Annotated in this window: 85 protein-coding genes; 50 read left to right on the forward strand and 35 right to left on the reverse strand. The window is 66.1% G+C overall.

Features of this window, described 5'->3' with window-relative positions; genetic code table 11:
• The 7 genes from AC1DWT_RS13535 to AC1DWT_RS13565 all read right to left on the reverse strand — a co-directional run.
• Positions 1-307: biotin carboxylase N-terminal domain-containing protein (locus tag AC1DWT_RS13535; RefSeq protein ID WP_477920934.1), on the reverse strand; the 307-nt coding region annotated here is incomplete at its 3' end.
• 10 nt (positions 308-317) lie between these two features.
• Positions 318-1,856, reverse strand: coding sequence for an acyl-CoA carboxylase subunit beta (locus tag AC1DWT_RS13540; RefSeq protein ID WP_072937280.1), 1,539 nt, complete (start codon positions 1,854-1,856; stop codon positions 318-320).
• Between the two features lie 23 nt (positions 1,857-1,879).
• The gene (locus tag AC1DWT_RS13545; RefSeq protein WP_477920936.1) at positions 1,880-4,099 is read right to left on the reverse strand and encodes an acetate--CoA ligase family protein; all 2,220 of its coding nucleotides are present in this window, start codon (positions 4,097-4,099) and stop codon (positions 1,880-1,882) included.
• Between the two features lie 161 nt (positions 4,100-4,260).
• Positions 4,261-5,163: a LysR family transcriptional regulator gene (locus AC1DWT_RS13550; RefSeq protein ID WP_072937215.1), complete on the reverse strand. Its 903-nt coding sequence runs from the start codon at positions 5,161-5,163 to the stop codon at positions 4,261-4,263.
• A gap of 123 nt (positions 5,164-5,286) precedes the next feature.
• A complete protein-coding gene (locus AC1DWT_RS13555) occupies positions 5,287-6,102 on the reverse strand; it encodes an SDR family NAD(P)-dependent oxidoreductase (protein WP_072937214.1) in 816 nt (271 codons plus the stop codon).
• 4 nt (positions 6,103-6,106) lie between these two features.
• Positions 6,107-6,976 (reverse strand): ABC transporter permease, encoded by an 870-nt coding sequence (locus tag AC1DWT_RS13560; RefSeq protein ID WP_072937213.1) that lies wholly within the window; start codon positions 6,974-6,976, stop codon positions 6,107-6,109.
• Between the two features lie 41 nt (positions 6,977-7,017).
• Positions 7,018-7,848, reverse strand: a complete 831-nt coding sequence (locus AC1DWT_RS13565; RefSeq protein WP_167372202.1) for an SDR family NAD(P)-dependent oxidoreductase — start codon at positions 7,846-7,848, stop codon at positions 7,018-7,020.
• Between the two features lie 472 nt (positions 7,849-8,320).
• Here AC1DWT_RS13565 and AC1DWT_RS13570 point away from each other — a divergent pair, with 472 nt between their 5' ends.
• From AC1DWT_RS13570 to AC1DWT_RS13595, 6 genes are all read left to right on the forward strand, one after another.
• Positions 8,321-9,067, forward strand: a complete 747-nt coding sequence (locus AC1DWT_RS13570) for an ABC transporter ATP-binding protein (protein ID WP_167372201.1) — start codon at positions 8,321-8,323, stop codon at positions 9,065-9,067.
• The gene (locus AC1DWT_RS13575) at positions 9,060-9,866 is read left to right on the forward strand and encodes an alpha/beta fold hydrolase (protein ID WP_477920938.1); all 807 of its coding nucleotides are present in this window, start codon (positions 9,060-9,062) and stop codon (positions 9,864-9,866) included. Before AC1DWT_RS13570 ends, AC1DWT_RS13575 begins: the two co-directional genes overlap by 8 nt.
• A gap of 49 nt (positions 9,867-9,915) precedes the next feature.
• Positions 9,916-11,820: a flavin-containing monooxygenase gene (locus AC1DWT_RS13580; protein WP_477920940.1), complete on the forward strand. Its 1,905-nt coding sequence runs from the start codon at positions 9,916-9,918 to the stop codon at positions 11,818-11,820.
• A 48-nt stretch (positions 11,821-11,868) separates the two neighbouring features.
• Entirely contained in the window at positions 11,869-12,711 is an 843-nt protein-coding gene (locus AC1DWT_RS13585; protein ID WP_072937209.1) for an alpha/beta fold hydrolase, read from the forward strand.
• On the forward strand, positions 12,711-13,445 hold the full coding sequence (locus tag AC1DWT_RS13590; protein ID WP_206013527.1) for an SDR family NAD(P)-dependent oxidoreductase: 735 nt from the start codon (positions 12,711-12,713) through the stop codon (positions 13,443-13,445). Before AC1DWT_RS13585 ends, AC1DWT_RS13590 begins: the two co-directional genes overlap by 1 nt.
• Positions 13,446-13,611: 166 nt before the next feature.
• Positions 13,612-16,905, forward strand: a complete 3,294-nt coding sequence (locus AC1DWT_RS13595) for a protein kinase domain-containing protein (protein WP_477920942.1) — start codon at positions 13,612-13,614, stop codon at positions 16,903-16,905.
• Here the strand turns inward: AC1DWT_RS13595 and AC1DWT_RS13600 are convergent.
• Positions 16,876-17,748 carry an oxygenase MpaB family protein gene (locus AC1DWT_RS13600; protein WP_206013529.1) on the reverse strand — a complete coding sequence of 291 codons (873 nt, stop codon included), beginning with the start codon at positions 17,746-17,748 and terminating at the stop codon, positions 16,876-16,878. The genes AC1DWT_RS13595 and AC1DWT_RS13600 overlap by 30 nt on opposite strands.
• Positions 17,749-17,876: 128 nt before the next feature.
• Between AC1DWT_RS13600 and AC1DWT_RS13605 the strand changes: the two genes are divergently transcribed.
• Positions 17,877-18,527 carry a TetR/AcrR family transcriptional regulator gene (locus AC1DWT_RS13605; protein WP_477920945.1) on the forward strand — a complete coding sequence of 217 codons (651 nt, stop codon included), beginning with the start codon at positions 17,877-17,879 and terminating at the stop codon, positions 18,525-18,527.
• Here the strand turns inward: AC1DWT_RS13605 and AC1DWT_RS13610 are convergent.
• Entirely contained in the window at positions 18,524-18,988 is a 465-nt protein-coding gene (locus tag AC1DWT_RS13610) for a DUF6069 family protein (protein ID WP_072937204.1), read from the reverse strand. The genes AC1DWT_RS13605 and AC1DWT_RS13610 overlap by 4 nt on opposite strands.
• Positions 18,989-19,169: 181 nt before the next feature.
• On the opposite strand from AC1DWT_RS13610, the gene AC1DWT_RS13615 reads away from it, so the two are divergent.
• Complete coding sequence (locus tag AC1DWT_RS13615; protein ID WP_477920947.1) at positions 19,170-19,709, forward strand: nitroreductase family deazaflavin-dependent oxidoreductase; 540 nt, start codon at positions 19,170-19,172, stop codon at positions 19,707-19,709.
• On the opposite strand, the gene AC1DWT_RS13620 is transcribed toward AC1DWT_RS13615, so the two are convergent.
• Entirely contained in the window at positions 19,687-20,253 is a 567-nt protein-coding gene (locus AC1DWT_RS13620) for a TetR/AcrR family transcriptional regulator (RefSeq protein ID WP_095862215.1), read from the reverse strand. The two genes, AC1DWT_RS13615 and AC1DWT_RS13620, sit on opposite strands and share 23 nt — an antisense overlap.
• Before the next feature lie 247 nt (positions 20,254-20,500).
• On the opposite strand from AC1DWT_RS13620, the gene AC1DWT_RS13625 reads away from it, so the two are divergent.
• The 4 genes from AC1DWT_RS13625 to AC1DWT_RS13640 are packed head-to-tail and all read left to right on the forward strand — an operon-like array spanning position 20,501 to position 27,353.
• On the forward strand, positions 20,501-21,739 hold the full coding sequence (locus tag AC1DWT_RS13625; protein WP_477920949.1) for a cytochrome P450: 1,239 nt from the start codon (positions 20,501-20,503) through the stop codon (positions 21,737-21,739).
• A 26-nt stretch (positions 21,740-21,765) separates the two neighbouring features.
• A complete protein-coding gene (locus AC1DWT_RS13630; protein ID WP_072937200.1) occupies positions 21,766-22,392 on the forward strand; it encodes a TetR/AcrR family transcriptional regulator in 627 nt (208 codons plus the stop codon).
• Positions 22,393-22,425: 33 nt separating this feature from the next.
• Entirely contained in the window at positions 22,426-24,135 is a 1,710-nt protein-coding gene (locus AC1DWT_RS13635) for an AMP-binding protein (RefSeq protein ID WP_477920952.1), read from the forward strand.
• Positions 24,132-27,353, forward strand: coding sequence for an acetyl-CoA carboxylase family protein (locus AC1DWT_RS13640; protein WP_477920954.1), 3,222 nt, complete (start codon positions 24,132-24,134; stop codon positions 27,351-27,353). Before AC1DWT_RS13635 ends, AC1DWT_RS13640 begins: the two co-directional genes overlap by 4 nt.
• A 32-nt stretch (positions 27,354-27,385) precedes the next feature.
• On the opposite strand, the gene AC1DWT_RS13645 is transcribed toward AC1DWT_RS13640, so the two are convergent.
• The 10 genes from AC1DWT_RS13645 to AC1DWT_RS13690 form a co-directional block, all read right to left on the reverse strand.
• Positions 27,386-28,369, reverse strand: a complete 984-nt coding sequence (locus AC1DWT_RS13645; RefSeq protein ID WP_072937278.1) for an MDR family oxidoreductase — start codon at positions 28,367-28,369, stop codon at positions 27,386-27,388.
• An 88-nt stretch (positions 28,370-28,457) separates the two neighbouring features.
• On the reverse strand, positions 28,458-29,528 hold the full coding sequence (locus AC1DWT_RS13650) for an L-idonate 5-dehydrogenase (protein WP_477920956.1): 1,071 nt from the start codon (positions 29,526-29,528) through the stop codon (positions 28,458-28,460).
• 35 nt (positions 29,529-29,563) lie between these two features.
• Positions 29,564-30,502, reverse strand: coding sequence for a sugar kinase (locus AC1DWT_RS13655; protein ID WP_378671559.1), 939 nt, complete (start codon positions 30,500-30,502; stop codon positions 29,564-29,566).
• Complete coding sequence (locus tag AC1DWT_RS13660; RefSeq protein ID WP_477920958.1) at positions 30,502-31,116, reverse strand: bifunctional 4-hydroxy-2-oxoglutarate aldolase/2-dehydro-3-deoxy-phosphogluconate aldolase; 615 nt, start codon at positions 31,114-31,116, stop codon at positions 30,502-30,504. The genes AC1DWT_RS13655 and AC1DWT_RS13660 overlap by 1 nt, the downstream gene beginning before the upstream one ends.
• Positions 31,113-32,492: an MFS transporter gene (locus AC1DWT_RS13665; protein WP_072937195.1), complete on the reverse strand. Its 1,380-nt coding sequence runs from the start codon at positions 32,490-32,492 to the stop codon at positions 31,113-31,115. The genes AC1DWT_RS13660 and AC1DWT_RS13665 overlap by 4 nt, the downstream gene beginning before the upstream one ends.
• A 50-nt stretch (positions 32,493-32,542) precedes the next feature.
• Positions 32,543-34,075, reverse strand: a complete 1,533-nt coding sequence (locus tag AC1DWT_RS13670; protein WP_477920961.1) for a mannitol dehydrogenase family protein — start codon at positions 34,073-34,075, stop codon at positions 32,543-32,545.
• 5 nt (positions 34,076-34,080) lie between these two features.
• Positions 34,081-35,298: a D-mannonate dehydratase ManD gene (gene manD / locus AC1DWT_RS13675; RefSeq protein WP_072937193.1), complete on the reverse strand. Its 1,218-nt coding sequence runs from the start codon at positions 35,296-35,298 to the stop codon at positions 34,081-34,083.
• Positions 35,295-36,299, reverse strand: coding sequence for a 2-hydroxyacid dehydrogenase (locus AC1DWT_RS13680; protein ID WP_477920963.1), 1,005 nt, complete (start codon positions 36,297-36,299; stop codon positions 35,295-35,297). Before AC1DWT_RS13680 ends, manD begins: the two co-directional genes overlap by 4 nt.
• Positions 36,300-37,316: a LacI family DNA-binding transcriptional regulator gene (locus tag AC1DWT_RS13685; RefSeq protein ID WP_072937191.1), complete on the reverse strand. Its 1,017-nt coding sequence runs from the start codon at positions 37,314-37,316 to the stop codon at positions 36,300-36,302.
• Positions 37,317-37,428: 112 nt separating this feature from the next.
• Positions 37,429-38,403, reverse strand: coding sequence for an LLM class flavin-dependent oxidoreductase (locus AC1DWT_RS13690; RefSeq protein ID WP_072937190.1), 975 nt, complete (start codon positions 38,401-38,403; stop codon positions 37,429-37,431).
• A 141-nt stretch (positions 38,404-38,544) separates the two neighbouring features.
• Here AC1DWT_RS13690 and AC1DWT_RS13695 point away from each other — a divergent pair, with 141 nt between their 5' ends.
• Positions 38,545-39,672, forward strand: coding sequence for a nitric oxide synthase oxygenase (locus tag AC1DWT_RS13695; RefSeq protein WP_387492187.1), 1,128 nt, complete (start codon positions 38,545-38,547; stop codon positions 39,670-39,672).
• Here the strand turns inward: AC1DWT_RS13695 and AC1DWT_RS13700 are convergent.
• Positions 39,660-40,130: a group II truncated hemoglobin gene (locus tag AC1DWT_RS13700; protein ID WP_072937188.1), complete on the reverse strand. Its 471-nt coding sequence runs from the start codon at positions 40,128-40,130 to the stop codon at positions 39,660-39,662. The two genes, AC1DWT_RS13695 and AC1DWT_RS13700, sit on opposite strands and share 13 nt — an antisense overlap.
• 70 nt (positions 40,131-40,200) lie before the next feature.
• Between AC1DWT_RS13700 and AC1DWT_RS13705 the strand changes: the two genes are divergently transcribed.
• Positions 40,201-40,779 (forward strand): TetR/AcrR family transcriptional regulator, encoded by a 579-nt coding sequence (locus tag AC1DWT_RS13705; RefSeq protein ID WP_095862205.1) that lies wholly within the window; start codon positions 40,201-40,203, stop codon positions 40,777-40,779.
• A gap of 7 nt (positions 40,780-40,786) precedes the next feature.
• Here AC1DWT_RS13705 and AC1DWT_RS13710 read toward each other — a convergent pair whose 3' ends face one another.
• Positions 40,787-42,199, reverse strand: coding sequence for an MFS transporter (locus tag AC1DWT_RS13710; protein WP_095862204.1), 1,413 nt, complete (start codon positions 42,197-42,199; stop codon positions 40,787-40,789).
• Positions 42,196-42,651 (reverse strand): MarR family winged helix-turn-helix transcriptional regulator, encoded by a 456-nt coding sequence (locus AC1DWT_RS13715; protein ID WP_095862203.1) that lies wholly within the window; start codon positions 42,649-42,651, stop codon positions 42,196-42,198. The genes AC1DWT_RS13710 and AC1DWT_RS13715 overlap by 4 nt, the downstream gene beginning before the upstream one ends.
• Before the next feature lie 250 nt (positions 42,652-42,901).
• Between AC1DWT_RS13715 and AC1DWT_RS13720 the strand changes: the two genes are divergently transcribed.
• Entirely contained in the window at positions 42,902-44,098 is a 1,197-nt protein-coding gene (locus tag AC1DWT_RS13720) for a L,D-transpeptidase (RefSeq protein ID WP_206016015.1), read from the forward strand.
• Positions 44,099-44,107: 9 nt separating this feature from the next.
• A complete protein-coding gene (locus tag AC1DWT_RS13725) occupies positions 44,108-45,517 on the forward strand; it encodes an FAD-binding oxidoreductase (RefSeq protein WP_477920967.1) in 1,410 nt (469 codons plus the stop codon).
• Between the two features lie 12 nt (positions 45,518-45,529).
• Here AC1DWT_RS13725 and AC1DWT_RS13730 read toward each other — a convergent pair whose 3' ends face one another.
• Positions 45,530-45,787 carry a lipase family protein gene (locus AC1DWT_RS13730; protein WP_072937183.1) on the reverse strand — a complete coding sequence of 86 codons (258 nt, stop codon included), beginning with the start codon at positions 45,785-45,787 and terminating at the stop codon, positions 45,530-45,532.
• 163 nt (positions 45,788-45,950) lie between these two features.
• Here AC1DWT_RS13730 and AC1DWT_RS13735 point away from each other — a divergent pair, with 163 nt between their 5' ends.
• From AC1DWT_RS13735 to AC1DWT_RS13765, 7 genes are all read left to right on the forward strand, one after another.
• Complete coding sequence (locus tag AC1DWT_RS13735; protein WP_477920968.1) at positions 45,951-46,931, forward strand: quinone oxidoreductase family protein; 981 nt, start codon at positions 45,951-45,953, stop codon at positions 46,929-46,931.
• A 54-nt stretch (positions 46,932-46,985) separates the two neighbouring features.
• A complete protein-coding gene (locus AC1DWT_RS13740; RefSeq protein ID WP_072937181.1) occupies positions 46,986-47,516 on the forward strand; it encodes a MarR family winged helix-turn-helix transcriptional regulator in 531 nt (176 codons plus the stop codon).
• Positions 47,517-47,741: 225 nt separating this feature from the next.
• Entirely contained in the window at positions 47,742-48,896 is a 1,155-nt protein-coding gene (locus tag AC1DWT_RS13745) for an acyl-CoA dehydrogenase family protein (RefSeq protein ID WP_477920970.1), read from the forward strand.
• A gap of 26 nt (positions 48,897-48,922) precedes the next feature.
• Positions 48,923-49,720: an SDR family NAD(P)-dependent oxidoreductase gene (locus AC1DWT_RS13750; RefSeq protein WP_072937179.1), complete on the forward strand. Its 798-nt coding sequence runs from the start codon at positions 48,923-48,925 to the stop codon at positions 49,718-49,720.
• A gap of 153 nt (positions 49,721-49,873) precedes the next feature.
• A complete protein-coding gene (locus AC1DWT_RS13755; RefSeq protein WP_095862198.1) occupies positions 49,874-51,196 on the forward strand; it encodes a cytochrome P450 in 1,323 nt (440 codons plus the stop codon).
• A gap of 68 nt (positions 51,197-51,264) precedes the next feature.
• Entirely contained in the window at positions 51,265-51,582 is a 318-nt protein-coding gene (locus tag AC1DWT_RS13760; RefSeq protein WP_095862197.1) for a 2Fe-2S iron-sulfur cluster-binding protein, read from the forward strand.
• Between the two features lie 4 nt (positions 51,583-51,586).
• Positions 51,587-52,012 carry a DUF2834 domain-containing protein gene (locus tag AC1DWT_RS13765; protein ID WP_241031339.1) on the forward strand — a complete coding sequence of 142 codons (426 nt, stop codon included), beginning with the start codon at positions 51,587-51,589 and terminating at the stop codon, positions 52,010-52,012.
• A gap of 63 nt (positions 52,013-52,075) precedes the next feature.
• On the opposite strand, the gene AC1DWT_RS13770 is transcribed toward AC1DWT_RS13765, so the two are convergent.
• Positions 52,076-53,362 carry a C40 family peptidase gene (locus tag AC1DWT_RS13770; protein ID WP_477921013.1) on the reverse strand — a complete coding sequence of 429 codons (1,287 nt, stop codon included), beginning with the start codon at positions 53,360-53,362 and terminating at the stop codon, positions 52,076-52,078.
• 392 nt (positions 53,363-53,754) lie between these two features.
• Here AC1DWT_RS13770 and AC1DWT_RS13775 point away from each other — a divergent pair, with 392 nt between their 5' ends.
• From AC1DWT_RS13775 to AC1DWT_RS13840, 14 genes are all read left to right on the forward strand, one after another.
• On the forward strand, positions 53,755-54,858 hold the full coding sequence (locus AC1DWT_RS13775; protein WP_477920973.1) for an NAD(P)-dependent alcohol dehydrogenase: 1,104 nt from the start codon (positions 53,755-53,757) through the stop codon (positions 54,856-54,858).
• Between the two features lie 52 nt (positions 54,859-54,910).
• A complete protein-coding gene (locus AC1DWT_RS13780; RefSeq protein WP_095862194.1) occupies positions 54,911-55,705 on the forward strand; it encodes an MlaE family ABC transporter permease in 795 nt (264 codons plus the stop codon).
• A 141-nt stretch (positions 55,706-55,846) separates the two neighbouring features.
• The gene (locus tag AC1DWT_RS13785; RefSeq protein ID WP_477921015.1) at positions 55,847-56,623 is read left to right on the forward strand and encodes an MlaE family ABC transporter permease; all 777 of its coding nucleotides are present in this window, start codon (positions 55,847-55,849) and stop codon (positions 56,621-56,623) included.
• Between the two features lies 1 nt (position 56,624).
• On the forward strand, positions 56,625-57,788 hold the full coding sequence (locus tag AC1DWT_RS13790) for an MCE family protein (RefSeq protein WP_477920975.1): 1,164 nt from the start codon (positions 56,625-56,627) through the stop codon (positions 57,786-57,788).
• A complete protein-coding gene (locus AC1DWT_RS13795; RefSeq protein ID WP_477920977.1) occupies positions 57,788-58,789 on the forward strand; it encodes an MCE family protein in 1,002 nt (333 codons plus the stop codon). The genes AC1DWT_RS13790 and AC1DWT_RS13795 overlap by 1 nt, the downstream gene beginning before the upstream one ends.
• Positions 58,789-59,790 (forward strand): MCE family protein, encoded by a 1,002-nt coding sequence (locus AC1DWT_RS13800; protein ID WP_477920979.1) that lies wholly within the window; start codon positions 58,789-58,791, stop codon positions 59,788-59,790. Before AC1DWT_RS13795 ends, AC1DWT_RS13800 begins: the two co-directional genes overlap by 1 nt.
• Positions 59,791-59,807: 17 nt before the next feature.
• On the forward strand, positions 59,808-61,004 hold the full coding sequence (locus AC1DWT_RS13805) for an MCE family protein (RefSeq protein ID WP_477920981.1): 1,197 nt from the start codon (positions 59,808-59,810) through the stop codon (positions 61,002-61,004).
• A complete protein-coding gene (locus AC1DWT_RS13810) occupies positions 61,001-62,140 on the forward strand; it encodes an MCE family protein (RefSeq protein WP_387492067.1) in 1,140 nt (379 codons plus the stop codon). Before AC1DWT_RS13805 ends, AC1DWT_RS13810 begins: the two co-directional genes overlap by 4 nt.
• The gene (locus AC1DWT_RS13815; RefSeq protein WP_477920983.1) at positions 62,140-63,627 is read left to right on the forward strand and encodes an MCE family protein; all 1,488 of its coding nucleotides are present in this window, start codon (positions 62,140-62,142) and stop codon (positions 63,625-63,627) included. The genes AC1DWT_RS13810 and AC1DWT_RS13815 overlap by 1 nt, the downstream gene beginning before the upstream one ends.
• Positions 63,603-64,202: a hypothetical protein gene (locus AC1DWT_RS13820; protein WP_072937167.1), complete on the forward strand. Its 600-nt coding sequence runs from the start codon at positions 63,603-63,605 to the stop codon at positions 64,200-64,202. Before AC1DWT_RS13815 ends, AC1DWT_RS13820 begins: the two co-directional genes overlap by 25 nt.
• On the forward strand, positions 64,199-64,735 hold the full coding sequence (locus AC1DWT_RS13825; protein ID WP_072937166.1) for a hypothetical protein: 537 nt from the start codon (positions 64,199-64,201) through the stop codon (positions 64,733-64,735). The genes AC1DWT_RS13820 and AC1DWT_RS13825 overlap by 4 nt, the downstream gene beginning before the upstream one ends.
• Before the next feature lie 56 nt (positions 64,736-64,791).
• A complete protein-coding gene (locus tag AC1DWT_RS13830) occupies positions 64,792-65,832 on the forward strand; it encodes an ABC transporter ATP-binding protein (RefSeq protein WP_072937165.1) in 1,041 nt (346 codons plus the stop codon).
• Between the two features lie 61 nt (positions 65,833-65,893).
• Positions 65,894-67,339: an aldehyde dehydrogenase gene (locus AC1DWT_RS13835; protein WP_477920986.1), complete on the forward strand. Its 1,446-nt coding sequence runs from the start codon at positions 65,894-65,896 to the stop codon at positions 67,337-67,339.
• Positions 67,340-67,540: 201 nt separating this feature from the next.
• Positions 67,541-69,208: an AMP-binding protein gene (locus tag AC1DWT_RS13840; RefSeq protein WP_095862184.1), complete on the forward strand. Its 1,668-nt coding sequence runs from the start codon at positions 67,541-67,543 to the stop codon at positions 69,206-69,208.
• A gap of 123 nt (positions 69,209-69,331) precedes the next feature.
• Here AC1DWT_RS13840 and AC1DWT_RS13845 read toward each other — a convergent pair whose 3' ends face one another.
• The 4 genes from AC1DWT_RS13845 to AC1DWT_RS13860 form a co-directional block, all read right to left on the reverse strand.
• Complete coding sequence (locus AC1DWT_RS13845) at positions 69,332-70,480, reverse strand: LuxR C-terminal-related transcriptional regulator (protein WP_477920990.1); 1,149 nt, start codon at positions 70,478-70,480, stop codon at positions 69,332-69,334.
• A complete protein-coding gene (locus tag AC1DWT_RS13850; protein WP_477920991.1) occupies positions 70,477-71,607 on the reverse strand; it encodes a helix-turn-helix transcriptional regulator in 1,131 nt (376 codons plus the stop codon). Before AC1DWT_RS13850 ends, AC1DWT_RS13845 begins: the two co-directional genes overlap by 4 nt.
• Before the next feature lie 157 nt (positions 71,608-71,764).
• Positions 71,765-72,829, reverse strand: a complete 1,065-nt coding sequence (locus tag AC1DWT_RS13855) for a DODA-type extradiol aromatic ring-opening family dioxygenase (protein ID WP_095862181.1) — start codon at positions 72,827-72,829, stop codon at positions 71,765-71,767.
• A 118-nt stretch (positions 72,830-72,947) separates the two neighbouring features.
• Entirely contained in the window at positions 72,948-73,784 is an 837-nt protein-coding gene (locus AC1DWT_RS13860; protein WP_241031341.1) for an IclR family transcriptional regulator, read from the reverse strand.
• A 203-nt stretch (positions 73,785-73,987) separates the two neighbouring features.
• Here AC1DWT_RS13860 and AC1DWT_RS13865 point away from each other — a divergent pair, with 203 nt between their 5' ends.
• The 9 genes from AC1DWT_RS13865 to AC1DWT_RS13905 all read left to right on the forward strand — a co-directional run bounded on the left by AC1DWT_RS13865 (position 73,988) and on the right by AC1DWT_RS13905 (position 82,065).
• Positions 73,988-75,055 (forward strand): amidohydrolase family protein, encoded by a 1,068-nt coding sequence (locus AC1DWT_RS13865; RefSeq protein ID WP_072937159.1) that lies wholly within the window; start codon positions 73,988-73,990, stop codon positions 75,053-75,055.
• Positions 75,039-76,022, forward strand: coding sequence for an alpha/beta fold hydrolase (locus AC1DWT_RS13870; protein ID WP_072937158.1), 984 nt, complete (start codon positions 75,039-75,041; stop codon positions 76,020-76,022). The genes AC1DWT_RS13865 and AC1DWT_RS13870 overlap by 17 nt, the downstream gene beginning before the upstream one ends.
• 197 nt (positions 76,023-76,219) lie before the next feature.
• A complete protein-coding gene (locus AC1DWT_RS13875) occupies positions 76,220-77,362 on the forward strand; it encodes an MFS transporter (protein WP_072937157.1) in 1,143 nt (380 codons plus the stop codon).
• A 94-nt stretch (positions 77,363-77,456) separates the two neighbouring features.
• Complete coding sequence (locus AC1DWT_RS13880) at positions 77,457-78,653, forward strand: NAD(P)/FAD-dependent oxidoreductase (protein WP_477920994.1); 1,197 nt, start codon at positions 77,457-77,459, stop codon at positions 78,651-78,653.
• An 11-nt stretch (positions 78,654-78,664) separates the two neighbouring features.
• Entirely contained in the window at positions 78,665-78,943 is a 279-nt protein-coding gene (locus AC1DWT_RS13885) for a hypothetical protein (RefSeq protein ID WP_072937155.1), read from the forward strand.
• Between the two features lie 46 nt (positions 78,944-78,989).
• Entirely contained in the window at positions 78,990-80,303 is a 1,314-nt protein-coding gene (locus AC1DWT_RS13890) for an aromatic ring-hydroxylating oxygenase subunit alpha (RefSeq protein WP_072937154.1), read from the forward strand.
• A 50-nt stretch (positions 80,304-80,353) separates the two neighbouring features.
• Positions 80,354-80,857: an aromatic-ring-hydroxylating dioxygenase subunit beta gene (locus tag AC1DWT_RS13895; protein ID WP_477920997.1), complete on the forward strand. Its 504-nt coding sequence runs from the start codon at positions 80,354-80,356 to the stop codon at positions 80,855-80,857.
• Between the two features lie 44 nt (positions 80,858-80,901).
• Positions 80,902-81,237: a non-heme iron oxygenase ferredoxin subunit gene (locus AC1DWT_RS13900; RefSeq protein WP_477920999.1), complete on the forward strand. Its 336-nt coding sequence runs from the start codon at positions 80,902-80,904 to the stop codon at positions 81,235-81,237.
• Between the two features lie 45 nt (positions 81,238-81,282).
• Entirely contained in the window at positions 81,283-82,065 is a 783-nt protein-coding gene (locus AC1DWT_RS13905; protein ID WP_387492056.1) for an SDR family NAD(P)-dependent oxidoreductase, read from the forward strand.
• Positions 82,066-82,289: 224 nt separating this feature from the next.
• On the opposite strand, the gene AC1DWT_RS13910 is transcribed toward AC1DWT_RS13905, so the two are convergent.
• The 5 genes from AC1DWT_RS13910 to AC1DWT_RS13930 form a co-directional block, all read right to left on the reverse strand.
• The gene (locus AC1DWT_RS13910; RefSeq protein ID WP_477921001.1) at positions 82,290-83,285 is read right to left on the reverse strand and encodes a zinc-binding dehydrogenase; all 996 of its coding nucleotides are present in this window, start codon (positions 83,283-83,285) and stop codon (positions 82,290-82,292) included.
• Between the two features lie 19 nt (positions 83,286-83,304).
• Positions 83,305-84,144, reverse strand: coding sequence for a mycofactocin-coupled SDR family oxidoreductase (locus AC1DWT_RS13915; protein WP_206013565.1), 840 nt, complete (start codon positions 84,142-84,144; stop codon positions 83,305-83,307).
• A 61-nt stretch (positions 84,145-84,205) separates the two neighbouring features.
• A complete protein-coding gene (locus AC1DWT_RS13920) occupies positions 84,206-84,583 on the reverse strand; it encodes a nuclear transport factor 2 family protein (RefSeq protein WP_095862174.1) in 378 nt (125 codons plus the stop codon).
• A 24-nt stretch (positions 84,584-84,607) separates the two neighbouring features.
• Positions 84,608-86,200: an FAD-dependent oxidoreductase gene (locus AC1DWT_RS13925; protein WP_387496870.1), complete on the reverse strand. Its 1,593-nt coding sequence runs from the start codon at positions 86,198-86,200 to the stop codon at positions 84,608-84,610.
• Between the two features lie 304 nt (positions 86,201-86,504).
• Positions 86,505-87,791 (reverse strand): PucR family transcriptional regulator, encoded by a 1,287-nt coding sequence (locus AC1DWT_RS13930; protein ID WP_095862172.1) that lies wholly within the window; start codon positions 87,789-87,791, stop codon positions 86,505-86,507.
• Between the two features lie 247 nt (positions 87,792-88,038).
• Here AC1DWT_RS13930 and AC1DWT_RS13935 point away from each other — a divergent pair, with 247 nt between their 5' ends.
• The 4 genes from AC1DWT_RS13935 to AC1DWT_RS13950 all read left to right on the forward strand — a co-directional run bounded on the left by AC1DWT_RS13935 (position 88,039) and on the right by AC1DWT_RS13950 (position 93,339).
• Positions 88,039-88,611 carry a VOC family protein gene (locus tag AC1DWT_RS13935; protein WP_072937134.1) on the forward strand — a complete coding sequence of 191 codons (573 nt, stop codon included), beginning with the start codon at positions 88,039-88,041 and terminating at the stop codon, positions 88,609-88,611.
• A 64-nt stretch (positions 88,612-88,675) separates the two neighbouring features.
• Positions 88,676-89,566, forward strand: a complete 891-nt coding sequence (locus AC1DWT_RS13940) for a fumarylacetoacetate hydrolase family protein (RefSeq protein ID WP_387496866.1) — start codon at positions 88,676-88,678, stop codon at positions 89,564-89,566.
• Positions 89,559-91,325, forward strand: a complete 1,767-nt coding sequence (locus AC1DWT_RS13945) for an FAD-dependent oxidoreductase (protein WP_477921006.1) — start codon at positions 89,559-89,561, stop codon at positions 91,323-91,325. Before AC1DWT_RS13940 ends, AC1DWT_RS13945 begins: the two co-directional genes overlap by 8 nt.
• Positions 91,326-91,356: 31 nt before the next feature.
• Positions 91,357-93,339, forward strand: coding sequence for an acetoacetate--CoA ligase (locus tag AC1DWT_RS13950; RefSeq protein ID WP_477921008.1), 1,983 nt, complete (start codon positions 91,357-91,359; stop codon positions 93,337-93,339).
• 216 nt (positions 93,340-93,555) lie between these two features.
• Here AC1DWT_RS13950 and AC1DWT_RS13955 read toward each other — a convergent pair.
• On the reverse strand, positions 93,556-93,923 hold a 368-nt coding region (locus tag AC1DWT_RS13955), incomplete at its 5' end, for a hypothetical protein (protein WP_477921010.1).

Consider the following 93,923-nt stretch of genomic DNA (forward strand, 5'->3'; position numbering starts at 1 on the left):
GTCCGGACTGGGCCACCAGTCGGGCGAAGTCGGCGTTCTCGGCCAGGAATCCGTAGCCCGGATGCACGGCGGTCRCACCGGCTTGCTGTGCGATTCGCACGATCTGAGCGCCGTCGAGGTACGCCTGCACCGGCGTGTCGCCCTCGAGCTGAACGGCGTGGTCGGCCTCACCGATGTAGGGCAGGTCCGCATCGACCTTGTGGTACACGGCGACGGTGCGGACACCGAGCTTGCCGGCGGTCGCGATGATCCGCCGGGCGATCTCGCCGCGATTCGCGACCAGCAGGCAATCTGGAAATGAGTTCATCACATCGTCCTCAGTAACTCGTCGGCCAGGCGCGCAGCAGGTGCTCGCCGATGCCGTTGGTCCGGGCTCGGTAGTGGTCTTTCAGCGCGCCGAGGATGAAGTCACGGGTCTCGGCGGGATCGATGACCTGTTCGACGCCGAAGACGCGTGCGACGTCGTACGCGGTAGTCCCCTTGGCCATCTCGGCGAGGCGCTGCGCATAGAGTTCGGGGTCGGACTCCGCGTCGACTCCGTGGACGACCGACACCGCGGACGTGGGATCCATGAAGCTCACCTCCGTCGACCACCAGCCTGCAGTCGTGTCGGCGGTCAGTCCGCCACCCATGTTGATGTAGGCCTGGCCGTAGTTCTTGCGAAGCGTGACAGCGATCTTCGGCACGGTCACCAAGGACAAGGCGTTCATCCAGTTGATGACCTTGCCTGCGATCTTGTTCCGCTCGGCTTCCAATCCGATCAGGAATCCCGGCTGGTCGACGAGGAACACGACGGGAATGTTGTAGGAGTCGCAGAGAACCAGGAAGCTGGTCGCCTTGTCACACGCCGGACCGTCGAGCGCCCCGCCCTTGAACATCGGGTTGTTGGCGATGATGCCGACGCTCTGTCCACCGATCCGGACCAGCGAGGTGTCCAGGCTCTTGCCGTAACGGGCCTTGATCGGGAACACCGAACCGGTGTCGGCGACGATCTCGATGACCTTGCGTACGTCGTAGGTCTGGGTGCGGGCCTGGGGAACGATGTCGTTGAGTTCGGCGGCACGCTCACCCGATCCACTCGGGATCGGCGCGACCGGCGGTGTCTCACCGTTGTGCGAAGGCAGGTACGAGAGGAACCGGCGGATCAGTTCGATCGCTTCCTCGTCGGTGTCGGCGACGGCATCGGCGTAGCCGGTGACCTCCGCATGAACCTTCCAGCCTCCGAGCTCCTGGGCGTCGACTTGCTGACCGGTGGCGCGGCTGACCAGTCCGGGGCTCGACACCGCCAGGACACTCCCCTTGCGGAAGACCGCGAAGTCGGCGGACACGGTGTGCCACGCGGCCGATCCGAAGCAGTATCCGAATGCGGCCGATGCCCAGGGACTTTCGCGCTGCCGGAGGAACCGCTTCTTGCTGTTGGCGGCGCCCATTCCGGTCCCGCCCATCGCGTCCGGCATCCGGACCCCGGTGGACTCCGACAGGTAGACGAGCGGCATCCCGACCTGAACGACGAGTTCCTTGAAATGGGACATCTTCTTGTTGCTCACCGGACTGCTCGACGACCCCTTGACGGTGAAGTCGTAGGCGATGACGGCTGCGCGCCGGCCGTCGACCTCGCCGGTTCCGGTCACCTTGCCGTCCGCGGGAGTTTTGTCGCGATCGGCGTCGACGGCCGAGGTCGTGAACAACCCGCTTTCCCGGAAGGTTCCGGGGTCGAGCATCAACGCAATCCTCTCGCGGGCGTTGAGTTTGCCCTCGGCGCGCCGCTGCTCCAGCTTCTTCGGGCCACCCATCGCCAGCGCGGCTGCGCGGCGTTCTTCGTGCTCCTGCTCGCGGCTGAGCGTGGGTTCAGCCATGACTGTGTCCTGTGACATCTCTACTACCTTCCGTCTGCGTCGCGTGACGCCTGGTATGTCCGCTGTCCCTGCTCGAGAACCGCCCGTGCGGCGAGGGCCGCGTCCTCGAAGGCCGGAAAGACCGGGATTCCGCGTGTGCGGGCGCGGTGCGCGTACGTCGTGATCAATGCCTCCGTGTCTGCGCTGCCGTCAGACTTGAGCACGAGAAGTTGGTGGGTGTTCGACGTGGCTTCGTCGCGGGCGCTTGCGATCGAGTCGATGACGGTGCCGGTCACGTCGCCGTGGGTTTCACCGAGGTTGCGCTGGATGATGCCCACATTGAGGTGGGAGATCAGCACTGCCGGCTCACTGCCGGCGAGCACCACCGCGAGAACGTCCTTCGCGATCGCACCGTTCTTGACGGCGAGCGTCCCCGCGGGCACGTCGATCGGGTTGCGCAGTCCGTTGCCCGGCGGCAGGCCCAGGCCGTCCAGTTCCTCGACCACGGAATCGGCGAGCGGCGGTGTGGCCAATCCCTGCCGCTCGAGTGCGTCGGCGCCGAGGACGCTCGCGCCGCCGCCGTTGCCGAACAGAACGGCATCGCGACCGTTCGGCTTGACCGTGAGGTCGAGCGTGGACAGGGCATGCAGGGCCGTCGCGAAGTCCTCGAGTGAATCGACGAGTGTCATTCCGGCCTGCCGCGCGATCGCGGGCCACAGTCGGTGATTTCCCGCGAGGGCACCGGTGTGGCTGGTCGCCGCCCGCGAGCCTTCGCTGGTTCGGCCACCGGCGAGAAGCACTACCGGCTTGCGCATTTCGGCCCGGGTCAGCACGTCGAGCACCTCGCGTGCCGCCGCCAGCGACTCGAGGTACAGGCCGATGACACGGACCTCGTCGTTCCGTAGGGCGGATTCGACGAGCTCTGCAGCGGTGACGTCTGCGCCGTTCCCGATGCTGACCACGCTGTGAAAGTCGATGCCGCGCAACGATCCGACGCGCAGGATGTCGACACTCAGCCCGCCGCTCTGCGAGACCACAGCCGTCGATCCCGGCGTCAGAGGTGCTTCGGGCACGAACGAGAGTCGACCGGCCGAGGCGTGCGTGCCCAGGCAGTTCGGGCCGATCAGCCGAATGCCCGCGTCGCGGACGGTCTGGACCAGGGTCGCCTCGAGATCTTTTCCTTCCTCGACCTCACCGAAGCCGCTGGAGATCACCTGGGCAAACCGAACTCGGCCGGCGCCTCGGCTCAGTGCCTCGCTGACACGGGTCGCAGGCAGCGCCACGAACGCGTAGTCGATCGGTTGATCGACCTCGGCCAGCGACCGCACCGTGGGAAGTCCTTCGATGCTGTCCGCGGTCGGGTGGATCGGCACGATGGTGCCGTCGAACCCGCCGCTCAGAATGTTCCGGATGAACCGGTTCGCGAGATTCGGCCGCTGACCGCTCGCGCCGAGGACGGCGATCCTGCGCGGATGGAACAGCGGCGTGAAATCGGTGGCGCGGCCGTCATCACGGTCCCCGGGTGCGGATCCGGTGTCTTCCACCGGACCGACGACGAAACGCGCGTCCACGGCCACTGCGCGTGTTCCGGACACGATGACCGGGTTCAGGTCGATCTCGATCACGTCGTCCGGCAGCGACTGCAGCAGACCGTTCGGCCCGGCGAGTCGCGAGATCAGTGTCACCAAGGCAGGAATGTCTGCCTTCTCCCCACCGCGGGCTCCGTCGAGCACCTTCATGCCGCGCAGTTCGTGCAGCATATCGAGAATCTGTTCGTTCGCGAGCGGCGCGAGACCGAACGCAACATCCTCGAAGACCTCGACCAGTACGCCGCCGAGGCCCACCATCACGGTCCAGCCCAGCCCGGGAGCCCGAACTGCTCCCACGATCACCTCGTGACCGGACGGGACCATTTCCTCGACGAGGAGGCCGTCCAAGCGGTGCCCGGCGGCGGCCAGTTGCTCGCCCATCCGTGCAGCGACCTCGTCGATCTCGTCGCGGCGCACCCCCACCCGCACGCCGCCGGCGTCGGACTTGTGGACGAGCGTGGACGAGATGGCCTTGACCACCAACGGCTCGCGAATGTCGTCGGAAATCATCTGGCCGACAGCAATTTCGATGCCCCGGGGGGTGTCGATCCCGAAGGCGGAGAGCAGGGATTTACCTTCCGCCTCCGTAAACATCGCCGATTCTCTTTCCCGTGCAACGGAAATGAGTTCGGCGACTGCGTCCCGGGTGCATGGCTGTGCTGTATCGACTGACACCTGAAGTTCCTCACTGAACGTCGGATCCGGCGGCGATCTCGCTCGCTCGGCACGTATTCAGTGTGGTCAGCCGCACAGGGCTTGGGAAGGTCCGCAGCGTTGGCGGGGTGATACGGGTGCGCTATCGGACCGTCGCGACCGTGTCCCGGTCGACGGCGCCGTCAGTAATTCTTGGCAGATTCCCGCAACAACCCCAGGAATGCCTGCACCGCAGACGTCCGCGCTTCGTCATTCCTGACGATCGCGGAGATGCGGGCATGGGCCCACTCGAAGGGAAGGGGCACGAGCGCGACGCCGTTGCCGCTCACCGTCGAGCTGAGAAGTGTATTCGCCATGCAGATCCCGACGCCGGCGCGCACCATGTTCTGCGACGCTTCGGCGTTGTTGGTCGCGTAGACGATCCTGGCTTCGATTCCGTCGAGTAGCTGCTCGAAGGCGGTACGGAGGATGCTGGTCTCCGCCGGGAAGATCAGCGGCTCGCCCTCCAGGTCGGCGGCCTCGAAGCCGTCCTTGCTGGCGAGGCGATGGTTCTCCGGGACCGCCAGCACCAGTCGGCCGGAGATCAAGTCGACGTGGTGCAGCAGAGCCTGCTCCGCCGGAATCAAATCGATTCCGGCCAGACGCGTCACCAGGCCCACGTCGAAATGGCCGCTGAGGACGCCGCGGCTCACCATTCTCGACGGACCTTCCTCCACCTCGAAACGCACATTGGGAAAGTCGCTCAACAGGCGCTTGACCACCCCGGGAAGGATCGTCTGAGATCCCGCGGGCACCGTGCCCAGGCGGACGGTGCCGAGTTTCAGGCCGCCGATGGCGCTGGCCTCCTCGCGCATCAGGTGTTCGGCCTGAACGGCGGCGACCACGTGCGGCAGGATCCGTTCGGCCGCGTACGTCGGTCGTACTCCCTTGGCACCGCGAACCACGAGCACGACGCCGAGGTCCTCCTCGAGCCGCTGTACCTGGTTGGTGATCGTCGGCTGAGAGATGTCGAGTTCCTTGGCGGCTTGACGGAACGATCCGGTCCGAAGCGCTGCTTCCAGATATCGCAACTGCTCGAATCTCATCGGTCTCCCTCGGTGCTGCTATGCGACGTGGCCCACATTACAGCTCGTCGGGGGCTCTCCGAACTCAGCGTCGCCCTGTTCGCAGCACTCGACACGAAACCGCGAGCGGACCGACCCGGCCGGTCAGTTCACCAGGTCGTCGAGGCCCGTCGAGTCCCGCGACAGGGAGCCGCCCTCGACGGGAATCGTTGTACCCGTGATGTATCCCGCGGCGGGAGACAGAAGGAACGCGACGGTGGCGGCGATCTCGAAGGGCTGACCGAGTCTCCCGAGCATGGGCCGTCCGGCCAGGATCCGGGAATCGTTCAGGCTTCGCGGGGTCGCGGCAACGCGTGGCGAGAGGAAGAGGCCCGGGGCGACCACGTTGACGCGAACACCGCGGGGTCCGTGCTCGGCGGCCAACTCCTTGGACCACACTTCGAGTGCCGCCTTGGCGGGGCCGTAGCCGGGTGCCGTTCGACCGCCGTGAGAACCCATCACACTCGAGACGTGGACGATCGCGCCGTGGCTGATCAGCGGGGACAGCCGGCGCGCAGACAGAAAGGCGTGGGCCAGGTTCACCCGGAAGTCCTGATCCCAATCCGCCAGTCCGTAGTCGGCGATCTGCTTGCGATGCATCCGGCCGATGACGTCCACGTAGCCGTTGATCTGTCCGAACTCGGCGATGGCACCGGCCGCCGCGATGTCGATGCCCTCTTCGGTGGTCACGTCCGCGACCACCGACGGCATCCGCAACGAGCCGGCGACGGCGTCGACGTCGTCACCATTGACGTCGACGCACAGAACGCGGCCGCCCAGGGCGACGATCGTCCTGCTGACGTGCTCACCGATCCCGCCGCCTGCGCCGAGGACGACGTAGGAATTGCCGTCCAGCCGGAACAGACTGTGGTGATCGATCGTCTCGGCGAGAAGTGGCTGATCGGGGTCGTCGATCTTCACCGACTCACCTCGTCCACTTGGTGACCAGCTTCTGCAGGCCGGAGATCGAGACGTCCAGGACCATGGACAGCAATCCCATGGCGATCAGGATCGCGAAGGTTTCCGCGACCTGGAAATTGTTGGTCACGACGACGAGGCGCTGCCCCAGGCCGGTGTAGGCGCCGACCATTTCCGACACCACGGCGCCGAGCACCGAGTAGACCGCGCCGAGCCTCAGGCCGCCGACGATGGCAGGCAGAGCCGCGGGAATCTCGATCTTGAAGAAGCGCTGGGTCCGCGTCATGCCCAGCGACTTGGTCAACTGAGCGATGTCGTGGTCGATGCTCTTCATCGCACCCATCGTGCTGGTCATCAGGACGAAGAACACGACGCTGAAGGCGACGAGGGCCTTCGGTCCGAAACCCAGGCCGAACCAGAGGATGAAGATCGGTGCCAGCGCGGGCCGCGGAAGGCTGTTCATCAAGGTCAGGAAAGGTGAGGCAGCGGTGTGGAGGACCTGGACGCGGGCGAAGACGACACCTGCGAGGATGCCGGCGATCGCACCGGTCACCAGCCCTACCATCGCCCCGCTGAACGTCGCCGTCACATCGGTCCAGAAGACGCCGTCGCTCAGCTGGTCGATGAACGCTCGCGCGACATCGAGAGGGGCGGAGATCATCATCGGGTCGACGATCATGTTTCCGGAGACATAGGCCCAGACGGCGACGAAGAGTGCGAGTGCACCCACCCGAAGCGACCAGACGAGGATCTTTTCGTTGCGCCGGGCGCGACGCCGTTCCACGAGGATCGTGTTGTCGATATCCGCCGGTTCGTCGTTGTTCGCGACTCCGCCGATCGACGCGACCGTGCGGGGCGCTTCAGTGATGGATTCCATGCCGGGACCTTCCCTTCGAGTCTTCTGGACAGCTGTGTGGGTCAGGCATCGAGCGGTCCTCGGACGAGCTCGACGTCGGCGGCCGAGGAGGTGTGGGGGCCGCCGGTGACCTGCAGGACGGTTCCCGTGATGAAGCTTGCGGCGTCGGAGCACAGGTACAGGCACGCATCGGCGACTTCTTCCGGCCTTCCGACGCGTCCGAGTGCGAGGTAGCGGCCGAACTTCTGCTCGGTTTCGGGAGACGCGAAACGAGACGCCGGCGTCAGAGTGGCGCCGGGTTCGACGCAGTTGACTCGAATGCCACGATCCGCCCATTCCCAGGCCATCGTCTTCGTCAGCGAGGCGAGCCCCGCTTTGGCTGCCGCGTAGGCGCCGCGGAGCGGGTGCGCGTGGTTGGCCGATCCGGATCCGACGTTGATGACGTTTCCGCCGCCCTGACGTTCGAAGACCGGCAGGCATGCGCGGGCCGTGTGGAAGGCCCCGCTGAGATTGGTATCGATCGTCGCGTTCCAGGCATTGACCGACAGGTCCTCGAGGCGCGACGCGAAGTTGCCGCCGGCATTGTTGATCAGGACGTCGATCCTCCCGAACTGTTCGAGAGCGGTCCGGACGAGATCTTCGGCGGTCTTCGGCTCGCGGATGTTGCCGGCGACGAGGGCTGCCTTTCGCCCGAGCGCTTCGACGCTCTCGACTCTTGCCTGGAGCGTTTCGGCGTTGCGCCCGTGCAGGATCAGATCTGCTCCCGCTTCCGCGAACTTGTCGGCGAGCGCCGACCCGATACCTCCGGAAGCGCCCGTCACTATGACGACCTGGTCCGTGAAGTCGAAAGTGGTCTGACCCACCTTGTTGATGGTGGCGGCTTCTCTGGTCACCTGACGTCCTCCTCGTGATTCGCACCCTGTGTGGGCAGCTTGTGACGCACTGGGAGCCGTTCCCGGCAAGGTGCGTTCGAGTTAGCGTCGTGCCATTCGAGGCCGTGGACAATGACTGAATCGCTATCAAGGCGATAGCCCCCGGGCGGGCCTCTTTTCCTTGACACCGTCGCCGACGTGTTCAACGATTCATAGGCCGATAGGGTGATATTCACCACAGGGTCATGCAGTCCGGATCCACCGCGGATTTTGTGCCGATTCAGCAGATCGTCCGGCACGGGAGGCAGCGATCGGTCGGCCCCGCACACACATCATCGGATTGACGGTGTCCGATTCATCCCTACGGTCAAACAGTGAGAGTGAGAATCTTGTGACTGGTCTAGCTGAAACTCCGACGAGGCCCACTACCGCCAAGGGGGTCTCGGTCGAGTTCGAGAATGTCCGCCACGCGTTCCTCCACGGCAATCGACCGGTGCGCGTGCTGGACGACTTCAACCTCCGCATCGAGCCGTCCGAGTTCGTCAGCATCGTCGGTCCGTCGGGCTGCGGGAAGACCACGGCGCTCGGCATGGTCGGCAACCTCCTGAAGCCGCGCAGTGGAACCGTTCGCATCGACGGAGCGGAGGTGAGGCCAGGCAGCAATGACGCGGCCTTCCTCTTTGCGCGTGATGCGCTCCTTCCGTGGCGACGGGTCCGCAGCAACGTCGAACTCGGCATGGAGGTCCGGGGCGTTCCCAAGGCAGAACGACGCGAGCGCGCCGAGGAATGGCTTCGTCGTGTCCGTCTGCACGAGTTCGCCGACTCGGACGTTCTCCACCTGTCGCAGGGCATGCGCCAGCGCGTTGCGATCGCCCGCACCCTGGTCCAGAGCCCCGGCGTCCTTCTGATGGACGAGCCGTTCGCAGCGTTGGACGCCCAGACCCGCGCGATCCAGCAGGAGGAGTTCCTCCGGCTGTGGGAGGCCGAGCGACCGACGGTCATCTTCGTCACCCACGACCTCGAGGAGGCCATCCTGCTCAGCGACCGCGTCATCCTGATGGCCAGCAGGCCGGGCCGCATGGTGGTCGACATGAAGATCGAACTCGAGCGGCCGCGACATCAGGAGATGCGCAGGTCCTCCGATCTCTTCAAATCCTATTTCCACGATATGTCCGCCCGGCTTCGGGCCGAAGTCGATCTCGCCGAACAGCGGATGATGGAAGAAAACCAGAATGACTGAAACTCTGCAGACTGCGACTACCGCCGATGGCGCCACCATCGCCTATCAGCAATTCGGCCGAGGGCCACGCCTGATCACGTGCCTGCACTCCCTGGCGTTGGACGGATCCTGGTATGCGCCTTTGGCCGAGGCTCTCGGAGACGACTACCGTCTGCTCGCGCCGGATTTCCGCGGGCACGGCATGACTGCGCGCGGAGGATCTGCCATCACTCTCGGTCTCATTGCCGGGGACGTCGCCGCGATGTGGGACACCGAGAACGTCGAGAGTTCGGTGGTGTTGGGAATCTCCTTGGGAGGCATGGTCGCTCAGGCGGTGTCGGGCAGCTTCCCGAACCGGGTCGACGCGCAGATCCTGATGGCCACCCGAGGCGCCTATGATGAGGAGGCCATTCGCGGAACTTCGGCCCGCGCGGCGGAGGTTCGTGCACCGAACGGCCTCGAGCAAGCCGAGGAGATGACCATGCATCGCTGGTTCGGCGACGCATCGCGAAACGAGGCAGACCCGTTGGTTCGGAAAGCTCGCGAACAGTTCCGGAACGCCGGCGGCAACACCATCGGCGCCTATTTCGACGCCATGACCGAGGTCGGCACGTTTCACACCGATTCACCGCCCCCGACCCTCGTGGTCGGCGGCGACGACGACCGAAGCACCCCTCGTGCCGTGATCGAACAGCTCGCAGCGTCCATCACGGGTGCCGAACTGCGCTTCGCCAAGGGCGGACACCTCGCCGCCTTCGACAACCCCCGCGAAGTCGCCGCCACGGTGCGACCTTTCCTCGAGGGCCTCGACTGCTGGTAGCCACTCGGCCCACGTGCACACTGGTTCCACATACTGCTACGGAGACGACATGGATTTCACGCTCGATCGCGCGATGACAGAGGATGAGCTTCGCGCACACCTCGATTCGGCCCTCACGCCCGCGCTCCTGATGTTGACGGCCCACGTCACGGGTGACGCCGGCRTACTGCGTACGGAATGGAAGCCCAACCGGGCGACGTTGCCTGCCAGTGGACTCGCACCCGAGACCGACGCGGAGATCAGAGCCTTCTGCCTGAAGCGCCTCGCACCGTACCTCTCCTCGCAGCGGGACTGGGCTGCACTGCCCGACGATTCCCTGCGTGAGTCGATGTGCACCTGGTTGATGGACGAGAACATCGAGGACGCCCAGGCTCTGGCCGCGGTGGCCTTCACACCCGACGACAGCGATCCTCGCGGGCCGGAGTGGAATCTCGACGAGATCGCTCCCGACAGCGGCCTGAGTGCCGTGGTGATCGGCGCCGGATTCTCCGGTCTCCTTGCCGGACTTCGACTGAAGCAAGCAGGTGTGCCCTTCACGATCCTCGAGAAGAGCACGAATGTCGGTGGCACGTGGTACGAGAACAGCTACCCGGATTGCCGGACCGACGTCCGCAGCCACATCTACACGTACTCGTTCGTTCCGCACGACTGGGTCACGCACTTCGGCCGCCAGCAGGCCATCCACGAGTACCTGTACAACTTTGCGGCGAAGAACGGCCTCCTGGAGCACATCTCGTTCGGCACCGAAGTGACCGCGACCCGGTGGGACGAGAGCACCAGCACCTGGACGATCGACACCCGCACGTCCGACGGCGTCGTCGGCTCAGCCGAAGCTCAGATCGTCGTCAGCGCTGTGGGACAACTGAACCGGCCGATGATCCCCGCAGTCGACGGCCTCGACACCTTCACCGGCCCGGTAATGCACTCCGCACAATGGGACCACAGCATCGATTTCGCCGGCAAACGCGTCGTCGTGATCGGGACCGGCGCCAGCGCACTGCAATTCGCTCCGGCGGTCGCGAAGGAAGCGGAGCACGTCACGATCTTCCAGAGGAGTGCCCCCTGGTTGCGGTCGACGCCGGTGCTCCGGCAGGAGATCGACCCCGGCGAGCGCCGGCTCCTCACGAATCTGAAGCACTACCGCGCCTACTACCGTTTCTCCATCTTCCTTCCCCGCCTCATCGGCAACCTCCCGGCCGCAACGGTCGATCCGGACTTTCCGCCGACCGAGGTCTCGGTGTCCGCGGCCAACGAGGCCCTTCGTGTCGAGCTGACCGACTATCTCACCGAACAGGCCGGCGACCGACTCGATCTGCTCGAGCAGATCATGCCCGACTACCCGCCCGCCGCGAAGAGAATCATCTGCGACGACGGCACGTGGGTCGCCACCCTCAAGCGGGACAACGTGCGCCTGGTCAGCCAGGCCGTGCAACGGATCGACAAGGACGGTGTCTGGATCGGTGACGAGCACGTCCCCGCCGACATCATCCTGTTCGGAACCGGCTTCAAGGCTTCGGAATTCCTCGTCCCCATGACGGTGACGGGCATCGGCGGACAGGACCTGCACCAAACCTGGGGTATCGACGCCAGCGCCTACCTCGGCATCACGCTGCCCGGCTACCCCAACTTCTTCTGCATGTACGGCCCGAACACCAACACCGTCATCCACGGCAACCTGGTGTTCTTCCTCGAGTGCCAAGCCGCGTACATCATCAGCGCGGTCCAGATGCTGGCCAAGGGCGGCCACCGTTCGATGGCCCTTCGACCGGACGTGTTCACCGAGTACACCGACGAGGTCACCAAGGAGAGCGCCAAGCGCACCTGGGGCTGGTCGAAGACCCACAGCTGGTATCAGAACGCCGCCGGGCGGTCCACCATCATGTGGCCACTCCCGGCCCGGCAGTACTTCGAGCGCACCAGCGCGGTGCACGACGAGGACTACCACATCCACTGACCCGCACGACGTCATCATCCGCATTTTTCATTTTCACCGGAGGCTACTTTGATCACCGAGACGACGGCAGTTGTCGCCAACCTCGAAACCCGCTACCTGACGGGCGGTCCGGAAGACGGCGTCCCCGTCGTGTTCCTGCACGACGGCGCGTGGGGCGGCAGCGCCGACGTGACGTGGGGGCAGGTCCTGCCCCTGGCCGCAGAGAAGTACCGGGTCATCGCCCCGGACTTCCTCGGTTACGGCGGATCCGCCAAGTCCGTTCGCCTGGATGTCTCGCCGTTCGCTTTCCGGATCCGGCACGTCTTCGCCTTGCTCGACCATCTCGGCATCGACGGTCCGGTGCACCTGGTCGGAAATTCGTTCGGTGGATCGGTGGGTCTGCGGGCGCTGGCCGACGGTGACTATCGATCCCGGATCGCCTCGGTCACCACACTCAGTGGCACCGGCGGCCCCTGGAAAGCGCCGGACATGGGCAAGCTGCGCGACTTCGACGGTTCGGTTGCCGGTATCGAGGCGTTCGTCGACCTGCTGTGCGACGACTTCTCCGGCAGGGCCGGACAGGTGGACGCCCGGTACAGGTGGGCCGTCGCGCCCGGTCACTTCGGGTGCATGAGCGCTCCGCATCTGCCGGTACCCGAGGCGTTGCGGAAGGAGCGCCCAGCCGATCCCTACCCCGCCACACTTGCCGGTGTTCAGACCCCCGTGCTGCTCCTCGAGTGCTCCGAGGACGTGCTGCTCGAGGCGGGGTGGAGCAAACACCTCCAGGCCGAACTCCAGAATTCCCGCGCCATGGTCCTGCCCTACCGGCACTGCCCGAACATCACCCATCCGACGGAGACGTGGGCCGTGATCGGCGAGTTCCTCGACAGCTGCACCGGCGGTACGAACTGATGCCGACCCCGGGCGGCAATGCCGCGACCGCGTCCACCGTGGGTTCGCTCGTTCTCACCGGCGGATCGTCCGGAATCGGCGCCGGGTTGGCGGGCGATCTGGCAGGCGAGTGGGACATCACCGTCGTCGATCGGGATCTGCCGGAAACGCCTGCCCCCGGCGTGACGTACCTCCAGGGCGACATCACCACCGACGACGCGGTCGACACGGTTCGCAAGTCCCTGACCGAGAACGGCCGGGCAACGATCGACGGCATCGTCCACTGCGCGGGCATCGGCGCATTCGGCCCCTTCATGGAGATGCCGAAGTCCGAGTGGGAACGGGTGCTTCTGGTCAACCTTCACGGAACACTCAATTTCGTCCAGGGCGTCGCCGACATGGTCGCAGACGGCGGCAGAATCGTCCTGTTCTCGTCCGGGACGGTCTTCAAGGCCCCGGCGAGCGCAGCGGCTTACGCGGCCTCCAAGGCCGGCGTGATCGGCTTTGCCCGCAGCCTCGCCGCGGAACTCGGAGCCAGGAACATCACGGTCAACGTGATCGCCCCCGGTTTGGTGCTGACCCCACTCTCGACGGCGATCGCCGCAGGTGAAGAGGCCAACATCAGCACGCGAGCGATCAAACGACCCGCAACGGTCGAGGACTTCATCGGCCCGACCCGATTCTTCCTCTCCCCCGGCTCCTCCTTCGTCACCGGGCAGACGCTCGTCGTCGACGGAGGTTCGATCCGCCGTTAGGCGGCGCCGCCCGGACCGCCACCGGTCGCCTGCTCGACGGCCGCGTGACCGAATTCCGGATCGTCTCGGTCCGCGGCCCGGGCGGCGGCGATAGTCTGGGAAGGGTCGTCGAGAGGTAGGCGGATGACACCACGGTTCCCGGGGCGGCACAGGGGCGGATAGCGCGTTGGCAACCGACGGCGATCCGCTCCGCACACAGCGCGATACCGACACCGCGACGACGGATGAACTGCGCGCGGCCGGGTTCGACGATGCCCGGGAGATTGGGCGTGGGGGCTTCGGCGTGGTGTACCGCTGCACTCAGTCCGCTCTGGAGCGCGCCGTGGCCGTGAAGGTTCTCAGCGGCGACCTCGACGACGAGAGCCGGGCCAGGTTCCTCCGTGAGCAGCGGGCGATGGGCAGGCTGACCGGGCACCCGAACGTCGTGAGTGTGCTCGAGGTCGGCGTCACGCCGAGCGGGCGTCCGTTCCTGGTGATGCCCTACCATCCGCAGGACTCCCTCGACGCGCGGATTCGCAGGCACGGCCCGCTCACCGTCACCGAGGCGTTGCGGTTGGGAGTGAAGATCGCCGGCGCACTCGAGACCGCGCACCGGTTCGGCATCGTGCACCGCGACGTCAAACCCAGCAACATCCTGCTCACCGACTACGACGAACCGGCGCTGACGGACTTCGGCATCGCGCACATCACCGGCGGTTTCCAGACCGCAACCGGAACTATCACCGGATCACCCGCGTTCACCGCCCCGGAGGTCCTCGAGGGCGACACCCCGAGTCCGTCCTCGGACGTGTACGGCCTCGGGGCGACACTGTTCGCCGCGCTGACCGGACACGCGGCATTCGAGCGCCGGAGCGGTGAACAGGTGGTGGCGCAGTTCCTGCGGATCACCACGCAACCGGCGCCGGACCTCCGTGAGTCCGGTTTCGAAGCCGACGTGGCCGCCATGCTGGAACAGGCCATGTCGCGAGACTCGCGCGAGCGCCCGTCCGCGGCGATGCTGGGTGAAACGCTGCAGGACATTCAATTTCGCCGCGGTGTCCCCGTCGACGCGATGGCGCTGGGCCCGGATCCCGACGCGGACCGAGCGCCGGAGCGCTCCGCACGACCGCCGACAGGACGATCATCCACCGGTTCCTCGGGATCGCCGACCGACGGGAGCCTTCCGCTGGACTTGACGAGCTTCGTCGGCCGGCGAAAAGAGCTCGCCGAGGCCAAGAAACTGCTCTCGGCGTCACGGCTGGTCACGTTGACCGGAATCGGCGGTGTCGGCAAGACCCGACTGGCACTGCGCGTCGCGACCAACATCCGGCGGGCATTCGACGACGGGGTCCGGATGGTCGAATTGGGCGAATTGCGCGACGGATCGTTGCTGGGAGAAGTCGTGGCGGCCGGGCTGGGATTGCGGCAGCGGTCGCCGAGACCGCTGCAGACCCTCGTGGAGTTCCTGGAGCCGCGCGACATGCTGCTGGTCCTCGACAACTGCGAGCAGGTGGTGGATGCGGCGGCAGACCTGACGGAGACCGTGCTGCGTACCTGCCCCGGCCTGCGGATTCTCGCGACCAGTCGCGAAACCCTGGACGTCGCGGGGGAAGCCGCCCTGCGCGTTCGTCCACTGACGCTTCCGGATTCGGACAAGGAGCCGTCGCTGAAGAGTCTGCCCGGGTACGACGCAGTGACGCTGTTCGCCGAACGGGCCGCCACGGCGGTACCCGGCTTCGAGGTCACCGAAGACAATGCCGCCACCGTCGCCCGGATCTGCATCCGGCTGGACGGCCTGCCCCTGGCCATCGAATTGGCGGCGGCGAGGCTGCGCTCGATGTCGCCGGAACAGATCCTGCAGCGGTTGACCAACCGGTACGAGTTGCTGACCCGCGGAAGCCGGAGTGCACCGACCAGGCAGCAGACGCTGCGGTGGAGCATCGACTGGAGCTACGACCTGTGTCTCCCCGCCGAGCAGCAGCTGTGGTCGCGGCTGTCGGTCTTCGCCGGCAGCTTCGAACTGGACGCCGCCGAGGAGGTGACCATGTACGACGCCGAACCGGCCGGTCTCATCGATCTCGTCGCGTCGCTCGTGGACAAGTCGATCCTCATCCGCGAGGGATCGGGGGCGGTGGTGCGATTCCGGATGCTCGAAACGCTGCGCGAGTACGGCCGGGAGAAGCTCGAACAGGACGGCACCCTCCCGGACCTCCGGCGGCGGCATCACAGCTGGTACCGGCAATTCGCCCTCCAGGCCGAATCCGAATGGATCGGCCCCCGGCAGGTCGCCTGGCTCGCCCGGCTCGCCCGTGAACAACCCAACCTGCGCGAAGCGATGGAGTATGGCCTGTCCACGGCTGCCGACTCGGCCGAGGCGGGGCTGGAGATCGCGACCGCTCTGTATCCGTTCTGGGTTTCGCGTGGGCTGCTCCGCGAGGGACGCCGCTGGCTCGACCGCGCACTGGCGCAGGAGGGAGGACACGACACCGCACTCCGGGTCAAGGCGTTGCATTCGGCCAGCGTCCTCGCCAGCCGGCACGAAGACCTGGAGCGGGCAGCCGAACTGATCGACGAGGGGCGTGTGCTTGCCGAGACCCGGGGCAGTGCACTCGATCGCGCCCTCATGCTTCAAGCCGACGGAGCGCACGCACTGCACGGCGGCAACCCGGAGCACGCCGTGAGCTCGTTCACCGGGGCTCTCGAGGTGTTACGCGGCGAGCGCAACCTCCTTGCACACGTCACGGCCCTGCATGCGCTCGGATTGGCTCACGAGATACTCGGGCACGCCGAGGCCGCCACCGGCTGTCTCGACGAAGCGATCCGGATTACCGAATCACACGGTGAATCGGTGTACCTGGGCCGCTCGTCCCTGACCCTCGGGCTGGTGATGTGGCGGGAGGGCGACCGTGATCGCGCGGTGCTGCTGCTCCGAAAGGGACTCGAGCTGGCCCGCGCGGTCGACGATCCGTTCGGAGCCACCTGGTGCCTCGAAATTCTCGCCTGGATCTCGTCCCGCGAGAACGATTTCCACCGCGCCGCCGTCCTGCTGGCAGCGGCCGAGATGCTTCGACAGCGGGTGGGGACCTCCATCGTTCAGATCCCCGACTTGACCGAATCTCACAAGGAATGCGAGCTCGTCACGCGGCGCTCGCTCGGTGCCCGCGCGTTCGAGACCGCGTCCCGCGAGGGCGAGGCGCTGGGCTTCACCGCCGCCGCCTCGTATGCCCTGGGCGAAACTCTCCCCGCAGCGCCGCGGCGCGGCGATCCGGCGGCGGCACTGACCAAGCGCGAACGCCAGGTCGCCGACCTGGTCGCGCAGGGTCTGACCAACAAGGCGATCGCCGCCCGCCTCGTGATCTCTCAACGCACCGCGCAGGGTCACGTCGAGCACGTCCTCTCGAAACTCGGATTCTCATCCCGGGCTCAGATCGCGGCCTGGGTCACGGAACTGTCAGCCGACCCGGGCGGCCCGAAACCCTGATGCCGTTCCGTCGCACGCTCTTCGGGCGATGGGAGTCAGCCGCCACCGCTCGGGCAGGATCCGGAAACCGAACCGCACGACGCCTCCGAATCGGCGGAGCCTGCGCTCGTCGGCGGCGGACCACTCCCAGCCGAGCTTGTCGCGCGCGACGGGAGGCAGCGTTCCCCGGGCGATCCAGACGAGCAGCCGTCCGAGCGCGGGACCGACGAGACGCCACACCACCTCGGGGATGCGATCGTCGGGGCGTGGCATCGACAGTCCACTCAGAAGCCGCGACCTGCGCACCGTCTCGGTCTTCTCCAGGACGGTGCCGACCATCTCGTTCCAGTAGTCCACGAAATCGGCGTACGTCTCGGGCAAGTGGGTGGCCGACACCCCGTACAGCGCGTACCACTGCTTCGACTCCTGATACAACTGTTCCTTCTCGCCGGCGGTGAGCGGTTCACCGAAGTATTCGGCGACCACGTACTGGGTGCCGAGGAACGTGGCGTGTGCCCAGAAGTACGGACCCGGGTTCAGTGCGTGGTACCGCCGGCCGTCGTCCGTGGTGCCCTTGATGTCCTTGTGCATGTCGCGGATCATCTGGGCCTCCGCGCCCGTCGGATCGTAGAGCGCCCGGATGATCGGCCCCGCGGAACGGGCGAGCCGGGCGAGTTCGTTGTCGAAGACGGTCGAGTGCTGCACGAGGGCGGTGTCGATGACGGGATGCATCACCTGCAGCGTGCCCGACCACGAGATGAGCAGCGCGGTTCGCCAGTCGCCGAACCGGTGCCACGTCAGCGAATCGGGTCCGAGCGCAGGCGCAGTCGAACGACGGTGGGGCGGAAGCTCTGTGGTGGTCATGGCGATCTCCTGATGCCGCTGGATGTAGAACGTGGTGCATTCAGGATGACTGTTGACATCACCTGATGTCAACAGTCGGTGCGCGAGGGCACCCCGATCGACACCGGGATCGGTGAGACGATGACGGAATGAGCGACAGCGAGAACCCTCGTGGAGCGCCGCGCAGATGGCGCGGCCAGGAGCCGGACGACCGCCGCGCGGCGAGGCGCGCGGCGCTGATCGAGGCCGGCCTCCAGATCATGGGAACCGAGGGCACAGCGGCCACGACGATGCGCGCGACCTGCCGTCGGGCGAGCCTCACCGAGCGCTACTTCTACGAGAGTTTCGACAATCGGGAGGCGCTACTCGTCGCCCTCCTCGACCACGTCGTCCTGGGCGCGAGGGACACCCTGCTCGGGGCACTCGAGACGGCCCCGGAAGATCCGGGCCGACTCGTCCGCCACGTCGTGAAGGCGTTCACCGGCTACATCGCCGAGGACCGGCGGCGGGGACGCATCATGTTCGTCGAGTCGCAGTCCGTGTCGGAACTGGCGCAGCGCGGCGAACAACTCGTTGCCGAGTTCACCACCCCCATGGCCGCGGCACTGAAAATGCTGGGTGCCGACGGCGCACCCCGCGACGCCGTCAACACCCAGCTGAACGCGATTGCCTTGTTCGGGGCGATCGCCTTCCTGTATCAGCGCTGGCTCACCGGCAGCCCGAAGATCTCACAGAAGCGGATCGTCGAGCACATCGCACTCACCATCGAGGCGCACGTGCCGGTGAACAGCACCCCCTAGACCTGCGCGCGGACCAGCGGACGCCGCATCGCTTCGAGGCCGACGACGATCACCACGGCGATCACCACGTGCATGGCGGCCAGTGCGATGGTGCTGGCCGTGTCGAAGTCCGCTTGAACTGTGAGCGCGATCGTCGCCAGCGGCAGCAGCGCGCCGATCACTTCCGCAGGCCGGATGACGGCCACCCATTTGAGTGAGATGAGCGCGGCCAGCGTCATCCCGATCAACGTCGGAACCACCGTCAGGATGACGACGCCTCCGGGAGCGACACTGCTGGTCGTGCCCGCATCGGTCATCTCGAACGACCCGCCTGCGGCGAGGCCGAGCAGCCAGATGACCAGGTTCGGCACGAGCGCTCCGATGACGGTCGCGGCGACCGCCCAGGGCCGGCTCAGTTCGAGCGTCGCCGGGTTGATCCGTGAGGTTGTGGTTGCAGAAATCGTGGCTCCGGTGTCGGACATGATCTGTACTCCCCTGTCGAGTGGCTCGAATTGCTACTGACCGATCCTGCAACCTCAACCGTTGTTCGGGTCAAGGCGTGAAATCGAGGTCTTTTCGGTGGGACCTGACCATTAGACCCGCGGGATGCCCAAAACTCATCGCGATCGGCCCGAACCGCCCACCTGAGGGAAAATGGCCACCATGAACGCCGTCCCCACACCCCCTGACCGATCGCGCGCGCTCCGCAACCCGCTCCGCATCCTTGCGCGGTGGCTGGGCACCCGGGAATGGGTGATGCGGATGGCGCCGGTGATCATCTGGCTGGAGTCACACCTGCGCGCGTGGACCGGGAACCGCGTGAGCCTCATCGGCATCGCCGGCCTGCAGTCCGTGCAGGTGACGGTCCCGGGACGCAAGAGCGGCACCCCGCGGACGACAGCGCTGCTATGCATTCCGTACGGCGACGGATACATCGTCACCGGTTCCAACTGGGGTCGCCCCGAGCACCCGGCATGGTCGGCGAATCTGCGCGCCGCCGACGAGGCGCTCGTCAAGGTCGGGGCACGGGAGTCCCGGATGCGCGTCCAGATGGTCACGGGCGACGAACGCGAGAACCTGTGGAAATTCGTCGTCGACTACTGGCCCGGCTACCGCATGGAGCACCGGCGGTCCGGGGGACGCGAGTTCCGGCTCTTCGTGCTCGAGCCCACCCGATCGGCTACGACGCCGCGCGAATCCTGAAGATCGGCTCCACGAAGCGTTCGACGGTCCGCCGCTCGGCGGCCGCGTCGGGCAGCGGCCACGTCAACAGCGCCAGGACGACGCGCACGATCCATCCCGCAGCCTCCTCGTCGGGCGCGATGCGGGTGAGCGAGATCGCCACCCGGCCGAGTTCGGGTGCGCGGGCCAGGTACTCGTCCGTACTCCTCGGATGCGCCCCGGTGAACCACTGCACCAGGGTCGGCTCCCCGCGGATCGCCACCAGCGAGGCGAGGATCGCCTCCACGATCCGCTCCGAGTCCTCGAACGGTTCCAGCGCCTGCTCGACGTGGTCGGCCACGAAGTCGGCAGCGCGGGACATCACGGCCTCGACGAGCGTGCGCTTGCCGCCGGCGTACCGGTAGAGCGTGGCGCGTGAACACCCGGCACGGGCGGCGACCTCGTCGACACTCACCCCGTCGATGCCCTGTTCGCGAACGAGGTCGGCAGCGGCGGCGAGAATCCTCTCGACCGCGAGCACCCGCCTGCTGCCTCCGGTCAACCAGTCTGCCTGCTCCGTGCCCACGGCACCTCCAGAAACGTCCTTGCCATTTTGTCTCACGATGAGACGGATACGTGCCAATTCTATAACGTGTTCCTCTCCGATAGGGCCGTGATCAGGATCGACGAAGCCGGATCATCGAGCACTGAGACACCGGCAGAACGGCGTGCTGATCAGCAGAATCCCACCTTGCTCGCAGTCCTTGACAGCACCCGGCTCCGACGCGAACTGTGATGATGTGCAACAAGTTCTCGATGACAAGGAGTCTTCGATGGCCCACTCGCCGACCCACGGAATCGACATCTTCGATCCCACCCACCTCGACGACCCGAACGAGCTGTATCGGATTCTCCGTGAGCACTCCCCCGTCCATCGCGTCGAAGGCACCGACTTCTTCCTCGTGTCCACGTGGGACCTCGTGACAGAGGCGGCGAACCGCACCGACGACTTCTCCTCGCACCTCACCGGCGTGCTGGTGCAGCAACCGTCGGGGCCGCCCACGACGTTCGACATGGACGGCGGCGGTCAGGCGATTCACGTGCTCGCCACCGCCGACGACCCGACGCACCTGCACCACCGCAAGCTGGTGCTGCCCACGCTCGGCCGCCGCATCCGCGCGCTGACGCCCACCGTGCAGTCGCTCGTCGACACCCTGTGGGACGAGGGGCTGCGGGACGGGCGGATCGACTGGGCGGCCGAGATGGCCGACCGCCTGCCGCTGACGATGGTGGCGCATCTCATCGGGCTGCCGGAGCAGGACGTTCCCCGACTGCTCGCCTGGGCGTACGACAGCACGGAGATGCTGGGCGGGATCGTCGACGCGGGTCGCCTCGGCCGGCTGGTCGCCTCCGTGGCCGAACTGGCCGCGTACTTGCGGGCCGAACTCGTGCAGGCGAGGTCGCATCCGTCGGAGGATCTACTGGGCGTCCTCGCACACGCCTGCAATGACGGAGACCTATCCGAGGACGTCGCGACGCTCGTCCTGCTCCAGCTCGTCGGCGCCGGCGGCGAATCGACCGCGGGCCTGATCGCGAACGCCGCCCGCCTCCTGGCCACCCACCCCGGAGTGCAGACCCGGCTCCGGCACGAACCCGCGCTCGTCGACGCGTTCCTCGACGAGGCACTGCGCCTCGAATCCCCGTTCCGCGGACATCACCGGCACGTGGTCGCCGACACGACCCTCGGCGGCGTCGACCTGCCCGCGGGTAGCCACCTGCTCCTGCTGTGGGGCGCGGCCAACCGGGATCCGGCCGCGTTCGAAAGGCCGGACGAGATCGTGCTCGACCGGCCGCACATCCGCTCCCATCTCGCGTTCGGCAAGGGCGTCCACTTCTGCGTCGGATCGGCGCTCGCCCGCATGGAGGCACTCGCCGCCACCACCACGCTGCTCGCGCGCACCGACCAGTTCTCCCTCGCCGACGACGCCGAGACACGTTGGCTCCCCAGCGTCCTCGTGCGCCGCCACAGCGCACTCCCGCTGCGGATCAGGTCGTCGTCGAGCCTCGATTGACATTGACGTCAATATCAACCCATACTGTGACTGTGACCACAAGCGAGGCTCAGGAGCGGGCACGGTCGGCGCGTAAGGACAACGACGGTCCCCGCCGCCGCGAACTCCTCCGCGCCGCGAGCGCCTGCTTCGCCGAACTCGGGTACGACCGGACGACCGTCGAGGTGATCACCACCCGGGCGGAAGTGTCACGGGCGACGTTCTACGCGTACTTCTCCTCGAAGGACGAGGTGTTCCACGCCGTCGCCGCCGACGTCTGCGAGGAGTTCCTCGAGTCGCAGCACGTCGAAGGACCGGCGAGCGAGGACCTGCGAGAGGTGCTGCGCACCACCACGAAAGCCTTCGTCGAGGCCGTCTACACCAACGGACGGGTCCTCGAACTGATCAGGCACCGCGCCGGGCTCGACCCCGAGGTCGGCCGAAGCTGGACCACCGTGCAGACGCGGCTCATCCGCCGCTACACCCGGTTCATCGAGCGCATCAACGCCACCTGCGACGTCACGCCCTGTGCACCACCCGCCCGCATCGCGCAGACCCTCGCCGACGCCCAACTCGCGGGCGCGGCCCGGCTGGTCGATGCGAGCGCCCGCGAACAACGCCGGTACACCGCAGATCTGACCGCCATCTCCGAAAGACTCATCGGCTTCGCCTAGCAAGGACAATCCGCACAGAATCGGGAGTTCGGTATGCCCACTTCGCCTTCGAGTGACCCCACGGCACTGGAATCGGCCCTCGCCGAGATACGCGCACTCCAGGACGCCGCGTGGCCACCGGAGGTACCGCGGTCCGTCGAGTACCCGATCGAGGGCCGCACCGTGATCGACTATCTGCGGCACTGGGCAACGCAGCGGCCGCACACCGTCGCGATCGACTACTACGGCCGCGACATCACGTACGCCGAACTCGACGACCTGTCGGACCGCTTCGCCGGCTGGCTGCTGCAGCGGGGCGCGTCGGCAGGCGACCGCGTCGGCGTCCACCTGGCCAACTGTCCTCAATTCCACATCGCGATGCTGGGGATCCTGAAGATCGGTGCGGTCCACGTCCCGATCAACCCGCTGTTCCGCGAACACGAACTCGCGTACGAACTCGGTGACGCCGGCGTGGAGATTCTGCTGACCCAGGATTCCCTCGCGGACATGGTCGAATCCGTGCGTGGCGAGTCGGCTCTGCGGCACGTCGCGGTCACCGCCCTGTCGGACCTGCTGCCCGCCGAACCCAGCGTCGCACCGCCGTTCCCCACCGCGTCCGGAGCCACCGACTGGGCGGGGATCATGGAATCCCCTCGCGCCGATCCGATCCCGATGGATCCCGACGCGCTCGCGACACTGAACTACACCGGCGGCACCACCGGGATGCCGAAGGGCTGCAAACACACTCAGGCGCACATGGTGTACACCGCCGCCACCGCGACACTGGCCGGGGGCAGGCAGGTGGGCGAGGCTCCCCCGGTGGTCCTCGGGTTCCTGCCCATCTTCTGGATCGCCGGCGAGGACTTCGGCATCCTGTACCCCCTGATCAACGGCGGCACCGTCGTGCTGCTCACCCGATGGGACCCGGAAGCCGCGGCGACCCTCGTCGAACGGCGTGGTGTGACGTCGATGGTCGGCACCGTCGACAACTACGTGGAACTGATGGATCTGCCCGGCTTCGCCGAGCGGGACTTCTCCACCCTCGGCAACGCGATGGCCGTGTCGTTCGTGCTCAAACTCGACCCCGAGATCCGCGGCCGATGGCGCGACGCGACCGGACACGTGCTCCGGGAGGCCAGTTACGGCATGACGGAGACGCACACCGCCGACACCATCACGCTCGGTTTCCAGACCGACGACGAGGATCTGCTCAGCGAACCCGTGTTCTGCGGGCTGCCGGTTCCGGGGACCGATGTGCTGGTCGTCGACGACGCCGGGGTTCCGGTGCCGGTGGGGCAACCCGGGCAGATCATCGTCCGCAGTCCGTCGCTGCTCACCGGCTACTACCGCAAACCCGACGCCACCGCTGCGGCGCTGCGCGACGGATGGCTCCAGACCGGCGACGTCGGCAAGCTGAACGGCAAAGGCGCACTGCACTATCTGGCGCGAAACAAGGAAATGATCAAGACCAACGGGATGAGCGTGTTCCCCTCGGAGGTGGAGGCACTGCTCCTGCTGCACCCCGACATCCAGTCGGCCGCGGTGGTCCCCAAGCCCGATCCGGGCAAGGGCCAGGTGCCGTTCGCGTTCGTCCAGCTCCTGCCCGACCGTCAGGTCTCGGGAGAGGAACTGCGGGCGTGGGCGGCCCGGAACATGGCCACCTACAAGGTCCCCACCGTCGAGGTGCTCGACGCACTACCCATGACGGCGACGGGGAAGGTCCGCAAGGCCGACCTGTTCGCCCTGGCCGAGGAGTACAAGTGACCCTGCTGGTCGCCAATCGCGGCGAGATCGCGCTGCGCATCATCCGCTCGGCGGAGGAGATGTCGGTCGACACCGTCGCCGTGTATGCGGAGGACGACGCCGACAGCCCCCACGTGCGCGCGGCGACCGAGGCGGTCGCGCTGCGCGGCTCGGGACCGTCCGCGTACCTGGACGCTCGCGCCCTCCTCGACGCGGCCGCCGAGTTCGGCGCGACGGCGGTGCATCCCGGTTACGGGTTCCTCAGCGAGAACGCCGATTTCGCCCGCGCCTGCGGCGAGGCCAGGCTGGCCTTCGTGGGCCCGAGCCCGGAGGTGCTCGACATCTTCGGCGACAAGTCGTCGGCACGCGAGGCCGCTGTCGCCGCGAAGGTTCCGGTGCTCGCCGCGACGAACGGCCCCACCGACCTGGACGGCGTCCGCGCGTTCTTCGCGGAGCAGCCGCGCGGCATCATGATCAAGGCACTCGCGGGCGGCGGCGGCCGCGGCATCCGCGCCGTCCGCAGCGCGGACCGGATCGACGAGGCCTACCGGGCGTGCGCGGCGGAGGCGGAACTCGGGTTCGGCAATCCCGCACTGTTCGCCGAGGCGCTGCTCGAGGGCGCCCGGCACATCGAGGTGCAGGTGGTCGCGGCACCGCAGGCGAGCGTGACGCGGGCACTCGCCGTCGGCGACCGCGACTGCAGCGTGCAGCGCCGCCACCAGAAACTCGTCGAGATCGCACCCGCGCAGGGGCTCGACCCCGGACTGCGCAGCGAACTGCACGAGGCCGCGGCGCGGCTGTGTGCCAGTGTCGGCTACCGGGGACTCGCCACCGTCGAATTCCTGGTGTCCCCGGACGGATTCGTGTTCCTGGAGGTCAATCCGCGGATTCAGGTGGAACACACGGTCACCGAGGAGGTGACGGGGATCGACCTCGTCGCCGTGCAGATCGACATCGCTCGGGGAGCGGACTTCGCGGAACTGGCGCTGCCGGACGGGGTCGGCGCCGTCGGGCTCGACACGTCGGGCACACCCGCTGTCGCGCGCGGAATCGCCGTCCAGTCCCGGGTGAACATGGAGACGATGCGCCCCGACGGTCAGGCCGTTCCCGCCGCGGGCACGCTGTCCGTGTTCTCCCCGCCGACGGGACCGGGGGTGCGCGTCGACACCTACGGGCGGCCGGGACTGTCGCCGAGCCCGCGGTACGACTCGCTCCTCGCGAAGGTGATCGTGCATTCCCGCGGGCAGTCGTTCGCGGCCGCGGCGCGCAAGGCGGATGCGGCGCTCGCCGAGTTCATCGTCGAGGGCGTCCCCACCAACATCTGCTTTCTCCGGGCGATTCTCACGGATCCCGGCTTCGCCGACGGCGTCGCCGGCACCGACTACCTGGCGGAGCGGATGGGTGCCCTCGTCGACGCCGCCCACGTGCATCATCCGGCGGAGGTCGCGTCGGACGCGGTCGAGTTGCGCGCCGGCGAGGACGTGCTGCGCGCACACCTGGCCGGGACGGTCGTGGAGTCGGCCGCCGAAGGGTCCACCGTGACGTCGGGTGCGCACCTCGTGGTGCTCGAGGCCATGAAGATGCAGCACGTGATCGCCGCCCCCACCGGCGCGGTGGTCGAGCGGAATCTGGTGTCGCCCGGGCAGACGGTCAACGCCGGCGATCCACTGGTCGTGATCCGCCGTACCGGATCGGAGGCCGGCGACGTGGCCGACAGTGCAACCGATCTCGATCGTGAGCGTGCCGATCTGGCGGAGATCCGGCAGCGGCACGACTACACGCTCGACGCCGCCCGGCCCGCCGCGATCGCGAAGCGCGCGAAGCTCGGGAGGCGCAGTGCCCGCGCCAACATCGAAGACCTGGTCGACCCCGGCAGCTTTGTCGAGTACGGGCCCCTCGTTCTCGCCGCGCAGCGCAGTCGCCGCTCCGAGCAGGACCTGATCGAGAACACCCCCGCCGACGGCCTGATCGCCGGCCTCGCCGCAATCAACGGGGACGTGTTCGGTCCGCAGAATTCCCAGGCGGTGGTGCTGTCGTACGACTACACGGTGCTCGCCGGAACCCAGGGCATGCGCAACCACGCGAAGACGGACCGGGTGATCGAACTCGCCGGCCGCAAGCAGGTTCCGGTCGTCCTGTTCGCCGAGGGCGGCGGCGGACGTCCCGGCGACACCGACGCCGGTCCCGCCGCGGGCCTGGACCTGAACACCTTCCGGTCGCTGGCGGCGCTGAACGGGAAGGTGCCGCTGGTGTCGATCGTGTCCGGCCGCTGCTTCGCGGGCAACGCCGCCCTGGCCGGGGTCTGTGACGTCCTGATCGCCACCCCCGACGCGAACATCGGCATGGGCGGCCCGGCGATGGTCGAGGGCGGCGGGCTGGGTGTGTTCCGGCCGGAGGACATCGGGCCGGTGGACGTGCAGCGCCGCAACGGTGTGATCGATCTGCTCGCCCGGGACGAGGCGCATGCCGTCGAACTGGCGAAGACGTACCTGTCGTACTTCCAGGGGGTGCTCCCCGACTGGGAAGCCCCCGACGAGCGGCTGGCCCGTCACGTCGTCCCGGAGAACCGGTTGCGCGCCTACGACGTTCGCAGAGCGGTGGAGTCCATCGCCGACGTCGGCTCGGTCCTCGAGCTACGCCGCGACCACGGCGTCGGCATCGTCACCGCGCTGATCCGGGTCGAGGGGGCGCCGTACGGTCTCGTCGCGAACAGCAGCCACCACCTCGGCGGTGCGATCGACGCGGTCGCGGCCGACAAGATGGCCCACTTCCTGGAACTGTGCGAATCGTTCAGCCTGCCGGTGGTCTCGCTTTGCGACACACCGGGATTCATGGTCGGTCCCGACTCGGAGAAGGAGGCCACGGTCCGCCGATTCGGCAAGCTGTTCATCACCGGCGCGCAGATGACCGTGCCGTACGGAACGGTCATCCTGCGCAAGGGCTACGGTCTCGGCGCGATGGCCATGGCGGGCGGCTCCTTCCACGCGTCCGAGTTCACGGTCGCGTGGCCGACCGGCGAGATCGGCGCCATGGGGCTGGAAGGCGCGGTGCGCCTCGGGTTCAGGAAGGAACTCGAGGCGCTCGATGACCCCGCCGAGCGGGACGCGGCATTCACGCAACTCGTCGACGCCGCCTACCAGCACGGGAAGGCACTCAACGCGGCGACGATCTTCGAACTCGACGACGTGATCGACCCGGCGGATACCCGCGCCTGGATCGTGCGGCTCCGCCGCCCGTGAGCACTTGTTAACCGCCGGACGTTAATAAGTACTCACAGGCGCGTCAGCGCACGACCCGACCACGTACCCGCCCGCACCTGATCGATCACCGACACGACGTCGGCAATCGGGACCTCGTGCGTGATCGACTCGAGGCGGCTGGGTGCGAGGTCGGAGGCGAGGCGGCCCCACAGTCGGCGCCGCTGGTCGATCGGGTACTGCACCGAGTCGATGCCGAGCAGGCTGACGCCGCGCAGGATGAACGGCAGGACCGTGGTCTCCAACTTCGGTCCGCCGGTCAGTCCACTGGCCGCCACGGCACCGCCGTATTCGATGGTGCTGAGCACGTGAGCGAGGGTGGCGCCGCCGACACAGTCGACTGCGGCAGCCCACTGAGCCTTGCCGAGGGGACGCGGTTTCGTGTCGGGTTCGGGGAGGCGTCCGATCACCTTGCTCGCGCCCAGCTGGGTGAGCAGTTCCGCCTTCTCCGGCTTTCCGCTCGACGCGACCACCTCGAAGCCGGCCGCCGACAGCAGGTCGACGGCGACGGTGCCGACGCCGCCGCTCGCACCGGTCACCAGGACCGGGCCGTGGCCCGGCTCGACGCCGCGGGACTGCAGTGCCTCCACGCTCATCGCAGCCGTGAAACCGGCGGTCCCGATCGCGGCGGCGGTGCGGGTGGACATGCCGTCGAGTTTCACCACCCAGTCGGCCGGGACGCGGGCGAACTGCGCGTACCCGCCGTGCCGGGCCGTTCCGATGTCGTAACCGTGAGCGACGACCTTGTCACCGACCGCGAACTCCGGCGACTGCGACTCGGCGACGATGCCTGCGACGTCGATGCCGGGGACGATGGGGTATTCGCGGACCACTCCGCCCTTCGGTGTCAGCGCCAGCGCATCCTTGAAGTTCACGCTGGAGTACTCGACCTGGATCGTGACCTCGCCCTGTGGCAGGAACGATTCGTCGACCGTCTCCTCGGAGAGGCCGATGGCGCCCTCGTTCTCGCGAGCGATCCAGGCGGTGAATTCCTTCATCAGCTTGCTCTCCTGACCTCGGGGGTGCGTCGAGACCATCATGCGACAACTGTGCCGCGTCGACGATGCCGGGGCGAGGATCCCGGGATCAGAACCTGAGGAGAACCTTGCTCGACGACGACGCGTCCTTGGCCGACGCGAACGCGGTGAGCGCATCGGCTACGTCGTACTCGGCCGTGATGATCGGATCGACCGCCAGCGAGCCGTCGGCGAGAGCGGCCACGACCTCGTCGATCTCGTCGTTGAACCGGAACGAACCGATCAGGTCCAGTTCCCGGGTGATCGCGATCGAGACGGGTACCGGCTGATCACCGGAGGGAAGCAGTCCGACCATCACGACCCGGCCGCCGCGCGCGGTCCCGTGGATCGCCGACCACAGACCGCGGTGGTTGCCGGAGCATTCGATGGTCACGTCTGCTCCGACCGCCGCGACCGCGCCGGCGTCGGTGGCCGTGAGGGTCACGTCCGCGCCCACGTCGCGCGCGATCTGCAGCGGGTACTCGTGCATGTCCACCGCCGTGATCTTCCCGGCGCCCGCTCGCTTCAGTACCGCCACCACGAGCGCCCCGATGGGTCCGGCGCCGATGACGAGGACCGACCGATCCTTCACCTCCCCTGCCCGCGCGACCGCGTGCCACGCCACGCTCGCCGGCTCGGCCAAGGAGGCGAGCCGCAGATCGAGCCCGGACGGGAGGACCCGCAGCATGCGGGTCGGGACGGCGACGTGGCTGACGAACAACCCGTCCGTGTGCGGAAAGTGCGCCGCACTGCCCAGGTACGTGCATCCGGGGGAAATGTTGGGGCGGTCGGCCGGATACGTCGCGCTGTCGCCGCCGGGTGTCGCGGGATGGATGGTGACGGGTGCGCCGGGACGGGGACCGCTGCCGTCCGTCGCGCCGATCAGCACTGTGCCCGACGCCTCGTGCCCGAGCCGCATCGGTGCGCGGAGGATCGACTCGCCTGCGGCGCCGTGCTGCCAGTAGTGGAGGTCGGATCCGCAGATTCCGCCGTAGGCGATGCGGATCACCGCCTCGTCCGGCTTCGGTGCGGCGATAGGCACGTCCTCGACGCGCAGGTCGTTCGCGCCGTGGGCGACGACCGCCTGCGCATGCGTCGGAATCTCGATCGTTTCCGTGCCGGTGGTCTCGGTGGTGTTCATCGGTGAAGTCCAGTTCTGTGGGATATGGGAGCTTGTCATCTGGTGACGGGTTCCGCGGTCGTGAGGAGTCCGAGTTCGTCCCTGCGCGGCATGCCCTCCCAGTCGCCGGACACGGTGCACGCGAAAGCCCCCACGGTCACCGCGGTTCTCAGACGGTCGCCGGGTGACTCTCCCGCGAGGCGGTCCGCGATGTATCCGGCAACGAAACCGTCTCCGGCCCCGACGGAGTCGACGACGTTCACCGGCACCGCCGGCAGGGAGAACGTCTCGCCGTCGACCATCGCCAGGCACCCCTGGTCTCCCAGTTTCAGGATGCTTTCGCGGGGACCCAGGTCGCGGACACGCGCGACGAGTTCTGCGGGGTCGCCGTCACCCACCGCGATCGCGGCCTCGTCCTCACCGGCGAAGACGATGTCCGACAACGCTATCAGCTCGCGGAAGACGGGACCCGCTTCTTCCGGCGACCACAGCGCACGGCGGTAGTTGAGATCGAACGACACCGGAATGCCCAGTGCGCGTGCCCGTTCGACGCAGTACAGAGTGGTCTTCCTGGCGCTGTCGGACAGGGCCGGGGTGATGCCGGTGACATGCAGCAGCGACGCCGACTCGAGGCGGTCGTCCGCGATGTCCGACATCGTGAGCCGCGACCCTGCGCTGCCGGTCCGGTAGTACCAGACGCGGGTGGCGGTGGCGGTTCGCCGCTCCTTCACCATCAGCCCGGTCGGGGCGTCCGGATCGCGGATGACGTCGGCGGTGATTCCCTCGGCCCGGAGTTCACGCTCGACCAGGTCACCCAGGCTGTCCTGGCCGACGCGCCCGACCCAGGCGACGTCCACGCCGAGCCGTCGTAGCGCGATCGCGAAGTTCGTTTCGGCCCCGCCGATTCCCAGGTGCAGCGTCGAGGTGTGGGCGAGTGCACCGGTGTCCGCCGCTCGGGTGAGTGCCATCGTTTCGCCGAACGTCAGTACCGTCATCACGCGACCGCCGGTTCTGCGACGACGCCCGCGAGGCGCCGGCATCGTTCGGCCAGCTGACCGAGGTCCCCGCCGCGGAGTGCGTCCCCGATCAGGGGGCCGCCGAGGCTGACCGCCGCCGCTCCGGCGGCGATCCACACGGGGACGTCCTCGATGCTCACCCCGCCCGAGGGGACGACCTGGATGTCGGGGAAGGGCCCGCGCAGGTGCGCGATGTACTCCGGGCCGACCACCGATGCCGGGAACAACTTCACTGCGGTCGCACCCGCGTTCCATCCGTTCCACAGCTCGGTCGGGGTGAATCCGCCCGGGTAGATCGGGACACCCGCACGCACGGCCGTGGCGATGACGTCGAGGTTGGTGGTCGGTGTCACGAGGAAGTCGGCACCCACGTCGAGGGCGGCCCGGGCCTGGTCGACGGTGGTGACCGTGCCGACCCCGATCTCGGCGCCGTCCGGTGCGTCGCGCCGGATGCTGCGCAGAGACTCGAGGGTGCCCGGCGTGCTCATCGTCAGCTCGACGGCCCGCACCCCGTTCTCGGCGAGGACGGTCACGACGGGGGCGTACCGGTCGGCGTGCGCGGCGCGCAGCACTGCGATGACGGAGGAGATCATGCCGCCGTCACCTCACGATCGGTGGCGTTGGCGGCCAGCGTGAGGTCGCGGTCGCGAGTTTCCGGTGCCATCGTCGAGGCGATCAGAACCGTCACGGCCATCACGATCATGTAGACCGCGACGGGGATCCAGGAGCCGGAGAAGGCCGTGACGAGGGCCGCGCAAATCAGTGGCGCGACACCGCCGCCGAAGATCGACGCGAATTCACGTCCGAGCGTGACTCCGGCGTAGCGGTAGCGGGAGCCGAAGATTTCCGGGAAGTAGCTCATCGTGACACCGACCGCGCCCTGGCAGGCCAGGATGAAGCCGACGATCATCGCCATCGTGATCAACAGGTGCGAGCCGGTGTTCAGAGCCAGGAAGGTCGGCACCGGCAGGATGATCAGAGCGATCACGATCGAGATGTACACCGGCTTGCGGCCCACCCGATCGGACAGCCGACCGAACCCATAGGCCGCGATGCCGCCGCAGATGGCCCCGACCAGCAGCACCTTGGGAATGAACGTGGGGTCGACGTGCACGTCGTTCTTGAGGTACGACGCCATGAACACCTGGTACGTGTACGACTGCGCGCTGATGCCGATCGTCATGAACATGACGATGAACAGCGGCTTCTTGCCGTTCGCGAAGATCTCCTTCACGGGTGTCTTCGGAACGTGGTGCTGCTCCTTGAGTTCCTGGAACACCGGGCTCTCGTTGAGCTTGCGACGGATGACGAACGCGGCGACAGTCACGAGCAGACTGCTGATGAAGACGAGCCGCCAGCCCCAGGACATGAGCTGCTCCTCCGGCAGGAGCTGCGCGGCGATCCACGCGACTGCGCCGAGCGCCGTGCCCAGCGCGGCCCCGGTCATCACCAGCGCGGCGAGCCGGCCTCTCCTGCCTATCTGCGCTGTCTCCGTCAGAAGGGTTGCACCACCGGACTGTTCGGCGCCCGCGCCGAATCCCTGGAAGAATCGGCACGCGACGAGGAGAGCGGGTGCGAGCAGCCCGACCTGACTGTAGGTGGGCAGCAGACCGATACCCAGTGTCGCGCCGCCCATCAGCATCAGGGTCGCGACGAGCACCCATTTGCGGCCGAGACGCTCACCGTAGCGTGAGAAGAACAGGCCGCCGAGCGGTCGGGCGAGGAACCCGACGGCGTAGGCGCTGAAGCTCGCGAGGATGCCCGCCGCGGGCGAGATGTTCGGAAAGAACAGTGTGTTGAAGATCAGCGCCGAGGCGGTGCCGTAGATGACGAAGTCGTACTGCTCGAGGGTGGTGCCGATGAGTCCCGCCCACGCCGCCCGGCGGACTGCGGCCGGGTCTGCCTGGGGTGTACCGCCTGCGCGGCCGGGTGTTTTCGGGTTCACCGTGGGGTCGAGTGTAGTGTCCATGGATTCCTCCATTGGTGGTTCCCGGAAAGTCCGGGCAGGGGGTGAGAGAGTCAGATGGTCGCCCTGGACTGCAGCGTGAGCGCGCCGGGGTCCGGGACCGGGGCGGATGCTTCACCGGCGGCGACAGCCGGCCCGTGGCGGACGATGATGTCGACGAAGTCGGCAATCCGCGAGACGAACTCGGTGTGCGCAGCGAGAACGCTGGGAAACAGGCCTCCGTCGACGAAGACGGAGCGAACGAATTCTGTAGTGGAAGCGGCGTTGTCGGCCATTCCTGCCAGGCGCGGTCGAGCGGGGTCGGTCATGGATCGTGCGTGTGGGCCGGGGTCGAATCCAGGCAGCGGGGCGATGCAGGCGAGATACGCCGCCACGGTCAGAGCAAGGAACTGCGGGACGTCACCGCGGCCGAGGTGTTCGAGCGCGGGGATCGGGATACGCTGCGCCAATTTGACCGATCCGTCGGAGCCGACCTGCGAGGTGCGGTGTCCCAGAGCGGTATTGGACCAGCGCGAAAAGAGTTGCCGGATGTAGTCGTCCGTGTCGACCGCTTCGGGAACAGTGACTGTCGGCAGGTATTCGTCGCACAGGATGCTGCGCGCCGCGTCCTCGACGAACGGTCGTGCCACGGACTCGGGGATGGTGGCACACCCGTCGAGTGCGCCGAGGTACGCGATGAGCGAATGCGTCCCGTTGAGCAGCCGGACCTTCATCAGCTCGTACGGCTCGACGTCGTCGGTGAACAGTGCGCCGCCGTGCTCCCAGGCGGGACGGCCGGCGGCGAACTTCTCCTCCATCACCCACATCGTGAACGGTTCGGCGGGGACGGCGATCGTGTCCCGCACGCCGAGGTGCGTCAGGGCCGTCTCGTTGTATCGGTCCGAACTGGACGGCACGATGCGGTCCACCATCGAATTGGGGAACGCCACGGACGCATCCATCCAGGTCAGTACCTCGTCACGGAGGGGTGCCCTGAAGGTGCCGACGAACTCGCGCACGAGCCGTTCGGTCTGCCGCCCGTTTGCCAGCAGGTTGTCGCAGCTGAGGATGGTGATCGGGGTGCCGTGTGTGCTCGCCCGCAGGGCCAGTGCGCGGGCGATCTGTCCGATCGTCGTGCGCGGCGTCGAGGCCTCGGCGAGATCACGCCGGACAGCGTCGGAGTCGAGGTCGAGGGATCCGGTCTCGGGAGACACGGTGTACCCGTGTTCGGTCACGGTGATCGTCACGATCTTCGTTGCCGGATCCGCGATCGCGTGAACGACGGACTCCGGATCGTGTTCGGCCACCAGGGTCCCGGTGTGGGAGCCGGGAACTCTGACACGCGATCCACCGGGCGAGATCTCGACGACGCTGTAGAGCAGATCCTGCGCCGTCATCGCATCGGCGACGGCGCTCGACCGGCTCGCCACACCGAGGATCCCCCACGGCCCGGGTTCGCGTTCCATTGCCAGCGCGGTGTAGACGGCCTGGTGGGCACGGTGGAAGTTGCCGAGCCCCAGGTGCACGATCCCGGTGCCTTCCGGCACCCGCCGGTGGATCAGTGCCGCGGCGGAAACGTTTCGGCGTGAGAGTGGGTGTTCGGTCATGCGCGTCACCAATCCGTCATGGAGCCGTCGCGGCGCCGGGCGACCGGGAGGTAGGCCTGCTCGTAGGGATACTTCGCCGCGAGTTCCTCGTTCATCGTCACTCCGACACCCGGTGCGTCACCGGGGGTGAGATGGCCGTCCGCGAACGACCACGCGTGCGGGAAGACCTCACTGACGAGCGGGTCGTAGCCCATGTATTCCTGAATTCCGAAGTTCGGCGTCGCCAGTCCGAGATGTAGGCTCGCGCCCAGGGAGATCGGCGAGACGTCCGACGGCCCGTGCGGTCCGCCTCGCACCTGATACACCTCGGCGAGCGCAAATATTTTGCGGACGTGGCTGATTCCGCCGGCGTGGACGATCGCCACGCGAATGAAGTCGATCAGTTGTTCGGTGATCAGGTGCTGGCAATCCCAGATCGTGTTGAAGACCTCGCCGATCGCCAGCGGCGTCGTGGTGTGGTTGCGCACCAGACGCAACGCGTCCTGGTTCTCTGCCGGCGTGACGTCCTCGAGCCAGAACAGATTCACCGGCTCGAGCGATTTGCCGAGCCGCGCGGCCTGCTGCGGGGTGAGTCGATGGTGGGCGTCGTGCAGCAACTTGAGGTCGGGGCCGACATGGTCCCGGACCGCCGCGAGGACCCCGGGCACATGATTGAGGTAGGCGTCCGTGTCCCATACCTCCTCGACCGGGAGTGCGCCGCGGCTCGCGGGCTCGTATCCCGCAGCCCCCTTGTGCACACCGTAGACCGAATCGAGTCCGGGCACCCCGGACTGCACACGAATCGCCTGAAAGCCCTTCTCCCGCTTGGCGTCGACGGAGTCGAGCAGCGCGGGCACGTCCCACCCGGTGGCGTGGGTGTACGACAGGACGCGGTCACGCACGGCACCGCCGAGCAACTGGTAGACGGGCTGGCCGAGCGTCTTGCCCTTGATGTCCCAGAGCGCCACGTCGACCGCGCCGATCGCGGCCATCGTGACCGGCCCGCGGCGCCAGTACACCCCACGGTAGAGGTACTGCCAGGTGTCCTCGATCCGCGTCGCGTCCCGTCCGATCAGCAAGGGAGCGACGTGGTCTCGCAGATACGACGCGACGGACAGTTCGCGGCCGTTCAGTGTCGCGTCACCGTAACCGACGACGCCGTCGGCGGTGGTGATCTTCAGGGTGACGAAGTTGCGGGTGGGGCTGCAGACCAGCACGTCCGCGGAGATGATCTTGTCGGTCATGCCCGTGATCCTTTCGCTCCGACCGCGGGAGCAACGACGTTGCGCAACTGCTCCCCGCGTGCGAGTCGGGTGATGTTGTCGGTGATGTCGTCGACGCGGCCGAGAAACGTCTGCCGCGACACCCCGGAAGAATGCGGCGTCATCATGATGTTGGGGAGTTCGGAGAACGGGAGGGCACTGGGCGCACCTCGACCGTCGGCGCCGGGATAGTCGTACCAGACGTCGATGGCCGCAGCCGCGATGGTCGACGAGGACAGCGCGTCGAACAGTGCCTGCTCCTGGACGAGAGGCCCGCGGCCCACGTTGACCAGCACACCGTCGCTGCCCAGCGCACGCAATTCGTCGGCGCCGATCATGCCCCGCGTCCGGTCGTCGAGCGGTGCGGACACCACGACGACATCGGATTCGGCGAGGAGACGCCCGAGCTGGGACACGTCGGCCGCCCAGTCCAACCCCTCACCCGTCGCATCGACGTTGCCGCGGCCGGTCACGGCCGCTCCTGTCGCGCCGAATGCCCGGAACAGATTCCACGCGGCGTTGCCGATGTGGCCGAAACCCACGAAACCCACCCGCGCACCCTGCAGTGAATTCGACTGTGTGAGGCGGTCGTCGTAGACCGACGTCGCCCACACCCCGCGCCGCAGGGCCGCGTCCTGGGCGACGAAGCCGCGCCGAAGCATCACTGCGGCCGCCACGACGTATTCCGCGATCGACTTCTCGTGGTGGAAGGTGTTCRCCACCAGCACGTCGGGGGCCAGGGCGCCGAACGAGATATTGTCTGTCCCGGCGCCGGCGACGTGCACGAGCCGCAGCGTGGTCGCGGACGACGCCATCGACGGCGTGAACTTTCCCCCGACATACACGTCGGCGTCACGCAGATCTTCGATCAGGGCAGCCTCGTCGAAGCTGCCGTGCCAGGACAGTTGCGATCCTGTGGGAACCGCGGCATCGAACCGCGCCCGGTGTGGGATCAGATTACTGTCGGCAACAACGATTTTCATCTAGCGGCTCTCTTTTCCGGGGCGAAACACCCGATCGTGCGCCGGTCCGGCCGACGCACGGACGACAAGTTGTGTGGGGAGGTGAACTTCGCGGACGTCGGAATCCGGTTCGCCGGCGCGCTGGTACACCAGGTCGAGACTCAGCACGCCGGCTCTCGCCATGGGCACGTTGACACTCGTGAGCGCGGGGTTGGCGAGCTCGGCCAGCGGTGAGTCGTCGATGCCGACGACGCTCAGGTCGTCCGGAACCGAAAAGCCCATTGCGCGGACGCCGTTCATCACACCGATCGCCATCGGATCGTTGTGTGTGATCACGGCACTCGCACCGGTCGCGATCACGCTCGCGGCCGCGGCATGACCACCCGCGAGGGTCTCCTGCTGCCAGCCGAGCAGGCTCAGCTGCACATCGCGGGACTTGCAGAATTCCTCGACCGCGGCGACGCGGCGCTGATTCGACCAGGACTGCGGCGAGCCCTGGACGTAGGCGAGGTGTTCGTGCCCGAGGGCAACGAGGTAGTCGATGGTCTGACGAAGACCGTCCTCGGAATCCGCCACGATGCAATCGCATTCGGGCGAAGACCGGTTGACGAGCACCAGTGGGGTGTCGCCGGCAAGCTGCACGATGTCGGACGCGGGCAGTCGCGGCGCGCAGACGACGAGTGCGTCGACACGACCCTGCAATTCGCCGAGGACCTCGCGCTCACGATCCGCGCTGCCGTCCGTGTCGGTGAGGAGCACGGTCTGCCGCCGGTGCCACCCCTGAGCCTGCGCCGCCTTCACGAAACTCGCGAACACCGTGTGCGCAATGTCGGGCACCACGACAGCGACGGTGGTCGCCGTCGGCCTCACGGCGTCATTGCGTGTCGGCGACGCCGCCCGGTAGCCGATCTCGTCGGCGACCGCGATGATCCGCGCGAGAGTGTCCGGTCCGATCCGGTCCGGGGCACTGAACGCCCGCGATGCGGTGGACAGGGATACCCCTGCGCGTTGAGCGACCTCGGTCAAGGTGGGTGCCACTGTGCTACCGCCTCGCTGTTCGTTGTGACTGCCGACACACACTATTCACCCGCTTGCGCAAGATTGTCAAGACTTGCGCAAGGCTTGCGGCAACTGTTGTGTGCCGTGCGGGTCACACGTCCAGGAGTGACAACAGCCGATCGGATTCGAACAGCGCGTCCCGGTCGAACGTGGACGTCGAGGCCAGGAGTTCGTCGGCGCCGGTGCGCGCCCTCAGCGCGTCGAGCGCGACCTTCACCTGCTCGGCGTCGCCGTGGATCGACGACGCGATCGTGGCGTCGACCTGTTCGCGCAGCCGCGGGGTCCAGGGCTGAGTGCGTATGTCCGCGACCGATTCGAGCGGCGGAAATTCGCCGGTCCGGCTCGATTGCGCCAGCGCCCACGCCTCCGGGAGCAGCAGTTCACGGGCCCGGTCGTCGTTCTCGGCGATCATGACCTCGAGCGAGATCATCACGTACGGGGCCCGGTGAACGGCGGATGGGACGAAGCTGTCGCGGTACCGGTCGAGTTCCGGGACGCGCGCGCCCGACCCTTGAAGGATCGGCCCGCCGACCACCACCGGCAGACCGGCCTTCGCGGCGAAGTCGAGTCCGCGGCGAGTCGCGAGAACGAACATCGACGGGGGGCTCGCCACCTGGGGCCGGGCCGTCACGGTGCCCTTGCCCTCGAGGTAGTTCCGCACCTCGTCGAGGTCGTCCGCGAACGTGTCGGGGGCGTTGCGGTCGCGTCGCAGCGCCTCCCGCACCGGCTTGGTGAATCCCAGGGACCGCCCGACCCCCAGGTCGATGCGGCCCGGGTACACGGCCTCGAGCATCAGGAATTGTTCGGCCACCACCAGCGGCTGGTGGTTCGGCAACATCACACCACCCGAGCCCAACCGGATCCGGCTGGTGCGGGCGCCGAGGGCCGCGAGCAGCACGGGCGGCGACCCGCTCGCGATGCCCGGCACGGCGTGGTGCTCGGCCACCCAGAACCGCTCGAATCCGAGGTGTTCGGCGTGCACCGCCCGCTCGATCGTCCCGGTCAGCGCGGCAGAGTCGGGCGCACCGCGGCGCGTGCGGGACCGGTCCAGAATCGAGAGCTTCACCTCCGGGGGAACCGCCGTCCTGCCGGCGGTATTTCCTCACCCCGTCCGCACTCGGTGGACGAGTGTGCCCGCTTCGCTGACATACTGACCGCCGCAGGATCCACGATCGCCGGGAGGTCAATGGTGAGCAGCACAGGGACTATGTCGTACTCGCTGGATGTCACGTCGCGGTCCGCAGCGCAGATGCGGGAGTGCGCAGAGTTCTTCAGCGAGCCCGAGCTGGCCCATCTGCCCACCGCCCGCCTCGCGGACGCACTGGAGTCGCTGGCCGAGGCGGGCCGCTACGAGCACACCGTGGAGGAACTGGAAGTCGGCTCGCAGCTGGCGTGGCGCAATCACGCCCGCTGCGTCGGTCGCAAGCACTGGCGCACGCTGAAGCTGATCGATGCCCGCCACGCCACCACCGCGGACGAGATTGCGGAGGCGTGCTGGGAGCACCTGCGGGTCGCGACGAACGGCGGCGCGCTGCGCTCGGTCATCACGGTCGGTCCCCTACCGCTGGCGGACGGACGCGAGTACAAGATCGTCAGCCCGCAACTGATCCGGTACGCCGGCTACCGCCACGCGGACGGGACGGTGACCGGGGACCCCGCCCAGGTCGGAATCACCGAGGCGGTGACGAAGATGGGGTGGCGGGGCGCAGGCACGCCGTTCGACGTGCTGCCGCTGCTGGTGAGCACCCCCGACGAGACGCTGCGCTGGTACGAGATTCCATCCGAGCTGGTGCTCGAGGTCGAGATCGAGCACCCCGACTACGCCTGGTTCGCCGATTTCGGTCTCAAATGGCATGCCGTGCCCGCCGTGTCGAACATGAGCTTCTCCGTCGGCGGGCTGACGTATCCGCTGGCGCCGTTCAGTGGGTGGTACGTGAGCACGGAGGTCGGGGCCCGCAACTTCAGCGACCGGGACCGGTACGACATGCTGCCCGCCATCGCCGAAAAGCTGTGCCTGGACACGACGTCGGAGCGGACGCTCTGGCGCGACCGGGCACTGGTCGAACTGAACCGCGCCGTGATCCACAGTTACCGGCAGTCCGGGGTGCACATGGTCGATCATCACACCGTCGCCAAGCAGTTCATCAGCCATGTCGAACGCGAGGAATCGCTGGGCCGGAAGTGCCCCACCGACTGGTCGTGGATCAACCCACCGATGTCGGCGGCGCTCACCCCGACGTTCCACCGACTCTACGACGCGCCCGACATGGACCTCCGCCCCAACTTTCTCCCGGCCGCCAGCTCGGGTTGCCCGATCTCCGGTCAGCCGCGGTAGGGCGGGGCGACGCCCCAACCCCAGTGCGGGACGGGTGCGTGCTCGACCACCTCGGCTCCCGGACTCGAATTCTGCAGGGCGAGCCGGGTCCCCCACTCGACGTATGCCATGAAGGCGGAGCGGAATTCGGGGTCGGACGGCAGGGCCGCGTCGTCGGCGGCGAGACTCATGGTCGCGGCGAAGCGGTGCCGCTGTTGCGGGCTGATGGCGAGACCGATGTGGTGCCGCAGCATGCGTTCGTAGCCGCCGAGGTGTTCGGTGTATCCCGGCGGGCCGCCGAACACCTCGCACCACCACAGGGTGACGTTGCGGCGATGCTCCTCGTGCACGCCGCCGGGGAACATCGGCGACAGCAGTTCGTCGCGCTCCACCCGGTCGTAGAAGGCGTCGATCAGCCGCCGGAACGACTGCTCACCGCCCGCCCATTCGTACAGGGACGGGGTGTCCTGATCGCTCATGCGAGCTCCCGATTTCCGTCGTCTCTCCATTACAATACACATCAGTATTGGATTGAAAAGAGGTTCGAGCATGAGTGTGGCCGGGCGCAGTCGCGACACCGACATCGACACCCGGGTCCTGAGAGTTGCGGGCCGGCAACTGTCCCGGGCCGGATACGACGCGATGTCGCTCGCCGCGATCGCGGCGGAGGCGGGCACCACCCGCCAGGCGCTGTACCGCCGGTGGGCGACGAAGGCGGAGTTGGCCGCGGCCGTCGTGGCGCAGTTGGCCGACGAGGAGACCGGCCGGTCGTCGGCGGACCCGTTCGGTGATCTGGTTCGCGAACTGGCCGACTTCCAGCGCGGGGTGTCGCGCACCGGCCGGCTGTCACTGGTCGGGACGATGCTCCAGGACACGACGGACGGTGACGTCCGCGCGCAGTACCGTGCCCGGGTGGTGGCACCGCGCCGGCGCCGTATCCGCGCCATCCTGGATCGTGCCGCGGAGCTGAAGATGATCGACGCCGACGCCGATCTCGAGGTCGCCGTCACGATGACCACGGGCAGTTGGTACGGCCGCGCCCTGGCCGGCGATCCGCCCCCCGCGGACTGGCCTGCCCGGACCGCCGCGCTGATCTGGCGGGCAGTCGGAGGAACGGTTCCCTCCTGAGCGATTCCTACGCAGCAGACCGGCGGTCGCCCATGTTCCGCGACATCAGGACCCCGGCGAGGAGGAGAACACCCGCGATCGCGATGAACCATCCCGTGCGGTGCAGTCCGTCGTCGCCGATGACGTGACCGGCGGTGGTCTGCAGCACGACGGCCGACAGGTTCGCCCCGATGTACTGCACGGTGCGGTACATCCCGATCGCCGTGCCCACTTCCTCGACGGACGTGACCGAGCTGATCAGATTCTGGTTTCCGATGTTGTTGAATCCGTTGGGGATTCCCAGCACTGCCGCCACCATGAGCAGCACGACGATCGGGGCGGTGCTGCTCTCCACCGAGGCCAGGAGCACCCCGCCCACAAGCAGCGCACACGTCCCGACGGTGAGCGTTCGGCGTACCCCGTGCCGCCGGTACGTCCGGGACGCGAGCAGTGTGGAGCCGATACCGACGACGGCGACGGGAAGCATCGTCAGCCCCGCCTCAGTGGCGCCCATTCCCCGGGAGTACTGCAACCACTGCGGGATTCCGAAGAAGACGCAGTAGAAGGCCGTGTAGGTGAGGAGGGTCCGCGCGAGGGTCGCGCTGAGCGCCCGGTTCCGGGCCAGTGCCCGAACGTCGATGAACGGTTCATCCGCCCGACGTTCCCACTGGACGAACAGCGCCAGCACCAGCGCCCACACGGGGATCAGCCACCACACCGGGTCGGTGGTGATCGACAGCAGGAACAGCATCGTGGACGAGACGAGCGCGAGAAACAGCAGGACTCCCACGACGTCGAGTGCGTGCACCAGTTGCCGTCGACTGACCGACATGCCGCCGACGAAACCGACGTTCGCGAACTTCGTGACCGCGACGGCGCTGAACGCGACGATCGGGAGGTTGATCCACATGATCGACTGCCAGCCGAACGCACCCACCAGCAGTCCGCCGAGCGTCGGGCCGAGTGCCACGACTCCCTGGCTGCAGATCGCGAGGGTCGTGATCGCGGTGCGCGGTTGCGCACCGTGCCGTTCCGCGTACCCGCGAATCATCGTCATCGCGTTGGGATACTGGGTGGCGGTTCCGATTCCGACGAGGATGCGGGAGAAGATCAGCCAGCCGACCGTGGGTGCGAGCAGACCGGCCACGGAGCCCAGCGCCACCAGTGCGAGGCCCCCGAGGTACACCTTCCGGGCGCCGAGGAGGGCGCCGAGCTTCCCCGCCATCGGCGCGGTGACGGCGGTGGCGATGTAGAGCGCGGAGATCACCCAGGTGATGCCGGACGAGGAGCCGAACTGGGCGGCGATGCCGACGATCGCCACCGCGATCATCGACGAGTTCAGGGGTTGGAGAATGCTCCCGGTGGCGACGGATCCGCTGACCCGGAACGGTACGGACGGCGACTTCTGCGCGACAGCGGTGTCGGCGACGGTCGCGCTCACGAGTTCATCAGTGACTCCCGCTGCGGCGCCGACTCGGGGGTTGCTGCGAGTCGGCGGAGTAGCCGTCCGGCGATGAAGAGGAGGTCGCGTTCGGCGTCGGTGCATTCGGTGGCGAGCGCCGCCGAGAGCCATTCGCTCCGCCGCGAGCGGTCGGCGGTGAGGGTTTGCAATCCCAGCGCGGTGATCGCGACGATGCTCGCCCGGGCATCCTGGGGGTCCACGGTGCGGGATACCATGCCGGAGTCTTCGAGGATCGAGACGGTCCGCGCGATGGACTGCGGCGCCACCTGCTCGAGATCGGCGAGGGCACGGGCGCTCATCGGACCTTCCCGGTCGAGATGCGCGAGGGCCTGCAGCTGCGAGGGCGTGAGCAGGTGCCCGGACCGCTGGGTCCGGATGCGCCGGGTGAACATGACGACATCCTCACGGAGTCGATCAGCCTTCTCGTCCATGTATTCGCCTCTCGTTCGCCGGAGCAATTTCATTAGCCAGTCTAGCTGTTTTATTTCTCCAGGTCAATCGTCATGTTGCGCCAACTACGTGCGCATACAGTCAGAAATATTGCCAGCACAGCTGTCTAAATCGTCGTGAGTGGACGGATTCACCCAGGTCGGGCAGGGTCGGCGGGTGTCTGACAGGAAACTCCGAGGCGATCGCTGGCAGTATGAGGACGGCGAAACGCTGATCGAGATCCGAAAGAAGGTGGTCGTGACTCTCCGCACACGGACAGCCGGCATCGTTGCAGTGGTGGCCCTGACGTTCCTGGCCACGGCATGCACCATCGGAGACACCGGCACCTCGGAACCCCCGACCACCACCCAGGCCGCGCCCGCCTCGATTGCCGTTCCCGCGGCCGCCGGCGCGCCGATCAACCCGACCACCCCGATCGTGGTCACCGCCACGGGCGGCCGGCTGACCACCGTGACGGTCACGAATCCCGCGGACGCCGGCGCACCGGTCGCCGGCGCCCTCGCCCCCGACGGCACGAGTTGGACGAGCACCGCGCCCCTCGGATACGGGTCCACGTACACGGTCGTCGCCGACGCGGCGAACCCCGACGGCGCCCCCGTCGAGCAGACGTTCACGGTGACGACGATGACCCCCGATTCCACCGCGTACGCGAACGTCGTCCCGGCACCCGAGGTCGTCGCGGACACGGGCATCGGCGTCGGCCAGCCCATGGTGTTCCAGTTCACCGCTCCGGTCGCCAACAAGGCCGCGGTGCAGGAGCGACTGCACGTGACGACAACACCGCCGCAGCCCGGGGCCTGGTACTGGACCGACGACCAGAACGCGCACTATCGCGCCGCAAACTATTGGGCGCCGGGAACCAAGATCCACATCGAGGCGGACGTGTTCGGCGTCGACCTGGGCGACGGCGTCTTCGGTGCCGAGAACAATGCCGCCGACTACACCGTGCACGACTCGTGGGTCGCCAAGGCGGACGGTGCCAGCGAGGTGCTCACCGTGTTCCACAACGGTGTTCAGGAAACCTCGATGCCGATGAGCCTCGGCTCCCCCGACCACCCCTCGCACGAGGGCCCGCACGTGGTCTCCGACAGGCAGCAGAGCATCATCATGGACTCCTGCACGTACGGCGTCTGTGCCGGCGACCCCGACTACTACCGCGAGAAGGTCGACCTGAACCTCCGCATCTCGAACGACGGCGAGTTCGTCCACTCGGCGCCGTGGTCGGTGGGCGATCAGGGCAACAGCAACGTCTCCCACGGCTGCGTGAACCTGGCTCCCGCCAACGCCCAGTGGATGTTCGACCATTTCGGTATCGGCGACGTCGTCGAGATCACCAACTCGGGCGGGCCGATCCTGCCCGTGTGGGACACGTACGGGGATTGGGAAGTTCCGTGGGCCGAGTGGCAGGCAGGTAACGCAACCGGATAGGAGGCGCTCGTGAGTTCACCATCCGCGGAATGTGTCGCGCAGCTGAAGGCGGTGCTCCCGCACCGGGTTCATCTGCCGGACACCGACGACTACCGCGCGGCACTGGGCAGAGTGTTCTTTCCCGACGCCGCGAGACGCCGACCGTCCTGCGTCGTCGAACCGGAGTCCGTGGAGGACGTCTCCACTGTCATGCGGGTTGCGCATCGGACGGGCGGCACCGTCACCGTCCGCGGCGGCGGGCTGAGTTCGAACTGTGTCGCCGACGACGCCGTCATGCTCGACTTGTCTGCCCAGATGAACACGGCGCGGCCCGAGGACGACCGAGTGGTCGTCGCCGGCGGCGCCACCGTGGGAACCATGCTGGACGCACTCGCCCCCACCGGCCGGGTGGTGCCGGTCGGGATCGTGGGGCATGCCGGCTTCGGACTCGTCACCCGCGGCGGCGTCGGCTACCTCACCCGCAGTCTCGGGCTGACCGTCGATCAACTGCTCGAGGTCGAACTCGTGCTGCCCTCCGGCGAAGTCGTCCACCTGTCCGATGCCAGCACCGGCGACGAGGCCGATCTGTGGTGGGCGGTCCGGGGTTGCGCACCGTGCTTCGGGGTCGTCACGTCGGCGGTGCTGCGCACCCATCCGCAGGGCCCGGTGTGGGTCGATCGAATGGTGCTCGGACTCGAAGCGCTCGCCACCTATTTCCGTGTCGCCCCGACGCTTCCGCGTGACACGACGATGGGCGCGGTGCTCGGTTACAGCGCGCTGTCCGCCGACGAACCCGTCCTGTTCGTGTACACCGCGTGCGCGAGCGACGATGCATCCGACATCGACCGCGCCCGGGCCGCCGCCACCTCGGTCGCCGCCGTGTCGGGCAGCGTGCTGTACCGGTCCGAGACCTCGGGCAACTACCTCGACGGGCTACCCGAATTCGCGCCACCCGGAGCCGACGGCGAAGAACCGGAACCGATCCGGCTGCCCCAACCGGGTGACCACAGGGGGTCGTTCTTCGGGAAGGCCGTCTTCACCGGACCGACCCTCGACTCCCACCTCGCAGAAGCCCTGGCCACCCAGATCCGCGGGGCGCCGACGCGGGAATGTCGTATCGACTTCCAGCACACCGGCGGTGCACTCGCCGATGTGGGTAACGGCGACACCGCCTTCTGGGGTCGCGGCGGCGAATGGAACATCCCGCTCAACGCCATCTGGTCCGACCCCTACGACGGCGCCGCCTGCCTGTCCTGGGCGGGCGGCACCCTCGACGCGCTCGCACCCCACACCACCGGCGTCTACAGCGTCGAAGTCCGGCCCGGATTCCCCGAGACGGGCGCCGAGATCGACGCTGCCTACGGCGGAAACCTGCGGCGACTGCGCGAACTGCGGCAAAGGCACGATCCGATGGGGGTGCTGACGCACTACCCGCTCTGAGATTCGCAGATGTCACACGCAATCGTCGACGGCAGCCCGGCCGGCGAAACGTGCTGCAAGGAAGTCGATCGCACCCGGCGCGCCGGAGACCAAGGTGGTGTTGTGACTCGGCACATGCGGGCTCGGTCCACTCGGCCCGAACTGGAGGGCAGCGCGGATGCCGTCGAGAACCGCGTAGCCGGCCTGTGGTCCGGCGAGGAATTCGGATTCCGGTCCTTCGTAGTCGGCGGTGACGACCGCCCAACCACGGGATAGCAGATACGCGATCATCAACGACTCTGATGCGGTCGAGCGACTTGTACAGCAGCTGCCAGGAATCGACCGGGATCGGCACACTCCGTCCCGTCACCGCCGCGACCAGAAGGCGCAACCACCGCCGAATGCGCACGAAAAACATGCTACCGTGCGAATGGTACGACCGAAAGGACTTTTTGTGGACGCCGTCGTGTTGCGAGAATTCGGGGAGCCGGATGTCTTGAAGGTGGAGTCGATTTCCGACCCCGTGGCGAGCTCGGGTTGGGTCACCGTCCGCCTGAAGGCGGCCGCGCTAAACTGGCACGACGTCCTCGTCCGCCAGGGCAGGTATTCGTCACCGCTGCCGCACGTACTCGGCGCCGACGGCGCAGGCATTCGCAGCGACACGGGCGAGGAGGTTCTCGTCCTCCCGTCGCTGTGGTGGGGAGATCGCGACGCCGCGCCGAGCGCACAGTGGGAGATCCTCGGCGATCACCAGCGAGGCACCTATGCCGAGTTGGTGCGCGTTCCCGCAGACTGCGTCGCCCCCAAACCACGCGGGCTCAGCTGGGAGCAGGCCGCCGCACTGCCCCTCGTCGGACTCACCACCTACCGCGCCCTGTTCACGCGTGGCCGCCTCCGCGCCGGCGAGAACGTGCTCGTCCTGGGTGCAGGCGGCGGCGTCGCGACCATGGCCGTCATGCTGGCTTCCGCAGTAGGAGCGAACGTCACCGTCACGTCCTCCACGGCGGCCAAGATCGCGCAGGCACAGGAACTCGGCGCCGCGAACGGTGTGCTCTACACCGACCCCGAATGGCCGGACGAGGCTCGCCGACTCACCCCGGACGGTCAGGGATTCGACCTCGTCCTGGATTCGGTGGGGACCTGGGAGCAGTCCATCGCCGCACTGCGGCCGGGTGGCCGCCTGGTCGTGCTGGGCGCGTCGCGCAGCGAGCTCGCCACCCTCGACGTCCGGCCTTTCTACTTCGGTCAGTACGAACTGATCGGGACCACGATGGGCAGTCCCGGGGACTTCGCGGGGCTACTGACACTGCTGGACACCGAATCCGTCCCGCCCGTACCCATCAGCGCGGCATTCCCCCTCGCCGAAGCGGCCGCCGCACACAAGCATCTCGAACAGGGAAGCGGGTTCGGGAAGGTCGTTCTCTCGCACGGGTGACCGCGGTTCTATGATCTACCTCGACGCGGTTCGGTGACGACGAGAGGACGCCCAGTGGCGAGTGAACTCCCGACGCCGGCTGACGACGAGCGCCACGACGTGGTCGACTGGATGCGAGCCGAATGGTCCCAGCGGCGTGATTCGGCCGATCTGGAGTTCGGAACCACGATGGCGTTGCTCCGCACGCACCAGTGGATCGTGCGCGCCATGGACCAGGAACTGCGTTCACTTCGACTGTCGCGCAACGCCTATCTCATTCTCACGTCGCTGCAACTGTCGGAGCAGCGCACTCGCACGCTCGGCAAGTTGAGCAAGTACCTCATGGTCCACCCCACCACCGTGTCGATGGCGGTCGACCAACTCGTCAAGGCGGGCCTCGTCGAACGCAAAGCCCACGCGACGGATCGCCGCACCGTTCTCGCAACCCTCACTCCGGCCGGCCTGGAGGTGGTCGAGGATGCGAACGATCGCCTCGCCGCAGTGCGCTTCGGCCTTGCGCCCGTCGACACCGACACCCTGGAAGCGTTGATCGAACAACTGCAACAGGTACGTCGCGCCGTCGGTGACGTCGAAACCGGGGACTGAGAACCGCCGGAGACCCTCTCGCGGTTGAGGTGCCGGACCCGGGCGCCGCATCTCCCACGTAGACATCTACCCGGCACATCTCTTGCCTCATTAGCTTTGACGCCCTACTATTCAAACCTAGAATAGTTCTCACGGGACGAGGAACGGGCCGTCCGGCTTCTCAGTGCACGACAACGCCCCCTCGCCGTGATCCCCCAGCCGAGTCACGCACAGGAGCACACTCCGATGGTTTCATTCGCATTCACCGACGAACACGAAGAGTTCCGAAAGACGCTGGCCACGTTCAGCGACCGAGTTCTACTTCCCGGCTACCGCGATCGAGCCGCGTCAACGGACTTCCCTTTCGACATTCTGAAGAGGATCGGCGACCTCGGATTGCTGGGCATCGGCCTGCCCGAACAGTACGGCGGCACGGGCGCCGAAGACCCCGTCCTCCTCGGGATCGCCACCGAGACCCTGGCCTACGGCGACGTGAACATGGCGTCGGCACCCGTCCAGATCGGGTTGGTCGCCTCTCAACTGGCGCTGTGCCGGGACGAGATCCAGGAGCGCTACCTCCCTCCCCTCATCAACGGGGAGCAGACCATCGCCATCGCGTTGACCGAACCGGGCTCGGGCTCCGATGCGAGTGCACTGACCACCACCGCAACGGCGGTAGAGGGCGGATGGCGCCTCAACGGCGAGAAGACGGCCATCTCCTGGGCGATGAATGCCACTGCGGCACTTGTCTACGCGCGAGAGCCCGGATCCAGCCGTGCCCGGGGTGTCAGTTGCTTCGTCGTGCCGCTCGACGCGGACGGGGTCAGCGTCAGCCACATGCCCGGCATGGGCTGCCTGCCCTTGGGGTGGGGAAGCATTCATCTGTCCGACGTCTTCGTTCCCGAGTCGCATCTCGTCGGCGAACTCGGCAAGGGCTTTCACTCGGTCATGGACCACTTCGACTTCAGTCGTGCGGCTCTCGGACTGATGTGCCTCGGCGCCGCGAAACAGAGTCTGGAGGAAGCCGCCGCGTACGCGCAGCAACGGGAGACGTTCGGGCAGCCGCTCTCCGAGCACCAGGGACTCGCGTTCCAATTCGCCGAGCACGCCACCTATTTAGAAGGCGCTCGCTGGATCTGCTACCGGGCGCTGTGGCTCCGGGAAACCGCCCAGCCGCACACCGCCCTGGCGTCGATGAGCAAGTGGTGGCCTCCCGTCGTGGCCAAGAACGCGATCGAGTTCGCCATGCGCGTACACGGAGACCTCGGGTACTCGACCGAATCGCCTCTGCAGCAACGCTACCGCGACGTCACCGCGTACCTCGTCGCGGACGGCACAGCCGAGATCCAGAAACGCATCATCGCGAAGGACATCTTCGCCCGCGGCACAGTATCTCTCTGACCCCCATCACCCTGAAGGAGCTCACCATGGGAACGCATGAAATCTCACCGCCGAAAGAACTGAAGGACAGCAGCGGACTGATCGTCGGTGGCACGGCAGGGATCGGGCTCGCGACCGCCGTCGGCCTCGCTCAGGCCGGCGCACCGCGCATCATGGTCGTCGGACGCAGCACGGAACGCGGACACACTGCCGTCGATCGCATCTCGTCCGCCAACTCGTCGTGCGAGGTGACCTTCCTGCCGGAAGACGCAACCACAGTCGACGGCGCCGCCCATATCGCGTCCGAAGCCGAGCGGATTCTGGGCGGCGTGGATGTCCTGGTATCCACGACAGCTGCCGACGTCCGGCCGGAACTCTTCGCGAACATTCCCACCGACGACATCGCGCGCATCTTCAACCAACTCGCGCTCCCGTGCATGTATCTCGCGAGCGAAATCGTTCCCCACATGACGGCACGGAAGGGCGGCGTCATCATCAACGTCGCATCGGACGCAGCCAAGACCGCGACGCCCGGCGAGTCCGTGATCGGGGCGGCGAAGGCCGCGATCGTCATGTTCACCCGCACACTGGCCATCGAAGCCAAACGCAGCGGAATCCGCGTGAACGTCCTGACGCCGTCGCTGGTCGCCGGCACCGGGTCTACCGAACGCATCACCTCCGACGGGTTCAGTGCCAAACTGTTCGCCAAGGCAGCACAGCAGGCCCACCTCGGCGTCCCCGAATCCGAGGACCTCGCTGCGCTCGCCGTCTTCCTCGCCTCCCCCGCCGCGCGCCGGCTGACCGGACAGGCGATCAGCGTCAACGGGGGAATCTCGGCGGCCTGAGAACTGCCTCCGAATCGGGGGCGAAACCCCTCGTCTGGGTGACGCATGGGTGCCGTTCATGCATGAGACTCGAGTCACAGCATGAACGGACACCGCGCGACAGCGCCGGTACGTCCCGGCGCTGTTCAGCCCACACCAGAGAGAAGGTTGATCATGACGACGGTCGAATCCGCCAACACCACAACAATTCCCGATGAGATAGCACGGCAGATCGTTCTCGCCGAGGGACACACCGACGACGCGAAGCTGTACGACGCCTACCGGTGGCTGCGCGAGAACCGGCCGCTCGGGCAGGCACGCGTTGAGGGATACGACCCGCTCTGGCTGGTCAGTAAGCACGCCGATCTGATGGAGATCGAGCGACAGCCGCAGATCTTCAGCGCCGGCGGCGGCGAGGACAAGGGCTCGCACAACCCCATTCTCGCCAACCAGGCCGGAGACGAGTTCACGAAGAAACTCACCGGCGGAAGTCTTCGCATCCTGGACGCGTTGCCCTACCTCGATCCCCCGGAGCACTCCACCGTCAAGGATGTTGCGTTCGACTGGTTCCGGCCGGCCAACCTCAAGAAATGGGAGGACCGCATCCGCGAGACGGCGAAGGAATCCGTCGATCGGCTCGTGTCCGGGAGCCAGGACCTCGACGCCGTACAGGAATTCGCGGTGTTCTTCCCGCTGCACGTCATCATGTCGCTGTTCGGTGTGCCGGTCGAAGACGAGCCGCGCATGATGGCACTGACACAGGACCTGTTCGGGGTCGCCGACCCGGATGCGACACGTGAGGACATCGAGAGCCTGTCTCCCGATGCCGCCGCCCAGCAGTGGGCAGCGGCGATCTCCGACTTCTACGCCTACTTCGATGTTCTCGTCGAAAGCAGGCGAGCAGAACCACGCGACGATCTGGCGACTCTCATCGCGGTCGCGAAGGATGCCGACGGCGAGTACTTCCCCAAGACGTTCGCCTACGGGTGGTTCGTCGCCATCGCCACCGCCGGCCACGACACCACGGCGAGCACCCTTGCGGGTTGCCTGCAGCAGTTGGCCGCACGTCCCGACATCCTCGAGCAGGTGCAGGGAGACCTCGATCTGGTTCCCCACCTGGTGAACGAAGCGTTGCGGATCGTGTCTCCGGTGAAACAGTTCACCCGAGTCGCACTCACCGATTACGAACTCCGTGGGAGTTCGATCAAGGCCGGCGACCGACTGATGCTGCTGTTCCAGTCCGGTAACCGCGACGCCGACGTGTTCGACAACCCGGACACCTTCGACATCGACCGGCGTCCGAACAAGCAGATCGCGTTCGGCTACGGACCGCACATGTGCATCGGCCAGCATCTCGCCAAGCTCGAAATGAAGGTCATGCTCGAGGAACTGCTGCCCAAGCTTCGTCGCGTCGAGGTGACCGGCGAACCCAAGATGATCCAGACCAACTTCGTCGGCGGATTGCGGCATCTCCCCGTCCACCTGACGTTCGCCTGACCAGGTGGTGTGCCGAGACAAGATGATCTTCGGCGCACCACCTTCGAGTGAGAAAGTGCCCTCAGCGCATGACGAAAGTTACCTATCACCTGCCGGACGGGTCGACGGAGCACGTCGATGTCGAACCCGGTGAAACGCTCATGAACGCAGCGCTCCGCAACAACCTCCCCGGCATCGTCGCCGAATGCGGCGGCAGTTGCGCCTGCGCTACGTGTCACGTCCACCTCCCGAAGCAGTACACCCGCTTCTTCGCCGAACCGACGGACGAGGAGACGGATCTGATCGCCTATCTGGACGCCGCGGACGACGATTCTCGTCTGTCCTGCCAACTCGTCGTCGCCGACAGCGAGGCCGAGATCCACGTTCGCGTCGCAGACAGCAGGTGACGTCGTGACCACGCAGATGCGCGGAAATACCGCAATGAATGCCCGTCACGCCTTCTACGTCGTCGCCGGGATCGCTGCGCTACTCCTGACCTGGCCATTCGCGTTCGACTGGATCGGCGACGGCGGAAACATCTTCAACCCGGTCGAATTCTTCGGAGACGGTATCGAGCCGGGCGGCACCGCCGCGTTCCTGAGCATCGACATGCTGATCGCCTGGACGGTCTTCATCGTCTGGGTGCTCACGGACACCGCACGGATCGGCATGGGCCGGAAGTGGGGCGTGGTCTTCGTGCTCTTGTCCTACATCGGCGTCTCCATGGCATTCCCGTTCTATCTCGTTGCACGAGAGCGCTTCCTGGCGCACGCGGCCGGCGGTCGACCGGACGCGAAGACACCGGAGAACCCGGCGTCCCGTGTCGGGCGCGGCTAGCAACCGACCGAGGCCCCTACGTCGAGCGCTGCTCGGCGTGGGGGCCTCGTGCCGTTCGGCCTTCTACGACACCACTCGCCGCGCCTTCATGCCCTCGAAGACCGGTGCGATCCGAACGACGTCGCCTGTCGTCGGCGCATGCACCATCTGACCGTTTCCCAGATAGATCGCGACGTGGCCGGGCCCTCCCGGGCCCCAGTTGCCGAACAGCAGATCGCCCGGCCTCGCGCCGTCCAGCGGGACCTCGACACCGACGTTCCACTGGGTCTCCGACGTGCGTGGGAGGATGAGGCCGGCGGTTGCGTCGTACACGGCGTAGGACGTCAGACCGGAACAGTCGAACCCTCCGGAGGACGGGCCCTTCACGCTGCCGCCACCCCACACGTACGGCAAGCCGAGATACCGAATTGCCGCCTGCACGATGAGACCACCCACACCCCCCGAATCACTGCGCAGGAGTTGTAGAACCGACGCGAACCGCCCCTCCGACTCACGGATCTTCGCGACGTACGGCCGGGTCTGGTTCTCGTAGTCGTCAGTCCCTCTGGGCATTCCCCCGAATTGGCGTACCGCTCCTATCCCCGCGTTGTATCCGGCGAGAGTCAGGTCAAGGGTATCGCCGGATACGAGCCCCTCGGCCTTCCATTCACCGATCTGGCTGTACATGTCGCACAGCAGGTTCCCGGACGCCATCACCGAATCGGCTACTCCGAGAACGTCCGACATTCCGTCGCCGTCGGCGTCCTTGCCGTATCGCGCCCAGGTGGCCGGAATGAACTGTCCGGGTCCACGTGCACCCGCCGGCGAGGCCGGCGAGGTGGCACCGTACCGAAATCCGTTCTCGACGGAATACAGCGCTGCGAGAACGGGCGCGGTGATTCCCTCGCAGATTCCACCCGCCTTCGTGAACCAGGGGACGAACACGGCGATCGAGCCGATCGGCATCGGACCGGCTGCGACGCTGCTGATAACGTCACCTTCCTCGCGCGGAATTGTTTCCGGCACAGTACTGTCGGCAGCAATCGGCTCCTCTGCGGGCCCGACCACCTCGGGCTCTTCGGATGCCCCCGGCAGCGACTCGTCGATTTCGGGATCAGGAGGAACCGCGACGACGGGTGACGGCAGAAACGGTGCCACCGCACTCTGGGCCGTCTCGGCAGCCGTGTCGACTGCCTGCCGAGCGGGCTCGCGGGAATTCTCGGGTAGCAATTCGATGTAGTCGTCGATTGTCACGTCGACGGCCTTCGCCTGATCCGCCACCGCGTAAATCTGCTGCATCGCGAAATCCTCTGCCGCATCGGGCATATCGGCGTCCTGGACGATGCCGCCGATTGCGGCGGCGACCCCCATGATGAGCGCCGAAGGATCAACAGACACTGGTTCCTCCTGAGATGGGACATCGATCGAGTTGATCGCGGAATGTGATTCAAGTCTCTCTTTATGCGTGCACTCGACGCGTCACACCAAGGGGTGTTTTCGGTACTTCGTCGGGGGCATCAGGTTCCCGCGGCGCGCAGACCGCCGACCCTGCGTCGACTCCGCCACACGAGCCTCGACTCCGTGTGGCGAATTTTCACAGGAAGACAGGACCTCTCGGGTGCCGTAGTCCCATCGGGGGTAAAGGGGGGAGATTGGAGCGAACTTGCCGCTCATCCCTGTTTTCAGAGCTTGTGATCTACCTAACATTGCACCTGAGCAAGTGATGCCCGTCCTCGGGCGAACACCTGAAATGAGGAGCAGTCGTGCAGATCACCGCCGCCGTAGTCCACGAAGTCGCGGGCGACTTCGCCATCGAGACCGTGTCTCTGAGCGAACCCACGGAACACGAAGTCCTCGTCGAGATCGCCGGCGTCGGTCTCTGCCACACCGATCTGGCCGTCAAGGAGGGCCATCTCCCGTTCCCCCTTCCGGGCGTCGTCGGCCACGAAGGTAGCGGGACGGTCGTGAGGGTCGGATCCGGAGTCACCAAGGTCGCTGCAGGCGACAAGGTCGCGATCAGCTTCAACAGTTGCGGCCAGTGTGCCCACTGTGGGAAGGGCGAGCCTGCGTACTGCCACAATTTCATGGCGTTCAACTTCGGTGGTGTGCGCCCGGACGGCAGTTCGGCACTCACCGCGGGGGACGCCACGCTCGGCGGCAACTTCTTCGGGCAGTCCTCCCTCGCGACACATGCCATCGCTCATGAACGCAACGTCGTGAAGGTCGCGGACGATGCCCCTCTCGAACTCGTCGGTCCGCTCGGCTGCGGAATCCAGACCGGCGCAGGCGCGGTGTTGAACTCTCTCGACGTCGCTCCAGGATCTTCACTGGTCGTCGTCGGCGCGGGTTCGGTCGGCCTGGCGGCTGTGCTTGCTGCCGTGGTCCGCGAGGTCAGCGTGATCATCGTCGTCGAACCTCACGAGTCGCGGCGCGAGCTCGCGCTGTCTCTCGGCGCGACCCACGTCGTCGATCCTGCGGACGGTGACCTCTCCGAACAGATTCGGGCAGTGGTGCCCCACGGCATCGACTACGCGATCGACACGACGGCTCTCTTGCCCGTGCTGGACCAGATCCTGCAGTCACTGGGTGTCCGGGGCACCCTCGGCCTCATCGGGGTCCCCGCCGACCCGACCGCCACAATCCCGATCGGCATGATGTCGACGCAGCTCTTCGGTCTGACGATCCGCGGGATCGTCGAGGGGGATGCCGACCCCGACACGTTCATTCCGCACCTTCTCGATCTGCACCGTCAGGGCAGGTTCCCGTTCGACAAGTTGATCACGACAATGCCGTTCTCACAGATCAACGAAGCTGTGGCCGTCCAGCATCGAGGTGACGCGGTGAAGGTCGTCCTCGTCCACGAATGATGACCGACTCCGCCGTATCGGATACTCCGGAAACAGTGAGAAAGGCCGTTCGATGTCAGTAGATCTGGAAGCCCGCCCGTCGAGGGCGAGCGCTGTCAAGAAGGGCATTCAGGTCGCGCCCACTGCGGTGGGCGCGTTCTACGCGACGTCGATGGAGACGTTCCGATGCATGTTCAAGCGCCCTTTCCACGCTCGCGAGTTCGTTCAGCAGGCGTGGTTCATCGCCGGTGTGTCGATCATGCCGGCGCTGCTGATGGCGATTCCCTTCTGCATGATGTTCGTCTACCAGATCAATATTCTGCTGGCCGAGATCGGTGCCGTCGACCTCAGCGGGGCCGGCGCCGGTGTCGCGATCATCCGTGAAATCGGTCCGGTGGTCACGGTTCTCGTGGTTGCCGGCGCCGGTTCGACCGCGATCTGCGCCGATCTGGGATCGCGCACGATTCGCGAGGAAATCGACGCGATGAAGGTGTTGGGAATCGACCCGATTCAGCGTTTGTGTGTACCGAGGGTCCTGGCGTCGACTCTCATCGGAATGTTTCTCAACGGTCTGGTGTCTGCCGTCGGACTGGTGGGCGGTTACTTCGCGACGGTCTACATGCAGGGTGCGTCGCCGGGGCAATACGTCACGGCCATCTCGATCCTCACGGGACTGCCCGATTTCCTTGTCAGCGAGGTGAAGGCGGCGGTGTTCGGCATGCTTGCCGGTCTCGTCGCGTGTCATCTGGGACTCAACGCGAAAGGCGGACCCAAGGGAGTGGGAGACGCCGTGAACCAGACCGTCGTATTCAGCTTCCTGCTGCTCTTCCTCGCGAACTCGGTTATCACCACTCTTGCGCTGCACTGACAGCGCTCAACACCTAGCCGAACAGTCGGCTGTCAACGGGAGAATTCTGTGTCGAAAGCTACTCGGGCCGCCCCGGCGAGACCGCACGTTGCCGGGCTCGCGCTCCGCGCGGTCGGTGCACCGGTTGGTCATCTGGAGGAGATGGGCAGGCAGCTCCACTTCTACAGCCACGCCGTCACCTCCATCCCGCACACGGTTCGGCGTTACCGCAAGGAGACGATCCGACTGCTCGCCGAGGTCAGCATGGGTACCGRTGCCCTTGCGGTGATCGGGGGAACCCTGGTGGTCATCTCGCTTCTCACCACCGCGGTCGGCTACGAGGTGGGCCAGCAGGGAGCGACGTCGATGGGCCGCATCGGAATCGGTGCGCTGTCCGGATTCATCTCGGCATTCTTCAATACCCGCGAGGCGATTCCCGTCATCGCCGGCATCGCGCTGACCGCGACGGTCGGTGCGGGTTTCACCGCTCAACTCGGTGCGATGCGGGTGAGCGAGGAGATCGACGCCATGGAGACCATGTCGATCCCGTCGCTCCCCTATCTGGTGAGCACTCGCGTCACCGCCGGGGTCATCGCGGTGATTCCGCTGTATGCCGTGGCGTTGTTCGTCGGGTACGTCGCCACGCAATTGGTCACCGAGTATCTCGGTGAGGCGAGCGGAACGTACCAGCACTATTTCAACGTCTTCCTCGTGCCGAGTGATGTCGCGTGGTCGATGGTGAAGGTGCTCGCGATGTCGGTGGTGGTGATGTGTGTGCACTGCTACCACGGCTACAACGCGAAGGGCGGGCCGGCGGGAGTCGGTGTCGCGGTCGGACGTGCGGTACGCACATCCCTGATCTCGATCATGGTCATCGACCTTCTCATCGGAATCGCCGTCTACGGTGGCTCCGCAGGCGCCGTGAAAGTGTCGGGCTGACATGGGTGGCCATATCGAAGAGCGGAGCCGCCGCGTCTACGCGCTCCTGGGTGGGTGTCTGATCGCGTTGATGGCAATCGCGACCGCAGCGTCAGTCGGCATCTACCGCGGATTGTTCCATTCGACCGTCCCGGTCACGCTGTACTCGGTGCGGTCAGGGCTGATGCTCGAACCCGGCTCGGACATCAAGATGCGCGACGTCGTCGTCGGCCGGGTGTCGAAGGTACAACTGGTAGACGACCGGGCCAAGATCACCATGGACATCGACGAGAGCCGAACGTCGACGATCCCGGAGAACATCACGGCCGTGATCGATCCGACCACGTTGTTCGGACGCAAGTTCGTCACGCTCGTCCAGCCGGAACATCCCTCGAGCACAATGGTGTCGGCGGGCTCTGTAGTTCAGGGCACCGGCGTGGCCACCGAGGTGAACGATCTCCTCGATTCGCTGGTGACGGTGCTGCGGACCGTGGAACCGCAGAAGGTCAACGCGACGTTGAGTGCGTTGTCGACCTCGTTGCAGGGCCGCGGCGACCAACTCGGGGACATGATGGTCGAGCTCGACGCCTACTTGTCCGAGTTCAACGGCAGCCTTCCCACGTTGCAGCGGGATCTGGTCAAGGGTGCGGAGGTCTCCGATGTCCTCGCCGATGCCGCTCCGGAGCTGCTGCGGACCGTCGATCATGTGAGTACCACCGGTGACACGGTGACCGAACGGGAACAGCAGTTGAGCGCTTTCCTGCTCAGTTTCAGCGGTTTCGGCAACAGCGGGCGGAGCTTCTTCGAGGCTTCCGGTGACCCGTTGGAGAAGTCCCTCGATTCGCTGGAGCCGACGACGGCGCTGCTCGCCCAGCATGCGCCGATGTTCCCGTGCTTCCTGGCGAGCATGGATCAGACCAACAGGTACCTGGAGCGCACCGTCGGCGGTAGCGATCAGGCCGGGCTGAACATCCTCGGCACTCTGCTGATGGGCGATCCGCCTTACACGTACCCGGAGAATGCGCCGAAGAACGGTGCTGACGGCCCGCCGCGGTGCTACGACCCCGCGCAGGCCCCCGGCCATACCGATTTCGACGACGGCAGCAAGGCCTACCAGCCCGCGCACGGAATCGAAGATCTGATCGGCAACCCGTTCGCGCAGTTCATGTTCGGAGGTGTTCGCTGATGACGAAGGCACCGGGAATCAAGTTGCTGATCTTCGTCCTGGTCACGTCGTTGACGGGATTCGGTGTGGCGACGGTGGTGGGCAACATGCGCTTCGGCAGCACGAACACCTATCAGGCCGTGTTCTCGAATGCGTCCGGGCTGGGCCACGGGGAAGACATCAAGGTCGGTGGTGTGCCGATGGGAAAGGTGACAGAGGTGGAGTTGGCCGGAGACGGCACGGCAGTGGTGTCGTTCTCCCTCTCCACGGAACGCCCCCTGACGGCGGGGACGACGGCGCGGATCAAGTACAAGAACCTGATCGGTGACCGCTGCGTGGAGCTCTCGAACGGACCTGGCGCGATCGGAGCGCTCGACGGCCCGATCCCCCTCGAGCAGACGACGCCGGCGCTCGACCTCGACCAGGTGGTCAACGGATTCCGTCCTCTCCTACAGGGTCTCGACCCGGATCAGACAAATCAACTGTCCGCTTCTCTGATCGAGGTACTGAACGGTCAGGAAGCGAGTATAGGGAGTCTGGTGGCCCAAATCGGAACCCTGAGCAACACATTGGCGGACCGGGATCAAGCGATCGGTCAGGTGGTGAGCAATTTCAACACCGTTGTCGGGACCGTGAACAATCGCGGTGACCAGTTCTCCGCACWGATCGACCAACTCCAACGTCTGGTCGCGGGTCTCGACGGCGACCGTGACCTGATCACCAATTCCCTGGTGAACATCGACCATGTCACGGACAGTCTCGCAGGAGTTCTCGACCAGAATCGCCCGGCGATCGCGCAGGACGTGGTTGCGCTGGGCGATCTCGCGGGCAACCTCGACGCGAATACCGACACCCTGAACATGGTGCTGTCCACGCTGCCCGAGAACTACCGCCTCATCGGCCGCGTCGCGGGTTACGGAAGTTTCGTGAACTTCTTCGTCTGCGGTCTCGCTGTCAAGTACGCGCCCGGGCCCGGTGGACTCACACCGATGTTCAAGGCCCCCGCAGAAAGGTGCCAGTGATGGCTCAGAAGTCCTTCCTCGAGCGCGATGCGTTCCGCATGGGCCTGGTCGGAACAGCCGTGCTGATCGGAGTCCTGTTTCTTGCGCTCAACTTCAACTCGATACCCGGTGTCAACAGGGCCACGACCTACCATGTCGAGTTCGCCGATGCCAGCGGCCTCGCGGTGGGTGATACCACGCAGATCGCCGGTGTGAAAGTCGGAGAGGTGAAGAAGCTTTCGATCGCCGATGGAAGAGTCGACGTGGAATTCGATGTGGACGGCGGTGCGGTCGGGCTCGGTGAGGACACGACGGCGGCGATCAAGGTCGAAACTGCGCTCGGTCGGCGGTACGTGGAGATCACTCCGGGACGCCATGGCGAGCTCGCCGACGACGCCACCATTCCGCTGGCCCATACCAGCTCCGGATACGACATCACCCGGGCGCTCGAGGAGGTCACCGACAAGGTGTCGGAGACCGACACCGTCAACCTGTCCGGCGCACTCGAGCAGGTCTCCTCGGTCGAAGACGAGCTTCCGCCTGACCTGCGGTCCTCTCTCGACGGCCTGTCCCGCCTGTCCGACACGGTGGCGAGCCGCGACGACGAACTGCGTCAGCTGCTCTCAGGCGCCGCCGACGTGTCCCGGATCCTCGCGGACCGAGACGTGCAGGTCGCCACGCTGTTCGGCCAAGGGCAGTCGCTCTTCACCGCACTGAACAGCCGGGCAGACACCATCCATCGCGTGCTCGTGCAGTCACGGCAGGTGGCCGACGCCCTCACCGGGCTTTCCCGCGACAACGCAGCAACACTCGGACCCACTCTCGATCAGTTGAAGACTCTGGTGGCCACATTGAACAGCAATTACGACAACATCAACGCATCGCTGACCGGCCTCGAACGGTTCGCGAAGCAGGTCGGCGAGGCGGTGGGCAGTGGTCCGTTCTTCGGGGTGCTCCTCCACAACATCGTTCCCGCCAACCTCTCCGGGCAGCTTCCCGGAAGCTTCGGGGGGCCGCGCTGATGGCATCGGTACGTGAGATGGCACGGGCAGTGCCGGCGAGACTGCTCGCCGTGGTGATCGCGGTCGCCCTCGTCGGGTTGCTGACCGCCGCCTGGATCGAAAATCACTCCGTCAACCACGTCACGGCGTATTTCCAGAACACCACCGGCATGTACGTCGGGGACCGGGTGATGATTCTCGGTGTCGAGGTCGGCCGCATCACGACGATCGAGCCGGACGGTGAACGGGTCCGAGTGGAGTTCGACTACGACAACGAGTACGACGTCCCCGCCGACGCGAAGGCGGCGGTCGTCGCCCCGACCTTGGTCACCGGCCGCTACATCCAGCTCGCACCGGCGTACTCGGGTGGACCGACCCTCGCGGACGGCGAAGAGATCCCCCTCGACCGAACAGCCGTCCCGGTCGAGTTCGACGAGATCAAGAAGCAGGTGGTCAAGCTCAGCGAGGACGCCGGACGCACTCCGGAGCATCCGGACGGTTCGCTCAATCGCTTCGTCAGCAGTACCGCTCGGACACTGGACGGCACGGGCACAGCGCTCCACGACTCCCTCATCCACCTCTCGGACGCCGCCACCATCCTGAACGCGAGCGGCGAGGACCTGTTCGGCACTGTCGAGAACCTTCAGAAGTTCACTACCGCGCTCGCGGCCAGCGATCAGCAGATCCGGGCATTCAGTGGCGAACTCGCGAACGTCTCGGGGCTGCTCAACGACAACCGGACCGAACTCGACGCGGTGCTGAGCAGCATGGTGACTACCTTTCAGGAAGTCACAAAGTTCATCGAGGACAATCGTGGGGCGCTGGTCGACAATGTCGGGCAGCTCGAAGAGATCACCCGGTTGCTCGTCGACCGCCAGGACACCCTGATGTCGATCCTGCACTCCGGACCGACGGCACTGTCCGACTTCTACAACATCTACGATTCCGACGCGAACTCGCTCACGGGCGCACTCGCGGTGCCCGAAATGCCGGACCCACGCTCGCTCATCTGTGCACTCTTGACCACGGTCGATGCTCCGGGCGACGAATGCAACACGGCTGCCGGCGCTTTCGCGGCGCCCTTGGCCAACGCCGCGGTGCGGCAGGCGTCACCGGCACCGGTCACCGCCCCGCGTCCCCCGGGGATCACGCCGGGCACTCCCGCACCGAATGATCCCGTCGCCTCCATCACCCAAAGTCTGCAGAACCTCATTCTCCCGGAGGGACCACGATGACGAACTCTCTGCGAAGATCGGCGCTCACGGCAACCATGCTCGTCGGTGTCGTCGCCGCGGCGGCAGGGTGCCGATTCGACGGAATCAATTCGATCGGGCTGCCCGGCAACGCGGTCGGAGGCGACGCCCACGAGGTGACAGTCGAGCTGGCGGACATCCAGAACCTGGTCGGCAACTCACCGGTGAAGGCCGGCAACGTCATCGTGGGAAACATCAGCCACATCACGGGCGACAACTGGGGCGCCAAGCTGACCCTCGAGCTCGACCCGGATGCAGAAATCCCCGCAAACGTCAGCGCCAAGCTCGCCCAAACCAGTGTGCTGGGCTCCCAGTACCTCGAGCTCACCGTGCCGCCCGGTACGGAGGGGGTCGGCAGACTCGCCGACGGCGACGTGATCCCCCTCGCCCGCACCAGCCAGTACCCGTCCACCGAGGAAGTGCTCTCGGCACTCGCGCTCGTCCTCAACGGAAGTGGATTGCAACAGATTCGCACCGTGACCTCCGAGCTCAACCGCGTTCTGGGTGGCCGGGAGGAATCGCTGCGCAGCCTGTTCGGCAACCTCGAAGAGTTCGTCGGTGGTGTCGACCAACAGCGCGACGACATCGTCCGGGCGATCGACGGACTGGACCGTCTCGGCGCGGAACTCGCCAGTCAGAATGAGACGATCGATCGGGGAATCACGTCGATCCAACCGGCCCTGCAGGTACTCGACGAACAGCAGAAACAACTCACCACGATGCTGAACGACGTGGGACGGTTCGGCGAGGTGGCCACCGAAGTACTCGAGAGCAGCCGCGACGACCTCGACGCCAATCTGCGGTCGCTGCAGCCGGTGTTGTCGCAGCTCGCTGCGGCCGGCGACCACCTCCCGGAAGCGTTGAAGATCGCCGGAACGATCCCGTTCCCGGTGACGACCACCCAGCGCGCCGTCAGGGGCGACTACATGAATCTCTTCCTCACCCTCGACGTCAGCGCCGAGACGGTCGGCGGCAAGGTCCTCGGCAGCATCCCCCTCGACGAACTGGCGGGACTGAACCCTGCCCGCCAAGCCGTGGATCCTCTCCTGGCACCCACCGGTGCAACGACATCCGGCCGGCCCGCGACGTCCGCACCGCAGAACGGAGCACCACGCTGATGAGATCGAAACTCGTTCGCTTCCAACTCATCGTGTTCACCGTGGTGGCAGTTCTCGCCGTCGGCAACGCCGCGGTCAACTACCTCGGGTTGAAGAGGGTCACCGGGATCGGGATGTACACGATCACGGCCGAATTCGATCGCGCCGGAGGCCTCTACGTCAACTCCCTCGTTACCTACCGCGGCGTCGACGTCGGCGTCGTGAAGTCGATCGACCTGGGCCCCGATCGGGCGTCGGCGGAATTGCAGCTGGATTCCGACTTCGCGATTCCCCGGAACAGCCAGGCATTCGTCCGCAGTGTCTCGGCCATCGGCGAGCAGTATCTCGACGTGGCTCCGGCATCCTCCGAAGGTCCCTTCCTCGCGGATGGTGACGTGATCACGAAGGAGAACACCGAAATCCCGGTGCCTGCCTCCGAGGTCGTCGACAAGGTGAACGTGCTCCTGTCGGAACTGCCCAAGGACGACCTCCGAGTCACCGTCGACGAGGCCTACACCGCATTCGACGGCGCCGGACCTGCCTTGTCGCGACTCATCGACTCCTCGCGTCCTTTGATCGAACTCGCGCAGGCGAAGATCGGCACCACGAGGACCCTCCTCGACGACGCCGAACCCGTCCTCGAGGCCGGAATCGACTCGCGAGCAGACATTGCGAGCTTCGCCCACGATCTCTCCTCGTTCTCCGAGCAGTTGGTGATGAGCGACGCGCAGGTCCGCGGTGTGCTGGACAACGGATCACAGTTCTTCGACACGGTCAGCGGCACACTCGACGACGTCCGCCCCACCGTTCCGCTGCTGCTGGCGAACCTCCAAACGGTCGGTGAGGTCGTGCGAGTGAGCATCCCGGGTATCGAGCAGATCCTGGTGATCTACCCGGCCGTGTCGGCATCGATCAACTACATGCACCGGGGAGTCCAGGGCGACGACCGGGTGTACGGTCAGGGCGCCCTCGACGTCAAGCTCGGCAACTCCGCGAACCCGCTCCCCTGCACCGAGGGTTACCAGGAAACCCAGCGGCGCGACCCCAGCGATCTCAGCGCGATCCCCGCACCGGAGAATTCCTACTGCAAGCTGCCGCAGGCCGACCCTCGGGTCGCACGAGGGGCACGGAACATCCCCTGCGCGACGAATCCCGCGGTGCGCACCGCCGAGATCGCGGACTGCCCGGGCGGTCTGCCGTCCACGTGGCCGGACATACTTGCCCGGCCGGGACAACCGTATTCGCCGCCGCCGGTGGATACCGGCGGTCCGAGCACGGGACCGATCTCGACCCCGCCGAGCCCGGACGCCACCGAACCCGGAACCGTCACACCGGCCTCGTGGTCGAACCGACAAGAATTGGGGAGCGGCGCCGGCACTCTCAGCGTTCCCTATGACCCGGTTACCGGAAATTTCCGGGCACCGAACGGCGATCTCTACTCGATCGCCGGCGTTTCCGCACCACACCCGAAGGAGGAATCGACATGGCAGGCACTTCTGCTCCGGTAGAGGTCGAACCCCGCCTCGACCAGCCCGGCCCCGACCGACCCGGGGACGAGGCCCCAGCGGGGGCCGTACCCGACTCCGAGGAGCGGGCACCGACGCGCGGATTCCTCATCGGCCTGGCCACGACCGCGGTGATCGCGATCGCCGCCGTCGTCGTCGGCGGCGTCTCGTGGACCAACCTACGCACCGAACAGACCGCACAGTCCCGAGACGAGCAGGTCCTCGAGACGGCACGGCAGGTGGTGGTCAACCTCGTGACACTGCGGCACCAGAGCGTCGACGAAGATATCCAACGCGTCGCGGACGGCACCACAGGACCGTTCCGCGACCAATTCACTAGCGCGTCGGGCAGTTTCGGTGACGTATTGAACCAGGGCCAGGTCGAGTCGACCGGTGAAGTAAAGGAAGCCGGTCTCGTCGAGGCCGACGACGACCACGCCGTGGTCCTCGCCGCCGTGACGTCCACGGTCAAGAACACCGAGGCACCCGACGGCGAGATCCGCGTCTACCGCATGAAGGTCTCGCTCGATTCGGTGGACGGCAACTGGCTCGTCTCGGATGTGGAGTTCGTAGCATGAGAAACACACTTACCCGGATACCCGAGGCCATCGCCACCTGGTCCTACGCGCGGCGGCGGGCCACCCGCTACCTCGCCGTGCTTCTCGCAGGCGGACTCGTCGCGGTCGCGGTCGCGGTCGCGGTCACCCTCCAGGTCCACGATCACCACCAGATCAACAGCGCGGAGGCACAGGCGCGTGAACGCGCCACTCAGCTGGTCGCCGACGTGTTGTCGTACGACTTCAACACCATCGACACGCATTTCACCGACGTACTTCCCAGTCTCGGTGGCGATCTGCGCGGCCAGTTCGACAGTGTCGGCAAAGAGGTCATCATTCCGTCGGCGAAACAGCGCCAGGTCGTCACCTCTGCGACCGTCGTCGAATCCTCCGTCGTGGCCGCGTCGGAAGACGCGGTGACTCTGCTGTTCTTCGTCAACCAGTCGACCACCAGCACCGACAGCGCCGCACCGAAGTTGGACGGAAGTCGCGTGCGGGTCGGCATGACCGAGCAGGAGGGTACGTGGGTCATGACGGAGATGACTCCGGTCTGACCGTTTCCCCGAAACACGGGGATCAGTCGATGTTTTCGCAATCGTAGGAGGTAAAAGTGGGTGTCGAGGTATCCGTCGAGGGACTGACCAAGTCGTTCGGCTCGCAGAGGATCTGGCAGGACGTCACGTTGATCCTGCCCACCGGCGAGGTCAGCGCATTGCTCGGCCCGTCCGGAACGGGCAAATCGGTGTTCCTGAAATCGCTGATCGGTCTGCTCCGCCCCGAGCAGGGCTCGATCGTGATCGACGGCACCAACATTCTCGAATGCTCGTCCAAGGAACTCTACGAGATCCGCAAGCTGTTCGGGGTGCTGTTCCAGGACGGTGCGTTGTTCGGCTCGATGAACCTGTACGACAACGTGGCCTTCCCGCTGCGCGAGCACACCAAGAAGTCCGAGTCGGACGTCCGCAAGATCGTGATGGAGAAGATGGAACTCGTCGGCCTGCTCGGGGCCGAGGACAAACTGCCCGGGGAGATCTCCGGTGGCATGCGCAAGCGGGCCGGCCTGGCCCGGGCGCTGGTGCTGGACCCGCAGATCATCCTCGTCGACGAACCCGACTCCGGCCTGGACCCGGTSCGYACCACCTACATCAGCCAGACGCTGATCGACATCAACGCCGAAATCGACGCGACGATCCTGATCGTCTCGCACAACATCAACCTCGCGCGGACGGTGCCGGACAACATCGGCATGCTGTTCCGCCGACAACTGGTGATGTTCGGACCCCGCGAGGTGCTGCTCACCAGCGACCAGCCGGTGGTCAAACAGTTCCTCAACGGCACCATGATCGGCCCGATCGGGATGTCCGAGGAGAAAGACGAGGCCACCATGGCCGCCGAGCAGGCCATGGTCGACGCCGGACACCACGCCGGTGGTGTCGACGACGTCGAGGGCATCGTCCCGCAGATGAAGGCCACCCCGGGGATGCCGTTCCGGCAGGCCGTCGCCCGCCGGCAGGAACGCGTCCGCGACATCTTGCACACCCTGCCGGAGAACGCGCAGGTCGCCATCCAGGACAGCTTCGAGGAGAGCTTCGGCCCCTACGACGACACCGAGGATTTCTCGATATACGAGGAGCCCCTCGAATCCGTGTGATCCATCTTCCCGGTTCACGACTCGGCAACAAGAACAGCCAGATCAACGAGAGGAACCCGTCATGACGACGAACAACAACGCCTTCTTCATCGGAGGCGAATGGCATGCGCCCGCCTCGAGTGGCGTGATCACGGTGGTATCGCCCAACGACGAACAGGTGGTGGGCCACACCCCCGATGGCGCCGAACCCGACATGGACGCCGCCGTCGACGCGGCACGCCGGGCATTCGACGATCCGACCGGTTGGTCGCAGTGGGAACCGGCTCGGCGAGCGCAGGCACTGGGACGCCTTGCAGATGCGCTCGACAAACGCGCACCGGAGATGGTCCAGGCGGTGAGCTCACAGAACGGCATGCCCGTCGCGGTCGCAGAGAAGCTGGAAGCCGTATTCCCGCAGGTTCTGCTGCGCTACTACGCCGGATTGATCGAGAACGACTCCTTCGAGGAGACACGGCCGGGTCTGCTCGGCGGATCGACTCTCGTGACCAAGACCCCGATCGGGGTCGTCGGCGCGATCGTCCCGTGGAACTTCCCGCAGGCACTCGCCGCGTTCAAATACGCTCCCGCTCTGGCTGCCGGGTGCACGATCGTCATCAAGCCGTCCCCGGAGACGGTCCTCGACAGCTACGTTCTCGCGGAAGCGGTCGAAGAGGCAGCCCTGCCGGCGGGCGTGATCAACATCGTGCCCGGCGGTCGCGAACTGGGCGCGTACCTGGTCTCGCATCCCGGCATCGACAAGGTGGCGTTCACCGGGTCGTCGACTGCCGGCCGCAACATCGCCGAGGCCTGCGGCCGACTGCTCCGGCCGGTCACGCTGGAACTCGGTGGAAAGTCGGCGGCGATCATCCTCGACGACGCGAATCTGGATCTCGCCACCGTCGGCGAACAGCTGTTCGGGGCGACCATGCTGAACAACGGCCAGGTCTGCTACCTCGGCACCCGCATCCTGGCACCACAGTCGCGCTACCAGGAAGTGGTCGACACGTTCAGTGCTCTGGCCGGGTCACTGACCGTAGGAAGTTCCCTCGACCCCGCCACGATGATCGGACCGATGGCCAGCGCCCGGCAGCGCGACCGGGTCGAGTCCTACATCGCGAAGGGCAGAGGCGAGGGTGCCCGCATCACGGTCGGTGGTGGACGCCCCGCGGACCTCGAGAAGGGATGGTTCGTGGAACCGACCATCTTCGCGGACGTCGACAACAACTACACGATCGCCCAGGAGGAGATCTTCGGACCCGTGCTGTCGATCATTTCTTATCGGGACGACGAGGACGCTGTCCGCATCGCCAACGACAGCGACTTCGGTCTCGGCGGCACCGTCTTCACCGCCGATCACGACCACGGAGTCGCCGTCGCCCTGCGCATCCAGACGGGAACCGTCGGCATCAACGGCTACCTTCCCGATCCGACGGCGCCGTTCGGTGGTGTCAAGGCCAGTGGCCTCGGACGCGAATTGGGTCCGGAGGCCCTGTCCGCCTATCTCGTGCCGAAGTCGATCTACCTGTAAGGGCGAGTGCGGGTGCGGCACTCGGGGCGCACCCGCATCGCTCCGCGGACCACTCATCCCCATGGGGCATTTCCCTCCCCCCGAAGGATGAGAACGCGTCCGATTCGCACCTTTTACCCCCTCTCGGTCGGCATTATGGTTCGACCAAACACTGTGGCCTGTCCCCTGTCGGGAGAGGCACCTGAAAGCAAGGATCCGCACATGGATGTCATGGAACACGCGGGAGCGATTCTCCCCGAGGACCGCTACAGTGCGAGCACCCTCGAGGCGTTCCGATCGAACGGGTACTGGCGCGACGAGAGCCTGACCCAATACGTGGACCGGTGGGCGGACACCGACCCGGACTTCGTCGCCGTCACCGACGGCTACGGAACTCTCACGCGCGGTGAACTTCGAGCGCAGGCGTACCGTCTCGCGGCCTCCCTGCAGACGCTCGGCGTCGAACGGGGTGACCGCGTTCAGGTCCAGTTGCCGAACTGGAACGAGTTCGTCGTCATCTACGTGGCGCTCGCCCGGATCGGCGCCGTCCTCGTGCCCACCATGCCGGTGTACCGGCACGACGAGGTGCGCTACGTACTGGAGCACTCCGGAGCCAAGATCTCCTTCGTCACCGAGGAATTCCGCAAGTTCCGGTACACGGATATGCTCGCCGAGGTGCGTAAGGACGTACCCGGACTCGAACAGGTCGTCGTCGTGCGTGGGACGGCGGGCGCCGGCACGATCGCCTTCGATGACCTGATTGCCGGCGACCATGTACCCGGCGACGACGAACTCGGACCACCACCGCCCGCGGATGCCGCCCACGCCATCATCTACACCTCGGGAACCGAGTCGCGGCCGAAAGGCTGCCAACATACCTTCAACACACTATCTTTCACCGCCCACGGACTCGGCGGGCAGGTGATGGGGCTGAACCCCGACGACGTGATGTTCATGCCCTCTCCCGTCACCCACGCGACAGGACTGGCCGTGGGAGTGGCGACTCCGTTGATCCTCGGAAGCGGGATCCACCTTCTCGACGTGTGGGAGCCCAACGAGGGACTCCGGCGTATCGCGGAATTCAAGACGACAGTGAGCATGGCCGCGACACCATTCCTCCAGATGGCACTCGGGGCCATCGAAGCCGGTGCCGACCACGACGTCAGCGCGATGCGACTCTGGGTCAGCGCCGGCGCACCGATACCCGAGACCCTTCTTCGGAAATGGAAGACGGCACTACCTGACTGCACACTCTTACCGGTATACGGCAGTAGCGAAGGACTACTGGTGACGGCAGTGCGTGTCGACGACCCGCTCGAGAAGGTGCTCTCCTCAGACGGGCGTGCGTTCGATGGTGTCGGTCTCGAGATCCGCGACGAGGAAGGCACCACCGTACCGGCCGGCGAGGAAGGCCAGATCTTCTACGGAGGACCGGGCATCTTCCTCGGGTACTGGCGCGACCCCGAACGCACGACCGCGTCGGTCGACGCACGTGGGTTCCTCTCCTCAGGTGATCTCGGCCGCGTCGACAAAGACGGCTATCTGCGGGTCACGGGACGAATCAAGGACCTCATCATCCGCGGCGGCATGAACATCTCGGCGCGGGAAGTGGAGGAGCACCTCCTGGCGCACCCGCGTATCACCGCAGCTGCAGCTGTGTCGATGCCCGACGCGCGTCTCGGCGAGAAGGTATGCGCCTTCGTCGTTGCCAACGGCCCCGCACCAACTCTGGACGAAATCGCCGACTTCCTGCGAATCGAGCGCAAGGCCATGGTGCAGAAGATTCCCGAGAAGCTGGTAGTCGTCGATCAACTCCCCACCACCGCGACCGGCAAGATCCAGAAGTTCCTTCTCCGCAAGCAAGCGGCCGAAGCGGTTGCCGGCGACTAGATCCCGACCAGGACACAGGACCGCCCCCCTCGCCGAGGCAAGGGGGGCGGTATTCGTGCATGTGGTGAGCCCGTCACCCACCGAGATGGTCTGAGTGCGCGCGTGAGACTTTCGTGGCCCCTGTCACCGTTGGCCGGTCATCGCCAGATAGCGGTAGATCGCCTCGGACCGGTTCATCGCGCCCAGCTTGCGAAGTATCTTCTTGACGTGTGTCTTCACCGTGAAGATGCTGATGACGAGTTCGTTCGCGATCTCGGCGTTCGATGCGCCCCGGATCAGCAACGTGAACACCTCGCGCTCACGCGTCGTCAGCGATTCCAGCGCGGCGGGATTCAGATCGTCGTAGGGCGTACCGGGCAACGCCGAGACCTGCTCGGCCGAGGTCTCGTCGAGGAAACTGACGTCCGCATGTTCGAGAAGCTCGGCTTCGCGGGCTTCCTGTTGCAGGCGTTGGACGATCACATCCTTCTGTTCACTGAGGCGGTCGGCCAGCATCGCCCGTTCGAACAACGTCCCGAAACCGCGGGCATATGCCCCGAGCATGTCCCGGACCACAACGTTCACCGGGTCCCCGGAAGGTCGACTGCCGTGCACGAGACCGATGACACCGGTCGACACGGTAATCGGGGCAACCACATAGGAGTCGGCGGCGAGCATCTGCACGACCTCGGCACTCGGCCGGACGTCGGCGTTCGGCCCGGCGAGTACCGCGGATCTGGTCTTACACGCCCGGCTCTCGGCTGATTCGAAACCGAGGGGTAATGCCTRCAGGGAACTCAGGACCTCGTCCGACCTCGTCGAGCTGTGGAGCTCGAGCGCCGTCCACGAGCCGTTGTGCACCTCGGACAGGAGAATTCGGTCGAGTCGCGCTGCGTTCGCAGCCTCGAAGCAGATTCTTTTGCGAAGACCGGCAACGGATTCCGAGCCCCGTAAACGCCGGATCGCGCTGGCGAACTCGGCGGGTTGCACGACGTGCCCCGGACCCTCGCGCATTGTGCGAATCCGCGTGCGCGTGTTCTGAAGGTCGACGATGAGGCGACCGAGCGCTCGTTGCTGCTCGGGGCCGAGCGCGGGGAATGTCGCAAGTGCCGATTCCGTGGCCTCGTCGAGGAGCGCCATCTGGGTGCCGAGCGAGACAACGCGGATCTCGTGGGAGCGGGGGCCGACGCCGTACTCGTCGCGCAACCGATCGAGGAGAACGATGACCGCGTGCGACAACTCGCGGTCGGTCGTCGACCTGACGGTCGCTCGCCCCTCCGTCTTCCCTGTCATCTCGCTCGGCGCGCCTGACTCGAGTAGAGGGCCGTCGCCGCGGCACGAGTCGGTGCGTGCAGCTTCTTGAGCACGGATTTCACATGCGATTTCACGGTGCCCTCGGAGATGACCAGTGCCTGCGCAATCTGATTGTTGGTGGCCCCGGTTGCCAGGTGGGACAGGATCTCGCGCTCCCGGACGGTCAGCACGCTGTTGATCTCGAGCGCCCGGTTCTCCCCGGGCTCATCCGTGGAGCCCTCGACCGGTGCGGCGGCCTGATGAGAGAGAACCGCATCCGCCTTCGAGATCCGGTCCAGCATCGTCTGGGTTGCGTCGAACGACTCCTCCACCCGGGCACGCTGCAGTTGAATTCGGTGCTTCAGCACCGCCTGCTCGTACACGATGGCCAGAATGGTCGCGAAGGTGTCCAACCGATCCCGGTCGTCGGGATCGAGAACATGCTCCGACCCTGGCCGGTCGGCGTGGAGCAGTCCGATGACCTTACCTGCGGACATGACCGGCGCCGCGACGTATGCCGACGTCCGAGATCGGCTGACGATCTCCTTGTGTGTGCGGTCGTCGTCAGCCGGGGCGGCGACCAGCGCGGGAACCCGGCGTCGGACCAGCTCGGTTTCCAGAGGCGCTTCAGCCAGGGACAACACCGCGGAGTCGACGTAGTCGGAGAAGTCGAGAGGCGAGCCGTCGAGCTCGGGCCGCAGATAGAGGCGGCGGGGCTGCCACAGAGAGCCGGACACAGCTGAGACCATCGAGCGCGCGAAGGGCAATTGTGTACACACCACCTCCGGTGCCGCCTCGATGATCTGTCGCGGGGAAAGTCCCCGAAGCGTCACCGCGGCGTCGTGCACCTCGCCCAGCTCCGCGATCCGGCGAATCGCCTCGGTTCTCGCCAGCTGCTCCTGAACACGTTCGATGTCGACGAGAACCCGGCAAGCGTCTCCGATATCGGTCTCGGCGAGCTGCCCATCGGTCAGCGCTTCGACGAGGCGACCCCTTGCCGCTGCAAGAGACACCGACAACGTGGGAGAGCCGACGTCCGGGTTGTGCTGGTGGTCGACCAGCAGCTTCCTTGCCCTGCCGATACAGTCGGCTGCTTGGTGCTCGAGATCCGCGTGATCAGGATCCATTGACGTCTTCGTCCGGCTCACCTTCTCGTCACACCTCCGGCCGCATCGGCACACCACTCGACATGATTGTTGTGACTGGCATCACTCTGCAGTGTAGCCCGATCGCCCAGCTATCGTCCAATGGTATGACCGATCAGCTGATCGCGGGTACGCTGATCTACCCCGAGTACACGGCAAATGCCTTGTTGGAGTTGAAGACGTCGGTCACCACGAGGTCCGACCAGTCTCGGCGCAGGCCGAGCTCCTCGACCGCACCGAGCATGCAGAACCAGTTGAGAATTTCGTGCTGGCCGGCGTCGACAACTTCTGCGCTGGTGTAGTTGCGCATCAGCCCGAAGTCGTCCTCGAGCAGCGCCTTGTAGATACGCAGGTCGGCTTCGGTATCGGGACGCATATGCCACAGCTTGTCGGCGAGGAAGGCGTGCGACCAACTCGAGGAGGCGACGAACGCCACCCTGAGATCACGGTCGCGGAAATGTTGCGCGACCGCCCGACCGACTTGGAAACACCGGGCCGGCGTCGGACCCGAGGGGTCGAGAACCTCCGATTCGATGTCGGCGAATCGCGCCAATCCACCTTTGCGCGCGATGGCATGCTGCCCATAGCAATTGACCGTCATCGGGATGAAGGGATATGACATCTCGGCGCCGGCGTCGGCGTAGTCGAGGAACAATTGCGTATTCAGGATCGCGTGCGGAAAATGTGCGGCGGTGCGCTTCTTGTACGAGTAGGCCATGTCGAATCCGCGCTCGATCAGGCCGTCGGCGAGTTTCCTGGCCCCCGACGCGTCACCATGCATCACGATCTCGAAATCGTCCGGCTTCCCCCAGAAGTTCGGACTGCCTCGCTCGTTCATCACCTCGAAGGCGGGCACCTCGAGGTCTCCGTAGGCGAGCACGCAGAACGGTGGCACCACCTCCTCGCGAAAATTCTCGTACTGGTCGTCGCCCCACACCACGACGACGTCGGGGGCGAACTCGTCGACCGCGTCACGCACCCGAGTCAGATTCGCCACCAGCTCCGCACGATGCGCCGATGCGGCGGCGGTTCCACCGTCGTCGGACCACTCGCGACGCATACGGTCCGGCCAGTGGGCCGGGTCCTTCTCCTCGTCGGGGATGTCCGGGTCGGTGAGAGTCCATCGCAGCAGACCTGCCATGTGCTCGTCGGTTCCCGCCAACAGCGGGTAGTGGGTCATGCCGAGAGCGAGGAAGTCTCCCATTGGCCGTCCTTTCTGAGGTGGCGCCTCGGCGCCGTCACACGCGCCGGGGGTATCGCTCCCCATCGTGTGACGTGCGCGCGCCACACGCACAGCAAGTTCCAGTGCCCGGAACGCGGCGTCAGTCGTCGAACGGAAAGAGATCGGCCCTACCCTGGGCGAGCATCTGGGTGGTGTCACGGCAGATGCGGTGAGCAGTCAGTTTGACGGCGTTGATCACCGACTCCGAGACCTCCTTCGCCGAGTCGAACTGAACGGCGACAGCACCCATCGGCCGGCCCTTGATCAGCACCGGCGCGGCGATGTTGCCCAAGCCCAGAACCACCCCGTCCTTCTGCACGGCAACTCCCGCCACTCGAACGTGCTTCAACTCGTGGCGAATTCGGACCGGGTCCGTGATCGACTTCGGCGTCAGTCCTACCAGAGGTCCGGCCAGCAGTTCGGTGAGCTCCTCTTCACGCAGATGCGCCATCATCGCCCGGCCCATCGCGGACAGGTGCGCGGGGATCCGGGTGCCCACCTCCCCGATGGGTCGCGCGTGGTTCACCGCGAACAGCGCCTGCAGCACGACGACTTCGTTGCCCCTGAGGACGCCGAAGTGCACGGATTCCTTCGACCAGGCCTGCAACTGCGCCAAGTGCGGCAGCGCAACCTCGCGCATTCCGTCCACCGGCATGGACGAAACCAGCCGCAACAGCCGGATACCGAGCCGGTACCCGGCACCGTGTTCCTCTATCACCGCCAGTTCACCCAACCGCTGCAGCAATCTGTGCACCGTCGACTTGGGCAGGCCCGTCTTCCTGCTGATCTGTGTCAGGGTCAGAACCCGATCGCGCTCGTTGAACGCATCGATGATCGAGAACGCCTTCGCCAGGATCGAAGGCGGTGAGCTCCCCGCACCGCCGGTGTCGTGCTTGTCTTCTTCCATCTGCATCATCCGGGCCTCCGCAATCTTCACTCCGCCGACCCCGCGGAAAACTACTGTAACGGCGGTCACAGCGCGCTGACATTCAGGGTACGTGCCCGCCGATCGGTTCCAGCCCCCGGAACTACAGCGGCCGCAGCCGCACCGAGCCCCTAACGTTCCCTCCGTCCGGCTTGCCCGACGACGCGGGCAGGCCGGACGGAACACGCCACGGATGCGCGCGAAAGGAGACCCTCGTGGTTCCACCCGGCACCATCGATGTGCATGCGCACTACTTCCCCCGGGACGCACCCCCTGCCGACGTCATCGCAGGTTTTCCGCGAGCACCCCGATTGGTGCTCGATTCTCCCGCGGAGGGACGGCTCGTCCGCGGATCCGAAGACTTCCGCGCCGTCCGGCGCGCTCTCTGGGATGTGCCGGCGCGCTTGGAGGACATGGATCGCGCGGGCGTCGGGGTTCAGGCGATTTCTCCTGTTCCGGTCACCCTGGAGTACGGCGCCGCGCCGGCACCCTTCGCCGCGTACTGCCGGTGGATCAATGAGTCCACCGCCCGCGCAGTGGAAGACGGCGATGGCAGGCTCATCGGAATCGGAACAGTTCCCCTCTTGTCTCCCCGGGACTGCCTATCCGAACTTCACTACCTGTCCACAGTTCTGGGACTGCGGGCGATCGAGATCGGCACACGGATCAACGGGATGGAATTGGACGACCCGGCACTCGAGTACTTCTTCGATGCGGTCGACGGTCTCGGACTCGCGGTAATGGTCCATCCCGTCGACGGAGGCGGTGGCGCGGTGCGCCGTTCGGGGTTCACTTACGACTTCGGACTGGGGATGCCCTCAGATACCGCGTTGGCGGCTACCGCGCTTGTCTTCGGCGGGGTGCTGGACCGTCATCGACGACTACGCATCGCCATGGTCCACGGGTGCGGCACCTTTCCCTGGGCATACCCGAGACTGCGCCTCGGCGCCCACTTGGCCGCCACACACGTCCCAGACGATCTGGATCGCCTCGTATCACGTCTCTACGCAGACACATTGGTCTTCGACCCGGGACTCCTGCCTGCGTTGGTACACCGCTTCGGCCCGAACCAGATCCTGCTCGGCAGCGACCACCCCTTCATTCCGGGACAACCTGGAGATGGACTGGCGGACTTGAACTCTGTGGCACAGCATTTGCCGCCCGGCACCGTGCCGAGAATCCTCCGCGAGAATGCGCTCGAATTTCTCGGACTGGCATCCGGCGCACTCGTCACCGACCACTTCTCACCGATAAAGGAAGATCACCATGGCACTCACTGCTGAAAATCTCGTCGACGTTCCCGGCTTGGCCAGCCGTTGGGTCCGACTGGCGAACGGCGCCCGCGCCCACTACATGACCGCCGGCACGTCGGGCCCCGCCGTGATCCTGCTCCACGGCGGATTGCCCGGCTCCTCAGGCCTCGCGGGATGGCGCTTCATGGCCCCCTACCTCGGCGAGAACGGTTTCCGCGTCTATTGCCCCGACATGCCCGGATTCGGCCTGTCCGATACTCGTGCGGAGTATTGGCCGGACGGCATGGAGTCCTTCGTCGACTTCATCGACCAGTTCGCCACCGCACTGTGCCTCGACGAGTTCCACCTCGCAGGAAACTCCATGGGCTGCATGAACACGGTCAATTACACGGTTGCACACCCGGACAAGGTCAAGAGCTTCATTCTGATCGCGGGAGATGTCGGCGACGTCGTCCCGGAGCACTTGACCCCGCCGGCGGGCGAGTTCCGTCTCACCGCCTACGACGGCACACGCGAGGGAATGCGCACGATGATGGAGGCGATCATCCATCGCGGTGAGGCCATCAGTGAAGATCTGATCGACATGCGCTACCTCTCCGCGAGAGACCGGATGGACGCGCACGCGAAGTTCTGGCCCACTCTCCTGCAGTACCGGCGGATCACGGACTGGACGGACGAGAATCGCGCCGCCCGTTTGGTCACCAAGGGGCGCCTCGACCGGTTGAGCACTCCGGGGCTCTACCTCTACGGACGCCAGGACATCCTGACACCGGTCGAGTGGGGGTACGTCCAGGAAGACCACCTGCCCAACGTGCAATTCTTCTATCCCGACGAGTGTGGCCACCAGGGCCAGACCGACCGACCGGACCTGTTCAACCCGGTCTTCCTCGAATTCTTCCGCGACGGGAGGGTTTCCGGAGATCTCGCCGACGCCGCCGGCGTCTCCGATCGCCGACCCGAACTGCCACTGATCGATCGCTCCCTGGTCTCTGCTTGATTCTCCGATGACAACCGATGGCCGACGCCGGAATCCACGATTCGGCGTCGGCCATCGGTTGTTTCCGCCTCCGCCAATCCAGGAAGTGTCCGATGCCCCGACCGCAGTCCGTGCCGGCCGAAATCTCACCACCTGCTCCGGCAAGATCGCTGCGAGCCGGGCATCGCGACCGGAACTGGTTCTCACTCTGTGCGGCAATGTTCGTGGTCGCGTGGGGCGGCAATCAGTTCACTCCGCTGCTGACCATGTACCGGGCGGAGCGCGGGTTCAGCGAACTCGCCGTGAACACACTGCTGTTCGCGTATGTCATCGGCCTGATCCCCTCGCTCCTCCTCGCGCATCGGCTGGCGGCCCGCTGGGGCACCCGCACTCCCCTCGTTCTCGCCGTACCCGTCAGCGCGCTGGGTTCGATACTGGTCGCAGCCGGGTCACACTACCCCGCACTGATGTTCGCCGGGCGAATGTCGACCGGCATGGCTCTGGGGATCGGAATGGTGGTCGGCGGGCTGGCGCTCGACTCGCTGACCACTTCACCCGGCCGTGCTCCACGAGCGTCGGCAATGAGTCTGACGAGCGGCTTCGCGATGGGTGCAGGTGCCGCGGGCGCCCTCGCCCAGTGGGCGCCCGCACCGACCACCGCGGCTTTTCTGCTGCACGGGGTTCTCTGTGTAGCTGCCGCCCTGCTGATCGCGCGAACGACGACGAACAGCCCGGTGCGGGCTCGGCCAGAACCGTTGGAGAGGAATCGAATACTTCTTCCCCGCGCATTCCACCTCCTGGTGATACCCGCGGCACCGTGGATCTTCGGCGCCCTCGGCATCGCGTACGCGGTGCTCCCGCCCATCGTGGCGCCTCAGCTGGAAGGCTTCGACACGGCGTTCTCCGGTCTGCTGTGTCTACTGAGTTTGGGACTGGGCTTCGTCGCGCAGCGACTCGTCGGGCGCACGGCGGGACGATCGGGCCCGGCCCGCGGGATCGGACTGACACTCTTCGTGGCCGGCACGCTCGCCGCCGCCTTTGCCGCCGCAACCGCGTCGATCTGGCTGGTCGTGGTTGCGGCATCCGTGCTGGGCGTCGGATACGGATTGACGTTGGTCGGGTGCTTGCGTGACTGCGAGCGATTGGCCCCGCCCGGCCGGCTGGGGACGATGACCGGCCGGGTCTACTGCCTGGGTTACCTGGGGTTCGGACTACCGACGGCGATCGCCTGGCTGCACAGTTCCTATGCGATCGGCACGCCTGCAACATTGCTGGGCGTGGCGTCGGCAGCCGTCGCCGCCAACGTCGCAGGTGCCGCCATTCTGCGGATCCTGTCGCGGACGCGCGCCAGTCGACGCTAGCCGGGCTACATGCTCGCCGACTCGTCACCAATTCGCGGTTCCAGCGGCCGGAACTGCACACCACCTGGGCGTGATACGTGGCTACGTTTCGACTATGTCCTTCCTGATCGTCGGCGCCTCGGTTGCAGGCACCAGAACAGCAATCGCATTGCGGCAGCGCGGTTTCGCCGGGCGCATCGTGCTCCTGGAGAGCGAGGAGCACTGGCCGTACGACAAACCCCCTCTGTCCAAGGACCTCCTGGCCGAGGGGCACGCCCCGGATGTTCCGCGGCTCCTCACACCGGAGCTCGCAGCGGAGTTCGACCTCGACGTCCGGCTGGGCGTGCGAGCCACCGCTCTGGACCCGGTACGGAGGGTAGTGATCGCCCACACCGGTGAGCAGTTCTCGTACGAGCAGTTGGTGATCGCTACCGGTGCTCACGCACGGTCCCTCCCCATTCCTGCCGTGCCGGCGGGGGTTCACACGCTGCGCACGCTCGACGACGCTACGGCTCTGCGAGAAGCGCTCACCGGCAGACCGCGGGTGGCTGTGGTTGGCGCAGGCTTCATCGGCGCCGAATTCGCGTCCGCGGCGCGGGGGCGCGGCCTCGACGTCACCCTGATCGAGGCACTCGAGATCCCGATGAGTCAGGTTCTCGGCGACGAGGCCGGACGCGAGATCGCGTCGATCCACACACTCGGCGGTGCCCAGCTCATCACCGGAGGGCGGGTGGAACGTTTCCGGGGCAGTGAGCACGTCGAGGGCGTCGTCCTTGCCGACGGAAGCGAGGTACCGGCGGACCTCGTCGTCGTCGGCGTCGGCGCAGTACCCAACACCCGGTGGCTCGAGAACAGCGGGCTTCCCGTCGACGGCGGGGTGCACTGCACTGACCGCTTCGAGGTCGAGGGATTCCCGTCGATCTTCGCCATCGGCGACCTCGCCCTGCGTCGGCATCCGCTGCTGGGTATCCGGGCGCGGATCGAGCACTGGACCAGTGCCGGCGAACAGGCCGATGCGGTCGCCGCGATCGTGACCGGTGCAGAACCCCCTGCACCGCAGCTTCCGTACGTGTGGTCGGACCAGTACGGCTCCCGGATCCAGATAGTCGGGAGGCCCTCGCTCGGTGAACTCGCCCATCGCGAGGGGGCGATCGCGGAGGGCCGCTTCCGTGCCGTCTACACCGACGCCGACCACAACCCGATCGCCCAGGTCAGCGTCAACGACCCCAGAGCAGTCGCTGCGTTCCGCAAGAACCACCGTCGCGGCGGGAGTCTCGCGGACCTCGTCGGCGGCCAGATACCCGCCCGATAAGGAAGGCACCCATGCGTCAGATCCAGCATTTCAAGGGGGGTCCGGACAAGATCCTCCACATCGAAACCGAGGGCTGCAAGATCAACGTGATCATCGGGACCCACGACCTCAGCAACGAAGTCTTCACCACCGTGGAAATCCTGCCCGCCGAACCGGACGACGACGGACGGAACTGGATGGCAATCGGCCCCACCGCCGTGCTGGTCGTCCCGGCCACCGGCTCCGATCCCGACAGTTGGCTCTTCCGGGACATCACCACAACCGATCCCCGCGTCGCCGACCACCACTAACTCACGCCGCCGGCGCGGCCCGCACTCACCAGAACGGATCAGCCCCATGACCGCAGAGCAATTCATCATCGACGACCGCGAGAACAGCCTTTTCCGGGTCAACCGTGAAGCCTTCACTTCCGAGGACGTGTTGCAGCGCGAACGAAAAGAGATCTTCGACAAGACGTGGCTGTACGTCGGACACGAGTCCGAGATTCCCGGCAAGAACGACTTCCAGACCCGGGACGTCGGCGGCCGACCGGTGATCTTCAACCGGGACCGGCACGGTGACGTCCGGGTGCTGCTCAACACCTGCCTGCACCGCGGATCCTCCGTCTGCCGGCACAGCTCCGGCAATGCGAAGATCTTCACCTGCTTCTACCACGGCTGGGCGTACCGGAACTCGGGCGAGTTGGTCAATGTGCCCGGCAACGAGGACTACAAGAGCGAGCCGGCTGCCGTGTACAAGGGTCTGCAGTCTCCGGCGCAGGTGGACTCCTACCGGGGGCTCTACTTCGTGAACTTCGATCCCGACGCGCCTGATCTGCTGACGTACCTCGGCGACGCCCGCTATTTCATCGATCTGGCAGCCGATCAGTCCCCCGAAGGCGTCGCGATCCTGGAGGGAACCCACAAGTACTCACTGAAGGCCAACTGGAAGCTCCTCGTCGAGAACAGCATCGACGGGTATCACGCCAAGTCCGTTCACCACACCTACTTCGAAATGATGATGGAACTCGGTGCCACACCACCGATGCTGGGCAAGGAGACCGTCAACGGTGTGGCACCGGCCGGTATGGGAACCGAATTCCCTAACGGGCACGCCACATTGATGTATCCGGCCAACGGACTTCCCCTGGCCACCGACAGTGTCAAGCAGACCCTCGCCGGCCTGCGGTCGCAGGCCGAACAGTCCTTCGGTGAGAATTATGCCAACGCGATGTTTGGCCTCGCGCGAAATTCGGTGTTCTTCCCCAGCCTCATCCTGATCGATCTCAGCTTCGGTTTGACGCTGCGCACATTCCACCCGGTGAGCCCATCGGAAACGCTCGTCACCGGTTGGCAGATCATCCCCAAGGGTGTCGACGAGGAGTTCGTCAGATACCGCATCAACAATGCACTCACCTTCTGGGGGCCGGCCGGCCTCGCGACCCCCGATGATGTCGAGGCCCTCGAACAGGCGCAGAAGGGGTTCGGCGCACGCGGCGAGGTCGGCTGGTCCGACGTGTCGAAGGGAATGGGCAAGCCCGTGCCGGCGGCCAACGACGAACTGCAGATGCGGTCCTGGTGGCGGGAATGGAACCGGCGCATCACCGGACAGCAGCTCCCCACCGAAGGCACGTCGTTCGTTCCCTTCGACAAGCAGGCTGCCGATGCCTGACCTCGTTCGATAAGCCGCACATCCGCCAGTCACCTCAGAAGGACACTCCCATGACTTCCGTGTCAGAGACACCCACCATCACGACGCGTAACGCCGTCGAGGAATTCCTGTTCCATGAAGCCGGCCTGATCGACGAATGGCGACTCGAGGAGTGGCTCGACCTGTTCACACTCGATTGCACGTACGAAGTACCCGCCACGGACCGGCCGGACGCGGACCCCGGTCTCACGTGGTCACTCATCCACGATGGCCGCACCATGCTCGAACAGAGGGTGATTCGCCTCAAGAAGCCGGAGGCGCACGCCGAATTTCCCCATTCACAGACCAGTCGAATCATCGGCAACGTGCGAATCCTGACACAGAACAACGAGTCGATCTCCGTCACAGCCAATTTCATCATCAACCGCGCGAAAGCCGGCAAGTTCGACACGTATGTCGGCCGCTACGACTACGACCTGACCCCTCACGGTTCCTCCTTCCTGATCCGCAGGAAGCGGGCCGTTCTCGCTCACGACATGCTCGATCCCCAGGGCAAGATCAGCTTCATCATCTGAACTGTCACCGCGCACCGTATCCGCGCATCACGAGAGGACCGACCATGGCACCGGAAATATCAACCGCAGCACTGATCTTCGCGTGCAACGAGGAAGATCTGGCCGACGGCGAAACCCTACGCTTGGAGGCGGATGGCGGGATCGCCGTCTATCGCGTCGACGGCAAGTTCTTCGCGACCTCCGACTCCTGCAGTCACGAGAAGTGGTCGCTGGGCGAGGAGGGCGAACTCGAGGGCCACGAGGTGCTCTGCACACTCCACATGGCCCGGTTCGACGTCCGCACCGGAGCACCCCTGTGCTTTCCCGCGGTGCTGGCGTTGACGAAGTATCGGACCGTGTTGAGCGACGGCCGGGTGTACGTAGCACCGAACGAAGACTGAACACTCTCGCGTCCAGCATATTCCAGAGGAAGGCAGCAGCACCACATGAACAGATTCAAAGGCCGGACTGCGGTTGTCACCGGGGCCGGCAGCGGCATCGGCCGCGCCATCGCCGTGCGACTCGCCGACGAAGGGGCGGACCTCGTCCTCGGAGACATCAGTGCCGACGCGGTGGAGGCGGTGGCCGAGCACCTTCGCCCCGGCAACGCGGCGTCCGTGACCACAATCGTCGGAGACCTCTCACAACGTGAGGACGCCGCCGACCTCATCCGACGGACTGTCACGGAACGCGGCGCGGTAGACGTGCTGGTGAACTGCGCGGGCGGTGGCGTCATCCTTCCCACGTTCGACCACACCGAGGAGACCTTGCGGGCCACCATCGACCGCAATCTCTGGACGACCCTGTACACCACACTCGAGGCGCTGCCCCACATGGTGGACGCCGGTTACGGCCGGATCGTGCACATAGGAGCGGAATCCGTGCGCAACGGTCTGTACCGGCACGCGATCTACAACGCCGCCAAGGGCGGGGTCCATGCGTTCGGGACCGGACTCGCACGAGAGTTCGCAGATGCCGGAATCACCGTGAACACGGTCGCCCCCGCGTGGATCGAGACACCGGAGGCCGCAGCCAAATTGGCGTCCGCGACCCCCGAAGCGAAGGAGGACATGGCGGTCTTCGGCGCCCAGATGCGCAACCTCATTCCGATGAACCGCCCCGGGACCGTCGAGGAAGTCGCAGCCACAGTAGCCTTCGTCGCTTCCGAAGAAGCGTCCTACGTAACCGGTCAGGTGATCAGCGTGAACGGTGGCAGTTCGATGCTCTAGACGGAGTACGACGTCGAGGCGGCGAATCCCGGCTCGAGGTCGTGCTCTCGAATGCCTCCGGCGTTTCGATCAATCCACCATTCACCGACAACGCGACGGCGTGGAACCATCGCTGACGAGATCGGTGGAGAGCCGCCGCCACGTGGTCGAACGTTCTGGCTGCGTTGCCGACAGTGTCAGACGCATACACTCTGCCAGTATGGAGTGCGGTGGCACTCCCTGTGTCAGTCGAAGAGCGCGACGAGTCGCTTCCCACCGACTTCGCCGCGAGCCAACTGCTCGAGGCCCGTACCGATCTCGGTGAATCCGATCGACTGCGTCGAGATTGCCAGATCCCCGGACGCGATGAACTTCAAGACTTCGACGGTATCGGCGGGCGTTCCTCCGATCGACCCACGCAGCTCCACCTCCTTCATGGTCAGAAGATGGGTGTTGATGGTCGCTTCGGCTCGGCCGAGACCGACCTGGACGACGCGGCCGCCGCTATTGACCACTTCGATTGCACCGGCGGTGGTAGTCCCGAAGCCCGCGAAGTCGACGATCAGGTCGAGTTCGAACGCCGCGAGGTCCTTGACGTCGTCGACAACCTGCTTCACGCCGCGTTCGATTCCGGCCGCGTGTACCTGGGGATTGATCTCCGCTGCGTAGACTTCACCGCCACCGAGCACCGCCAACCGTGCGGCGGTCATTCCGAGTCCGCCGAGACCGATGATGCCTACTCTCGTAACGGGTTTCAGGCCGCCGCGCGCGAAGACCGCGTGATACGACGTCATGCCGGCATCGGTAGCAGCAGCTGCCTGCTCGAACGGCACGGTGGCTGGGAGGGGGATGATCTCGCCGGCCGGCGCCAGCGTCTTTTCTGCGTACGCACCGTGGCGTCCGACCCCGATGTTCTTCTGTCCGAGAACTCCACTTTTGCCGTCTCCCATGGCGCTGACTGCGACACGGTCTCCGATCGAGACCGTCTCGACTCGGTCGCCGACAGCGGAGACAACTCCGGCAGCTTCGTGTCCGAGGATGATGGGGGTGAAGCCGAGGATCTCGGCCATCGTCCCGTCTGTGATGCCCACGTCTGTGTGGCATAGGCCGGCCGCYTTGAGATCCACCACAACCTCGCCGGGACCCGGGATTGGATCCGGGACATCGACAAGTTCGATCGGTGACCCGACACCGTTGAACATCCACGCTTTCACTCTGAACTCTCCTGACTTGCGGCGCATAGCCGATCGGTAGCTGGATTTACTTGATCAGGAAGCCGGCGTCGACGGGCAGAGCGATTCCCGTGACGTAGCGGGACTCGTCCGAGGCGAGATAGAGAACTGCGTTGCTGATGTCGACCGGATCGACCCACGGAATAGGCAAGACGTTCGCCGCACGGTAGTTGGAATCCGGCTTCTCTGCATCGGCGCGGCTGGGGTGCTCGAGGTGCGGCAGGAAGAGCTTCATGATCGTCTCGTTCTGGATCATCGGGGTGTCGACGTTGGTCGGAAGAACCGAATTGACTCTGATGAATTGCGGTCCGAGTTCCAGGGCGAGCGATTTCATCAGACCCAGGACGCCGTGTTTTGCAGCGACATAGTGACCCAGGTTCTGCACCCCGGCCGCTCCGGCGGCGGAGCTGGTCAACACAATCGAGCCACCACGACCACCAGCGACGATATGAGGTACGGCAGCGTTGATGGTGTGGAATACACCGGTCAGGTCGATGTCGATGACGTCCTGCCAGGTTTGTTCCGGGAGGCCCACAAGCGGTCCCGTCGACGCGATGCCTGCATTCGCGGAGACGATATCGAGGCGGCCGAGTTCGGCGACACCCTCCGCCACGGCGCTCTCGAGAGCGGAACGGTCGCGGACGTCAGCCTTGATCGCGACGATCCTGCGGTCGAGTTTTTCGACCAGAACGACAGTTTCCTGCAGGTCCTCTTCGGTGCCCATCGTGTGGTCGGCACTCGCGACCTGATCGCAGATGTCGATCGCAATGATATCTGCGCCTTCCTCGGCGAGCCGCAGAGCGTGGCTGCGACCTTGTCCGCGCGCCGCTCCGGTGATCAGCGCGACCTTGCCTTCTACTCGTCCCATCGATCTCTCCTGTCGGTGATGTGGTGTTAGGGGGGTCGAATGTGAGAATCCGAGTGCGGGCTCAGCTCAATCGGCTGGTGTCGACATACACACGCCAGCTCGCGATGTCGGCGCCGGCGAACTCGAGGAACGACGAGCCCTTGACCTTGACCTCGTTGCCGTCGGGGAAGACGTAGGACACGGTGATTTCCACGGCAACGGTGTTTTTCGTCGTGTCGACGACGAGGTTGTCGAGTTGATGCAGGACGGCCTTGAAGTTGCCTTTCCAGGCGGACACGAAGGCGCCGATGGCCTCGACTCCCGCGACCGGGTCCACGTCGTTGAAGCCGAAGACCGCGTCCGCAGTAAGGCAACGCTGGAAGACTCCGGGGTCGTTGGCGTCGACCTCACGGTAGAACACACGGGTGGTCGAATCGAGGTCGATCGTTGTCTGGGTCATGTTCTTTCCTTGCCTTCGAAGGGGTCAGACCTTGGTGATGTGCCGAGCCGCGAGGTACGCGGAGCATTGGATGAATCCGATGGTGTGCCCGCCGGCCCAGTAGGCCTCGCCGGACGGTGTTGCAGCGCAGTTCCCGACGGCGTAGAGGCCCGTGATCGGTGTGCTGTCGGGTCGGACGACTTGGCAGTTCTTGTCGACGCGCGGCCCGCCGGCAGTATCGATGAGAGCCGGCCCCAGGATGGTGGCGTAGTAGGGCCCCTGGTCGGCGAGCGGGGCCATCATCGGATTCGGTCCCGCCCCCACACCGAAATAGGCGCTCAGGGCCTGCTCGATCGGCGTCGAACCGCGGCCGAAGTCGTGATCGATGCCTTCTGCGGACATCTCGGCCCACCGGTTGACGGTGCCGGTGAGTGTGGCACCGAAATCCGTGTCCAACTCGATCGGGCCGGTATATTCGCGCAGCGTCTCGAGCCGTTCCGCGATTCCCTTTTCGAGGTCCGCCAACGAGTCGGCCTTGATGACCCAGTAGTCGTCCTCACCCTGAGGTGGGATGGGGTTGCCGAAGCCCTCTCCGCCGAATCGCCGGGCAGGGTCGTCCCAGATTGCGATGAGCGGGTTGTTCGGGTAGGTGCCTTGCTGGCTGTCCCAGTCGAAGAACGCCCGCGCGAAGTCGTGGTATGGCACCTTCTCGCTGATGACGCGCTTGCCGAACCGGTTGACGATGATCATCGAGTCGCCCGGAATCATGAACGAGCCGCGGACGGCCACCGGGTCCTTCTGGAGGCGCTCGAGGACAATCGGGGCTCGCATGCCCACGTTCAAATTTGCCAGATCGGCGCCGACCTCGCGTGCGATTGCGAGAAGGTCGCCGGTGTTCGTCCGAGCCGCACAACCACCGACGTAGGAATGGTCCAAGAAGCGCAGACGCAATTCCGGGTCCTGGGTGAAACCGCCGGTGGCGCAGATTACTCCGCGGCGTGTCCGGATGCGGATTGTCCGTCCTGCCGACTCGACGACGGCACCGATGATCGCACCGGTCGCGTCCTGAACGAGCTCGACCACACGGGAATCTGTGCGAACAGGGACGTTGGCACGTTCACAAGCCCGAGCCAGAGTTTCGATCAGGATCGATCCGCCGGTGGGCCCACCTTCGCTTTCTTCCGGGAACAGCACGCGGCCTGTCGGAGCCGCGTCCTCGGGAAGGTGCGCGTAGTAGTCGGGGAAGTCTGCAGCATGCCCGAACTTCAGCCCCGCGAGGTTCTCGTACGCTTCGGCCGCATCCGAGGCGTTGTCGTAGAAGGCCGTCAGGCCGTCGTACTCCCACTCGGGCAAACCCAGGGTGGGATGGTCGGGGTTGTACAGTCTGGGGCGCGACAGCTTCGCCATATACCGGAGGGCATCGTCGCGCGGATCCGTGCGTCCGGTGGCGCGCAGATACTTGTTGTTCGGAATCCACATGTAAGCAGCGGATTTCGCGGTAGTTCCACCGATGACGGAAGCCTTCTCGACGACGGTGACGTCGGCGCCGCCCGCCGCGGCGATCACGGCAGAACCCAGACCTCCGATTCCACTTCCCGCGACCAGAACATCTACGGTTTCGTCCCACTCGTGATTCATAACCAGCCTTTCACAGCATCAGTTCCGGAACGGCATCCTCAGCAGGACGGTGCAGCGGCGGAAGACGTGCCGATATTCCTAGACTTCGGTCGACGAAAGTTGCGTCAAAACATCACAATTCAAAGCTCATCGGCAGTGCAGGGCGCAGCGAGCATCCGGTTCCACCCGCACACACTGTGTGGTGTGTGCCACAATTACAGCCCAAGGGTGGCGGGGTTCGCACTGGGATAGAGCCCAGCGTTCTCGCCCGGCATTGGTCCAGAGACCAACATCGGCGCGAACTCACATCGCCTGGACCGCTGGTTCAGGCGTCGGGCCGGGACGTGGTGCCACCTCGGAGCCATTCGTGGACCCTGAGTGCGGCCCGCAGGTTGGTGGTCGAGGCTCCAGGTGGATGCTCACACAGGCTCAAAGCCTTATGGACTCGATACGTGACCGTGTTCTTGGAAATATGTTCGGCAGCAGCGACTTTGGCCAGGCTGTGATCCATGTCGAGATAGCGAATGAGGGTCGATCGCAGATCGGCAGTCCGGGCGTCGTCGTCGGCGAGGGGGCCGAGCAGGCGACTGGCGAATCCGGCGGCGGCATCTGGTTCGGCGAGGAGAAGCACTTCGAGGGCGAAATCTTCGTGCGTGCACGTGGTGCGCGGCTGATCGGCGCGAAGACGCACTATCCGCTCCACTGCCCTGGCCTCCATGTGACTGCGCCGAAAGCCATCCACTCCGGATCCCAGTTGGCCGACGACGACGGAGATGTCACCGAATTCCGGCAAAGGCCCTCGGAGGACATGCCCTTGATCCGGGGAGACCGCACCCCACGCCCATATCGTCTGAAGCCCCACGGGAATCACCAGCGTTGCTGTAGGAATTCCCCAGTGCCGCAACACAGGGTCGACGATGCTTCGCAGATCGTGACCCGCGTGCGGCCCGCTCCACGCGATGATCGCCAGATGGTGTCCGCCGAGCGGGTATCCCAGCACCTCGTCTGCGCGAGAAGGGTCGACGGGTTCGGCCTCGACGATCTTCTTGACGAAATCGAGTCGAGCGGCAGAGACCCCGGCCGCCCAGGCGCTCCGCTCCTCGAGAAAGGTAGTGGCAGCGACTCCGGTGAACTGGTCCAAGACCTCGAAGAGCAGCACCGAGACCCGCCGCAACTCAGCGCTGCTCTCCGCCGGCGGGATCAACCGGAGGGCCGCATCGAGGATGGCGGCTGCGAGAACGGCGTACCCGACTCGGATCGAGCCGAGAAGATCATTTAGTTCCAGGCCTCGGCGGGCGAAGTCCACCGCAACCTCCTCGACCTCGGCACTCGCCAGGGAGGTATCGGGTTCACCGAGGCCGGCGACCAATGTCAGGGCCCGTAGTGCTGTCGACGTCGTCGCCCTGCGCACGGCACTGGGCTGTGAGGCTCCTTCCCGAAGGATCGGCATTTCCCGCGAGATCCTGGTCGCGATATCCTCGCCTACCTCGACAGCCCAGGTCACAGCGCCGTCGCCCAAGGTGGAGCGGATGCGATCCGCGTCGGGACTGAGCCATTCGCGTTCGGATTGCCGGGCGCGGGTGCCCGCGAGTTCGTGAGTCCAGTGCGGCACTCGACATCCTTCCACTCTGCCCCCGACCACTACGATCCGCCCGAATTGGGCTCGAACCCAAATTCCTCGAGTGTTCCTGGTCCTCAGCCAGTAGCAACACGCGCTGAAATTGAATGAAATTGTGTCATCGATCAGTGACGGGCACCACAGCACCGGGTCTCTCGGACATGGCGTTCACCCGGTGTCGTCAACACATGTTTCGCATTACACCACCCATGAGTGACCCGTGGACACAAAGGAGTCAACGATGACCGCCACCCCCAAGTTCGCGCACGTCGTGCTACAGACCAGCCGGTTCGAGGAGATGCGCGACTGGTACTGCACCGTGCTGGACGCGCACGTGGTCTACGAAGGGCACGGTTTGTGCTTCATCACCTTCGACGAGGAACACCACCGGGTCGCGCTGCTGGGAGCGCCCGTGCAGCTCGAACCGAGGAACCCGGGCGCGTCGGGTATGCATCACACCGCCTACACGTTCGACACTCTCGATGATCTGCTCGATCGCTACGACTCCCTGAAGGAGCGGGGGATCGAGCCGAAAGTGCCGATCCAGCACGGGGTGACGACGTCGCTGTACTACCAGGATCCGGACGGCAACTTCGTGGAACTCCAGATCGACAACTTCACCACCCCGGACGAGGCAACGGCCTACATGAACGGCCCGGAGTACGGCAACAACCCGGTCGGAGTGTCGTTCGTACCGGAGTTGATGCGGGAAGCACTCGTGAACGGCACCCCGATCTCGCAGATCACCACCCACTCCTGGGCCCTGCAGACCAGCCCCGACCTGCCCGACCCGATGGCGGCGTTGACCAGCTGACCCCACTCGAACTCACGCTCGGCTCGGCACAGCGGCAATTCTCTTTCACCGAAGGACAATCTTCATGCGTGTAGCAAACCAAGCCGGCCGGCTCCAGGTCGTGGCGGACGGCGTTGCCGTCGACGTCGAGACGGCCAGCGGGGGCCGCTTTTCCGCCGAACCCCAGCAGATTTTCGACCGGTGGGACGAGTTCACCGCCTGGTCACGCACCGCGGACCTGGCGGACGGGGTACCGGTGGACGAGTCGAAGCTGGGCGCTCCGGTTCCCCGGCCCGGCCAGATCTTTGCCGTCGGCGTCAACTACGCCGATCACGTCGAGGAATCCGGGCTCACACTGCCCGACGCCCCGTTCGTGTTCACCAAGTTCCCCGCGTCGATCGCCGGGCCGTACGACACCATCGAACACCCCGGTGGCTCGGTGGATTTCGAGGTCGAACTCGTGGCGGTCATCGGCAAGGAAGCCCGAAACGTGCCCGCCTCCCAGGGCTGGGACCACGTGGCCGGGCTGACCCTCGGCCAGGACCTGTCCGAGCGGGACCTGCAGCTGTCCGGTCCCCCGCCACAGCAGTTCAACCTCGGCAAGTCCTTCGCCGGATTCGCCCCGATCGGACCCCTGCTCGTGACGCCCGACGAATTCGGCGACCCCGACGACATCGAGATCAGCACGGTCCTCTCCGGCGAGCTCATGCAGAAGTCGCGGACCCGGCACCTGATCTTCCCGATCCCGGTCCTCGTGTCCTACCTGTCCTCGATTCTGCCGCTGCGCCCCGGCGACCTCATCTTCACCGGCACCCCCTCGGGGATCGGCTTCACCCGCGATCCCCAACGGCTCATCGGTTTCGACGACGAACTCGTCAGCCGCGCCGAAGGCATCGGCGAGATGCGGCACCGCTTCGCCGCCACCGACCGTCCGCACCCCCTCACCACTCTTTCCAGGAGCACACACCATGTCTGACATCACCGTCCCCGTACTCGTCGTCGGTGGAGGCGGGTGCGGATTGACCACCTCGATCCTCCTCTCCGAGCACGGCATCGATCACCATCTCGTCGAGCGGCACACCGGCACCTCCCACCTGCCGAAGGCCCACTACCTCAACCAGCGCACGATGGAGGTGCTGCGCCAGGTCGGCGTCGCGGACTCGATCTACGAAGTGGGCACCCCGCCGAGGAAGATGGGCAAGACCCGATGGGTGACCTCTCTCGGGGGTGACGGCGAACTCGACGGCCGCACCCTGTTCACGCTGGAGTCGTTCGGCGGCGGACGGCTCGAGAGTGCGTACGCAGTCGACAGCCCGTGCCCGTCCAGCAACTACCCCCAGATCCGTCTCGAACGGCTGCTCCGGCAGCATGCGGAGGACCGGGCACCGGGCTCGATACACTTCGGTCGTGAGCTGGTCTCGTTCGAGCAGGACGACGACGGTGTGCACGCGGTCATCGTGAACCGGGAAACGCAGGAGACCTACACCGTCCACGCCCAGTACATGGTTGCCGCGGACGGCGGCAAGACCGTCGGCCCCGAACTCGGAATCACGATGGAGGGCCCGAGCGGCATCCTGGACATGGTCAGCACCCATTTCACCGCRGACCTGTCGCAGTGGTGGGAAGACGACGTCCTGATCACCTGGCTCCTCAACCCCGAGGGCGCCGGGTCCTGGAGCAGCGGCGCCATGGCCGCGATGGGGCCGACCTGGGGCAAACATTCGGAAGAATTCGTCCTCCACTTCACCTTCCGGCCCGACGATCCCGCTCGCTTCGACGAAGACGCGATCGTTCCCCGGATCCGCGAACTACTCAAGCTGCCCGACCTGGAGATGACGGTCCACAAGGTCAGCCACTGGATCCTCGAAGGTGTGCTCGCCGACAAGTACCAGGTGGGCCGCATCTTCCTCGCCGGCGACGCCGCACACCGACACCCGCCGACCACGGGACTGGGTCTGAACACCGCCGTCCAGGACGCCCACAACCTGGCGTGGAAGCTGGCTGCGGTCCTGAAAGGGGACGCCGCCCCTGCCCTGCTCGACACCTACGAGCCCGAACGTCGCCTTGTCGGGATGCGCAATGTCGACTGGGCCATGTTCACCTTCCTCAATCACATGGTCATCGACGCGGGTCTCGGCCTGATCCCCGGGCAGCCCGTCGAGGCTCAGGTCCAGGTGTTCCGGGACTTTTTCTCCGACACCCCGATGGGTGAAACCCGCCGTGCGCGTGCAGCCGAGGTGATCAGTACCCAGCGCACCGAATTCCAGGCTCACGATCTCGAGATCGGCTTCTCCTACCCGGAAGGGGCACTCGTCCCGGACGGCACCGAGGCACCGCCGCGTGACCCGATGGGGCACACGTACTACCCCACCACCCGTCCCGGGCACCGACTGCCCCACGCGTGGATCGAACACGACGGCAGACAGATCTCCACCCACGACCTCACCGAGAACAACGCTCACTTCGTGCTCATCACTGCTACGGACGGTGCCGCATGGTCCGACGCCGCCCGACTCGCCATGGACAAGTTCGGTGTCCAGATCAAGGTCGCGCAGATCGGCGACGGCACCGACTACACCGACCCCACCGGCCGGTGGAGCGAACTCCGCCAGATCGACGACACCGGGGCGATCCTGGTCCGTCCGGACAACCACGTCGCCTGGCGCAGCACCGGCACCGCCGCCGACCCCGCCGACGAGCTCACCCGCGCACTCGGCACCGTGCTCTCACGCTGACGGCGGGACCCACCGGAAAGGACGCACGACTATGACCACGCCAGGACGTGAAGTGCTGTGGACGCCGCCGCCCGGGCGGGTCTCGGCCTCGAACATCATCCGGTACCAACGCTGGCTCGCTACCGAGAAGAATGTCCCCACCGACGATTTCGATTCGCTCTGGTGCTGGTCGATCAGTGACCTCGACAAGTTCTGGCTCTCGATCTGGGAGTATTCCGACGTGATCGCCTCGGCGCCGCCGCAAACGGTGCTCGCCGACCCGCGGATGCCCGGTGCCCGGTGGTTCCCGGGCGCTCGGCTGAACTGGGCGGAGAACCTCCTCCGTCACGTCGACGAGCCCGGGCCGGCGATCATCTCGGTAAACGAGACGGGCACGACCGGGGAACTATCGCGGGCCGAGCTGGTCGCGCAGGTCGCCAACCTCGCCGCGCACTTCCGCGAGATCGGAGTGCGTTCCGGCGATCGGGTCGCCGCGGTCTTACCGAACATCGCCCCCACCGTCGTCGCGGTGCTGGCCGCGGCCAGCGTCGGTGCGGTGTGGTCCTGCTGCGCACCGGATTTCGGCGTCAAAGGGCTGGTCGACCGGTTCGCGCAGATCGAGCCGACCGTGCTGATCGGGGTGGACGGCTACCAATTCAACGGCAAGCGCATCGACGGCCGCGACGTCTTCTCCGCCCTGCTGGACCAGCTCCCAACCGTGCGGCACACCATCGTGGTCCGCAACCTCGGCCTCGAGGGGCGGCTCCCGCCCGAGGTCGCCGATTACGCCGACCGCGTCGTCGGGGACGCCGCACCACAGTACGAGCAGGTGCCGTTCGATCACCCGTTGTGGATCCTCTACAGTTCCGGCACCACCGGCCTCCCCAAGGGCATCGTCCACTCGCACGGCGGAATCCTGCTCGAAGCCCTCAAGGCCAACGCGCTGCACTATGACCTCGGCCCCGCCGATCGGGTGTTCATCGCCGCGAGCACCGCCTGGGTGGTGTGGAACATGCTGGTCGACGTCCTGGCGGTCGGCGCCACCGTGATCACCTACGACGGCAGCCCCACCTACGGCCGGCCAGACCACCAATTCGAGGTCTGCGCCCGCTACGGGGCAACGAGATTCGGCACCGGCGCGGCCTACCTGACGCTGTGCGAAAAGGGCGGCACCCAGCCCGGTACCGATTTCGACCTGTCGAGGTTGCGGTCGATCATGTCGACCGGTTCGCCGCTACCGGACACCACCTGGCGGTGGGTCTACGACGCAGTCAGCGCGGACGTGCACCTGGGGTCGGACAGCGGCGGCACCGACGTGGCCACCGGATTCATCGGCGCCAACCCGCTCTCCCCTGTTCGCGTCGGTGAACTCCAAGGCCCTTACCTGGGGGTCGATGTGCAGGCCTGGAACGAGGCCGGTCAGGCGGTCGTCGGCGAGGTCGGGGAAATGGTGATCGCCGCACCGATGCCGTCGATGCCGATCTACTTCTGGAACGATCCCGACGGAAACCGCTACCGGGAAGCCTATTTCGATGTTTATCCCGGAGTATGGCGGCACGGCGACTGGATCAGCATGGAAGCCGACCGCGGTTGCGTGGTCCACGGTCGGTCGGACTCGACAATCAACCGCGGCGGCGTCCGGATGGGGTCGGCGGATATCTATCAAGCCGTCGAAGCGCTTCCCGAGATCGCCGAGGCACTGGTGATCGGCGCCGAGTTACCCCACGGGGGCTATCACATGCCGCTGTTCGTGGTGCTGCGCGAAGGATATGATCTCGACGAGGCTCTCGTGGAGAAGATTCGCACCTCGATCCGCCGTCAGACCTCGCCCCGGCACGTTCCGGACGAGATCATCGATGTTCCTGCAGTTCCCACCACCCGCACCGGCAAGCGGCTCGAGATTCCCGTCAAGAAGCTGATCCAGGGAGTGGCTCCCGAGACCGCGATCAACCGCGCCACCGTCGCCGACACCGCCGCCCTCGACTGGTACATCGACTATGCCGAACGCTTTCACAGCAACAGCGAGGGCGGCTGACTTGCTCAGGGAGCGATAGTCCCCTCGGAACTGCCCTGTTGCACCCCCGCAGCTTCGTCGCAAACCAAAGAGAAACAATGAACAACGCCCTGTCAGTCGATCACGGGACCGCGGCCCCCTCGCAGCACGGGCCACGGACGCGGCGCTTCCACGCACGGCTGCTGTGTCCGGCACTCGACGCACGACACATCGCCCTACCGAGCCGGCCCTGGATCGTCAGGTTGGCGGATCGAGGACCCGGACCGACCGCGGAAGCGGCTGTACCGCAATATCACAACGCCTCGCCGCCGCCATGAAAGACTCCGGGCGCGGGTCCACAGGCCAGGACACCTCACCGGCCGGACCGAACACTGCGGCCGCATTCGCCGCCGGGCCCGTGGTGAACCGCGTCTGATACCGGATGCCGTCGAACTCGACATCGAACGCCGCCGCCCACGACCGGGGAACGTCGTACGGTGTCATCGAACACAACTCCCGGGTGAGCCCGAACGCGGCAGCCGCGTCAGCGCAGGTGTCGGCGAGGTCATGGGTGCCCGGTACCCGGAGAGTCGACAGTGCCCGCTCGGCCGCGAAGTCGTGGGCGA

Source organism: Rhodococcus sp. P4_B6 (genome assembly GCF_056402215.1).

What these genes read in the sequence shown, in the direction of transcription:
- AC1DWT_RS13950 (WP_477921008.1), top strand. Translation starts at nt 91,357, where the DNA reads ATGACCACGCCAGGACGTGAAGTGCTGTGGACGCCGCCGCCCGGGCGG.
- AC1DWT_RS13625 (WP_477920949.1), top strand. Translation starts at nt 20,501, where the DNA reads ATGGCCCACTCGCCGACCCACGGAATCGACATCTTCGATCCCACCCAC.
- AC1DWT_RS13700 (WP_072937188.1), bottom strand. Translation starts at nt 40,130, where the DNA reads ATGAGCGATCAGGACACCCCGTCCCTGTACGAATGGGCGGGCGGTGAG.
- AC1DWT_RS13780 (WP_095862194.1), top strand. Translation starts at nt 54,911, where the DNA reads ATGTCAGTAGATCTGGAAGCCCGCCCGTCGAGGGCGAGCGCTGTCAAG.
- AC1DWT_RS13745 (WP_477920970.1), top strand. Translation starts at nt 47,742, where the DNA reads ATGGTTTCATTCGCATTCACCGACGAACACGAAGAGTTCCGAAAGACG.
- AC1DWT_RS13655 (WP_378671559.1), bottom strand. Translation starts at nt 30,502, where the DNA reads ATGACGGTACTGACGTTCGGCGAAACGATGGCACTCACCCGAGCGGCG.
- AC1DWT_RS13600 (WP_206013529.1), bottom strand. Translation starts at nt 17,748, where the DNA reads ATGACCACCACAGAGCTTCCGCCCCACCGTCGTTCGACTGCGCCTGCG.
- AC1DWT_RS13560 (WP_072937213.1), bottom strand. Translation starts at nt 6,976, where the DNA reads ATGGAATCCATCACTGAAGCGCCCCGCACGGTCGCGTCGATCGGCGGA.
- AC1DWT_RS13760 (WP_095862197.1), top strand. Translation starts at nt 51,265, where the DNA reads ATGACGAAAGTTACCTATCACCTGCCGGACGGGTCGACGGAGCACGTC.
- AC1DWT_RS13870 (WP_072937158.1), top strand. Translation starts at nt 75,039, where the DNA reads ATGGCACTCACTGCTGAAAATCTCGTCGACGTTCCCGGCTTGGCCAGC.
- AC1DWT_RS13875 (WP_072937157.1), top strand. Translation starts at nt 76,220, where the DNA reads ATGTTCGTGGTCGCGTGGGGCGGCAATCAGTTCACTCCGCTGCTGACC.
- AC1DWT_RS13635 (WP_477920952.1), top strand. Translation starts at nt 22,426, where the DNA reads ATGCCCACTTCGCCTTCGAGTGACCCCACGGCACTGGAATCGGCCCTC.
- AC1DWT_RS13590 (WP_206013527.1), top strand. Translation starts at nt 12,711, where the DNA reads ATGCCGACCCCGGGCGGCAATGCCGCGACCGCGTCCACCGTGGGTTCG.
- AC1DWT_RS13850 (WP_477920991.1), bottom strand. Translation starts at nt 71,607, where the DNA reads ATGGATCCTGATCACGCGGATCTCGAGCACCAAGCAGCCGACTGTATC.
- AC1DWT_RS13825 (WP_072937166.1), top strand. Translation starts at nt 64,199, where the DNA reads ATGAGAAACACACTTACCCGGATACCCGAGGCCATCGCCACCTGGTCC.
- AC1DWT_RS13575 (WP_477920938.1), top strand. Translation starts at nt 9,060, where the DNA reads ATGACTGAAACTCTGCAGACTGCGACTACCGCCGATGGCGCCACCATC.
- AC1DWT_RS13790 (WP_477920975.1), top strand. Translation starts at nt 56,625, where the DNA reads ATGGGTGGCCATATCGAAGAGCGGAGCCGCCGCGTCTACGCGCTCCTG.
- AC1DWT_RS13905 (WP_387492056.1), top strand. Translation starts at nt 81,283, where the DNA reads ATGAACAGATTCAAAGGCCGGACTGCGGTTGTCACCGGGGCCGGCAGC.
- AC1DWT_RS13755 (WP_095862198.1), top strand. Translation starts at nt 49,874, where the DNA reads ATGACGACGGTCGAATCCGCCAACACCACAACAATTCCCGATGAGATA.
- AC1DWT_RS13715 (WP_095862203.1), bottom strand. Translation starts at nt 42,651, where the DNA reads ATGGACGAGAAGGCTGATCGACTCCGTGAGGATGTCGTCATGTTCACC.
- AC1DWT_RS13810 (WP_387492067.1), top strand. Translation starts at nt 61,001, where the DNA reads ATGACGAACTCTCTGCGAAGATCGGCGCTCACGGCAACCATGCTCGTC.
- AC1DWT_RS13730 (WP_072937183.1), bottom strand. Translation starts at nt 45,787, where the DNA reads ATGATCGCGTATCTGCTATCCCGTGGTTGGGCGGTCGTCACCGCCGAC.
- AC1DWT_RS13615 (WP_477920947.1), top strand. Translation starts at nt 19,170, where the DNA reads ATGAACGCCGTCCCCACACCCCCTGACCGATCGCGCGCGCTCCGCAAC.
- AC1DWT_RS13705 (WP_095862205.1), top strand. Translation starts at nt 40,201, where the DNA reads ATGAGTGTGGCCGGGCGCAGTCGCGACACCGACATCGACACCCGGGTC.
- AC1DWT_RS13820 (WP_072937167.1), top strand. Translation starts at nt 63,603, where the DNA reads ATGGCAGGCACTTCTGCTCCGGTAGAGGTCGAACCCCGCCTCGACCAG.
- AC1DWT_RS13915 (WP_206013565.1), bottom strand. Translation starts at nt 84,144, where the DNA reads ATGGGACGAGTAGAAGGCAAGGTCGCGCTGATCACCGGAGCGGCGCGC.
- AC1DWT_RS13610 (WP_072937204.1), bottom strand. Translation starts at nt 18,988, where the DNA reads ATGTCCGACACCGGAGCCACGATTTCTGCAACCACAACCTCACGGATC.
- AC1DWT_RS13880 (WP_477920994.1), top strand. Translation starts at nt 77,457, where the DNA reads ATGTCCTTCCTGATCGTCGGCGCCTCGGTTGCAGGCACCAGAACAGCA.
- AC1DWT_RS13750 (WP_072937179.1), top strand. Translation starts at nt 48,923, where the DNA reads ATGGGAACGCATGAAATCTCACCGCCGAAAGAACTGAAGGACAGCAGC.
- AC1DWT_RS13940 (WP_387496866.1), top strand. Translation starts at nt 88,676, where the DNA reads ATGCGTGTAGCAAACCAAGCCGGCCGGCTCCAGGTCGTGGCGGACGGC.
- AC1DWT_RS13900 (WP_477920999.1), top strand. Translation starts at nt 80,902, where the DNA reads ATGGCACCGGAAATATCAACCGCAGCACTGATCTTCGCGTGCAACGAG.
- AC1DWT_RS13835 (WP_477920986.1), top strand. Translation starts at nt 65,894, where the DNA reads ATGACGACGAACAACAACGCCTTCTTCATCGGAGGCGAATGGCATGCG.
- AC1DWT_RS13805 (WP_477920981.1), top strand. Translation starts at nt 59,808, where the DNA reads ATGGCACGGGCAGTGCCGGCGAGACTGCTCGCCGTGGTGATCGCGGTC.
- AC1DWT_RS13645 (WP_072937278.1), bottom strand. Translation starts at nt 28,369, where the DNA reads ATGAAGGAATTCACCGCCTGGATCGCTCGCGAGAACGAGGGCGCCATC.
- AC1DWT_RS13605 (WP_477920945.1), top strand. Translation starts at nt 17,877, where the DNA reads ATGAGCGACAGCGAGAACCCTCGTGGAGCGCCGCGCAGATGGCGCGGC.
- AC1DWT_RS13840 (WP_095862184.1), top strand. Translation starts at nt 67,541, where the DNA reads ATGGATGTCATGGAACACGCGGGAGCGATTCTCCCCGAGGACCGCTAC.
- AC1DWT_RS13695 (WP_387492187.1), top strand. Translation starts at nt 38,545, where the DNA reads ATGTCGTACTCGCTGGATGTCACGTCGCGGTCCGCAGCGCAGATGCGG.
- AC1DWT_RS13885 (WP_072937155.1), top strand. Translation starts at nt 78,665, where the DNA reads ATGCGTCAGATCCAGCATTTCAAGGGGGGTCCGGACAAGATCCTCCAC.
- manD (WP_072937193.1), bottom strand. Translation starts at nt 35,298, where the DNA reads ATGACCGACAAGATCATCTCCGCGGACGTGCTGGTCTGCAGCCCCACC.
- AC1DWT_RS13935 (WP_072937134.1), top strand. Translation starts at nt 88,039, where the DNA reads ATGACCGCCACCCCCAAGTTCGCGCACGTCGTGCTACAGACCAGCCGG.
- AC1DWT_RS13650 (WP_477920956.1), bottom strand. Translation starts at nt 29,528, where the DNA reads ATGAACACCACCGAGACCACCGGCACGGAAACGATCGAGATTCCGACG.
- AC1DWT_RS13550 (WP_072937215.1), bottom strand. Translation starts at nt 5,163, where the DNA reads ATGAGATTCGAGCAGTTGCGATATCTGGAAGCAGCGCTTCGGACCGGA.
- AC1DWT_RS13855 (WP_095862181.1), bottom strand. Translation starts at nt 72,829, where the DNA reads ATGGGAGACTTCCTCGCTCTCGGCATGACCCACTACCCGCTGTTGGCG.
- AC1DWT_RS13895 (WP_477920997.1), top strand. Translation starts at nt 80,354, where the DNA reads ATGACTTCCGTGTCAGAGACACCCACCATCACGACGCGTAACGCCGTC.
- AC1DWT_RS13670 (WP_477920961.1), bottom strand. Translation starts at nt 34,075, where the DNA reads ATGACCGAACACCCACTCTCACGCCGAAACGTTTCCGCCGCGGCACTG.
- AC1DWT_RS13770 (WP_477921013.1), bottom strand. Translation starts at nt 53,362, where the DNA reads ATGGGGGTCGCCGCCGCAATCGGCGGCATCGTCCAGGACGCCGATATG.
- AC1DWT_RS13660 (WP_477920958.1), bottom strand. Translation starts at nt 31,116, where the DNA reads ATGATCTCCTCCGTCATCGCAGTGCTGCGCGCCGCGCACGCCGACCGG.
- AC1DWT_RS13920 (WP_095862174.1), bottom strand. Translation starts at nt 84,583, where the DNA reads ATGACCCAGACAACGATCGACCTCGATTCGACCACCCGTGTGTTCTAC.
- AC1DWT_RS13800 (WP_477920979.1), top strand. Translation starts at nt 58,789, where the DNA reads ATGGCTCAGAAGTCCTTCCTCGAGCGCGATGCGTTCCGCATGGGCCTG.
- AC1DWT_RS13665 (WP_072937195.1), bottom strand. Translation starts at nt 32,492, where the DNA reads ATGGACACTACACTCGACCCCACGGTGAACCCGAAAACACCCGGCCGC.
- AC1DWT_RS13540 (WP_072937280.1), bottom strand. Translation starts at nt 1,856, where the DNA reads ATGGCTGAACCCACGCTCAGCCGCGAGCAGGAGCACGAAGAACGCCGC.
- AC1DWT_RS13815 (WP_477920983.1), top strand. Translation starts at nt 62,140, where the DNA reads ATGAGATCGAAACTCGTTCGCTTCCAACTCATCGTGTTCACCGTGGTG.
- AC1DWT_RS13890 (WP_072937154.1), top strand. Translation starts at nt 78,990, where the DNA reads ATGACCGCAGAGCAATTCATCATCGACGACCGCGAGAACAGCCTTTTC.
- AC1DWT_RS13925 (WP_387496870.1), bottom strand. Translation starts at nt 86,200, where the DNA reads ATGAATCACGAGTGGGACGAAACCGTAGATGTTCTGGTCGCGGGAAGT.